Raw genomic sequence first — 115,343 nt, 5'->3', positions numbered from 1 at the left:
AGGCCAACGTAACTCGTAGTTACTATACCCTTTATATTAATTTATCTTTGTGCTTATTTATAATTTTCTGTACTGAAAATAAAGTAAATAATATGCATGCTAGCTGTACAGTTTTCACTTCCAGTAAATTTATTTAAAACACTTGTTTATCCAGTATGGCTTTTACAAAAGGTGATTTAGCCTTACCATAATCATCTTGCTGAGATAGCCCTTGCTCTAATGCGCGGCGTTTTTGTGCTTCATACTCAGCCCGTGCAGGTGGGTTTGCCAACATATAAGCTTTAAAATGAGATTGCTTATGATGTTCGATACTGTTTTTTTCAATAACATGCAGGTGTACTTGGAAGGTTTCGTCAAGATAAATTACCGCAATATCTTTGCGCGGGCGAGTGTCAGGAAAGGGTTTACTACTGTGTTGTTTTAAAAAGCCGAAGTCGTTCAGATGTTTTATCGCCACTTCTAGTGCGCCAGGTTGATATAATAGTGAAATATCAATGATCCCTTTCCCTGCGACTTTGAATGAGCTTGAGCCGAAATGTAGAAACTCAAAGTCGGGGTGTTTAAGCTCTGCGATAATGGCGTCTGCCACGTCGATAAAAATTGGGCGCTATGGATTAAAGTTTGCCGAGAGTAATTGGCTCTGAGTAAACGTGATTTTTCCATAACTGATCACTATTTATAATATTTAACTGTTTATATTGATGAGCTGCGTGTTTATTTTCACGTGGAGGTGAAGTATATAACTGCCATTCTTACGTCATGATAGGGCGTTAAAGAGGCAGTACATTGCAAGGAAAAAGGCGCTTACGCGCCTTTTAAGAGATAAATTAACTGTCGATGTGATCTTCAACACCAACAATTAACCATGGTGAATCACCAGCGGTTTTTCTTTCTAAGTGCCATACTTCATGAATAGGCTCTTCTTGCATATCGCCTAAATCACGGTATTTACCCTTAAACATAATGCTCACTTCCCATACATGTGGTTGGGTATCAGCACGAACCATTTCAGCGTCGATAAACATAACTTCAGTGGCAACCTCACCTTGTTGTTCACGTTCTTGCTTAAACTGCTCAACGAGCTCTGGGCTTAGGTATTCAGCCATTGTGCTGTAATCTTTGCTATTCCATGCACCTTGTAGTGTATGGTAGTGCTGACGAGCACCTTGCAAAAAGCCATTGATGTCAAAGTCACGAGGTAAGTTAAATGGTACGTCTGGTTGTTGGCCAAATCCACCTGATGTCTGTTGCTGTGCTTGAAATTGTTGAGGTTGATTGAATGTTTGCTGCTGGTTAAATTGCGGCGCACCGGCCATTTGAGGCTGTTGGCGCTTTGCCATGAATGCTTTGATCAGTTTAAAAATAACGAATGCGGCGATTGCAAGCATAAGCATTTCCATAAACTGGAAGCCTTCAAAGTCATCTCCTAGCATTGACGCAATTAATCCGCCGGCCAGTAAGCCACCTAGTACGCCCGCCATGATGCCTTTTTTGCTAGATTTTGGCTTAGCCGTTTTGTTTGCTGCCAAAGACTTTGTATCCACTTGCTTTTTCTGTGCAGTGGTGCTGGTTTGGTGGGTTTTACCTGATTTCTTACTACCAAATTTTTTGCGCGCTTCAACATCAAAGCTAGTGGCAAATAATAGTGAGATTAGCGAAAACAATACTATAAAGTTTCTCATAACAATCCTATAAATCTTAAGTCGTTAGGATTTTAAAGAAACTCGTTCGGAAGATAAATATAAATCGATGAAATGACGTCGAAAAGAAAAGGCGCAAAGCGCCTTTTTGTAAACCTTTATAACCAGCGTAGTGCGCCGTTTATTTCAGTTTGATAATCTTCCACAGGAGTACCTAAGTTTGCAACAAGGATAGTGTCTGCTTTTTGTCCATTGGCGATAACACCGGCAAAACGCTCATCACTGAAATGGCCATTTTCTTGCTTATAATCGTTGCTTTGAGCAGGTACGATAAAAACAGTCATGGGGCCGTGTTCAGATTGAAATATTAAATGCAGACTTTTCTGGCCTTTAAAATTACAGAATGTGGCATAGGTTACTTTTCCGGGTAACCTGTCAAATTGTGCCCCGAACATTGCGAGCTTTTCATTAACAACTTGCAATGCAACTTCTTGACGTCGCTCAAGGGCATTAACTTCATAATATACGTGTTCTAGCGCATGCTCACCCGCTTGTAATGGGGAATTGGTTGCACTCATAAAGTAAATACCGACTGCGAGCACCATGCTTGCAGCAGTCGCAAATGGTTTATTGTATTTGCGATACCAGGCGATGTTTACCACATTGCTTGCTTCGTCATTGTGCTGCTTTTCTAAAATGCGATCTGCAAGTCCTACGGGTACATCTACCTGTAATGCACTTTTTAATTGTGCGTCAAAATCTTGCAGTTCATTTACCAAGCTTTGTTGCTCAGGATTTGCAATTGCATGATCAATTACTTCCGTGTCATTGGGATCTGCAAAAAGTCGACGACGAAACTCTAATTCATCCATCAGTTTGATGCCCCTTTAATTGGTTCATGATTATCAGTGAGTGCCTCTTTTAGCTGATTACGGGCACGATATAAGCGTGTCATCACCGTATTTTTGTTCAACTCTAAAATGTCTGCTATTTCTTCTCCAGAACATCCCATAACAACTTGCAATAGGAGCGGCTCTCGATATTCAGACGATAGTTTATTAATTTGCCTTTGTATGACGGTTTGTTCCATTTCATCGTCAAGGGTGACACTTTTGTTATCCTCTAGGGTGTCATTTTCTACATCGGCATAATCAAACTGTTTCCTCTCAAAACGCCGAGCATTCTCGCGTCTTAAAATTGTCAATAACCAAGGCTTCGCGGCTTTGTCATCTTGCAATGATTCTAGTGAACGCCAAGCCCGTAAAAATGTCTCTTGCACTAAATCTTCTGCGATGGTTGGATCATGGCATAACCAATAAGCAAATCGATACAATTCACTGTGATATACCTGAACCAAGGCTTCGTAACGCTTTTTTTTCATGGTCATGCTAAGTAAGACCTTGTAGTTGGCAATTTTATTGCAACGTTCTTTAATTATTTTCCCACTTAACTCAGTATAGCTGAGTTAAGTGTTTGTCATCTTTCATTGTTTTCTTTTTTATCGTTTGTTCGATTAAGAGATATAATGCGTTTAAATCGACCGATTGTTCATCACTACTATAAAGAGATGCTTGTAATTTTGCAATTTCAGCAGTGAGTTCTGAAGTGCCTAATTGAGTGAGCCATGCGTCTAAGTGCAAGGTGGGCTCTTGGCGTTTCAGGTATTGGCGCAACGCGTTATAAAATTGATGGTTGTCACCTAGCTTTGCGGCTTTTTGTAAATCTTTAAGTGTGGCTGCTGAGGTTAGGTTTTTTGGCGCAGCAGGGACGTTGTCGGGTTTTCTTCTGCGCATAAACCAGATAATAACCGTGGCTAACCACAACACATACCCTGATGTTAATATTAACCAGTCATACCATGCTTTTTGCGTTACCTCGACGGTTGCAGGTGCTGGTGAAATGGTATTGGGCGTTTGTGCAATTGCAGGGGGAGTGAGAGTTGCAGGCACATTTGGTGTAGCAATTTGATTAATATCGGCAATCACAGTGATGGTTCTCGCAGGGAGAGTGGCATATTCAACGCGTTTAATCACAGTGTTAAACCATGGGACGCTTATTTCCGGCAAAGTATAAGTGCCCGGGGTTTGTGGCACGAGTGCAAACGAGGAGATGAGCTGTGATATTACACGACCATCTCTGGCAAGCTGTTTTCTATCGCTCTCATCAGGGTAACTACGAATACCTGAAATCGCTTTCATGGCGATATCGGGTAATTGTTCTTTAGTGACCCCAACGGCAGTGAGTGTCATAGTACGAGTTATAGGCGTACCGACTGTTACTTCATTGTCACTTGGTTGCCATTCTTCGCTTAAGTCTACCAATTCGCTTGGCAGCCAATCACCAGAGTAGTCATTTGGGACGGATTTTACTTCAACAGTTAACGGTTCAGCGATTGCTGATACTGCCATTCTTCGATAGTTTTCACGTACTTGCCCGTTAAATGCTGGTGCTTCGATGGTAAAGTTGCCACTTTTTTGAGGTTGAATCAAATACTCTCTGGTGATCACCATATAACGGCGGCCATCTACGACCTCATATTCTTCACTTTGTTTACCAATTTGTGTTATCTGCCCTTCGCTCATTGCAGGGGAGGTGAGCTGGCCGTCAAGTAAATCCTTGCCGATGTAGAGTTTTACCGTGTACAAACCAGCTTGCTGAACATACAAACTATCTGGTGTTAAAGCGGTTTCAATAAAAATGTCTTTTTGGTCAGTGTCATATTTGCCTCGCGCAACCACAGTCAATGTAATGGGTTCTGAGGAATTACCATTGACGGTAAAACTTGGGATGGTAAATCTGCCTGCACTACGTGCTAACACTTGCATTTGCCAAGTTGTTTGGCTGGTCATACTGCCATTAATAATACTGGTGCGAGAGCCAACACTCATGGGGCCGACGACAAACTGTTGCGCTAACCCACTGGTGTCGGGCTGAGCACCAGATACTTTACCATTGGCCTCTATTGTTAACGTTAGATACTCTCCAACCAGCACGGGGTTTTTATCAACACTTGCAGTAAGGGTATCAAACGCCCATACGCTAAAACTATGAATTAACAGGAATAAGGGGATCAGTAAGCGTATTACCATGATTTTTCAACTCCTTGACGGCGGCGTTGCTGTTGTGCTCGCTGTTGTGCTTCTAATTGCATTTTGTTTCTTAATAAAATAGCTGGGTCATCTGGTACTTTTCTAAGCAACTGACTGAGCTGCTGTGCTTTTTCTTTTTCTTCAGGTGTTAAAGGCTGAGCGGTTACTTCCCTCATACCTTCAGGGCTCTGTTCAGGCTTTTGTCTATTCTGTTGAGCCTGCATTTCTTGTTCTGTTGGCTTATCTTCTTCACCTTTTTGTTCGTCACCTTGCTGTGCTTGGGCTGAGTTTTCCTCTTGGGACTCATCTTGAGGCTCTTGAGTAGCACTTTGCATATCGGGTGAATTATTCTGTCCTTCTTCGCTTGGATCGCTACTATCTGATTTATCTTGCTCCGATTGTTGTTGATCGTCACCCGATTGTTTATCAGACTGTTCGCCATCAGACTGCTGTTGGTCAGATTTACTATTGTCTTGTTGCTCGTTGTCTTGTTGCTCGTTGTTTTGCTGATCTTGATTTTGCTGATCCTGCTCTTGTTGTTGCTTGAGTAAGTCTTCTACAAGTTTTTGATTATCAAGTGCCTGCTGAAATTCAGGGTCTTGTTTAAGAGCTGAGTCATATGCTTCTAACGCGGCTTCTAATTGACCTGACTTTGCCAACGCATTAGCGTAGTTATATTGACCAATTGCGCTGGTTGTATTTTTTAATACACTTGCAGCTTCTTCAAATTGACCTTGTTTATAAAGGGCTGCGCCTTTTAGTGCCAAGTTATCAGCGGATCCGGCGGCTGAAAATTGTTCCTGCTGGTACGCTGATAATGCGTTTTGGTCATTATTTTTAAACCAAGCTTGCCAATCCGCGGCATACACTTGTTCGTTAGGTATTAGCATTAATGCCAGCAAAGATAATGTGAGGCCTGTTTTTCTAATAAGCAGCAGTGCGAGGGGTAACAAGATCAGCAGTCCATAGTGGCCCGCATCTATTCGCCATAACATTTCACTCTGACGCGTTTCATTTAATTGGTTATTATCAACCTGTGGTTTAAATATCGTTAAGTCATGAGCCGCAGTAGAATAAGCGGCAAATTGCCCATTTTGACTGCGCGCTAAGCTTGATAGACGAGACACATTTAGCTTAGGAACAACAATTTGCCCTGAATTGTCTTTTAAAAAACCGCCTTCAGGCAATGCAATAGGAGCACCTTGCTCGGTGCCAACCGCATAGATATGGAGTGTGTAAGCGTGGTGTTTTAATTCAGAGCGAATATCATCTACGTCGTCTTGGTCAAGGCCATCAGTAATGAGTACGATTTCACCATTTTGATATCCAGCCTGTTTAAGCAATGAGATTGATTGATCAAGCCCTGCAAGTACATTTGAGCCCTTACTCGGCATTATTTCTGGGCTTAAACTCGGTATTAAGTTACTCAATGTTTGCGCGTCACTGGTCAGTGGAGATACGGTAAATGCGTCCCCAGCGTAAGCGACTAATGCGGTATCGCCTTCTTTAAAGAGGTCAATCATATCCAATGTTTTAAAGCGAGCTTGGGTTAAGCGGTTAGGGGCAATGTCTGTAGAGTACATTGAGTAAGACATATCCATCAGCACAACTCGTGCTTGTTTCGTTTGAAATACAGGCACTTGTTGTTTTTCGAAGCTAGGGCCGGCGGCGCATATAATGGCGATGAGCATAAACACAGCGATAAGCAAAGGGCTGTGTGATTTACTTTTTTGCTGGCCATCACTGAGCATAATATTCGCTAAGTGTGGCGCAATTAATGGGCTGCGTTTATGTTTTGCATTTTTTATAAATTGCAACGACGTTAATATAAACCAGGGTACTAATAACCACAGTAATTCGGGTCTAATAAACATAAACTCCATATTAGGCCTCCTGTTTTAAGCCGCGTAGGGCTTTGATTAAGATGGTAAGCATAATCAGCGCGAGTGCACTAAGTAATGGCCAGAAAAACAAAGCCAGTTGTGGTCGAAAGGTTTGAGCTTCATCACTGATTGGCTCTAATTCGTCAAGTTCTTGATAGATCTTTTGCAAGCCACTGACATCTTTTGCTCTAAAGTAACTGCCGCCTGTTTCAGAGGCGATGTGCTTTAAAGTTGCTTCATCAATACTGCTACCCGCAGATCCCCCCATGCCAAATAAACTAAAACCACCTCGGCCATCTGAGCCGACTCCGACGGTGTAGACCTTTATGCCTTCTTCTCTGGCGAGAATGAGTGCTTCTTCAGGCTTGAGGTTACCCGCTGTATTTTGTCCATCGGTCAGTAAGATCAGAATTCGGTTGCTGTCTTGTTTTTGACTAAATCGTTTTACTGACAGTCCCAGTGCGTCACCAATGGCGGTGGCACGGCCAACAAGACCAATTTGTGCTTCACTTAGCATTTGGCTGACGGTGTTTAAATCGCGTGTTAATGGTGTTTGTAGAAAAGCGGTATCGCCAAATAATATTAAACCTAAGCGATCGCCTTGGCGTTGTTCAATAAACTCACCTAATACTGCTTTAACCACCGACAATCTATCTACATAGCGACCTTGATATTCCATATCCTGCTCGTTCATTGAACCAGATAAATCGACAGCCAGCATAATATCACGGCCCTCATTTGGTAAAGCGACGGGCTCATCAAGCCATTGTGGATTTGCTGCTGCAATAACGAGTAAGGCCCAAACTAAGCCCTCAAGCCAAGAGACGCCTCGTGAGTGTGCCGTTATTTTCGGTGCCAAAGAAGATAAACTTGCAAAACTCGGCATGCGTAAACGCTGTGGCGCACTATGTTGTGCAGGTTTAAACTTGGCGATTAGCCAAGGAAGCGGTAGCAACAAAAAAAGCCATGGCCAGCTAAACTCAAACATCGATTTTCTCCTTGAGCTTAAATTTATTGATGGCAAGAGTCAGTTTATTCGCTAACTGGCTATCAGGCTTTGGTGCGTAAAGGCTATTGAGTTCTTGCTCGTTAAATGACAGTCCTGATAACCGACTTAAAGTATGTGCCCATTGCGTTTGCGATTGCGTGGTTGCAGCGACACCATAGTAATGCTTAGTGAGTCGTTTTAATATGATATGCAGTGCTTGAGCATTATCTGGATGTTGCTGACTGTGCTCGATGGCTTGTTTCTTTGCTTTTTTATGGCAGTGCGCTTTATACACGTATCTGCCTATTAGTAATAGCAATAAGAGTGTAATTATAAGAAGAGCCCACACCATTGGCGAGAGAGGCCACCAAGAGACTTCACTCGGGGGCAGTACATCGTGTAAGGCGTCAAGTGGTGATGCTTGCATTTAAATTAATACCTCGAAATTTGCGATTCAAGCGCGGTGGCTGCACTAAACCCTTGCATCGTCATGCCTGCGCGTTTTAAGCGCTCTAAACGCACTGAAAAAGCATGTTGTGCCTGTTGGGCAAACTTATCACGAAACCCTCTATCCATTAAAGGTAAGGTCCAGCTTTGTTCACCTGCACAAACCGTCAAGGCTTCTTGATGCGCCGGCAATTGTAGTTCAAATGGGTCGGTGATATGGCAACCAATTAATTCACAGTGGCGAGCAAGACGCTCAAGCTGCTTGAAACTCGCATCATTTAGGTTGCTAAAATCGGAGATCAAATAAATCAAACTGCCAGGTTTTGCTAAATGGCCAAGTCGTTTTAAGTTCTCTTCAAAGCGATTTGTTTCGTTTAATTCTCGATTCGACAACGCTTGTTTATGTATATCTACTAATTGATGACACAGGGCTAATACGCCTTTATCTCGCGCAGTTGGTTTGAGTTCATGATGCCCGTATTCACTAAATACAATGCCGCCAAGTCGATCGCCGCGTTGGCTTGCTGACCACGCAACTAATGCACTTAAATGTGCTGCTTGTACTGACTTGAGTAAGAGTTGAGAGCCAAACAACATGCTATTTGATAAGTCGGTAAAGACAAAAACAGGTCGTTCTTTTTCTTCTTGGTAAAGTTTCGTATGCACTTCACCAGTACGGGCGGTCACACGCCAGTCAATAGCGCGAATATCGTCGCCATATTGGTATTGGCGTACCTCGGCAAACTCCATACCACGCCCTTTATGGGGGGCTAAGTATTGGCCTGCTTGTGCGCTTTTGACTTTATGCTTGGGGCGTAGAGACAATAAATTGGCTTTGGGCTTGTAATATAATAGCTCTTTCAAGCCTAACTCAGCGCCATTACTATGGCACTGAGTTAAAAATGCCAGTGGAGATAATTCAGATTGGCTCATGGTTACGGTACTGGAACAAGTTCTAAAATACGGCTGATCACTTGGTCTTTGGTGATGCCATCGGCCTGTGCTTCATAACTTAAAATGATACGATGGCGCAGCACATTATAGAGCACCCCTTGAATATCTTCTGGTGTGACAAACTCACGATTATGCAGCCATGCATTAGCACGTGCGCATTTATCAAGTGCAATTGTTGCCCTAGGGCTTGCACCAAATTCAATCCATGCACCTAATTGGGTATCAAGCTTACTGGCTTCACGTGTGGCAATGATCAATTGTACCAAGTATTGTTCAAGGGGCTCGGCCAAATGCATTGATAGCACACTCTTTCTTGCCTCAAACAAGGTTGCTTGGCTGATTGGTGTGAAAGCCGCGGCTTGCTCAGTCAGCGCTTCGCCACGTGTTAAGCGTAAAATAGCCAGCTCATTTTCAGCACCCGGGTAATCAATATTCAAATGCAGTAAAAAACGATCTAGCTGTGCTTCTGGTAGCGGGTATGTCCCTTCTTGCTCTAACGGGTTTTGGGTCGCCATTACCATAAACAGATCAGACAGAGGGTAGGTGTTTTTACCGACGGTGATTTGTCGTTCAGCCATTGCCTCTAATAATGCAGATTGTACTTTGGCTGGGGCTCGGTTAATTTCATCCGCTAAAACGAGGTTATGAAATAAAGGACCTTTTTCAAAAACAAACTCATTGGTTTGTTGACGATAAATGTCGGTGCCAGTGACGTCAGCAGGCAATAGGTCTGGGGTAAATTGCACACGTTGGAAACTGCCTTCAATCCCTTTGGCTAATGCATTTACAGCTCGAGTTTTTGCTAAACCAGGTGGTCCCTCAACAAGGAGGTGACCGTCCGCTAATACGGCAATTAACAAGGCTTGAGTCAACTCAGGTTGACCAATAATTTGCGTATCTAGATAGTTTTTTAATTCAGAAAATTCATTTACTGCCATTGCTTTGTCCTTGTACTGACAAATTTTTTCCTAAGTTATAAGGATTTCACCTTAAGAACTCAAGTCTTTCAAATTAATTTATGGATAATTTTGCGTTTAGTTAGACTCTGTTTTTCTAATTAGTTCCCTAGTTTTTTCAATAACTTTTGCAGCTGTGTGAAAAACAAACTAGGGTAGGGGGTGTTTGCTTCTTTTATCATCTATATTGAATTTTTTATTGGCATTATGAAAGGGGTTGTTTAGAATCAGGATAAATAAAACAGGTCAGACCTGTCAGCGGGAGAGCAAAATCAATGTCTGAACAAAATATTCTAAAAACAACAAAGGGTGATAGAATCGCGATTGTAAGTGGGTTACGTACACCATTTGCTAAGCAAGCAACCGCTTTTCACCATGTACCCGCATTAGATTTGGGTAAGTTGGTCGTTAATGAAATGCTTGAACGACTGAATTTTGATAAAACAGAAATAGACCAACTGGTGTTTGGCCAAGTGGTCCAAATGCCAGAAGCGCCAAATATAGCACGAGAGATAGTTTTAGGAACCGGAATGCCAACATCGGTTGACGCTTATTCTGTATCGCGCGCTTGTGCGACTAGCTTTCAGGCTATAGCTAATGTTGCTGAATCTATTATTGCTGGTTCGGCGACCGTAGGTATTGCGGGTGGTGCGGATTCTTCTTCGGTATTACCGATTGGTGTGAGTAAAAAATTAGCGGGTAGTTTAGTTGATTTGACCAAAGCGCGTACATTAGGTCAGCGTTTAAAGATCTTTTCTAAATTACGATTGAAAGATTTGATGCCAGTCCCTCCAGCGGTTGCTGAATATTCTACCGGCCTTTCTATGGGGCAAACCGCAGAACAAATGGCCAAGACACATGGTATTAGTCGCGCAGATCAAGATGCGATGGCGCATCGTTCACACTCATTGGCGGCAAAAGCATGGGCAGATGGCTTACTGGCTGAAGAGGTTATGACGGCGCATGTTCCCCCTTATAAATCATTTATAGAGCAAGACAACAATATTCGCGGCAATTCAACACTTGAGGGTTATGCCAAGTTGAAGCCGGTATTTGATCGAGCACATGGTTCAGTGACTGCCGCTAACGCAACCCCGTTGACGGACGGTGCCGCAGCTGTGCTGATGATGAGTGAGAGCAAAGCCAAAGCGCTGGGCTACGATATATTGGGTTATGTGCGCAGTTTCGCGTTTTCAGCCATAGGTGTGGAGCAAGATATGTTAATGGGTCCTGCCCATTCAACGCCAATAGCCCTAGATAGAGCTGGAATAACGTTACAAGATTTAGATCTTATTGAAATGCATGAGGCGTTTGCGGCGCAAGCATTGGCCAATATGAAAATGTTTGGCTCAGATAAGTTTGCTAAAGAACAATTAGGTCGCTCAAAAGCGTTAGGTGAAATTGATATGGATAAATTTAACGTAAATGGTGGTTCATTGGCATATGGACATCCGTTTGCTGCAACCGGCGCCCGTTTAATTACGCAAAGCCTACATGAATTAAAACGCCGTGGCGGCGGGTTAGCATTGACCACCGCATGTGCTGCGGGTGGATTAGGTGCGGCCTTTGTATTGGAGAGTGCATAATGTCAGTATTTAGTTATGAATTAAACGATAGACGCGTTGCTATTGTTACGATTGATGTACCTGGCGAAAAGATGAATACGCTGCGCGATAGCTTCGCCGACGATTTACTCGGTATCTTAAAACAAGGTAAAGACGACAATATCACTGGTATGGTATTTATCAGTGGCAAGTCAGATAACTTTATAGCGGGCGCAGATATTAAAATGCTGGATAACGCGCAAAATCGTGAAGATGCGTTAGCACTGTCTGAAATGTGCCAGCAGGCCTTTTTCACTATGAAAAAGCAACCTTATCCGACGGTTGCCGCGATTCATGGTGCAGCCCTGGGTGGCGGGTTAGAGTTTGCTTTAGCCTGTGATTATCGAGTCTGTACTGACAGTGATATTACTAAACTTGGTTTACCTGAAGTTCAGCTTGGTTTATTACCTGGAGGCGGCGGTACTCAGCGTTTACCTAAGCTTGTCGGTATTCAAAAAGCATTGGAATGGATGCTAACGGGCAAACAAGTTCGCGCAAAGCAAGCGAAGAAAGCGGGCTTAGTGAACGACAGTGTGCCACACAGTATTTTACTTGATGTGGCGGCCAAGTTTGCTACGAAAGGCAAGGCAAAAGCAGCGCAACCAAAACTTGATAGAATTAGTAAGCTTTTAGAGTCAAACCCGTTCGGTCGTAATATTATCTTCAAGAAAGCTCAGGATAACGTTATGAAGAAGACGGGAGGGCATTATCCTGCGCCGTTAAATATAATTAAGGCTGTACGTGCATCAGTTGAGTTAGGGGAATTAAAAGCCTACAAAACCGAGGCTGAAGGGTTTGCCGATTTGGTTATGACTGACGTGTCTAAGTCGTTACGCGGTATTTTCTTTGCTACGACAGAAATGAAAAAAGAGTATAAAACGGATGATGCACAGCCTGTTAAGCGTACCGCGGTATTAGGGGGGGGCTTGATGGGAGCGGGTATTGCGCATGTAAGTGCAGTAAAAGCCGGTGCCTTAGTACGTATAAAAGACGTTGCTCAGCAAGGGGTGAGTAACGCAATGAATTACAGTTATAAAATTCTTTCAAAGCGTCAAAAGCGCCGTATTATGTCAAAGACTGAATTGCAGTTGACGATGAATAAAATCACTGGTGGCACTGATTATACTGCTTTTAAGCACGTGGATATGGTCATTGAAGCGGTGTTTGAAGATTTGCAATTGAAGCAAAGTATGGTGGCTGATATTGAGCGTGAAAGCCGCGAAGATACAATTTTTGCGAGCAATACGTCATCTTTACCTATTTCACAAATTGCAGCACAAGCACAACGCCCCGAAAATGTGATTGGTCTACATTATTTTTCGCCAGTTGAAAAAATGCCGTTGGTAGAGATCATTCCTCATGCTGGAACGTCTGAAAAAACCATTGCACGCACAGTCAACTTTGCGCGTAAGCAGGGCAAAACCCCCATCGTGGTAAAGGACAAGGCGGGCTTTTATGTCAATCGTATTTTGGCGCCGTATGTCAATGAAGCCGCTAATTTACTCCTTGCGGGTGAACCGATAGATAAAATTGATCAGGCATTGGTTGAATTTGGATTCCCTGTTGGACCTTTGGCTTTGTTAGATGAAGTAGGTATTGATATTGGGTCTAAAATCGCACCAATTTTAGAAAAAGAGCTTGGTGAGCGGTTTAAAGCACCAGACGCATTTGAACGTTTAATTGACTCTAAACGCCTGGGTAGAAAAACAGGCCGTGGATTCTATACCTATGAGAAGAAAGGCAAGAAAGTTGACGAGTCAGTTTATGAGCTATTGGGTATTACTCAAAGTCCCCGCTTAAATAAACAAGAAATCGCCAGCCGATGCGTTGCACAGATGCTAAACGAAGCCGCGCGATGTTTAGATGAAGGCATTATTGCCAGCGCGAGGGATGGTGATATTGGTGCAATATTTGGTATTGGTTTTCCCCCATTCTTAGGTGGGCCGTTTAGCTATATGGATAAGCGTGGGATCAATAAAGTGTGCTCTGAGCTTTCTACTTATGCATCAGATAATGCGGTATTTACCCCCGCTGAAAGCTTGATGGAATTGGCTGAGTCGGGTGGTCGTTTTTATGCCAGTAACAAGGCCGATGTTACATTGGTAGAGGTGTCTAGTGAAGACACAAATACAACTGAAGCAGCGCAATGTGAAGAGATAACAGAACAAAATAGCGAAGGAAAACCCGCATAAAGAGGGGGTTTACGGTATTTTGTAAAAAAGCTATGCATTGCATAGCTTTTTTTTTTGCAAAATTGGCTTTTTTTAGGCTGCATAATTGTGCAATTAAAGTAAAAAAGGTACACACTGGGTTTTTAGTGATAGCACATTATTAAGTGCCTTATCTTTAATATTTCTCTCGGTTTTTTATAGCATTGCTCTACTCCTAGAAAGCCAGACATGTGTCCTTTTACTATCTATCACTGATGTGCTGGTTGTTTTTTAAATGGGCAGTTTTTTATTAAAATACAAGGCTTTTTTAAAAGGCGGTTAAGCAGAACCTCGGTTAGCAAAGTAGGGTGAGAAAAAAGGCTTTTATCCACGTGTCCGTCGCTTTAAAACTTTGATGAGGTGAAATTTTGGTACTGCGTTCGTGATTTAAAGTTTTAGTGCTGACAGTTTATGAGCTTAGACAGCTTAATTATGCAAAAAGAGAGTGTAAAGTCGTGTTTTTTACCGAACATCAGTCCGCGGCGAAGGGGTCTTGTTTTTTACATTAGCGGCAAAAAACCGTACAATAGCGCGATTGTCTCACCCCCTCTAACTTGGAACTATTACGACTTTGACACATCAGATCCACGATCTAATTCGTATATTCGACGAGAGCTTTTATCAAGCGTATAACAGTAAGCTCATAAAAGGTCAGCATGAACCCGTTTATATCCCAGCAAGTATTGAAACCCCGTTTCATCAAATTGTGTTTGCCCATGGCTTTTATGCAAGTGCGTTGCATGAAATTGCACATTGGTTAGTTGCGGGAGAACATCGCAGATTGTTAGAAGATTATGGCTATTGGTATTGTCCTGATGGTCGTAATAAAGAGCAGCAATTAGAGTTTGAAAATGCAGAAGTGAAACCGCAGGCAATTGAGTGGGCACTAAGTATTGCTGCTGGGTTTGCTTTTAATGTCTCGATAGATAATTTAAATGGTGCTCAAACATGCCGTTTTAGTTTTCAAACACGTGTACATAAGCAAGTGTTGCGCTTAGTTGAAGAAGGTTTTAGTGAACGAACCGATATGTTATTAAAGGCGTTGAGTGAGTTTTATGGTACACCTTGGCCACTAACGGCTGAACAGTTTGAATGGCAATGCCCAGAGGAATTCTTAGATGCAGTTTAAGCTTGGTTTAATTATTAATCCAGTGGCAGGTTTAGGTGGCAGCGTAGCCCTCAAGGGCAGTGATGGTGATGATACAGCTGAGCAGGCACTGGCATTGGGTGCTGAACCAAAGGCCAATTTGCGTACCCGACAAGCATTAGAGCTGTTAGTGCCTTATGCCGAAGAGCTCAAAATTTACACTGTCAATGGTGATATGGGTGAACACTGTGCAAAAGAGCTAGGCTTTGAAACGCAGCTTGTGTTTACTACAGGGGTTAAGACTAGCCCACAAGATACTGAAGCGGCTGCAAAAGCAATGCTCGCGCAAGGTGTTGATATGATTTTGTTTGCAGGGGGTGATGGAACGGCCAGAAATATTTGTGCTGTGGTTGCCGATAATGTCCCTGTGTTGGGTGTACCTGCTGGGTGTAAGATACATTCGGGGGTTTATGCCATTACACCTAAAGCGGCTGGTAGAGTCGTTGAAATGTTAGTCAAGGGCGAGCTTGTCACATTGGCTGATGCGAATGTTATGGATATTGATGAGGCTGCTTTTCGACAAGGAACTGTTAAAGCAAAGCGTTATGGTGAAATGCAGGTGCCCTCAGAGCTTCGTTATGTTCAAAGCGTAAAAAATGGCGGTAAAGAGACTGATGAATTAGTGCTTGCTGATCTAGCTGCCTATGTGATCAGTGAAATGGATGAAGATGAGCAGTATATTATGGGCTCAGGGTCTACTGTTGCTGCAATAATGGAAGAGTTAGGTTTAGATAATACCTTGTTAGGTGTTGATCTGATAAAAGATCATGCGTTGATAGGCCAAGATATGACGGCAGCGCAGCTTTATGATAGTGCCGGTATTTGCCCAACTAAATTAGTGATCACGCTTATCGGTGGTCAAGGGCACATTTTTGGACGAGGTAATCAACAATTGAGCCCAGCTTTAATACGTAAAGTAGGACGTGAAAATATTATAATTGTTGCAACAAAAACTAAATTACAAGCGTTGAATGGACGTCCACTCATTGCAGATACGGGTGATCAATCGCTAGATAATGAATTAAGAGGTTATATTCGTGTGATCACAGGGTACAATGACTATGTGATGTATGCCGTAGGCCACCCAGATTTAAATTAGGAGAGATAATGTCATTTCAAGACTATGTAACAGCCGCCCAGAAATTTTTTGATGATCTCGTTGACAAAGCAAGTGATGATGAACTATTCGCAGGCGGTTATTTACGTGGCCACTTTGACCTTGCTGTAGGATATGCCCAAGTTGAAGGCGAAGATTTAAGCCCGCAAGAGCTCAACGAGAATGTAGAAAAAAGCTTAGTGAAAGCGTATCGCAACGGCGAGTTAACCGACGAAGATAAAACCCACGTAGTATCTATTTGGGAACAAATTAAAGCGCTTAGCTAAACAGTATCAGTATAAAATTGATTGAAGCCGTGTTATGCACGGCTTTTTTGTATACAATATAAAGACATGATAGGTGTTAATAGTCGTTTTAATAAGGATATAGTATGCGCAAATCTACATATGGAACAGTCGCGGCATTGATATTATGTTCTGCTAGTGTATTTGCTAGTCAGAATACTCAACAAGAATTCAATCAAGCATACCAAGCTTATCAACACGCAGTGGAGAGCAATAACTACACTGATAAGTATGAACTTGCTAAGAAAGCCTATTTGCTTGGGCAAAAGGTATACGGCAAGGGGCAACAAAATACACTTAATTTGGCGTCTAACTATGCCGAGTCAATGCCGGATGATAGGAAAAAAGAGCAAGTTGCTTTATATCGAGAAATTGTAATTGCGACTGAGAAACTATACAACACTCAAAGCCCACAGTTGATCGACCCGTTGTTATCACTGGCAAAGTCTTTAGTTGAAAGTGGAAAACGCAGTGCTTGGCATACGCACATTGAGCATGCACTAAAGATCGCAAAATACAGTGAAGACATAGTCTTAGAATCTAAAGTTAACTTTGAAGCTGCAAAAATACTATTTACAAGTCGCGAGCATTATCGAAAAGCGAAACAATACCTTAAACGCACAGATGAAATAAATATAACTCATTTGCCGGTAGATTCGCTGCACCGTCTTGAGGTGGATATGTGGGTTGCTGCATATGAAGCTGGGCGAAAAAGACATAATGCAGCAATAGCGCGCCTTACTAATGTTGTGGATGTTTTTGACAACAATCTTGATTTTGAGCACCCTTACGAATTGTTTGCACATTCTAGATTAGTTGTTGCCTATGAGCGAACAGGGGATCGAGAAGCTGCAACAAAACATTGCATCGCCATTGCCCACATGCGGCCTTGGAATGACAATATGGAGCAAACCCCGCTTTATCGCCAAGAACCAAAATATCCTATGAGGGCTGCTAAGATGGGCCGTGAAGGGTCCGTACAGCTTGAATTTACAGTTACGCCCAGTGGGTTTGTTGAAGACATTATGATTTTAAACCCTGAGCAGGGAAAAGCGTTTCAAAATGCGTCAATTAAAGCGCTCAAGCAATGGCGTTATGCACCTAAATTTGTTGATGGGGTCGCAGTACCTGCCACATCTAGTGTACAACTCGATTTTCGTCTTCGCCGCTAACCGAATGAAAGCAGTTTAAAGAACGCAATAGCACAGTGCTATTGCGCCCTTTACGTAGGTTAAAAACGCCAATAAATAAAGAGCAGTGCAAAACCAAATAAATAGACTAACCCAACCCAAGTTAACAGCTTGAGTGCCCCGACGGGCGGCTTTTCAATATTAATCATCAATCGATAGTTAAACCAAGCAAATAAGGGGGTGGTTACGAAGGCCAAGGTCATGGCAAAGGTGAGCATGTCTTTTAAATTTGCTTTAAAGAAGAGCACCACACCTATGCCAAAACAGGCTTGTAATAGAATAAAAATGGCTAAGCTATTTTTAGGTGTATTTTTACGAGATAGGCAAAGTGCTTCATTTAGGGTGCGTGCATATCCATCGAGCACAGTCAGTGTTGTGCCAAACATACATAAAAAGGCGATAGCAGAAACCAGGCTGCGTGCCCACTCTCCGATTGTCATTGTGTACATATCGATTAATTGTTTACTGAATGCAACCCCTGCAAGCTCTATTTTAGTGGCGCTGCCAAACTGCACAAGCACACCGAGCGCGAAGAACACCAACGCTAATAAAGCAGTCAGCCCGTAACCCAGATTAAAGTCAAACATGCCTTGACGATAATTCAGTGTGGCATTTTTACATTTGGCTTTGATCCATAGAGAATTGATGGCTGATATTTCGATAGGTGCTGGCATCCACCCCATCAAAACCACTAAAAAACCAAGCATCACTAGTTGATAAGGGTCGGGCATGACTTCGGGTGTTGGATGAGCATTTCCTTGGGACAGTGCGATAATAAGTGCTGACACCGTTGCGACAGTTAAACAGCCCATAATCCACTTACTGGCCTTATCGAGCACTTTGTAATGTCCAAACAGTAAAATCGCTAAGCAGATAGATAAAATCGCAAAGCATAATGCGGTGACGCTCACTTGGACTGGCAGGGCGTAATGCAATAGACTCGCTGTTAAGAGTAATACGCCAGCAGTGTTGACGATTGCAGCCACAACATTGAGTACAGTGAATATCGCAAATATTATCTTACCTTGGCGTTTATACCCTTCTACGACGCTATTTTTAGTGTGTAGTGTGTATTCAACACCAAAACGAAAAAATGGATATTTGAGTAAGTTTACGGCGACGATCAACCACAATAGTTGCCAACCAAACAGTGCCCCAGCTTGTGTTGCGGCAACCAAATGAGACCCCCCGATCGCGGCGGTTGCCATGAGTATTCCAGGTCCAATTGAACTCAATTTTTGTTGTATGTTTGTCAGCACTAAACCATCCTTTTACCAAAATTACATTAAAATCATGCTCGTTATTATTGCGTCAACAGCCTTTAAAAGACTGTTAAAACAGTGGGTTTTATCAGTTATGTTATTGTCGAGAACGATAGAAATAGTTTACCTTGTGTAATTTTTGATATAAACAAAATTTTTACAATTACTGCGATGGGGGGGGGCGACAAGCTTGGAAGTTAGTTCATTGGGGCCTAAGCTGAGACGCTGTGCATTTGCGTTTGATAGTAATGGTCAGTGATACCACTGAGGTGTACGCATTCATCAAGGCGCGATTGAATTTCGTTACTTTGAATGCCAGCGTTAAGCGCATGGCCGTAAATTTTCACTGCGTTCTTGTATTCTGCGGATGTATATAAACGTCTGCCTATTTTTTCATAGGCCTGTGCTCTTGCTTTTTTTGTTGCGTAGATTTTCTCAAACACAATTTTGTGCATCAAGCCAGCTAAAACATGTTGGCAGTTTTTGAGTTGTCGGTTTATTAATTGATGTGCCGTATAAACACACTCGAAGGCATTTTGATGTTCCCCTAAATGATGATATAAAAATGCTAAAAATATGACTTGAATTGGGTCATCACTGCTTTTTTCGGCTAGCTGTATTAGCTTTGCTTTGGCAGGGCCATGATTCCCCTCTAATATCATCAGTGAAATCATTAACGTGCTAAATTCATCTGGGTTATCTAATTGCATACTTTTTTGCATGCCAATTAAGCTTTGCTTTGCATTGAGAGTATGTTCTTTTGACGGTTCAAACAGTGCAGATAAGAAAAGCATTCTTGTTTTCAGGCTGTTAGTAAAGTTTTGATACGCGATGTTTTCGTTACGTATACTGTGAATTCTATTAAATAAATTGTCGAGCGCCTCAACTTCTTGATTTGCATGCAGTGTCATTAGCCCTAAACGAAACATCATTGGAGACATTTTCTCTAATTCAAAAGCCAATACTTGTTCGGTGGCGATATGTCGCTTATTGGTTTGCCACGACAAGTAGATCTGCCAATAGAAAACACGCACAGGATACACTTTCTGAATAAGAGGTGTTGCTAAAAATTGCTTACATTTGTCGAGTTCTTTCAGTTCATAATTGATGTGGAATAAGCTCCAACAAGCCCAATGTATGTGTCTTTCGGCTAGGGGAATAAGCAGTTTTTTGGCTATATTATATTGGCCAAGTTGTTGTAATAGGTTAACTAACAGTTGGTTACGTGCTTTTTTCAAATAGTTTGGATAGTTGCGCTTTCTGAGATCTTTTAAATGTAAAAGTGCCCGTTTGTAATGTTTTTGACTAATAAACTGGTAAGCAGTTTTAAACTCAGAAATTTGGAGCACATGTTGTTTTAATTGCTCTGATATTTGGGCGGTATTAAAAGGCCGCGTGATCATTTGTGTACTATGAAATGGATACTCACAAGTATAGTCAAATGAGGTCTCTTTAAATGTCAGGTATATCAATCGAGTCGTGGGTAAAAGTTTATCTGCAAAAATGAGGTCACTGATCATGTCATAGTGATTATGTAATTGCTCAATATTATGATCTAAAAATAAGACATCGAATTGTTGTGTTTCAATTTCATTCAGGAACTGCTGCGCGTGAGAAAAAGCAAATATATTGAAGACGCCCAAGCTTTGTAAGGTTGTCGTTAATAGCTCAATATTTGTTTTTCTTTCATCAATAATGGCAATATTTAAATTGTGAAGTTGCAATTTAATACTCTCTTCGTAAATAAAAGAATGAATGAAAGTGTGTGCTTAGTAAATGTTACAATGTATCTTTTTTTCATTTAAATCATAGGTTTGAATTATTGATTTGTATTTCTTTTTTTTGCGTCAAACAATTATTCGAATATAAGTATCGATTGAAAAGTCGCAAATCAAAACGCCTTGTTTTATATGCTATTAACAATCAAAATTCAAGGTGCTATTTGCATCTGTTTACATTATTTTAAAGATATAGACGGTTATTCGGTGGATAAATTTAGAGAGGAAACCAAAGTTAATTATTTAGTATTGGTTTTGAGTAGGGGGAAATATCCCCCTGCTATTCGATAAAATATTCTTGGGCGTCGTCTTTGATATCTTGATAGTCATCTTCTTCTAAATCTAAGACTTTTAATACTGCGGTTTTAACATGAGGCCAATCGGGATCAGATACAAAGCGTTTATTGGTATATACCAAGTTTTCAGCCATCTTTAATGTTGCCATGCAGAGCTTTTCATCACTGGGATGGTTTTCAGTGAAATAGTCTATGTCGTGATGACGTAATATTAACTGGCAAATTGCTTTGGGTAAGTTCCAACTATTGGCGAGGTAGTATCCAATTACAGCGTGGCTAGTTTGATAGTATGTCGCTTCATGAGCGACCAAGTTTACGGTTGGCTGTTGATTCGCGGTGGTTAACACATCTAAATAGTTTCCATACTTCATAGCCATTGCCGGTATCCCTGCGTCGTGAAATAAGCCCAGCATATGGAGGTTTTCTACGGGTACTTTGGATTTTATCTTCTTCCCGATCAGTGTGGCAACGTCTGCTATTTCGGTTGCAGTATCCCAAAACCTTTCTAGCTTTATGGCACATGTTTTTTGATCAAATGCTTGTTTAATTAAAAATCCGGTTACTAAAGTGGTTATGCTATCTAATCCTAAAAACATCACTGCTTGTCTAATATCGGTTATGGTGCGTGCCATACCATAGCTACTGGAGTTGATCACTTTGAGGACAGCGGCTGACGTGGCAATATCTGTTGATATGAGTTCAGCTATTTGATGCAAGTCTGGCTCAGGTTCTTTGAGGGTATCTTGCAATTGGCTGAGTAGCTCTGGTTTTGGCGGTAGATTAAATCCAGTTTTTATATCTTTGAGTACTGAGTCATCAATATCAATCATGGGACTATCCTTACGAAAGCGAATTATCATGATAGTTCAAAGCAGAACTTATATGGTCAATTAGACTAAAAAAAAACCTTTTTGAGGTTATATTAGGCGATCCGTCCCAATTTAAGGCGCGATTGATTGCGAGTTAACACCAAATTGCGTTAAGGTTAAACAATTTTGTAATTTTAGAGATGAAACATGAGTCAAGATACAAATACGGCGGCCTCTCCAGGGATGGTAACGCGGTTTTTAAACTCGATAGAACGGGTGGGAAATAAGCTCCCTGATCCGGCCATTATATTTTTAATTGCGATGGTCTTAATATGGTTTTTATCGTGGTTATTCTCGGGCACAAGCTTTGATGCAATTGACCCACGAACAGGCCAAGCGATTGTTGTTAACAATTTATTGAGTGGCGATGCGTTAGCTGGATTTTTAGCCTCTATGGTTAAGACGTTTACTGGGTTTGCGCCGTTGGGTGTTGTACTTGTTGCGATGTTAGGTGTGGGTGTTGCTGAACATTCAGGTTATATCAACGCCGGTTTGAAACTGATGTTAAAAAGAACGCCGCAAGCGTTACTTACTCCATCCATTATTTTAATTGCGATTGTGAGTCATACAGCGACAGATGCAGGTTACGTTTTAGTTATTCCGATTGCTGGCGTCATATATTACGCAATGGGGCGTCACCCATTAGCGGGTATTGCGGCGGCATTTGCTGGCGTAAGTGGTGGATTCAGCGCAAACTTTATTCCGTCAGGAATAGACCCATTGCTACAGAGCTTTACGCAAAGTGCGGCGCATATTATTGACCCTGCCATGTCAGTTAACCCGTTGAATAACTGGTTCTTTACGTCAGCTTCAAGTATTTTTATTGTTTTATTGGGGTGGTATATTACCGATAAAATCATCGAGCCTCGCTTGAAAGACACTAAAGTGGATGGGGATACAGATAACCTACCGGCATTTGATGAGGTTACCTCAAAAGAACGCACTGCGTTTTATGTTGCTTCATCAGTGATGATTGCTGGTCTTGGTTTACTTGCCTATGCATCAAGTGGTGAAGATTCAGCGCTTCGCAGTCCTAGTGGTTCTTTAACTGATTTCAGTGCACCTTTAATGCAATCGATAGTGCCATTAATCTTCTTATTATTCTGGATCCCAGGCGCCATCTTTGGTTTTATGGTTGGCACATTCAAAAGTTCAAAAGATATGATTGATGCAATGAGTAAAGCCATGGGCAGCATGGCGTACTATATTGTTATGGCGTTTTTCTGTGCCTTATTCATTGCGGCATTTAGTCAGTCAAACTTGGGTGCGCTATTGGCTATCGAGGGTGCAGAAGTACTTAAAGCGATGTCTCTTCCAAGCTCAGTAACGGTCGTGGGCATTATTTTCCTGACGGCGTTTGTTAATCTTTTTGTTGGTTCAAGTTCTGCAAAATGGGCACTATTAGGACCAATATTTGTACCTATGTTAATGCAATTAGGCATTTCACCTGATTTAACGCAGGCGGCGTATCGCGTCGGTGATTCAAGCTCAAATATTATTACACCACTTATGCCTTACTTCCCATTGGTTGTGGTGTATTGCCAAAAATATGTTAAAGGGACGGGGATTGGTACCTTGATTGCGATGATGTTACCGTACTCAATTGCTTTCTTAATTGGTTGGAGCTTGTTCTTACTTGCCTATTGGGGTCTCGGTTTTCCTCTTGGTCTACAATCAAGTTACACGTACCCTTCATAGATGGTTAGGGGCTGTTGATCTTTTGGGTTCATTTTTACAGCAGTTTGATTGGGTTTTATACAAGGCAGAGGCTGCGTAGCATGGTTATTCTATGTGAGTTAGCCGATAACATAGTAGAAAAGCCAATCAAGCGCTGCCTACCGGTTCTTTTGAGCGCCCTTTTCTCTGTGTTGCTTAATATTCGCTTAGGTTACTAGGCTACACATTAAGCGCCGTGATAAAAACACGCTCAAAGAGAATAAAAATAGAACAGCAAAGGTCAACAGCCTCCTAGATTAAACCAATAAAAAAACGCCCATTTGGGGCGTTTTTTTATATCAAAATAGAACTCGCTATGGAGGAGGGGAGGTTAATATTGGTAGTACGATTTTGAATAGTGTGCCTTGATTTACGGTGCTTGAAACCGTGATCTCCCCCAAATGCTTTTTGACAATGGCTTGTGATATGGACAACCCGAGGCCTGTGCCTTTGCCAACATCTTTTGTGGTATAAAATGGATCAAAAATACGATCAAGCTGACTGTGTGCAATGCCAATACCATTATCATGGATCTCAATAACGATTTTCTGTTCTTGGCAATAACTGCGAATGAGGATTTCACCATTGTCAGTGATGCTTTGCACAGCATTGACCAATAGGTTCAAATACACCTGATTAAGCTCATTGTTGATGCAGTAGCTTTGCGGGGTCTCAGTGTGTTCCTCAACGATGCGGCAGGTATTTTTTATTTGGTTTTCTAAAATTTTTAGCGTCAAACCAATGCCTTCGCAGACATCACTCAAATGCCAGTTACTGTCATTGTTTTGACAGTAGGCTTTGAGAGACTTTACGATATGACTAACGCGTTCTACGCCTAGGTTACAATCGGCGAAAAGCTCACTAAACTCATCTTTTAAAAAGTCACATTGGTATTGTTCAGTGAGGTTGTTTAAGACGGATAAAGCTTTAGGATCAAGGAGCTCTTTCAGGCTTTCTTGTACTTTAAACATATCAGCAACTTGTTGTTGCATCAGTTGTAAATTACTGCCAATAAAACTAATCGGGTTGTTAATTTCGTGCGCTATTCCTGCAGAGAGCTGTCCTAATGAGGCCATTTTTTCTTGTTGTACTAGATTGTTTTGGACACGCTCGGATTCAATGCGCAATTGTTGTGCTTCTAATTCAATAAAACGGTTTTCAACTTGTGCCAGTGTTTGTTCTACAAGCCCAGTAATACGGCTAATGGCACGAGCATCTTGACGTAAATAGGCACCTTTACACTCACTTAGCATAATGAGTAGGCAGACTGAGCTTTTATAGCTAAACGAAGCGAGTAACGCGCTGTGATACCCAGTGGCATCTAGCGTAGTTAACCAAGTGGGTTTGAGCAGTTTAATGTCAATGATTGCTTTAGCGGCTCCTGTCAGCACAGACTTGAGCAGCGGGTCAACACTCAGCTTTTGATGCACTGATTGATGTGTACTGGCTGCGGCAACAATGAGCGTTCCGGGGACATCTGGTGTCAGTAAAAATGCCGCGTCAAAAGAGGCTTGAATATTGAGTGTGGCAAAAATTGATTGATATATCTCTTCGATGGTCGATGCCTGTAATGATGCACTCATGCCTTCAAGTAAGACTTGCGACTCAGCATGTTGGGTGCGCAGGCTGTCGACTTCGCGCTCTAAGCGAGCAACTTTTTCAATCAAACGCTCGTTATGTTCGATGAGTTGTTGATGATTATTGATTGTCATTTCATACCCCAAATACCACTGCAGAAATCATTAAATTACCGTGGCGTGATTGCCCATCTAAAAAACAACCTTGCTCGCCAAACGTGTAGGCACCAGTGACTGGGGTTGCCGAAAAGTGCTTTTTTATATTCTTGGAGACTTGTTCAAACTGTGGTTTGACGCTGAGCATGCAACCAGCACAATATATGAGTAGGCAGCCAGAGATTTCTGGTTCTGCTAAACCATTTTGTGCACTTTGAATGACTTTGTGAGCGCGTTGCAGCAAGCTTTCTGTTGACCCTTGCATAATATGTAAATGATCGCCCTGCTCTAATTGAGAGAATAAGGTCATCGTACCGTCATCATTTACACGCTCAGGATGACTTAATAAATATTCGTCTTTACTCACTTCTCGTCCGATCGGATGAAAAGAGGTTTGTCCAAGAATATTACCACCGTGCAACTGCTCAGTGATTGCCCCATTTGTTAAGTGATTATATTGGCTTGCCGCATCAATGCCATCGAGCGTTGTTACTTGCCTGCCTGATGATTCGGTTACCTCTGTTGTTCGTCCCGACGGTGCATATCCAGATGAAAATGAAAAAGAAATGGGAACTGAAGGAGTTAAACTTACGATGGCCATTTGGCAGGGCTCTGAACTGGCATGCGTAAATATTTGCCACTGTCCCGTAACATCATTATCAGATGCAGATCCACCTACAATGGGAACGCGTGTACCAATAACATCTTGTATGCCGTTTAATGCGGCTTCTTCATCGCCTGGTGTGAGGGTCACCCAGAGTAACTCTGGTGGTTCACTGTTTATGTCGGTTAGTAAGTGCTTCGCAGTTTGCTGGGCCATGTTATAAACAGACTGGCTTTGTGTATTGCCGGCACGAATATGATACTGCCCAGAGTCATCCTCAATGGTTGTGATTGTCAGTGTGGCAAATACAGTATCGTCATGCTTGTTATGACATAAGCTTCCTTGGCAAGAGCTGCTTAAAATGAAGGGGGTCGCGGGAAAGTGCAAGGTTAACCATTGCCATATGATTTGCGCATTAAGTTGCACATCAAAGTACACCAGAATGATTGTGGGCTTATTAGCTGGGTGACATTGAGTAGCTACGTCGTTTAGCGCTTTTTGAGTGTCGGATATGTCAGATGAATAACAATTAAATTTAAACAAAACAGCTCTCTACGGTTGCATGATTAACGAAAGTGAGTTGGTACACATTATATAAAACATGTTTTATGCGGTATTTTTACACTCTCTCGTAAAGATACCAGCTGCCCAATAAAGGTCAAATTATACAAAGCTTAAGCAAGCGTAAAACAATAGGGTTAAGCATTTTTTGATTATTCTTTGGCTATTGGCAGATGTATGAAAAATAAATACTTTTTTATGGGTTTTATACTTGGCGATTGTGCGTAATTAAACTAATTTTAATACAGTACCAAGGGCATTTTGGCTTTTTATTAGACGAGGTATCGGCGTGCGTATAAAAACAAAGATTATAATGAATGTGGCTGTCATTATTGCTGTTGGTGTACTCACCACATCGGTTGTTTTGACCAAGCTAGCAGAGTCGATGACATCGACGGCGTTAGAAGAGCAATTACAAAATAGATTGATCGGGCTGCGAGATGCTAAGGCTGAACAAATTACCAGCTATCTAGATAACATTGAACACCATATTGCGACATTGGCGTCATCTGTTATGACTGTTGAGGGAACGGTGCAATTTAGTGATGCTTTTAAGCAGTATACTCTTTCATCCACATCGGCTTCATCAGCACAAGTAGATAGCAAGCTGTCTCAGTTCTATCAGCAACAGTTTTTATCAACGTATAAATCTCTTAATGACAATAAAAACATCAATGTCCAGTCTCTATTAACGACGTTATCTGAGCATGGCAAAGCATTGCAATATACCTATATTGCTAATAATTCACATCCACTGGGTAGTAAAAGTGAATTGATTAATCCCGATGATGGGAGTGCTTATCAGCAGGCACACGTTCAATACCACCTTTCATTTAAGAAAACACTAGAGGCCTTTGGGTATTACGACATATTTATCGCAGATGCGAAAACGGGGGATGTTGTTTATTCAGTATTTAAAGAACTTGACTTTGCTACTTCATTAAAAAATGGGGCGTATGCAAATTCAGGACTGGGTAAGGCATATCGTGCTGGCATGAACTTATCAGAAGGGGAAGTTAAAATTATCGATTTCCATCCTTATACGCCTTCCTATGAAGCACCTGCTGCTTTCTTTGCGTCGCCGATATTTAAACAGGGCACACGCGTTGGGGTATTGATATTCCAAGCCCCCGTGGACCGAATTAACGATATTATGACGTATCACGAACAATGGCAGTCTCGCGGCTTAGGCATGTCTGGGGAAACCTACTTGGTTGGCGGCGATGGACTGATGCGCTCCCAAAGCCGGTTTTTACTTGAAGATAAAGCGGCATACTTGGCTGCACTGACCAGTTCAGGCATTGACAACAAAACCATTAAACAAATCGATATCAGAGATTCTTCTTTGGGGATTGCACCAGTAGATACGCAAGCGGTGCGAGCAGCATTAAAAGGACAACAAGGATTTGGTTTAATCGCCGATTACAGAGGGGTGAAGGTTGCATCAGCCTATGGGTTTATTGAAGTGGGTGATAATCGCTGGGCAATTTTAAGTGAAATTGATGAGTCTGAAGGGTTTGCGGCAATGGATGGCATACTCAGTACGTTAGTCACGACTGCGATTATTAGCACGTTTATTATTATTGCTTTGGGATTAACCGCAGCATGGGTGTTGGGTGGATACCTTTCTAAGCCGATATTGCAATTGAATGACTTTGTTATGCGGGTTGCAAATACACTCGATTTGTCGCTTAGGGCTGACTTGCGAGCGGGTAAATCAGATAAAGATGAAATTGGTCAGGTTGAACGCTCATTTAATTTAATGATGCAAAGTATTAATGGTGCAATGCAGGAAGTATCTGACTCGTCGACTAATTTAAGCCGCTCGGTAAATTTGCTTAGAGACAATTTCAATGTGGTGACATCACAGTCACAAGAACAATCTGGCATGACATTGCAGTTATCGGCTGCGATTGAAGAGATGGCGCAAACTTCAGACTCGTTGGCTGAATCTGCAAAGAGTTCTAATCATGCGACGCATGCGGCGGTTGCTCAGGTAAATGACGGGAAGCGTAATGTTGAAGCGAATATGCATTATAACGAAACGCTTAAAGAAACGATTTCAACGACCTCAAATAGTGTCGATAGAGTGGCAAAAGACAGTAACGACATTGGCTCAGTATTAGAGGTGATCAGAGGGATTGCAGAACAAACAAATTTACTGGCGTTAAATGCCGCCATTGAGGCTGCCAGAGCAGGTGAGCAAGGTCGCGGTTTTGCTGTTGTTGCTGATGAAGTTCGTTCGCTTGCACAAAAGACCCAAGATTCCACCAAAGAGATCCAAACAATTATTGAAACACTACAACATGGTACGCAACAAACAGTGACGACGATGAAAGTTGCACTCAAAAGTGTTGAAGACACGCTTGTTACGACCCATAAAGTGACAGACTCATTTGAAGAAATAAACAAAGAAGTTACCGAGATTGAAGGTTATAACTCTCAGGTAGCGACCGCAACATCAGAGCAAAGCGCCGTTGCACGTGATATGGCGCAGCAAGTGTCGTCTATTAGCGAGTTAGCTGCAAACAACAACCAATCAATAGAGGATGCATCTGGGTGCTGCAATGAACTTGAAGGTGAATATATGCGGTTAAGAGATCTAGTATCTCGATTTAAATTGTAGAGCATACGCCGCCTTACATAGAGCGTTCTGTACATTTTATGACAACGTCAAGCATATTAAAGAAGCGCTAAAAATGGTTTATTAATGTGCTTGCAGTTGTAATACATAAGGGGCGAGTACTTGCTCAATCGGCTGTGGGGTCGAGTAGAGGTAGCCTTGAAATTCTTGCATCCCAAGTTGGGCTAGTGCATCGCGTTGTGGGGTTGTTTCAACCCCTTCTGCCAAGGCTGCGATACCCAGTTTAGCGCATATTTTGACCATACCGCTGAGTAATGCATGCTGGTTTCTATCTGTGTCTATCTTGTCTAATAAACTACGGTCAAATTTAAGTCGATTAATAGGGTACTCAATCAATCGAGCGATATTTGAGTAACCCGTACCAAAGTCATCTATGGCGAGCTTTATACCGAATTGACTCAGTGATTTTAGTTGCATCAGGGTGTGGGCTCTATCATTTGCAATACTATATTCGGTAAGTTCAAGTTCAATAGCACTTGCTGCTAGGTTGTACTTTTGTAAGTGTGCTTTAATTTGTTGTGCAAAATCTTCTTGTTCTAAATCTTGTGCGCTTACATTAACAGCTATGGGCACGGGGAGTGCCGGGTAGTTTGCTAAGGTTTGACACAATTTATGAATAATATACTGGGTTAATGCTTCGATCAGACCAAACTCCTCGGCGATCGCAATAAATTCACCAGCAGGGACGAAGCCCAGTAAATGGCTGTTCCAGCGCGCCAGTGCTTCAAATCCAATTAATCGACCACATGCGAAATGCTTGCCTTGCAAGTAAATCTCTAACTCATCGTACTCTAGCGCTTTTTCTAGGAGAAGGGCCATTTCATGACGACCGAGACGCTGTTTTTTCAGGCTAAAGTCAAAAACAGAATACAGCACATTTGAATGACGTAATTCGCATGCTTGAACGGCATTTTTTAATAAACGCTCGGCGCTATACCCATGCTGAGGATAGGCCGCAACTGAAACTGCATATTTAGCGTGGTATTGCAGGTTTCCTAAGCGTATCCAAAAATCAAGGTTTTGCTGCCACTGTTTAACCGTGTCGATGAGCGCTTCGTTATGGGCTGCAATAAAACCTAATCGACCAGAGCCCAAATAGGCAACAGCACTATTTGCTTGATTATGGTGTTCAAATATTTTGTTTATGTGTTTGTATAATAGTTTGCGTTGTTCAGCGTCTATGCCATGTTCTAGTACTTGTAAGTTTTGGTTATCGGCAATTGCGACAATAAAAGGGGCAGCTCCTTTCACGGCGATGTCTATTTGCTCACGTAGCCATGTTGTATTGGGTAAATTCACCTGTGTATTAAAGTATTTGGTTTGATGGTGTTGTGCACCGAGTGCTTTAAATTGTTGTTGAAGATGAAACTGCTCAGACGCATCACTGACATACCATGCAGATAAAGATTTCTCATGGCGCTCTTTTGCATCAATTTGTAGTACTGAGTTAGCGCGTTTATAGAGCTGGCCACTATCACCTATTGCTTGGTTGAATATGAGCTTACTATGGCATGGTAGAGGGTGGTGGTACAGGTTAAGTAGTTGCTTTGCCTTTTGATTTGCTTCAACGATTTGTTGTTCTTCATTGACTAAAATAATTGCTGAGTATGCATTTTGGAAAAACTTGCGGTATAAGTTCTTTTGTTTTTCTAGTAATGCACTGTGCTGTTGTAACTGCTGTTGTAAATGCATGGCAGCAAGGCTTGTGCGCCATACAGCCAATGGAATACAAATATTAAAAAAGAAAAAAACAAAACTATGAATATAAAAGTGTGCATTGTGCAGTAGTTCTGCTTGGGCATTTTTAGCTGGCGTGCCTAAATCTTGGAAAATGATGTATAGCGGTAACAGGTTTAAAACCGTGTAACACGCCGCCGTTTTTCTGCCAATTAAGAGAAGTGCAATCACAGGCGTCACGTAGGTAATGGTGGCGCTGATCTGTATGGCGTGTATCGCAGGCGTGAAAAGGTGAATGTAAATAGCAAAAATGGTGATACTCAGAAGCAAAGTATGCGCACTAAAAAAATAGTACTTGCGGCTAAATAATAAGAGGCTAAATATAATCGTACTTGCAACACTGGTTACCGTTAAGTGACTAGGGGTTTGCGATGCTACATAGGCGTATAGGCTGTGTGATGTGATTGCAAGAGAGATGAGAAATGCAGTCATTAACATTAGCCGCAGAGCACTGACTTGCCAATGTGCGATATGCCGAGTGTGAGGTAAATTGTCATCTAGATGGAAGAATTGTCGCAAGTTATACAAATTAATTCATTATAAATCATTGGCTTTGAGGTAATAGTATCGACTGTGGTGAAAAGCTGCAATTGTTATAAGTCATTAAATTTAAAGTTTTTAATGACAGCGCTATCATTTTTGTTTGTTTTTATTGTTGATATAAATGAAGTTTTGGGATTCTGTAAGTGTGTATTTATTTCAATAAGCGAGAAGACAGCAGATAAGACACTGTGTAACTGTGATTACTGTTTAAGCAAAGTATGTTTATTGAGTTATCTTTACTGAAAATAATGTGTTATTGCTTCACATTATGGTGTTTTGTAAGCACGGTGCTTGATCTTGTTATTTTTTGTAAATCTAACAAGATTTTATGGTGATTAATCGCTTTTATAATTACCATTGGGACAATTAAAACGTGTATCAACAAAAAATATTAACATTTAAGTAGCATATTATGAATAAAATAAAAGCGTTATGTCTTTGTACATTATTGAGCACTAGCAGTACAGCTTTTGCAACGATTGTGGAATTTGAAACCTCTCAAGGTTCCTTTCAAGTTAACCTGTTTGACCAAACAACTCCAATTACAGTAAATAATTTTTTACGTTATGTAGATCAAGATAGTTATCAAGACTCTACGGTACATCGTAGCGTGCCTAACTTCGTGTTACAGGGTGGTGGTTTTAAGTATGAAGGGACAATTCCGTTAGATAGAATTGAAACATTTTCTTCAATACAAAATGAACCGGTATTGTCTAACGTCCGTGGTACAATTGCGATGGCTAAACTCAGTAACAGTGCAAATAGCGCGACAAGTCAGTGGTATTTTAATCTTAAAGATAATAGCGTGAGCTTAGATGCGACTAATGGCGGTTATACTGTTTTTGGTCAAGTAACTACTGAACAAGGTATGGCTGTCATAGATAAAATAGCAGCTTTAGAGCGCTGTGGTGAAGTACCAGTCGTTAATTACACCTCTTCCCAATGTATTGACACGAGTGTCGATCCTGATGAAAGTAATTTGGTTACTGTTAATAACATAGTGATAATTGATGCAGATCCGACTACGGCAGTAAACTTGTCACCAAAGTCTAATACGCTAATTGATAACCTACCTACACCAACTCCTAATCCAGTTCCAGAGCCCGAAAAGTCGTCGAGTGGTTCATTATTGACGAGTTTATTTCTTATGGTTGGTATTGTGGGGCGACGTTATAGGAAAAAAAGGTAAAGTAGGCAGTACACACCCCAATAATTCAGTGGGGTGTGTACTGTTAGGTGTTAGCCAAACATATTAAATAGTAAGGCTGATACTGACAGTAAACCGACAATGAGTACGAAATAAGTACCCATCTTACCCTTATATTTTTGTAATGCAGGGACTTTATAAACAGCAATAGTTGGCATAATAAACAAGATCATAGCAATAATAGGCCCCGAAATTGCTCCCATCATGTCTAAAATACTTGGGTTTAATACTGCGCAAATCCAAATAGCGACAAACATCATTGCAACACCAAGTTTATCAATCAGTTTGATTTCAAGTGAAGTTTGTTTGTTCATTAAACCATTAAAGCTTTCTCGTGCACCTAAAAAGTGCCCTAAGAATGATGAAGTAATCGCTATAAACGCAACCAATGGGCCAAGCATGGCAATATACGGGTTATCATAAACATTCGCTAAATACGATAATACTGATACGTTGGCCTGTTTTGCCTCTGCCATTTGCTCAGGAGATAAAGACAACACACATGAAAAGACAAATAACAATACAAAGACAATGAGCATAATTGAGGTGCATTGTAAGATGTTTTCTGACTTGCTAAGTGCACGTGTCTTATAGTGGCGACGCTGCACGTTTGCAAAGCTAGAAATAGCGGCTGCGTGGCTAAATGAGAATACAACGATAGGAACTGATAACCACAGAGTTTGGGTAAGGCTTGCTGCATCAGGTGTGGTGATAACTGGCATTTGCCAATTAGGGATCAGGTATAACGATAAAAATAGCAGGACGGCCACAAGTGGATAAACTAAGGCTGAGAAGGTACGCATGAGTAATTTCTCACCACCCATCATAATCGCAATCATACCCGCAACTAATATACCCGACAGCACAACTCTTGGTGGTGAGCCCATGTTTAGTTGATTAACAATAAAGCTATCAACAGTATTGGTTAAGCCTACACCATAAATAAGTAAAATTGGAAAGATAGAGAAAAAGTAGAGTAATGAAATTAAGCGTCCAGCGCCTGGACCAAAATGCTCTTCAACAACATCAGTAAAGTCAGCATCAGTTTGCTTTGAAGACAATACAAACCGTGCAAGCCCTCGGTGTGCTAAATACGTCATTGGAAACGCAAGTACGGTCATGATCAACAGTGGCCAAAACCCGCCAATACCGATATTAATTGGTAAAAACAGAATACCTGCACCCACTGCGGTACCAAATAAGCTTAGAACCCACTGTGTATCATGCTGACTCCAGCGCCCAGCATCGTTTGAAGGCATATCTGATGATATCGCTTCTGAGGCGTTACTCATACTTGTTGTCCTATTCATTAGAATTATATTTGGGCGGCATCATATAGAAAATGGAGGGGTGATGCATGTATTTGGGGTTACTTAAGCATTGTTATGCAGTAAACATCTATTGACGCGCAATTTTTAGCCTTTGTAACTCATTACCTTTCATAGTAAAAATAGGTGGTTGGTTGTTTATTCAGCAAATATAACAACAGGTATTTTGCTTATTTATACTTAGGTAAAATACCGTATATGTGGTGTGACCAGTCGTAAAATTGTCATCTGTACTCATTACTATGCGTGTTCTTTAATATTTAGTCGTAATGTAAGGAACAAGTATGGGTAGCTTATCTCGTCGTGATTTTATGAAAGGCACTTTATTGGGGATCGGTGCTACAACGGTGGCTTTATCTTTAGTGGGTTGCAGTAGCCATGATAAAAGTGCATTGGCGAGTAACGATGTAACCATTGATTTTAAACATGGTGTGGCCAGCGGAGATCCGCTATCAGATAGCATTATTTTGTGGACTAGAGTCACCCCAGAGGGCGCGCCTGCGCATATTAATTTAACCTTGCAGGTTTTCGAGGACGAAGAGCAAACTATTGCGTCAATGAGTCGGACTGTGGCTGCTTTACAAAAAAATGATTATACAGTAAAAGTTGACTTAAGTGGCTTAAAGTCTGACACCCAATATTACTATCGGTTTGTAACAGACAATACCATTTCACCGCTTGGTCAGTGTAAAACCTTGCCACAAAATGATGTATCACAGGTGAAATTTGCGGTGATGTCATGTGCGAATTACCCTGCAGGATACTTTCACGCTTATGCCGAAGCGGCGAAAATAAACAACTTAGATGCGGTTTTGCATTTAGGTGATTATATTTACGAGTATGGCATGGGTGAATATGCAACGGAACAGGCTCAGGCTTTAGGTCGTGAACTGGATGCTGACAATAGCCATGAAATAATCACGTTAGATGATTACCGTAAGCGATATGCGCTGTATAGAACGGATACTGGGTTACAAGCATTGCATCAAAAAGCGCCGTTCATTGCCGTATGGGATGACCATGAAATATGTAACGATACTTATGTTGAAGGGGCTGAAAACCATAATGCAGGCGAGGGAACGTTCAGTGACCGTAAATTGGCCGCACTACAAGCTTATTATGAATGGATGCCTGTTCGACCTTATGTGAAAGATCAAGCTGAAGCATTATATCGAAAGTTTGAGTTTGGTGATCTAGTGTCGCTGTACATGTTAGATACGCGTAATGAAGCACGCGTTAAAGCATTAGATTATCAAAATTATATTGACCCAAACTCCGCAGAAATGGATTTTTCGCGTTTTCAAACCGATTTAGTTACGCCAGCACAGCACTTATTAGGCAATAAGCAGCTTACTTGGTTGACCGATGGTCTGAAAACTTCGAATGCCAAATGGCAAGTGTTAGGTCAACAGGTATTGATGACGAAAATGATGATGCCAGCAGAGCTACTTACCTCATTGGCTGATCCATCACAGACCATGGCGCAGCAATTAAGTGAGTTGGCACACCTTAAAGGGCGTGTGAACGCAGGTGATCCTTCACTAACGGTACAAGAAAAGGCAAGAGTTGGTTTTGTCGCACCTTATAATTTAGATGCATGGGATGGCTATCCTGTTGAACGAGAAGTGATATTAGAAACAGCAAAAGCAACCAATAAAAACTTGGTTGTATTAGCTGGAGATACACACAATGCGTGGTCTGGCAGGTTATGTAATACGCAAGGAGAAGTCTGTGGCTATGAATTTGCAACTGCCGGGGTAAGCTCACCTGGCTTAGAGTATTATTTAAAGCTATCGGACCCACAGGCAGAGCAGTACGCCCAAGTGTTGCAGTTGCTAATAGATGACCTTGATTTTGCTAATATTCATCAACGCGGTTTTATGACTGTTACTTTTAGTACTGAATCTGTAAAGACTGAATGGCATTTTGTCAGCTCTGTGCATGATGCCTCATTTACAATGGCACATAAAAGCATGACGGCACGTGCAAACCTATAACGGTGATACTATACACTTTTGAATTGCTGAGGCTATTTATACGTGTGTAACAAGGGCCATTTAAAAGCCAGCAACCTCATGTGTTGCTGGCGTGTCCGAGTCGATAGCGCGCTCTAATCTGGTATTGGAGACGCCAAGTTTGAACTGTCGGCTAAAAATTGTGCATGGTCATGGGTGTCGAGTTGTCGCTCTACTTTTTTCGATTGTGCCTTTTCTACATCTATAATAATAATGACTTCACCTGAATCGAGTCTTTCATTGATCAAAGACTTAAAATAACCATCAAATGATCCCCCAGTGATCAGCAGAATAAAACTTATCACCACATAAGCTGATATTGCTGCAAATATGGCCCAAAGTAGTTGGCTGTTGAGTGCATTTGTTGAAAGTGCAACGGCGGCTATAATAATTGCCAGTGCGCCTGATGCCATCATTTTAGCGCGCTTTTTAGCGGCGATAATATCCGTTTTATCAATATTAGAAGACCCATGTAGATGATGCGATTTTATGCCACTTTCATCACGGCTGAGTACATAAAAGTGGTGATCATCGATTCCTAATTTATGTACTTCATCAGAAATAGACTCTGCATCATCGAGGTTGTTGGTCGCATAAAACAGTCTTTTCATTGTGCCCCCAATAAATACTTGATCAACATGACCTTAAATTAGTGTAGTTGCCAAACGTCAAAAGATAAAAAAATCTTTGATCTACATCAAGGAGGGGTTGAGTTTCTGTCTAACAACATTTAAAATCGCAACGAAAATACAAATGGTAATTATTATCATATCAATCAAATATTCTAACCTGTAATTATGCTTTGAATAAAAAGGGTAAATATCGGCGTAGAATTGAAATCAGATAGGTTTCGTATGCTTAAAAAGTTGTTGCTGAGCACAATTATTATTGTACTCACACTGTCTCTAAGTGGTTGTGAACTGGCATTATTTGACCCGAAAGGGCCGATTGGTGAACAGGCTAAAGACCTCATCCTAATCTCTACTGGCTTGCTCCTCATCGTCATTGTTCCTGTTTTGTTTATGTCGATTTACTTTCCTTATAAGTTTAGAAAGGGTAATACCAAAGCGGAATATAAACCGCATTGGGAGCACTCGACCAAGATTGAAATTATCGTTTGGTTAGTTCCTTGCTTAATTGTTGCTGCATTGGCGTATGTAACGTATGTGACATCACACTCACTCGACCCAAGAAAACCACTGGGTAAAGATGAAGACACACTCACCATTCAGGTTGTTGCGTTAGATTGGAAGTGGCTATTTATTTATCCAGAGCAACAAATTGCTACGGTGAATGAAATTGCCATACCAGTTAACAAGCCTATCGAGTTTTTGATCACCTCAGATACGGTGATGAATTCATTCTTTATACCACGTTTGGGAAGCCAGATTTATGCCATGGCGGGTATGGAGAATCGATTGAATCTGATGGCATCAGAAGAAGGGGTATTTAGAGGTTTATCGGCAAACTACAGCGGCTTTGGTTTTTCAGGTATGAAGTTTAAAACACACTCTGTATCTGATGAAGCATTTGAGCAGTGGGTTGATAAAGTAAAAGCTTCGCCAAAGGTATTAGACGAGCCGACTTATCAAGCACTGACCGTAAAGTCTAAAGACAATGAGGTTGAGCATTTCGCCGATGTTGATCCATTGCATTTCAAGAAAACCATAGAAAAATATACTGGGGTACAAAATGGGCAGTAAAGCCACCATTATTACAGATCCAGATCCGCTTACGGGTAAGTTGACATGGGATTCTATTCCAGTCCATGACCCTGTTATTTTGCCGGTAATGATTGCCGTTGCGCTAGGTGGTATCTTCTTATTCGCATTAGTAACCAAAATGGGTAAATGGCGTTACCTATGGGATGAATGGATCACGTCCGTTGACCATAAAAAAATAGGCATAATGTATATTATTGCCGCGATCATCATGTTAGTGCGTGGTTTTGCTGATGCCTTGATGATGCGAGCACAGCAAGCTCTTGCCACCGCCGACAGTGTTGGCGCGGGCTATTTACCTCCTGAACATTACGACCAAATATTTACTGCTCATGGCGTGATCATGATCTTCTTCGTCGCCATGCCATTGGTCGTGGGGTTAATGAACATTGTGGTGCCACTGCAAATTGGCGCAAGAGATGTGGCATTTCCTTTCTTAAACTCATTGAGTTTTTGGCTATTTGTGGTCGGTGCAGTATTAGTTAACGTGTCGCTGTTTGTAGGTGAATTCGCTGCAACCGGTTGGTTGGCATACCCTCCCTTATCTGGGTTGGAGTACAGTCCCTGGGTCGGGGTTGATTATTGGCTCTGGGCATTACAGATCTCAGGGATCGGCACCTTGCTTACGGGTGTTAATTTCTTCGTAACGATTCTGAGAATGCGTGCGCCTGGCATGAAGTTAATGCAAATGCCTGTATTCACTTGGACTTCGTTGTGTGCGAACGTATTGATCATTATCTCGTTCCCTATTTTAACGGTGACCATTACCTTACTGACCCTAGATAGATATATTGGTACTAACTTCTTTACCAATGATATGGGTGGTAACCAGATGATGTATGTGAACCTCATTTGGGCATGGGGTCATCCAGAAGTTTATATCTTAATTTTACCTGCTTTTGGTATTTTCTCTGAGATAACGGCAACTTTCTCTCGTAAACGTTTGTTTGGGTATACATCATTGGTGTGGGCGACGGCGGTGATCATGGTGTTGTCTATGGTCGTTTGGTTACACCACTTCTTTACTATGGGGGCTGGGGCGAGTGTGAATGCCTTCTTCGGCATTGCCACCATGATCATATCCGTCCCCACCGGGGTGAAGATATTTAATTGGCTATTTACCATGTATAAAGGTCGCGTCGAGTTTTCAGCGTCAATGTGGTGGACATGTAGCTTCTTATTTACCTTTACAATCGGTGGGATGACAGGTGTCATGTTGGCGGTTCCTGCAGCCGACTTTGTATTACACAACAGTTTGTTTCTTATTGCTCACTTCCATAATGTGATCATTGGCGGCGCCGTATTTGGCTATTTTGCGGGTATGACTTATTGGTTCCCGAAAGCTACCGGTTTCATGCTAGATGAAAAGCTTGGGAAACTAGCCTGTGCTTTATGGACTATCGGTTTCTTCGCAGCCTTTATGCCACTTTATATTTTGGGCTTCAACGGCATGACGCGTCGTCTGAACTATTACGATAACCCAGAATGGACACCATTGTTGTGGATTGCAGCTGGTGGTGCATTGATTGTATTGGCAGGGATCATGACGCAGTTCTATCAAATCTTTGTCAGTATTCGTGACCGCCATAAAAACAAAGACGTGACGGGCGATCCTTGGAATGCACGTACGCTTGAATGGGCAACGTCGTCACCGCCACCGTTTTATAACTTTGCTGAACTGCCGAAAATTCACGACAGAGACGAGCATTATTATAAGAAAGAGCATGGTCTTGCGTATCAAGCGCCGGATAAATATAAAAAGATCCACATGCCGAAAAATACTTGGGCTGGCGCGGTGATCAGTGCCTTCTCATTGGTGATGGGTTTTGCATTTGTTTGGCATATTTGGTGGATGGCGGCATTTGGTTTCTTGGGCATGATTGGATCTTGGATCATGTACTCATTTGAACGTAATAAAGACTATTATGTGCCTGTTGAGCAAGTAGAAGAAATTGAAGCAAAACATCTAGATGCTGTTAGGCAGCACGCTAAAACTAACAGCTAAAAGAGGATTAGAATTAACTATGTCTCAAAGTCACGCAACCGGTCATGATGAAATAGATCATCATGACCACGATCATCACGACTCAGGTGGTGATACGGTATTTGGTTTTTGGATCTACATAATGAGTGACTGCATTTTGTTTGCGACCTTGTTTGCAACATATGCGGTACTCAGTGGTGGATATGCGGGTGGATTAACCCCCAAAGACCTGTTTGATTTAAATTTCGTTGCAGTAGAAACAGCGCTGTTACTGTTTAGTAGTTTTACCTTTGGTATGGCGATGCTCTATGCCAATAAACGGCATATGAAAGGCATGATCTCTTGGCTGGTGGTGACACTGGCTCTGGGCCTGGGCTTTTTAGGTATGGAGCTTTACGAGTTCTATCATTTTAGTAGCGAAGGCGCGACGCCACAAAGCAGTGCTTATTGGTCTGCGTTTTATGCCTTAGTTGCCACGCACGGTTTACACGTACTGGGTGGCTGTATTTGGATGTTGGTGTTGTTTGCACACTTTAAAAGAGACGGCTTTACCGAAGATAACTTAGTACGGTTGTCTTGTTTAAGTTTGTTTTGGCATTTCCTCGATATTATTTGGATTTGTGTGTTTAGCGTAGTGTATTTATTAGGAGTGATGTAATGAGCACAGCAACTGCAACTGATCACAGTCACGGCGGCGCAGCGCATGGTAGCGTCAAAGAATATGTAATTGGTTTAATGCTTTCAATTGTATTAACGGCCATACCTTTTAGCGTACTGATGTATGACTTACTGACACCGGTGTTGACATTAACGGTGATTTTAGTCTGTGCGATCGCACAAATATTTGTGCAATTGATTTTCTTTTTGCATATGAATTCATCATCAGAACAAATTTGGAATACCACATCGGCGGTGTTTGTGGTGCTTATTGTAGCGATTGTGGTTATTGGGTCTATTTGGATCATGGAGCATTTGAATCACAATATGCTGATGGGTCACTAGCATGTTCAAAGAGTTTTTAGTGCTAACTAAACCTGGGATCATCATGGGCAATTTAATTGCCACTGTTGCAGGTTATTTTCTTGCTGCACAAGGTGATTTTCAATTAGTGACCTTTTTGGCTGTGTGTATTGGTACCTCAGCCGTAATTGCGTCGGGTTGTGTATTTAACAATGTGATCGACCAAGACATTGATAAGCTCATGCAGCGCACGCAGAACCGAGCTTTGGTAAAAAAGGTCATTACGTCTAATGGCGCTTTGCTATATGCCACGTTACTGGGTGTGATTGGGTTTGGTACTTTAGGGTACTTTACTACGGGGATAGCTGTGCTATTTGCCGTGATCGGTTTTGCCGTTTATGTTGGGCTGTATAGCCTGCATTATAAACGCAAATCGGTCTACGGCACTTTAATTGGCAGTATTTCAGGCGCATGCCCACCGGTGATTGGTTACTGCGCGGTGACAGCACAGTTTGATGTGGGTGCGTTGGTTATTTTACTGACATTTTGTTTATGGCAAATTCCACATTCGTATGCCATTGCTATTTACCGTTTTGAAGATTACAAAGCGGCTAATATTCCGGTGTTACCTCTGGTTAACGGTATTGAGTCAGCGCGCAAGCACATGGTGGCTTATATTGTCGCGTTTACGTTGATGGCATTGGCATTGTTTGTGTTTAATTATGTGGGGACTTTATACGCTGTTTCAACGTTACTTATTGGTGTGGTGTGGTTAGCCATTACCATTGTTGACTTTGGCCGCTATGAACAACACATATGGGCAAAGCGTGTATTTGTGGTGTCAATATTGGCGATCACATCATTGAGTGTGTTTATGTCGCTGGACTTTGTCAGTCTTGCACCACAAACATTGCTTACGGTGAGGTAACACAAATGCAAGGGAATAATTTACGGAGATTGTTTTTACTCAGTTGTGTACTGGGGGTTGTTGGCTTAGTGATTTTCTATTTAGCCACAACCAGTAAAGACTTTAATCAACCGAAAAAGACCTTTGCAGAGCTCGGCGGGGACTTCACCTTACAAAGTAGTGAAGGCCCCGTGTCATTGTATGATTTTAAAGGGCAAGTGGTAGTGATGTACTTCGGCTATTTATCGTGTGCTGAAGTGTGTCCTAATTCACTTGCTGTTTTAACCGGTGCAATGATGCGGCTTGAGAAGAGTCACCCAAATGCCATTCAAGGGTTATTTGTGACGGTTGACCCAACGCGTGATACACCTGCTGAATTAAAAGAATACACAGCCTACTTTCATGACGATATTTTGGGGCTTACTGGTACGGTAGAGCAAGTCAAATCAGTCAGTGGTCAGTATGGTGTGTTTTACGATAATAATAACCTAAGTGACTCATTTATGGAGTACTCCGTATCTCATGCGTCACGGTTTTATATTTTAGATAAATCTAGTAAGTTGATCACGGCCATGAGTCATACCACAACCCCTAATGAATTAGCGGCGCAAATTAGAGAGTTATTATGAATCGTTTGATTTTATGGTTAAGCGCATGCCTATTGTCGGTGCTGAGCATCTCATGTTTTGCAAAAACCTCTATGGAAAAAGTGTTAGCGGCGAAGGTTAACCCGGTGTGCGCTGCGCAGCTCATAGAGCTTGCGACAAACACCATTGGGTTAAATAAACACCGGTTACTTGAATTAAACAGTCAAAGCAAACAACGGCATAGTAGCTTTGTTTCTGGGGTGATCGAATACAAAGACAGACAGAGCCATGTGGTTTATGCGGCCACTAAAGATACGCAAGGCCAGTGTGCGGTGACATTTCAAGAAACGTTTACCGTAAAGTCTCCGTGCATTTTGGTGCGCGAGGAAGTATTTAAAAAATGGCAATATCAAGGCAAGTTAAACAGTAATACGATGGTGTTTAAAAACCAAAGAGATACCAGTATGAGTGGCATGTTGAGTGATGCTTCAGACGGGTCATATTGTTTAGTAAGTCGCCATAAAAACGGGGCCTAGCGTGGCCCTTACGGATGACGAGTTTCGTTAATAACTGAGATGAGGGATTTATGAGTACGCGATTGGTGTTAGAAATCGATGCATACAAAAAAGAGTTTGATCATGCTAATTCAGAACTCAGTGTTAAATCCATGATTTTAAAACACACACCAACAGAGTATGCCAACTTATCCGCATTTCTTGATGCTTGCCACAAAGTAAAGCAAGTATGTATTCGTTATGGCGATGTTCAATGTGTTGCTGACTTACAACTGTGGGTGAGAAATAGTATTGTATTGCAATATAGCCGCTGTGAAAATTGTCAAAAGCAGCAAGGAAAATGCATTGCCGAACTCACCAAGTTAGACAAGCAAATTAGTCATGTGTTTCCAAAACTCGGTGGTAATGTCGTGCCGCTTAAACAACCTTTACGCTTAAAATCTTAACGTAAAGGTTGCTTCCTTTTCTTAATAAACGTCCCGCACATAGCGTTTTTGTTTTTTCAAATTGGCCATGTATTCTTGCGTTTGACTTTCATCATATTGACCATACCGCTGAATAATGCTCTGCAGCGTTGTATCAACATCTTTCGCCATTTTATAGGCATCTCCACAGACATACAGATATGCCCCGTTTTCAAGCCAGTTAAATAGAGTTTCGCCTTGCGCTAACATTTTATCTTGTACATAGATTTTTTCTGCTTGATCACGAGAAAAGGCCAAGTCTAGTCGCGTTAATAGACCATCTTGATGCATCTGGGTTAACTCTTGCTCATACAAGTAATCAGTTTTTGCATTTCGGTCACCAAAAAACAACCAATTATCTCCTGTGGCGTGTGTGGCTTCCCGCTCTTCTAAGAACGCTCTAAATGGTGCAACGCCGGTACCTGGGCCAATCATAATAATGGGTGCAGCTAAATCATTGGGTACAGAGAAGTGTTTGTTGGCCGAAAAGTAACAAGTTACTGGCTCTCCTATTTTTACTAGGTCGGCTAAGTAAGTTGAACAAACCCCATTGTGTTGACGTTCATCTTGCGTGTATCTCACACTGGCAATGGTTAAATGTACTTGATCTGGGTGCTTTTTGAGACTTGATGAAATGGAATAGGCTCTGGGTGCCATTGGTTTTGCAAGCTGAATAAACTGTGCCGGTGAAAGAGCACTATCTGGGTAACGCTTAAGTAGCTGAACCGTGTCGACGCCCCATAAATAATCACTCATGGCTTGATTATCGCCCAGTCTGGAGAGTAGCTCAGGGCAGCTACTCTGACGTGCTATTTCATGAATGAGATCTTTACTGGGCTGGCGAATTTCGAGTAATTCAGTGAATATGTATTCTAGCTGATCGGTTTTACCATTGTATGTTTCATGTTGCTCTGCTCTGGCATTGAGTACGCTGAGTAAGTCATTAACGAGCGCTGTACTGTTGTGCGCAATAATATTAAGGGCATCGCCAGCATCATAGTGTTCTTCTGAGCCCATTAAAGAGAGTTCATAATGAATGGTTTCTTTACTTGAGCACTCATCAGTTAACCGCGTTTTGCTTAATAGCTGAGCCTTCAGTGGTGACTCTTTATTAAATTTGGCTTTGTGCTTTTTAGACTTTTGCTCAGAGGTGTGCGCTGGTTGCTGCTCTGAGTTACTGCCTTTTTGCGCGATTGTGGGCAGTGCTTCAGCCATCCATTGTTCTGCTGGCGCTTCATAGGCCACATCACAATCGATACGTTGTGCGACTCGGGTAGCACCTAGCTGTTCTAAGCGTTCATCCCATTGAATGCCGGCAATACAAAAATCATCATAATTGGTGTCACCCAAGGCTAAAACGGAAAAGTAGGTTGATGCAAATGAGGGGGCCGACTCGGCACTTATTTCATCCCACAATAATTGTGCGTTATCGGGCATTTCACCATCACCGTAGGTACTTGTGATCACCAATAGTCGCTCAGCTTCACTTAATTGCGACACAGAAATATCATCCATATCGAATACCGAAGCCAACAACCCATGATTTTTAGCCATTTGTTCGGCTTCTTCAGCGAGGTTTTCAGCATTACCGGTTTGCGATCCATAAATTATGGTGAGTGGTTTAATTTGCATGGCTGGCTGAACTGATTGCGCAACAGTTTCTTCTTTTATTAATAAGCGACTATGTAAACCCGCTAAAAAGCCACCTAGCCATTGCTTTTGGTCATCATTGAACGGCATGTTTTCTGGTAAATAGGGGACTAATTGGGTGTTATTTGAGTGTGTCATAATACTTTTCCTTACTTATGCTGTTGCGCGGATTGCTTCAACTAGCACATGGCAAAAATGGGTCGCGAGCAGTTGTTCAAATGGTCGATGTTGGCGCAGTGCCTCTTGGACACAGTTATCGCGATGTAATATCCAAACGCTGGTACCAAACGCATTACTATCCCAGACCTCGCGGCGCTCTAACGCGTCTTTATAGTCTTGCACGCGCTTTTGTGCGAGTAAGCAGCTGAGCGCATCGCTTTCGTAGCTGGCCAATGCCTCTTTGGTATCTTTTACCAGTGTTTCTTGTAACTTTCGATCAAGGGTCGTGACCAAGTATTTGGCGCTGTCTTCACTAGCAAGCGCTGTAGACTGTGAGGCTGACTTTTTTGCAGCTTCATGGGCGCGATGAAATACACCCGCTGAGATCACATATTGATAAATGAGACTGGTGTCTCGGTCTCCGTAATCAGGTAATTGCCCATCAAATAGGTATTTACCGTCGTCTTGGTTTTGTTGATATGCAATTTGAGCTTCCTTTAATAGGCGGTTTGCCCAAGCTTGTGAGAGCTCTTCAAGCATGGTTCTGCGCTCATTAGAGTCCACAATATTATTTGGGCAATGATAGCTATAGAGTGTTTTTGGGATCAGGACATAAAAATGCGCCTTGTGTTCAGCCCAGTTATTAATCAGTGATTGAGCGTGCGTAGAGCCGGTGGCATCAATATGACATTCTAAATGATACAAAAGCGCGGCTTCATGGCCCAAACACAAGGGAGTTTGTTCATCTAAGCGCAAAGCGACGACACTGTCTTGGCTGCACTGCGTGACAATATTGCCGCTTGGATCGTATTGATATGCGGTACCGCCACTCATCCCATTGCCTAAATTCTTTCCGTAATGAGATAAGTTAACCACCGAGCCATTGGTCATATATTCGCAGCAAAAATCACCAACACCTTCTACCACAGCAACGGCACCTGAGTTGCGTACACCAAAGCGGTCGCCTGCTTGGCCTGCAATAAACAATTCTCCACCTGTTGCCCCAAACAATGCAAAGTTGCCGATCAGTACATTGTTGGTTAATGGTTGTTTTGCGTGTGAAACAGGACTCGTGATCTGTATGCGACCGCCGCTTATGCCTTTACCTACACCATCATTGCAAGTACCGGTATGTTGCAGTTGCATGCCCGTGTTCAAAAATGCCCCATAACTTTGGCCAGCTGAGCCATACGTATGCAACGAGAGCGTATTACTTTTTAACACGACTCTGCCATTACTCAATCTATACATTGCAGGGTGAGCGGCAATGGTCGCATCGCTTACTTGATAATTTAGGGTCCGCTCTATATCAATCGCCAGTTGCCCTGCGATTGTTTTGTTACAGTTATTCAGTGCGATGGGAGGCAGAGATAAGTATTCAGTTTGGTTATCAAACAAGTTGTGTTTCAGCTGCGTGAGCCACTGAGAGTCGTGATCAAAGTTTGCTTCAAGGTACACTGGAGCGGTAATTTTTATCGGCTCTACTGGCGCGAGCATGGCTGTCATATCTAGTTGTCCGACCATCATAGGATGCGCAACGAGGTGTAATAGATTACTTCTTCCGCGTATCTCACGTAAAGATGTATAGCCAAGGTGTGCCAATATTTCTCGGGTTTCGTGCGCAACATTCATAAAATATTGCGCCAATGCTCTCGGATCGCCTTGATAAACCTCAGGGTTGGTTGTCAGCCCCGCAGGACATTTTTGATGGCAGTTTTTAGCCATCACGCACTTGAGCATCATCAGTGCCGTAGTACCAAACTCAAATGAATCACCGCCTAACATGGCCGATTTGACCACATCGAGGCCCGTTTGGTGGGCATTAGAACAGCGTAAGGTTATTTTATCTCGCAAGCCGTTTTCAGCGAGCGCTTGATGGACTTCAGCAATACCAATATCGGCGGCCCGACCTGTGTGTTTCAAGCTGGTCACTTGGGCTGCCCCAGTACCGCCTGTATTGCCTGCGACATTGATAACATCAGCGCCAGCTTTGGCAACGCCAACCGCAATGGTACCAATACCTTCAGATGAAACGAGTTTAACGACGACCTTGACTCGTGCTGCTTTGGCATCGTGGATGAGCTGCCCTAAATCTTCAATCGAGTAGGTATCATGGTGTGGTGGTGGAGAGACTAGTTCAACCCCAGGAGTGCCACCGCGTGCTGCGGCTATTTGTACGTTGACTTTATGTGCGGGAAGTTGGCCCCCTTCGCCGGGCTTTGCGCCTTGGCCTATTTTAATTTCGATTTCTTGTAAGGCTGGGTCGGCAAGGTAGCCTGTCCAGACACCAAATCGGCCAGAGGCAAATTGCTTAATTTTACTGGCTTTTACAGTGTTGTACCGTGAAGCACTTTCGCCACCTTCACCTGAATTACTCATTGCGCCCGCAATATTGGTGCCTTGCGCTACCGCTTGGTGAGCCTTTTCGACTAAAGCACCATGGCTCATAGCACCAGAAGCAAAAGCGGCGGTGATTTGGTGTGCTGGCTGAACCTTAGCTACGGATATTGCCGTTCGAGCCGGGATGACTTTCGCTAATAGCCTATCGAGTACGCTACCCTGTACCACTGCAAGAGTCAGATGTGAGTTTACTATGCTGTGGGTGAAAATATCTTTGGAAAATACGTCTATGAGTGCAGCCTCTAAACTCTGGAGGTTACCAGTTGGGTTGAATGCGATATGCCAATGTTGTGCGATGTCATTGGAGCGCTCACGGTGCACCGTGAGCCCCGTTAAGGCAAGTGCAAATGACCCTGACACTGATATGTTTTTAAAGCAGTCTTTAAGAGTTTGCTCTGATGCATCTGCTTTGATTTGAATTGGTAGGCTTAATATATCTCGCAGTGCAGCGGGGCGATGTTGGCGTTCAAGGTAAAGGTTTTGACTAAATTCACGATACGCATCTGTGATCGTAAAGTCATCTATTTGCTGGGGGCTGCGTGCGTCGTAGCCTAAATCTCGATACCCCTCATCTTGCGGCAATATGACTTGTTGGTCTTGTGACTCAAGTTGTGATTCGTCGACATATTGAATCGATTCTTCAGTCATATTGATGTATTCACGAACCGCAGTTATACCAAAACTATGACCTGCTCCTTGAGCGCGTTCTTTGAATAACCCGAGTACAGGGATCTGGTTTTCAGATTGAACATGGGGGACTTTTTTATGCCAGTACTCAACGCTTTGTACCAAATCTTTAAATTGGGCTCCTCCCACGGGGGAGTGAATATTGGGGAAAATAGCTTTTAAAGCTGGGTCATGGGTATCTATAAAGTTGGCTTCGAAAAATTCACCGCCAATATAGCTTTCTACAGTACATAAGCCAAATTTGCCCATGGTTTTCATTAAGGCTTTTTCAGCGGCCTTTTTAAATTTCAGTATGGCTGACTGCACATTGGTTGGGCTATCGAATAACTCTGTAGCACGATTTAATACCGTGAGTGGGCATACCGCAGAGGCTCCAAAGCCAAGCAGACATGCGATATCGTGTGTACTCACTGCTTGTCCGGTATGGCAAACAAGGCTGGTGGTAAAGCGTAGCCCTCGACTTATCAGCCGTTGATTAATTTTGGCGACGGCTAGTAATGCCGGAATAGCGGCTTGGCTATGTGAAATGTGCTCGTCGCTTAAAACGATAATATCGACTTGTTCGCGGGCTTGTTGCTCAGCGAGATCCGTGAGGGTTTCTAGGGCATCAAGCAGTCTATGTTCATTGCTGTTGTGTAAGTCTATGTTGAACAATAGAGGTAAGGTCTTAATACGTAATGCACTTTGCTTTTCAAGGGCAAGCAGGTGTTGTGGCATTAAAATAGGAGAGTCTAATACAATTTGTTTATGGCTATTTGGGCTAATATTGGGTTTTGGACCCAGTGCCACACGCAGTGTCATACCATCAGTTTCACGAATGCTGTCGAGCGGCGGGTTGGTTACTTGCGCAAACCGTTGGCTAAAGTATCGAGATAGGCCGCCTTCATCTTTGTTGAGGGCATTCGGAGCTAAGCCATAGCCCATGGCAGAAATTTTTTCTGCCCCATTTAATAACATGGGATCGAGCATAAATTTAAAGCTTTCTTGATTTAAGCTAAATGCCACATGTTGTGCGCTGGTACTCAGTGAAGAACGTTGCTTTACTGCTTGTAATTGCGGTATCGGCAAGTCGGATAAGTTAACCCTTGCTTGGGTCAGTAGCGCGGCGTAATCTTGCTGTTTAGCTAAGTGTTCTAAAATTTGCTGGGTTTCTTTAATTTCTCCGGTGCTATGGTCAAATACAATCATGCCACCGGCTTCAATGCGGCCGCGGCGTATGATGTCGCTAGGGTCAAAATCTATTTGACCTGCTTCACTCATCACGACCAAATAGTCAGATGTCTCAACACTTCGTAACGGCCGTAGTCCGAGTCTATCGAGTCGTGCGCCTACCTTAACCCCGTCACCAAAAATGAGTGCTGCGGGGCCGTCATTTTTCTCTTCGTATAAAGAGAAATATTCAAGCATATTCCTCACTGAGGGTGGCAAATCGCTGTCATTCTCCCAAGCAGGCGGCATCATGGCTAATGCGGCGACATCAATCTCTAAGTTGTCTTCGATTACTCGCCTTTCTAATGTTTGGTCTAAACGCGCTGAGTCTGATTGTCCATTTGGGGTAATGATTTTTTTATTTTGCGACTTGGCGATTGCGTCTTCACTTAGGCGGTTTTTTCGGTCGGTATTAAGCTCGCCATTGTGGGCCATTCGTCTAAAAGGTTGCGCAAACATTGGGTTTGGTGCGGTATTAGTTGAAAACCGAGTGTGAAAGAATAACGTATGAACTTGATGATCTACGTCACTTAGATCGGTAAAATAAGGGATCACTTCCCAGCTATTTAAACGGCCTTTCAGTACTTGGGTACGGCTGCTCATCGACAAGGGATAGAGTCCACTGAGTTCAGGATCAGTAAAAGCCACATGTTCGATGTCGTGAAGCGCTTGATGGATCTGTTTTTCAAACTGAGTTTGACTATCACACTGGCTTGGTTTTAAAAAAACGACTTGTTTGATTTGGAGTTGCGCTTGCTGGCTGGCGCGATTAAGCACGGTTTCATCGGTTGTGATGGTGCGAAATGTGACAATGGGTAAATTATACGTCGAGAGTGTTTTTTCAATTAATTGAGTGGCTTTGTTGTGGTGCGTAAGTTCTTTGGGGTAAAAAAAGTTGGCTACCCCAAATTCACCGAGTTGTAATGTGGCGTTGCCGGTTACTTTTTTGAAAAAGTTAAGTGACAAGTCAATATTAACCCCAGCACCATCACCAATGCCTTGTGCATTCATACCGCCTCTGTGAGGTATACGGCAAAGTGCTTGGTGAGCATGCTCTAGCAGTTGGTGTGTTTGTTCGCTTTTTTTATGGGTAATAAACCCAACGCCACAGCTCGAATGCTCTAAATTTCTATCAAATAAATATCTTTTCATTGAGTACCCAATTTACTAAACGGGTGAGTTCATTGCATAACAAGCACTTAATTTGAACTACACATTTTTTAAGCAGGTCATCCAAACTAATATTCAATGCATATTTATGCAAATGATAAATATTTGTATTCTCTTTTGCTTTGGGGCTGTTTATTGAAATTCAGAGGGCTCTAAATGTTAACTATTTGTTTGAAGACGTTTATTTTTGTGCTGTTAATAGCATTTTACATAGGCTGAATTTTTTTCATGTATAAGATCGCGAGGAGCAAGGTTGGATGATGATTATACGATACAGGTTTAGATAAACGATTGAATATGCGAAGTCAGCTAATCTGTTTTGTTGAGTAAAAAGAAAATCAAAGCAAAGAAATGCGCCACGATAAACGTGGCGCTGGGTATTTCTGATAAAAATCATATTAGTGCTGAATTAGTAAACGGAGACTTTATCTGTAATTAGACACAAATAAAGGTGTTCAAGGAAACACACTCAGTCATCTTAATTAAGAGCGTTCCTTTGATTTGGAGTTTTACGTTTTTCAGTTTCATGATGCCAATTCCTTCTGCGCATAATTCAGCACTCAGTTCAGTGTACCTATTTACATTGTAAATGGAATGTTTTTTTTGTATTTTTTTTGTTTTTATATCTTTTCTTTTAATTCTACTGGGCTCGTTACCAAAAGAACTACTTGCAATTATGTTTTGTTATAATATAACATTCAAATCAAGGCAGAGAGTCAATGTACTCTCTCATGAATTATTTACGTTCAAATAGATTCTTTAGACAGTGGCGACAATGAATATAAAATTAAAGTTATTAGCAACGCTTGTTGCTGCAGCATTAACTTCAGCGTGTGGCGATACAAAGCATACGCTAACACCAGTAGAAACACCGACTACACAAGAACAACCTGGTGGCTCAGGTTCAACTGATGATGATCACGGCCATACCGAGGTGAGTACTGAAGGTCGTTTGGTTGTGTCTACGTTTGATAGCAATGTGCTTGCCGTCCTATCTGCAAAAGATGGTGAACATTTAGATAGCATTGGCATTACTGGGTATCCACAATATTTATATGCCACTGAACACCATCGCTACGTTATGGCGGTACAGCGTGATGCGGGTATGGTTGAATTTGTTGATGGGGGCGTATGGCAAGAAGATCATGGAGATCACTTACACCCTTATGAACAAGCCCCAAGCCTTGTTGAGTTTGCATTACAAGGGGTTAAACCGACCCACGTAAACGCGGGTAAGCACAACAGTGTTGTGTTCTTTGATGGTGATAAAGACACCGCAGAAAATGCGCAAGTAATGGTATTTAATGAGTCGAACATCACCAACAACGACCGTGATTTTGCAACGCTTGATTACAGCACATACCAACATGGTGCGATGCAAACAGTTGGCGAATACTTAATAAGCACCATTCGTGATGAGCAAAGCAGCTCGACTTTACCAAGCCAAATCGGTTTATTTCATGGTCATGGAGACCATTTTGACCAAGACAAAGTATTTGATGTAGCTTGCCCAAGTTTGCATGGCAGCGCACAAAGTAGTGAGCTGGTGGCGTTTGCTTGTGCCGATGGTGTGGTGATGATTGATACCCACGATAATGCCTTTACTCATGAAAAAATCATGAATCCAGCTGGATTTGCTGAAGGTGAGCGAATTGGCATGTTACGCGGCCACCCTGAAAAGGATTTGTTTATTGGCAGCAGCCGCACTGCGGTGTACGCCATTGACCCAAGCAACAGTTCAGTAGAAAAGATTGAATGGCAAGCCAGTGACGATGCGCGATTAAGCGCAGCTTACTTCAGTGCTGAAGGCGAGCATGTTGTATTGATGGACAGTGCTGGTGTTGTTTCCGTGTTTGAAGGCCATACACATGATAACGAATACCACTGGGAACTGGCACATAACATTACGGTAACGGCCGCTGATTTAGCACAGATGCCAGCTGAACATGGTTTTACCATGACGCTTTCACAATCACAGCAAGTGGCTTATGTAACTGATCCCATTAACCAACACATTCTCGCCATTGACTTAGAAAGTGGTGAATTTGCGCATACCTTTGAGTTAGATGTCGTGCCAAAAAATGTGGTCTGGTTAGGTATTGCAGATGAAGCACACGAGCACGAACATTAAGTAGAAAAACTGATTTAACAAGAGACGATTCTTAACCCTGACGTTTAGCCCGCACTGCGGGCTTTTTTACGTTATATAAAGCGTTAAGGCGAGTAAAATATCTAAGACGAAAGAGGCTAGTTGCGAATGAAATTTCCACAAAAACGGATGGACCAAGCAGCAATCGGTGTGTCAATGTTATGTATTCTCCATTGCATATTTTTACCCTTAATGCTGCTGTTAGTACCAGCGATTGGGTTGCAGTTTTTGGCAGACGAGTCAGTTCATCAATTGTTAGTGTGTATCGCTTTAGTGATAAGCCTTGTTGCACTGAGTATTGGATGTAAGCGGCACAAAGCATGGCATGTATTAATTGTGGGAATTGCTGGGTTAGCGTGCTTAGTATTTGCGGTGGTATTTGGTCATGACCTTTTAGGTGAGCTGATGGAGCGTATTATGACGGTGGTAGGGTCAGGGCTTATTATTGCATGCCATATTCGCAATTATCGTTTATGTGCAAAAACTACGTGTTCCTAAATTGTTGGTTTATCGCAAATAGTTGGTGCTTTTTTGGTTTTTGACTATTTTAAGCTGAGAAACATGTATGAGTTGAGCTATAAACATAGCAGCTCTGAGTCATAACAGCGCCAACGAGTCGAGTATGAACTATTTAGATATTAATAAAGAAACTTGGAATAAGCGGACTACGCTGCACGTAAAATCAAAGTTTTATGATGTTGCCAGCTTTTTACAAGGTCAATCATCGCTCAATGATATTGAAATTAATCAGCTAGGTAACGTGAGTGGAAAAAGTATACTCCATTTACAGTGCCATTTTGGGCAAGACTCTCTGTCGCTCGCACGACTCGGTGCAACGGTGACAGGCGTCGACTTGTCTTCTTCTGCAATTGACGAAGCAAAAATATTAAACAAACAGCTTGGCTTAAACGCTACATTTGTGTGTGATGATGTTTGTCATTTTGGCGATAGTAACACGCAACAGTTTGATATTGTGTATACATCATATGGTGTTTTGTGTTGGTTACCTGACTTAGCACATTGGGCGCAAGGTGTTGCTAAGGCATTAAAAAGTGGGGGGGAGTTTCATTTAGTTGAATTTCACACCTTCAATGACTTGTTGTCAGGGTATTCATACTTTCCTAAAAATGAGCCCGATATTGAAGAAGAAACTACCTATACAGAAAATTGTGATGGGCAAGTGTCTCAAGTGATCACGTGGCCACATTCATTGAGTAACGTGATAAGCGCACTGATCAATGCCGGCTTGATCATAGAGCTGTTTGAAGAGCATGCGTACAGCCCTTATGATTGCTTTGACGGGCTAGAGCAGGTAGCAGAAAAACGTTATCAAATGCAGCATAAAGGGCAAAAAGTGCCTTTAATTTACTCTATAAAAGCACGCAAACCATAGTATAAGCCGCGCTTTTTAACCCTAACCATTGTTGGTCCAAACGCAGGCGTTTGGACCAACCATCCTCTAGAAATTAAAGCGTAACGTTAAAGCACAATGGTCGCTAAGCATGTTGTTTGGTGTCATATCTTCGAAGTAGTGAAACTGTGATTCTGGTTTATCAAGGTGCTGCACCAATGATGACGAGACAATAATATGGTCAATCGGGGCCGGGTATTTAGGGTGACACCCTTGTACGGCGTCAGTGGTATTTACCCATGCGCTTTGTTTCACTGTGTTTGTAAGCCCTAAATCAGCGCGTAAGCGATTGTTAGGGTTGGCTAAGCGGTGGTTAAAGTCCCCTAACAAGACCAAATTAGGTTGGCTTTTTTGTTGCTGCTTAAGCATATTCTTTAAAATTTCAGCCTGCTGAGCCAATACACCACAGCTTTTGCGGTCACTGTCTAAGTAGTCGTCAACAAAGCAGCCGCTTTTTAAGTGAAAGTTAATCAAAGAGAGTGACTTTCCTGCATGCTCTATATTCAGTTGCAATGCGTTTCGTAGGCCAAACTGCGGCGCACTGAGTGCGTCTAGATACGTGACGTTATTAACCGTAATGGTTTTTTTCACCGCATAGGCAACTTTTTGTTGCGTTGACGACTGCTCGCTGCCACGGCACGTATAACTTGGCGAGTCAGCTCTATCAGAGATGAATACTTGCCACTCAGACGGGTTAAAAACGCGTTGTACTGCAGCCACAGAACCGACTTCTTGCAAGGCATATATATCAGCATCAACTTTGTTTTTATAAGCGGTGAGTGCAGCATAGTCGCTGTTTTCTCGGCCTTTACAGCCTTGATTATTTTGTGCTGCTAAGTGTTCAATATTCCACGTAGCAACCACTAAATCATTGGTTTTTTGTGTGTTAGGTGTGCTCGTTACCGTTTGGCAGCCCAGTATGGCTGTACTGCAAACAAGCCCTGTAAATATGTGTTTGAATCCCTGTGTGTTCATGTGTGTAATTCAATAGTTTAAGGTAGTTTGATCTTGTTACAACATAACATTAAAAAGCAATTTATTGCGGTAGATTATAGAGAAAAGAGATGTAAACCTAGTTGCATTAATTTTCGTCATTTTTCAGTATATAGTGCATGTAATGAATGAGAGTTTATGAGCTAAGCGGAATTCTTGCTTGAACGTGGCGAATGGCAAATCATCAGTTTGCGTTGAGTGTCATTTGAGGTTCGGTAAGCAGTTAAGCGCTTGCATTCAATCCAAATTGATATACTTCTAGCTTTCGTATGAGGGAATGATAGTTTTTTACCACTTCAGAATCGCCACCAGCCTGACTTTTAACGGCGGCAAGGTTGTCTTTCATGGTGTCAATCACATTGATTTTTTCACTCTTTGCTTGGGCAAGCGTCGTTCCACCCAATTGACCATCATGCTCGATTAAACCGTATTTCCCGGTCATGAAAGCATGCTCGCCCATTGAAATAACCCCTTGATCATAAAGGTCTTGAGCCGCTTTAGATTGCTCTTCAAGTGTCATGTGTGTGAAGTCATATGTTCTATCATGGAAACTCAATGAATTAGCAGACTCAGCGTGACTATCGCTCATCTCAGATGCAGTATGCTTTTGCACATACTGACTTGATTGTGACGCAGAGACTGACTGGTAATTTGTAATGCCGATAGGGTTAATCATTTCATATCCTTAAATTGACTTATCTCTCTTTTAATAAGCAATAGCCGTTCCAGTTGCACACCTTTTGTTATTTTAATGTAAGGTTACGTGTTCCTCTTTAAATTGTAGTCGCAGAAAAATAACTATATGATTTAATTAAATATGATAACAACACGTAGAAAATGGTTTACCGTTTGAATTAAAGTCGCATCTGGAACTTGTAGAGTTAACAGGCCGATGTATGTGAACAGATACACAAAGCGCTATAAACACCATAACCCCCCCCAATTTTAGACAGACTCAACATAGCCCCAGAAAGCTGGGTAAAACTTACCACACAACTTACCAAGGAATTTTACGGTGCAGTAGGGAGACCTCAAAAGCTTGATAATTATTGTGCAAGCCTATAAATAAAACGCGGGCCCATTACACGCAGTGTGAAAAGTTACGGGCTTAATTTTTAGACTATCAAGATAACCTCTGGACAGCTAACACACCATAACTTGGCGGATTAGCTGTACCTGATACGTATGAGTTCAGTTTTTCGCTATTTTTGACCTTATAGCGTATGTAGTTCACTCGATTTTACTAATTAAGCGACATTTCATATTGGAAATTGGCCTTTACCTTTGGTGAATATCTCAAATGGGTGGCACTTATTATTCTTATTATTCACCTCTGTCTCTTTATGATTTACTCCGGAGCGCTCACTTTTTTTAGGTTTAAATCATGAAAGTTATAAGAAAAATCAGTGCTACGACTTACTGCTTTCATTTTGAATCCGATAACCTTACCTTCGAAGTCGACGTCAAATTTAACAAATGCATCCGCATTGAGCGTTCGGTCATGCCATTTTGCAACAAATCGGTTGCCCTCGATGTGAGCAAGTTTACCGGTTAACGCATTACCGCGAGAAAACTTAATATTAAGCTCTGAGCCTATTACTGTGACATCAACTGTGCCATACCAGTTATCTTGGTAAGTACCGGTATATTGATTAAGCGCCATAGGCGGTTTTGTTGTACTCAGGTGCAGAGGTTTTTCCGTTTTCTTTTGTTGTTTTTTGTAGGCTTCATATCGTTTATTTCCTTCTATATATACGTCAATGTAATTTGTGGGCTCGGCTTCAATATAGTGTTCTAGGATAGTTGCGGTTAGACCTTTGGCTGCTCGTGACCATTGATTTGTAAGTGCAATAACAGCAACATCTTTTTCAGGTAAAAATGCGATATGGGAGGTCATGCCTTGTACCGCGCCGCCATGAGAGACATGCAAGTGGCCATGAAAGTCCATCAAATTCCAGCCTAATCCATATGCTTGAAAATGTGTCTGTGCGTATTTTTGATCAATATAAGCGACTTTTTTTAAAGTAACTGGCTTCCACATTTCTGCGTGTTGCTTTTCGGATAACAAGTCTTGTCCATCTGGTAGTTTACCTTTGCTAAGAAATAGCTGCGCCCACTTTGCCATACCCGCTATGTCACAATTAATTAGCTCATCATCTTTGAAAAAAGTGGTTTTGAGCGTACCGTCAACTTCCATATGCGGTATGGCACGCTTACTTGGTATTTTAATTCGAATCGGGCTCGCTACACAGTTAGTCATTTTCAGCGGCGCAATTAATGCTTTTTCGACATATAGGTCCCAAGGCATCTTGGTTATTTCGCGTATAATCTCTTCGGCGACAGTGTACATTAAATTGTTGTAGGCATATTCGGAGCGAAATGAACTGGTTGGTTTTAAATATTTTAATGCTGAGATGATTTCATCAGGTGTTGTGTGTGCCTGCGCATCAGGCCATTGTAATAAGTCCCCAGCACCCAGTGGCAAACCAGAGCGGTGAGTTAACAAGTCGCGAATAGTAAACTCTCTTGTCACCCAAGGATCATACATTTGAAACTGCGGAAGGTAATCGATGACTTTGTCGTCCCAGCTGAGTTTATTTTCATCTACGAGCAGTGCCAATGCCGCAGTTAAAAATGATTTTGATATTGACGCGACCTGAAATAGGGTATCGGTGGTTACTGGTGTATTGTTTTCAATAGATTGCACGCCATAGCCTTTTGCGTGGATCACTTCACCACTTTTAACAACTGCCAATGCTACCCCCGGCACATTAAGCTCGTCTGCTGCTTTTTCAACAAGTGCATCTATTTGTTTTGGCGTTAACTGTGCACTGAGACATAGTGGGGCAAATATTAATTGTGATAATGCGATTCCAGTGAAAACCGATTTTTTGATATAGTTCATTAAAATAGGACCTTTAAAGCAATTTATTAATTGATAAGGACATTACCAATTACTTCTTTTTTTTCTAGCACTTATATGCAAACGGTGGCGTTTCTTCTGCAAATGGCGGCAAAATCTATCAGGGTATATTTTTGCACCGCCTTACATGACATTGTGGTAAAAGCTAAGCTATTGTATGTGTTTTTATTAGTCAGTTTTAGCATGGTGTTCTCTACAAATCTTGCTGCAAATGAATTTAATAAGTTTTTTATTCAGGAGGTTAGGGTTTGTTATGATGAAAATGCAGCGCTGTCTTCCGATACGTTTTTTCTCCAGAGTTGCAATAAAATGCTGTTGGGTGACGTTAAGCTAGGTAACAATGTAACTTGGATTGGCTCTACGTTTGATTTAAACGTCTCTGAGCTGCTCGATAAACCAATTGGGCTGTTTTTTTCTGCTCAAGCGGCGGCTGAGTTTTACTTTAATGGCGAATTAATAGGTCGAAATGGTTATCCCTCGGCTCAACCTGAAGGTGAAAAGGTTGGAGTGATGGACTTTGTTATTTATATACCAAAAGGACTACTGAAGAAGCGCCAGAATGAGTTAGTTATTAAACTGTCATCTCATCATAAAGTTTACGATATCAGCACCTCAATTCCATTTGCGATAATCACGTATTATGGCTCTCCTCAAAATATAGTGCTTCGTAATTACTTACCTACTTTGTTATCGCTAGGTATTTTGGTCATAGGCTTAGTTTTTTCAAGTCAGTTAGTTTTACAAGGCTCGAATCCAAGACGTAGTACTTTTTGGCTTCCTGTGTTTTCATTGTTAGTGGTTCTTCAATTATTGGTTGAAGTGTCTAGAGGATTAATAGCATACGAATACCCTTATCATGACGTTCGCTTGGTTGTGATTTTATTGCTGGGTATGTTGAGTGGGATGTGCTTACTGTTATATATCATAGATAGCTTTGTGAAAAGTCATCGGTGGGCTTACTTTTCTCTTTCAATGTTATCGACGTTTGCATTTATTTATTTAGGTAACACAATAGAGGAAAAAACAGTTTTCGCCCTTCAAATACCTGCAGGGATAAGCTTTTGTATTTCTGCTTATCAAGCTCTTAAGGTGCATGATAATGCGATGAAGCATGCTGGTGCACTTTTGGCATTCTTTTTCGTAATTGCGATTAACCCTAATCAATTTCTCGATCTTTATTTTTATTGTTTCGTAGCTGTGCTTTTAGTGTTCTTCTTTATTCAACATTCAATTGAATATAAAACTGAACAGTCTCAAAAACAGCTTGCACAGAAAAGAGCTGAGCAGCTTCAACGAGTATTAGATGAATGTAATGAACAGCAGACACCGTCAAAGATAAAGCTAAACCTTACGGACAAAGAAGAGTGGGTGTCATGTGACAGTATTTGCTTTGTGAAGGGGGCGAGAGATTATGTGGAGATAAGCCTATTAGATGAACGTAGTGTGTTACATAACGAGACGTTGACTATTATGGAAGAAAAGTTGCCCGTAACGTTTTTGCGTGTACATCGCTCATACATTGTAAATAAGCAATTTATTCAGTCGCTTCAAAAGCTATCATCAGGTGGGGGAAATTTGATACTGAGTACAGGTGCTACCGTACCAGTGAGTAGGCGGATCATGCCTAAGATTAAGAAGCAGCTTGTGTAATATCTTAGATGCGAGGGAGTCAGGTCTTTTTATCATATACATATGACATACAAAAAAAGTGTCAAAGTCATTGATCCCATTAAAAAGACTTAGCTCTGACTAATCTTCAAAAAGTTAAAAAGTATAAAGAGGTCAGATTAGTTGCTTCACAACTTACTTATACATTTAAATTTAGACACAAAAAAGCCAGTTAAAGATTATTAATCTATAACTGGCTGTTTTATAACACTTTAAAGTGGTGGAGCTGGGGGGATTTGAACCCCCGTCCGGAAAGCGTCGATTCTTTCATGGTTCTATTAAAAACAATGACTTACTTTTAAATCAAAAACTTAGTTTCTTATGCTATCTTGTAAAGTCTTGTGTAATCTTTTAAGTTTGGGCATTATGTGGACATAATAAATTAGCATAGGTTAAAATACTTTGATGCTAATCCAAAAGGATTGTAAATGAAAATTAGATACTTTAATTACTTATTTAACCAAGACGGTAAAAATATAGCTCCATCACTACTCAACCTTTTTAATGAATACACAAGCAAATCAGACAAAGGTCCGATTAAACCTATTGAAATAGCTGAACAACCATATTATTTAATTAGTTCAGAAGAAGCAGATGGTTTATTTTATTTAGTAAGCATTAATTCGAATAGTTCGCAAAGGTATATAAATAAGAAGAACTTCAATGTATGCGAGTTACATGAAAGACTGGAGGAAGATGAATTATTAGGCTCATTGACTTATATATACATCGATAAATCTAGCCCATGCGTATCTATCCTCTCAACCCTTGGCTCTCCAAGATATGGTTGTTTAGAAACGTTTGTCAATTGTATGTTGGAAAGCCTAGACAACGCAGAAGACCTTGAAAATTTTCAGCTTGTTGAAATGAGTGAAGTAGTCAATAAGACAAAACTTAAAAATTTAGAAATGGTTGTAGATGCAGGTTTTACTTTAAACAAGGATTCTTCTAAATTTGATACTATATGTGACATGTTAAAGTTAGATGACAACTCTGCAGAAGAGGTAGGCAGCTTTAGAGTTATTATAGAAAGAGCACCTAAAACAACATTAAAGGGCTGTTTAAAAAACTTATTAGACGATAACGAGCTCACAGAGCTTACAGCTAGGGGTAAAGATGATTTACTCAAAGGTGCTTTGACTGAACTAGCACTAGATGCGTCCAAGTCTTTATCAGAAAATATTGGTCACCGAGTAAACATCACCTTAGATCAACAAATGGCAGCTAAATTTGAAGCAAACCAACATGTAGCTAGATTGACTAAAAGTTTTATCAGATTACACAATGTTGAATTAGTTGAATTAGTTGAATTAGTTGAATTAGTTGAATTAGTTGAATTAGTCGAATAAGCTTTTTTCTTTTTAAATCATTATTAAAGGGGGTAAACCATGGCACCTATACAGCGTTCCGTTACCCAATATCATGGTAATTCAGTAAAGTGTTTAGAGAAAGCAGCTGTATTCACAATATTTATATGTCCTATTATTTGGTTTATTTATGAGCTTACCGGCATTAGCCTTAAAATAACTGAAGTAGAAACACTAGCCACCGTATCTGGTGCTTTTAGCTTTACTATGATGGGCTTCCTTGCTGCTATGGCAGCAATACTATTAGGTGTAAAGGATAAAAAAAGTAACAGGGAATGGTCACAACGTTACAGTAAGTTTTTCATTATTTTATATACGATTAGCCTTTTGTCTTTATTTATAACTTTTTTCGGAAGTATTGCTGTATATGTTACAGAATATCAATTTATTGCTTTGAAGTTGGTTCTGTCTATGCTGGTTACAAACTTTATTCAAGTTAGTCTATGTACAATTATCGTTTTAAGACAAGCAGTATCCTAATTTTATAGCTCAAAGTTGAGGTCCAAACCTAATAGCATCTTCTAAATGACTTGGTGCAAAGTGCGCGTAAACCATGGTTTGCTCAATCTTTGCATGACCAAGTATTTGTTGCAGTACTAAGATATTACCACCATTCATCATAAAGTGACTTGCGAAAGTATGTCGTAAAACATGGCTGCATTGGCCCGTAGGTAAGTTTATATCGGTTTTGTTTATTGCACGTTCAAATGCTTTTCTACAATCACTAAATAGTGGACCTAATTTTAACTGACATATATGGACACTCCCAGTGTGTCAAACAAAATAATTCTGGCGGGGTAGAATAAACTACCTCGTTTTTTCATTTCGTCGCTGCCACTGTTTGACGTTTGACCCATTTGCAATAAAGCGTTGCTCTGACATATATCCGGGCTTAACTGTTACTTCAGTGCCCCTAATGAGCTTCGAGCCTATACACCCTAATTTGAATACACCCAACCGGTTTATATACCGTGCCTTTGCTGGGTTTTGTATAGGCAGACTAGGCCTTTTTTCATCTAACTGTAGCGAACAATGATAGGCGATTGGCAAGTGCTCTCAACACCCACGCGGGTTAAGTTACCCTTGTCATTTACGAGCTGCCAGCCAATCTAACTTGGTGTTTAAGCATTACCTTGAACCTGGTTGCATGAACATATGGGTCGGTAATATTCATTTTTTTGAAGTAATATCCACATTAACCTTGCCATGCGATGTGCCATTGCAACCGCTGCTTTATTTACCCCACGCCTTTGCTTGATGGCAGTGACCCATAGGTTCAGGTCATCGTCTTTTTTATGTGCGTGGTTTACAACAGTTCGAGCACCATGAATAAGTTGTTTTCTGAGGTATTTATCTCCACGTTTAGTAATTGTGCCTAAACGATTTGTTTCACCAGACGCATATTGCCTAGGCGTAAGGCCAAGCCAGACGCTAAAGTCTTTCGCACTTTTAAATGCTTGGCCTTTATCGATGCTGGCGCTGAACGCGGAGGCAATGATAGGGCCAATCCCTGGAATGGATTGCATAATTTCTGCACTGGTGTTGTGGGTGTTAGTTTGTTGAAACAAGGTATCCATGAGTTTAATTTTTTTATCATAGCTTTCTAACTCTTGTTGTACTTCTAACAACATGAGGCGAATAACAGGCTGAACATCTTGTGATAAAAGTTCATGAATATGCTTTTTGAATACAGAGTATGCTTTGGGAATGTGGAACCCAAATTCAAGAAGTAAACTTCGAGTTTGATTTATACAAGCTGTGCGAGTACCGAGTAGCCTTTCTCGTATTCTATGTAAACAAAGTACGGCTTGTTGCTGTTCACTTTTAACGGGAACAAAGCGAATGCTAGGCCTTCTACTCGCTTCATATATTGCCAAACAATCATTCTTATCATTTTTGTTACCACGTACAAATGGGGTGACATGTTGTGCAGGAATTAAATTAACTTGATGACCAGAATTTAAACATACTCTGCCCCAGTAGTGAGAGGACGAACAAGCCTCCATAACGACTTCACACGGCGGTAAATTAAGGATTATTTCATGGAGTTTTACTCTAGAAATCCGCTTTGAGAAACAAGGTTTTCCGTGTTCATCAATTCCAAGAAGTTGAAATACATTTTTTGCTAAATCGATGCTTAATATACTAACGTTATTCATGATGGATGCTCCTACTAACTATCGTTATAAACACACCTTTAGTTTGGCGCATTGACGCCGATTTGGGAGTGTCCATCTCATCACCCACCTAAAAATTTTGTTGATTTTTGAGAGGAAAAACCCAACATAAACAATCTGTTTAGGATGGGTGTCAGTTAAAATTTAGTTTTTTGGCTTGCAGCCGTGGCGTTAATATTCTTGCTCTTCCGAACATGTGCTCGTCCTTTTGCTAGTTTGCATATAACAAACACAACGGCGGCAGAGCTTGCAGCAGTGACTAGATATATTGGATTCATTGTTCTGGCGTTCTCTCGTTACGTTGCTTTGTTGCTATTTAACGTAGAGGTGGCGTTCGGTTAGCGTCAATTAAATTTGTGAGGGGTAACCTATTAGGTTAAATTAAACTGAAAAACTATTGATAAGGACATATTTTTGAAAAAAAGCACATCTGAAATCGAAAGTATTGTTTTGCTTTGTTTACTTTTAGCTCCTGTAATAATATACGGTATTCAGTTTGGGTTTGGTGTCTGGTCAAGCCATAAAAATTGGGCTGAAATGGGAAGTGCGCTTGGAGGAGTTTATTCTGCTATATTTGCTTTTTTAGCTTATCGGCTTTTGGTAACTCAAAAAGAACTCTTATTTAGTCAAGTACAAGCCCAACATAATCAGTTTCATATATCACAAACTATGACTAGTACCAATGAAGCACTAAAAACCATATCTCATTATATTGAGCTTCACCCGCATATCCAAAAAGATATTCTAAATACCACCCCAAACAACTACTACAACTTCCTTAAATCTCATCCGGTATTATTTTTCAATTTCAATACAATTCAATCTGGATTAAAAGGTCTTAGAGCTGGATATATGGGCACACCATATGAAACGTATATTTACCAAATTGAGAACGATAGCTCCGCCATTTTAGGCAGAGATGAATATCTTAAACTTGTGAATATATTCGATCAGGAAGTTTACCAAGGCTAATTGTGTATTATAGAAAGCATAAAGCTGCTTTACGCGGCTTTTTTCTTGAATACTAACTTTCCTTTTGTGTAGTTTCCTATATCTGGAGACTTAAAAAAGTACTCCAATTTTTGCAGATTAAGAATGTCATTTATGGGTATGTCAACCTCATCTGCAATAGTACAAAAAAATTGATATCCACATAATGCAGAACACTTTTCACCATTTTCAGTATTGTCTTAGAAAACAATGACCATATATAGATATTCGCCCCTTACGACTAACAAAGGAATAAACTCATGTTTGATGAACTCGACACAATAGATGCAAGAACAGATGCAATAGCAGAAGAAGCGGCTACTTTAATAGCTAACGGCACACCTAGAGAAGAAGCAATAAACACTGCCATAAACCATGAAGATGAAAGGAATGATGCAATAGATGCGCAACGATACATACCTGATGAAAATGGCCATCCTGTATCCTTTGATGACAGCACGCTGGATTACCCAGCCGCGGGTAATGCTAGCAGAAAACAGATATTAGCAATCAAAGAAGATATTAAAGACGAAGTAAGTTCACGGATTTCTTAAGGAACATTTTATACGTCAATGAAAAGCCGCTTTACGCGGCTTTTTTCTTGAATACTAACTTTCCTTTGGTAAATTCCCCAATACCAGGGGAGACAAAAAAGTATTCCAGTTTCTTTAAATTGAGTATGTCTTTAATCGGTATATCGGCTTCGTCTGCAAAACGCTTGGCATCTGCTTTCGACTTCTGCGCACCTATCCATTTATATTCAGACTGTGACAGTGTGGTTTTACTCATTTCAACCACGCGCTGGCCGACTGAGTGCACAACAAAGCCAAACTTACGCCCAACTGATAGCAACCAGCCATAAGGCCCAACTTCTTTACCTACTGACTCGGTAACTTGCGGGACCTCTTCGCATACAACGTGCAATAGCTTTGCATGTTCGCCATTACCAAAGCCTTTGACAATTTCGCAGAACTTTAAAAAGCTTTTGCGAGTCTCTGGTACTGTTAGCGCAATTTTAAAGCCTTGTTTGGTTTTACGCCCAGCCATAAGTGCGGCAAAAAACTTGGCAAACGAGCGATAACGCCTAACCTTACGGCCTTTAAATTCGGTGTAATCTTCGTGTGGGTCCCAAAATACAATCTGATCAGTGGCTTTTGTGGTATGCAGCATCTTAACAGCACTGCTTTTACCGGAACCAGTGCCTCCCACATACAGTACATTTTGCGCACTCAATTCATTGTTTGAATTAATGGGCTGCATGGGCATCGAGTTCCGCCTTCACTTGCTCTGGATCAGCTTGTGTTTTGGCTTTCGCATCTTCCGCTTTTAATGACTTGATTTGCTTAACAGCACCGAACGTGAATGAACCAAAAGATAACGCTGCTAACACTTCATCTTTGTAGTTACCAAACATCTCCAGCGCTGCGGGGGCATACTTTTGAATAATCGGTGTTAAACGCTTTGCGCCTTGTGCTTTTTTAGCACTAAATTTACACCGACACCCATTCAAAATTGACGGTTTTTCATTCATTGCCTATCTTTTAAATTCAGCTTAAAAGATAGGCGCTTTCCTTCATGGCTACAGCACGAAAAAGACAAGTGAGTTTAACTGATACCAAATATTACCATTGTATTTCACGGTGTGTTCGCCGTGCGTATTTGTGTGGTGAGGATAAGGTAACAGGTCAGTCATACGAACACAGAAGAGGGTGGATAGAAGACAAACTGCTGGAACTTGCCAAAGTATTTTGTATTGATGTGTGTGTATGCAGTGATGAGTAACCATACTCACATTGTACTTTATGTAGATGATGTAAAAGCTAATAGGCTGAGTGATAAAGCAGTTATCATCAGATGGCATAAGCTGTTTAAAGGCACCATACTATCTCATAAGTCCCTTCAAGGAGAACGTCTAGACTCTGCGTAGCAATACTTTTTAAACAAAGATATTGAACAATTTAGAGAGCGTTTAGCGAGTATCAGTTGGTTTATGCGGGTACTGAATGAAAGCATTGCCCGAAAAGCGAATAAAGAAGATAACTGTAAAGACCGATTTTATTCGCTGCCATCCATGGCGCTCACCCTTCGGGCTGCCTAACGGCATTCAAATTAATTCCTTATTAATTTGTGGGAAGGCCGTCTTAAATCACAAGCTTTACTTGATGAAGCGGCACTAGCAGCCTGCATGGCGTATGTTGATTTAAACCCAATCAGAGCCAAAATGGTTGAGACACCCGAAGCGTCAGACTACACCAGTGTTAAAACCCGCTGTGAACATGCCAAAGAAGGTAAACAACCTAAACACTTAGCACGTTTTGCAGGCAGCCCCAGAAAACATATGCCTAAAGGTTTACCCTTTGAATTAAAGTCCTATTTAGAACTGGTAGAGTTAACAGGCCGATGTATGCGAGCAGACAAACGAGGCGCTATAAGCCCAATCAACTCTCCAATTTTAGACAGACTCAACATCGCCCCAGAAAACTGGCAAAAACTCACCACGCAATTTACTAAAGTATTCCATGGCGCAGTAGGGCGACCTAAAAAGCTTGATAACTATTGCGCGAGCCTAGAAATAAAACGGCGAGCTAACTATCGACAATGTGAAAAACTACTGGCTTAATTTTTAGGTTACTTGATGTCGAGCGCCTTGGTTTTAATAGAGGAGAGCGGAATACTAGAGTCTAATTTGAAAGCTCGTATTTTTTGCTGGTTTTTTGTCTTTAAAAAGTAATGTGGTCAAGATGTGGACATTGATATTTAGACACAAAATAGCCTGTTAAAGATTTCTCTCTAACAGGCTGTTTTATAACACTTTAAAGTGGTGGAGCTGGGGGGATTTGAACCCCCGTCCGGAAAGCGTCGACCTTCGGTCCTACATGTTTAGTATCGTCTTTTGGTTAACCTTTAAATCTCGGACGTACACGATAAGTAAAGGCGAGGCCGCTTAGTTTTAGCCCTTCAACCCCGGCCAGGGTTTCCGTAGCGATCTTGTGTGGGGTGACACTCCAGAACCAGAACCACAAGAATTTCATGGAGGAGTGCTAGCGGGCTATTAGGCCGCTAGAGAGTAGTTATCGTCGTTTGCGATTACATTAATTGCGGCTTTTTTACGAGGCCAGCCGCACCTCGACATGCACCTTAGGCTTCTGGAATCCCGTCGAATCCTAATCAGCCCCTGAATATGTTCATTCAGTGAAGTGGGGCCAGTATAGCGGAAAGTAATGCTAATGCTCAAGCTACTTTTGCCGATAACTTATTTAATATGAACTGGTTGGCGATTTAACAAGCAAATTATACGCAAGTTGTATTTACAATCATTCATAATTTGTAGCAATTCGTAACAGTTACTGCTTAACATTATGGGTCCATTGTGCTCAAATGGTGCTGCTACCTTGCATGATAAGAATAAGAATTCTATGCACATACTTTGGGAAAAAGTTCATGTCGTTGTTTCGTTTTGATGAAGACTTAGGCTATGTCTATTTGTTGTCTCATCCTATAGAGTCGGGTTTTCCGGCTAGTGCCTCTCAGCTCGTTGAGTTATTAGAGCAATCTGAACATGCAGATTGTGAAATAATCCACGCCAACATTGGTAAGTTATTTTCTTCTACAGAAGTGGGCGATCAAGACTCTTTGGCTGTGGCGAGAGCAATTGATGCGTCTATTGCTATTCGAGTTGATGACGCGAATATGATGGCGGAAGCGCGGATCACTGTTGCTAGTGGCGGTAAACTTGTGTCTGTAGAAAAAGCGGCCAAAGCATTGGCAGAGGCAGGAGTAAAAAGAGGCATTAACCAAGATGTGTTAGAGCAGTTTCTTGGTAAGCAGTTTGAGCAACCTGCGGGCGTGGTTTACGAAGAAATTGTTGCCCACGGTGTGAGAGCCAAAGATGGCACGGATGCGCGTTTTGTGCGTCTGTGTATGACAGCGCAAGACAGAGTACTCAGTCCACAAACAAAAGATGGCGGCAAGGTCGATATGCGAGACCTTGGCGCAATTATTACTGTAAGTCCTGGCAGCCCGCTAATGAAGCGCCTGCCAGCGACGTTGGGAGAAAAGGGCTTTACTGTTTTTGGTGATGACCTTGACCCTAAGCCTGGCCGTAACTTTGAATTACAAGTGATGGAAGGCACCAAACTTCACCCCAAAGACCCTAATGTACTGATTGCTGACGCCAAAGGTGTACCAGTAGCTGTACCTCGTGGTATGCGTGTCGATGATGTCTTGTGTTATGACTGTGTTGATGTCACCACGGGTCACGTTGAATTTGATGGCAGCGTAATTGTTAGTGGTGATGTGAAAGATGGTATGCGTATTAAGGCGTCAGGTGATATTACGGTGATTGGTTTTGTTGAGTCATCTATTTTGCAAAGTGCCAGTGCGATCACCATTATTCAAGGTGCAATAGGGCGTAAACGCAGTGATGGCGAAGACTTTTCATGCCATATAAAAGCTGCCCGTACGGTATCTGTTGGGTATGCGCAGTATTGCCATATTGAAACCAATCAAGATTTATTGGTTGATCGGCAAGTTTTGCATTGTGATTTAATGTCGCGCCGTTTAATTCGCATTGGTAAAGGCGAAAAGCCAAGGGGCAAGCTGATTGGTGGTAATGTGTTGAATGCATTACGCATTGAAACGGGCGAATTAGGTGCACCTTCAGGTACTAAAACACGTATATCTATTGCGCAAAATTGGCATGAACTTAAAGAAAAGCAAGAAGAGTTTAAAACGTTCGAAAAACGCTTGTCTGATAAGGTTGTAGAGATAACGCGTGCCAAAATAAAAGCCAATAAGTCACCAAAAACAGCCAAGCGTGATGCGTTTTTGAAAAAGCTAGAGCTGAATGAGCAACAGTTGAACCAGCATTACAAGCGTAATCAACGAAATATTTTACTTGTTAAACAAAAGCTGGCAAGGCTTGTAAATTCGAGCCGTATTAAAGTAAATGAGCTAATGCATCCTGGGATTGAGCTAACAATAGCGCTGGATAGCAAGCAGTTTACCCGTATTTACCCGCCGAATATGGTGAAGTTAGATGAAGGGAAAATCACGCAGCATTTTAGTACTTAGCTGAGACACACATAGTGATACTTTGAAAGCGCCTAATGGGCGCTTTTTTTGTTTTGGGGAAATGGGTTTGTTGTGGACTTTGACTTGCGTCAGAGAGACGGTATGGGGTGGTGACGGCGGTGGGGTGACTAAAGTGGGAGTGTTGGGAAGGGCTATGAGATTGTTGTTTAGTTGTGTGGATTATTGTGGATGGGCTCTGACCTTCGTCAGAGTGACGGTATGGGGTGGTGACGGCGGTGTGGTGACTAAAATAGGAGTATTGGAAAGGGCTATGAGATTGTTGTTTAGTTGTGTGGGTTATTGTGGATGGGCTCTGACCTTTGTCAGAGTGACGGTATGGGGTAGTGATGGCGGTGAGGTGACGAAAGTGGGGGTGTTGGAAGGGCTGTGAGGTTGTTGTTTAGTTGGGTAGTTAATTGCGGATGGGCTCTGACCTTCGTCAGAGAGACGGTACGGGGTGGTTAATTGCGGATGGGCTCTGACCTGCGACAGAGTGACGGTATGGGGTAGTGACGGTGGTGTGATGACGAACTTGGGAGTGTTGGAGTTGGGCTGTGAGGTTGTTGTTTGGTTGGATGGGTTATTGCGAATGGGCTCTGACCTTCGTCAGAGTGACGGTACGAGGTGGTGACGGTGGTGTGATGACGAACTTGGGAATGTTGGAAAGGGATTGAGAGGTTGTTGTTTAGTTGTGTGGGTTATTGTGGATGGGCTCTGACCTTCGTCAGAGAGACGGTGCGGGGTGGTTAATTGTGGATGGGCTTTGTCCTGCGTCAGAGTGACGGTATGGGGGGATTTAGGCAAAGGCGGAGAGAGTGTAAGATGCATCGTTACGCACTTTGTCTTCCTGAATTCATTTCAGGATCCACATTGAGGTGAGTGCTCAAAACTCTAGTTTATTGTGTGGCTGGACCTCAGTCGCTGAGCCAATATTGTTTCGCGTATGGAGTTTGGCAAAGTATGTGGTTGAGAAATATCAGCGTTGGTAAAATTTTGTTTACGAGTAGTTTTTTTAAGTTATTCATACTCCTCTCATTTATTTCCTCTTAAGTTATTTTTTGTTCATATTTGTACTGAATTTAAGTTCGGTCATTATTTGGTCATTTTCTTTTTTTAATCTAAATTTAAGGTCAAAGGTTGACACCGGTGTCATGAACGTGGCTTAATACAGTGACACCGGTGTCAGGTTGGGGTGAGAGACAACCTGGTAGCGTACCTTTGAACGGGTAAATCAAAAGATGCTCAGTACGGTGTTTAAAGTGGAGTCTTTAAATGTGCTGAGCCTTTTTCCTCTAACTATAGAGATGAGTCGAATTTTATTATGTTGCATCCTCGAATTAAAGAAGTCACCGAACGTGTTATCGAACGCAGTAAAGCAACGCGTCAAGCCTACCTAGCACGTATACAACAAGCAAAAAAACAAACACGTGTACGCTCAGGTCTAGGATGCGGCAACATTGCTCATGTTATGGCAGCATGTTCTAGTTCAGATAAAGATCGTCTAAAAGTAGACGAGCAGCCTAACTTAGGCATTATCAATTCATATAACGATATGTTATCTGCCCATGTACCGTATAAAGATTATCCAGATCTAATTAAAGACATTGCGCAAAAGTACGACTCTACTGCACAAGTTGCAGGGTGTGTTCCAGCAATGTGTGACGGCGTAACACAAGGCCGTGATGGGATGGAATTGTCGTTATTTTCACGTGATGTGATTGCAATGTCGACTGCTGTTGCACTATCACATGATGTATTTGACGGCGTATTTTGTTTAGGTGTATGTGACAAAATTGTCCCAGGATTATTAATTGGTGCATTGTCATTTGGTCACTTACCTGTGTTCTTTTTACCAGCTGGCCCTATGCAATCGGGTATCCCAAATAAAGAAAAAGCCCGTATTCGTCAAAAATTTGCACAAGGCTTGGTGAGCAGAGAAGAGCTACTTGAAGCTGAAAGTGCGTCTTATCATAGTGCGGGTACTTGTACATTCTACGGAACAGCCAACTCAAACCAAATGTTGATGGAAATAATGGGCCTACATTTACCTGGTAGCTCGTTCATTAACCCTTACACAGAGCTGCGCGATGGTTTAACTGGCAGTGCCGTTGAGCAAATGCTTGAACAGCTGATTGATGGCAAAAATGCCAATTGTTTGGCTGATATTGTGAATGAAAAAACCGTTATTAATGGCTTAATTGGTTTATTAGCAACGGGTGGTTCTACCAACCATGCAATCCACTTAGTTGCAATGGCAGCAGCAGCCGGTGTGCAAATCACCTGGAAAGACATGGCCGACATGTCAGAAGTTGTGCCACTGCTTACCCGTATTTATCCAAATGGTTCTGCGGATGTAAATCACTTCCAGGCAGCGGGTGGTATGGGGTTCTTAATGAGAGAACTGCGTGACGGTGGCTACTTGCATAACGATGTAAAAACTATTGTGGGCGAAGGGCTTGATGCGTATACCCAAGAGCCAATGCTTGCAGCCGATCCAAGCTTAATCATGACGAACAGCACAGGCCCAAGCAAGATTAAGTGGGTACCATGTCCTGAAAATTCACTTGATGAAGATGTACTTCGTCCAGTGAGTAACCCATTCAGCCCGCAAGGTGGCTTACAGCTATTAACCGGTAACATTGGTAAAGCGGTTATTAAAGTCTCTGCGGTAGATGAAAAGCATCAGTCAGTGACAGCTCCTGCAAAAGTATTTAGCTCACAGGCTGCGCTTCAACAAGCGTATACCGATGGTGAATTGAATCAAGATTTCATCGCTGTCATTAAAGAGCAAGGCCCGAAAGCAAAGGGTATGCCTGAACTACATAAATTAACGCCTGTGATGGCAACACTGCAAGACCAAGGTTTTAAAGTTGCCATTGTAACGGACGGTCGTATGTCTGGTGCGTCAGGTAAAGTACCTGCGGCCATTCACCTAGCGCCTGAAGCGGTTGAAGGTGGCATTATTGCTAAAATTCACGAAGGTGATTTGGTGACATTAAATGCACCAAAGGGCGAGTTATTTGTACATGTGTCAGATGAAGAGCTATCAGCACGCGAACTGTTGCTAAGCGAACCAGAAGCAACATTTGGTACTGGTCGAGAGCTATTCACTGGCTTTAGAAACATTGTTAGCAGTGCAGACCTAGGCGCAAGTGCCTTTGGTCTAGAACAATAATAAACGCATTGGGTATGAGGACTAACATGAGTATTGAACAGATTTTATCATCGGCACCAGTCGTGCCAGTTGTTGTTATCGACAACTTAGAAGATGCCGCACCACTGGCACAAGCATTATACAACGGTGGTTTGAAAGCACTGGAAGTAACATTGCGTACGCCAGTAGCAGCGCAAGCGGTGAAAATTATGAAAGAAACAGTACCAGATGCTTATGTCGGTACTGGCACTGTGGTTGATAAAGCAACATTTGAAGCCTCTGTTGCTGCGGGTGCTGACTTTATGGTGAGTCCTGGTGTAAACGATGAATTGTTGGCGCTCGCTAAATGCACTGATATTCCGTTTTTACCGGGTGCTGCAACACCCAGTGAAGTAATGAAATTAGCGTCGCACGGTTTCAAATTCTTGAAGTTTTTCCCTGCAGAAGCTGCAGGCGGTGTGCCCATGCTTAAATCAATTGGCGGGCCATTACCACAAGTGACTTTTTGCCCAACGGGCGGAATTTCTCTAGACAGTGCACCAAAATATTTGGCGCTTAAAAATGTAATTTGTGTTGGTGGTACGTGGATGCTTGATAAGCAACTCATCGCTAACAAAGACTGGCAAGCCATTGAAGCGCTTGCAAAACAAGCAAGTGAAGTTAAATAATCAAGGGGAATCTCAGTTATGATCAACATCGCAATTAATGGCTATGGCCGTATCGGTCGCAATGTTTTACGTGCGCTTTATGAGTCTGGCCAAAACGAACAAATTAAAATTGTTGCAATTAATGATTTAGCACCAGCAAATGTTAATGCGCACCTAACACAGTTTGATTCTGTACACGGGCGTTTTAACCAGCAAGTAACCCTTGCAGACAACACATTAATTATTGGTAATGACGAAATTACCCTGACTCAAGAACGTGATCCAGTGAACTTGCCTTGGAAAGCGCTTAATGTAGATATCGTTTTAGAATGTACGGGTATTTTCACATCACGTGAGACAGCATCAAAGCATATTGAAGCGGGTGCAAAGAAAGTGATTGTATCAGCACCTGGTACTGATTTAGATGCAACGGTTGTACACGGTGTAAATAGCGATGTGTTATCCGCTTCAAGCACGATTATTTCAAATGCGTCATGTACGACTAACTGTTTAGCACCTGTTGCAAAAGCATTAAACGATGCCATTGGTATCGAGCAAGGCAGCATGACAACAATTCATGCGTTCACAAACGACCAAAACTTATGTGACGTATACCATAAAGATTTATACCGAGCGCGTAGTGCTACTCAGTCAATGATCCCTACAGCGACGGGCGCAGCTAAAGCGGTTGGTTTAGTACTTCCAGAGCTTGCTGGTAAACTTGACGGCATGGCTGTTCGTGTACCTACTGTGAATGTATCGTTGGTTGATTTAACGTTTATTGCTAAGCGCGATACGACGACGGTTGAAGTGAACGAAGTGATTAAAGCTGCCGCGGAAGGTGCAATGGCTGGTATTCTTGAATACAACGAATTACCGCTTGTATCCATTGACTTTAACCATAACCCGGCGTCATCAGTATTTGATGCGTCACAGACTAAAGCTGATGGTAAATTGGTAAAAGTAATGGCTTGGTATGACAACGAATGGGGTTTCTCAAACCGCATGATTGACCAAGTAAAAGCATTAGGCCAGTTCCTGTAAAATCAAAACTAAAGTTACTTGTTAAAAAGCCGCTAAATTAGCGGCTTTTTTGTAGGTGAAATTTTATGAAAAATCAGAAAATGCAATGAACTTTTAGCGCTTTGTCTTCTACTATTCTTACCTAAAAAGGTAAGTAAGCGCTTACTCTTGACTTGCCTTTGTTTCATCATCTTCTGTTTCAGGTTCAACCGGTGGCAGCGGCCAGCCACCGAGTGCTTTCCACTTATTGACAATATAGCAAAATAGCTCCGCAGTACGTTCTGTATCATACAATGCTGAATGTGCTTGGTTATTATCAAACTCGATACCAGCGGTACGACACGCTTTGGCCAGTACAGTTTGGCCTAAGGCCAGCCCAGCTAATGAGGTGGTATCAAAGCTAACAAACGGGTGAAAAGGGGTACGTTTAATATTATTTCTTTCGATAGCCGCATTTAAAAAGCCATGATCAAAAGCGGCATTGTGTGCCACAATAACAGAACGAGAGCATCCAGCGGCTTTTTGTGCCTTACGCACCATTTTACAGATCTCTTTGATTGCATCGGCTTCTGGTACCGCGCCGCGCAGAGGTGAAAATGGGTCAATACCATTAAATTCGATGGCTGATTGCTCAATGTTTGCCCCTTCGAAAGGCGCAACATGAAAATGTAGCGTATGATCTAAACTAAGTTCGCCATGTTCATCCATTTTTAAGACTGATGCTGCAATTTCTAACAAAGCATCGGTATCTTTATTAAAGCCTGCGGTTTCTACGTCGATAACTACAGGAAAGAAGCCACGAAAGCGCTGTGAAAATAAGGTTTGCTCTGTTTCTGCCATAATACTTTTGATTGCTGAATATGAAGCTGGCCATTATACAAGGTGCAGCCTGATATGTTAACTATATGGGATGAATGTCGTTATTTTTTAGGCATAATTATTGCTTAGGTACTCAGGTGAAACTATTTTTTAATTTGTCATGGTTGGTGTATGCATAAGCCGACATTTTTTTGGCAAACTTGGAGTTGTGTTGTGAAATTACATGTATTAATACTCAGTGTTGGCTGTTTGCTTGCCATTGCAAGTGATACAAAAGCCGCCATGCGGCAATATAGTGCCAACGCCGACACCTCTCATTGGACATTAGATAAAACAACACGGTTATCGTGTGAGTTAAATCACGAAGTACCTTATTATGGCGATGCTATTTTTAGCTCTACCGCGAGTAAAAACAAAGACCTCACATTTAATTTGGATATGGTTGTAAGGCCTGAAAGTTATGACTTTGCAGGGTTACAATCTGTGCCGCCAGTGTGGCGTGCCGGTAATCCGGTTCGCGACATCAGTAAAATGCAACTTTTAAAAAAGTTTGACGGGGAATTAGATAACAGCATTGCGTGGGAAATGCTGACTGAACTTGAGAAAGGCAATTACCCGACATTTTATTATAAAGATTGGCAAAACAGTTCAGATCAGATCTCTGTTGCGCTGTCTTCGGTAAACTTTAGAGACATGTATTGGGCATTTTTACAGTGCAGAGACAATTTGTTGCCGTATAGTTTTGAAGACATTGCTTTTACGGTAATGAACTACAAGAAAAACTCCAGCATGTTGACTAAGTCTTCAAGAAAACGCTTAGAAATGATCGGTGAATATTTGAAAAACGATGAAAATATAGAGTCTATTTATATTTCTGCTTATTCAGATAGCTATGGTGGCAGAAATACCAACATGGTGTTGTCACGAAAAAGGGCAGATACCATTAAGCGATATATGGAAGAAATGGGGGTGCCCAGTGAAAAGGTACGCACAGACGGGTTTGGTGAAAAGCGCCATGTAGAGCCAAACGACAACGCACTCGGACGAAGAAAAAACCGCCGAGTTATTATTCAAATCGCGAAGTCTTAAGTAACAAAAAACCGCATTTTAAATGCGGTTTTTTGTTTTATACGTTTAATGCGCCACCGCAGTATTTATGGTGTTATACACCAATTTTGTTTCGAATAAGATCTCTGACGATAAACCTATTTGGGTGGATCACTTGATGAGTGCGTTCACTCAGCGGTCTAGGTTCATTACATAGGCTTGCCACTAGGTGCTCGGTTGTGAGGGGGGCAGTACACAGCCCTCTTGCTCCAAAACCGGTTAGCACATGTAACCCTTGATGCGGAACACTTGGTTTACCAAAGCCATATTGCTTCCCATTAGTCAGGTTACGATACGCTTCAATGAGGTCTTGTTGCTCTGGCACTTGCCCGAGCATGGGCACATGGTCGCTAAAACAGCAACGAACGGCGGCCTTTTCACTGTTAATGTCACCAAGGCTTTGCGCAAATGCACTGTCTTGGTAAAACTTCATGAGTTGTGCTCGATTGGTATCGTTGTCTTGTGATTTTATGGCGCGGCTTTTGGTGTTTTTGTCAAATGTGGCACCCATACAATGCTCGCCATTGTGGCTGGGTGTAAAATAGCCCTTGTGACACAGTACCGTTTTGAGTTTGCTTGACTCAGCCCCTTGCTCTATATGAGAGACTTGGCCTCTTACACCATGAATATGAATATCGGCCATTTGCGTAAACCGATCACTGTGCTCTCCTGCACAGACAAAAACGTCAGAGAACGGACCATAGTTCGTCGTGTCAGTATGCAAGTACCAGCCCGCCTCTGTTTGCTCTAATCGGGTGATATCGGTATTAAAATGGCTTTGAGTCGGTGCCATGTTTTGCGCGGCATTAAAAATGGCGTTGGTTAATTCTGCCGGTTCAACCCAGCCAGCTTGTTCGATATAAAGGCCTGAATAGGGCAGGTTTACACCCGCGATATCAGATGCTTGTGATTGTGTAACAGGCTTAATTAATGACGTTGGCCATTGGGCTTTTTTCACCAAGTTGGCGTGTTGCTCTGCTTTACTGTCATTAAATGCTTGTAGTAATACACCACACCAATCATGGCTAAAATGATGACCTTGCGCGTATATGTAGTCATAAAATCGACGTGCATACAAAAAAGTATGTGCGTACAGTTCACTGGGTGGTGAGTTATCGGCTTGTAAATTAGGGTAGACAGCACCTTGGCGGTTATGTGATGCCCCTTGAGCCAATTTATCATCTTGGCAAAATAAAGAGGCGTGTTTTCCACGTTTGGCCAATTGAAATAATAAACAACTACTGGCTATGCCTCCACCAATGATTGCGACTTGCTCCAGTGAGCGGGGAGCATGGTGATAATAGGGGGGGGTTGTTTCATGGCCATTGGCTTTGTCGAGTGTGCCAACCACCATTTCACGTTTACGGCCAAAGCCTTTGACTTTTTTACACGTAAAACCTGCCTCTTGTAAACCTCTGCGAACAAAGCCTGCGGCAGTGAAGGTAGCAAATGTTGCGTTGTCGCGTGATAAGTTGGCCATGGCATTAAATAAGCTTTGTTGCCACATATCTGGGTTTTTACTAGGGGCAAAACCATCTAAAAACCACGCATCAACAATCCCGTGCGATTGGTAGCTAAGCTGAGGCAGAGAGTCATGCACGTCACCAAACCATAGATCTAGTACCACTTGGCCTTGTTCAAACTCTATGCGATGGCAGCCAGCAAGAAGGGCCACAGGGTAATTATCGCATAAAGCTTTTGCCTGAAGTGTAAGCGATGGCCATGCTGCTAAGGCTTTCGCTAACTCTTCGTGTTTAATCGGAAACTTTTCAAATGAAATGAAGTGAAGCTTTTTTACTGAGCTATCTGCTGGACGATTATTAAACTGTTGCCATGCGTTTAAAAAGTTTAACCCTGTGCCAAATCCTGTTTCAGCAATTATAAAGTGAGATTGGTCATGTTTTTGCAATCGCTCTGCTATATTATTTTGAGTAAAAAAGACATAATGAGACTCGGCGAGTCCATCATCGTTTGAAAAGTAGACGTCGTCAAAGTTATCGGCGACGGGCGTACCCATCTCGTTGAAATGGATTTGTGCATTTTTTATCATAGTAATAGCGTGAACAGCAAAAATATACGCACTATTTTACGCGTTTTAGCCGTAATAGTCCGTTGTAATTTACGTAAAAAAGTTTCAGAGTACGTGTGTAAGCTGGAAAGCTGACCACTTGGTTAGGCATTTCAGCGTAGAATAGCCACAATTTAGTAAATGACTAAGGGAATTTACCCATGAGAAGAGCCGTAATTACGGGGATCGGTGTAGTTTCAAGCATCGGCAATAACAAGCAAGAAGTATTAGAGTCTTTACAAGCAGGTAAAAGCGGTATCGTTTTTAACCCTGAATTTGAAGAATATAAATTACGCAGTAATGTTTCTGGTAATATCGACATCAACGTAAAAGACTTTGTTGACCGTAAAGCACACCGCTTCATGGGAGATGCTGCGGCATTTTCTTATATCTCAATGGCACAAGCAATTGAAGATTCAGGTTTAGCTGACGATCAAGTATCGAATGAGCGTACTGGCCTGATCGTTGGTTCTGGTGGTGGTTCTTCAAAGCACCAAGTAGAAGCCGCTGATATTTTACGTGAGAAAGGCGTAAAACGCGTAGGACCCTATATGGTGCCTCGTACTATGGCGAGCACAACGTCGGCGTGTTTAGCCACACCATTTAAGATCAAAGGTGTGAATTACTCTATTAGCTCTGCGTGTGCAACATCGGCACACTGTATTGGTAATGCAGTAGAGCAAATTCAACTTGGCAAGCAAGATGTTATTTTTGCCGGTGGTGGTGAAGAGTTACATTGGACACTTGCGATGGAATTTGACGCAATGGGTGCACTATCGACTAAATACAACGATAACCCTGCAACAGCTTCACGCACATACGATGCAAATCGTGATGGCTTTGTTATTTCTGGCGGTGGCGGTATTGTGGTTGTTGAAGAACTCGAACATGCCCTCGCTCGTGGCGCACATATTTATGCTGAAATCGTAGGTTATGGTGCAACGTCTGATGGCTATGACATGGTAGCCCCTTCAGGTGAAGGTGCTGTGCGTTGTATGAAACAAGCAATGCAAGACATTGATGGCCCAATTGATTATTTAAATACACACGGTACATCTACTCCTGTAGGTGACGTGAAAGAGTTAGGTGCAATTCAAGAATTGTTTGGTGATAATTCACCAGCGATCAGTGCAACAAAAGCAATGACAGGCCATGCTCTGGGCGCGGCTGGTGTGCATGAAGCAATCTTCTCACTCTTAATGCTTGAAAATAACTTCGTAGCGCCTTCAATTAATATTGATGAGCTTGACGAGCAAGCACAGGGCTTGGACATTGTGACAGAGCGTCGTGATGTTGAGCTTAATACTGTGATGTCGAACAGTTTTGGCTTTGGTGGCACTAATGCCACATTAGTGATGCAAAAATACAAAGGCTAAGTTTTAACGCCTGAAAAAAAACCTCGCAATACGAGGTTTTTTTATGTGTTATTATTAACGGGCTGAGTGCTTCATCAAACGCTCTTTTTCACGTGACCAGTCTTTATCTTTACTGTCAGAACGTTTGTCATGCATTTTCTTACCCTTCGCAAGGTGAAACTCAAGTTTGACCCAGCATTTCTTCCAATACATCGCAGTCGCGATCAGCGAGAAGCCGTCTCGTTCAGTTGCACCAACTAAACGGTCAATCTCACGTTTATTGAGTAGCAATTTACGATAGCGCATTGGATCACAAATAACATGCGTAGAAGCACTGTTTAGCGGCTGAATTTGGCTGCTAAGTAAAAATGCTTCACCATCTTTAAGGTGAATATAGGTGTCTGAAATGTTTACTTTACCTGCTCGGATGCTTTTTACTTCCCACCCTTGCAGTTCAATGCCCGCTTCAAACTTATCGGTTAAAAAATACTCATGGCGCGCTTTTTTGTTAAGTGCGATGGTATTGGTAGTTGATTTTGATGATTTTTTCTTTGCCATAATGGCCTAGTTTACCTAGAAAAGTGGACAGACAATAGTGCTTTTTTAAATTTGTGCGTTATTTTCGCGCAGTAGCTTACAGCATACAAGATAATTCTTTAAAAGCTTGCTAAAATCGCGACAAATAGATTGGAGTAACTATGCCACAAATAGAAAAAAGTGCGTTGGTGATGTATAGCACTCAAGAAATGTTTACGCTGGTTAACGATGTAGATGCATACCCTGAGTTTTTACCAAATTGTTCAGATTCAAAAGTGATTGAATCAAACCAAAATGATATGGTCGCAAGTTTAGAAATTTCTAAAGCAGGATTAAAGAAGTGGTTTACCACGCGTAATAGCTTTGAAGGCAGTCAAGTAAAGATGCAATTAGTCGACGGGCCATTTAAGTCTTTATACGGTTATTGGGAGTTTACGGAGCTAGACGACCAAGCATGTAAAGTAACGCTAAAATTAGACTTTGAATTTGCCAATAAACTGGTTGAGCTGGCATTTGGCAAGATTTTTAATGAGGTTGCCAAAAATATGGTGACCGCATTTACACAGCGAGCTAAAACGGTGTATGGAGCAAGGTCATGATTAAAGTTGATGTGGTCTATGCGGTGCCACATAAAGCAGTGGTGATGTCTGTGGACGTTGCTGAAGGTACATCGGCTGAACAGGTAGTGCTACAGTCAGGTATTTTAGATAAGTGTGCTGATATTGATCCCACTAATTTGACCTTGGGCATTTGGAATCGAACGGTAAAGGGCAAGCAAGTCGTAAAAGAAGGCGATAGAATTGAAATTTATAGGCCGTTAATTGCAGATCCTAAAGATGCGCGCAGACGACGGGCTGAAAAAGCAAAAGATGAAGGCCGAGCCAATAAAATTACCGGCGGTAGAGCGTAAAATAAGATAAGCAGAGTACTTTTCACTCTACAGCTAAAATAAAAGGGCCTTTAGGCCCTTTTATTTTTTATATCACATTACTGATCAAGCGGTATATTGAACTCTTTTGGTTCGTCATAATCGCCTGTTATGCGGCTCAATTTGTCGTTTTCAAAAAATACAGTCAGCGATTTGCGTTGTTCAGACTCTCGGTCAATATTAAACACATACGCATAGTGCCAAGTATTGTTATTAAAGGCATCTTTTGCAATTGGACTGCCTAAAACGAATAGCACTTGCTCGCGAGTCATATCAACGCGTAGTTTTTCTACATCTGACTGCTCTAAAAAGTTACCTTGTGGTACGTTGATTCGATAGACCCAGCTTGAACAACCAGACAGCATGGCTGTAGTTATAATCGCAATGAACCACGTAGAAAGGGATTTATTAGACAGCATGTATTTGTGTATCCTTATTTTCAATTATTTTGCATGATACCGATAAAGCGCAGAAGGTAAAGCTTCTTGTCGAACTTCGACCTTAGTGTATTAAAAAAGTTTCTAAATAGAGAGTAAAAAGTAATTTCAATGAAAGAGAAGAGTGTGGAGCCGGTTTGGCATATCTATATTATTGAAACGCGATTTGGTCATTGGTACACCGGCGTGACCAATGACGTTATGGCGCGATTTGCCGCCCATCAGCAAGGTAAAGGTGCAAAAAACTTAAAAGGCAAGGGGCCGCTAACCCTTATTTTCACTTACCCTGTAGGCAGTAAAAGTGATGCATGTAAACTAGAGTGGCAAGTTAAAAAGTTAACTAAACCACAAAAGCGTCAATTTGTTGCTTCTAACGGGGTATCAAGTAACTCCACCATAAAGTTATTAATGAATTTAACTACCAGCTGAAACCGAGAAAAGTCGAGAGACTCTAACGTATCGCGTTTGGTATGGTGGTTTTTATCTTCGCCAATACCAAAATATAAATAAGGAATGTTTTCTTTAGCAAACGCATAGTGGTCGCTGGCTTTATGCCAATCTATACGGGGGTTATCCATTAACCGCTGCATTTTATAACGTGAGTTGACGATTTTTACTCGCAGAGATTCGGTGGGTTGTTTTTTGAGTACCTCGACCGCCAATTCAGTTTTTTTAGAATGCAGTACATATAACCGGTTACGTTTATTTGGTACCAGCATATCGAGATTGATATTCAAAGTTGTGCGCTCGTTTGAGTCAAGTTCACTCACAAAGTGTTTTGCGCCGTATAGGCCATTTTCTTCGGCATCAGTTGCAACAAAAGTGACACTATGGCGTCTATTGACCTGCTTTAGGCTCTGAGCTAACAATAACAGTGTTGATGTGCCAGAAGCATTGTCATTGGCGCCTGCATAATAAGAGGAGGGTTGCCCACCTAAATGGTCATAATGCGCCGTAATAACGATATTGGCTTCGCACGGAGCTACGGTGCAGGGTAATGTTGCTATGACATTGTGCCCCTTGGCTGTGCTGAAGAACCCCGTTTTAAATTCAAATGATTGGTAGAATGGCTGATACTCTAGCTGTTCAAATCGTTGATGGATGTATTGAGCACTTACATTCGGTCCTTCGCTGCCACCGGCTTTACGGCCTGCATGCGCTTTACTCGTGAGCATCTGCATATCTTTCTGAAGCTGCGATGCCAACACGCCTTCAGATAAAATAACAAAGCTAAGAATGCTAATTTTTAGCCACTGTTTGTAGCCAGCGTAACTTGCTTTGATACCGTTTTTTATCATGCTTATATTCAGAGAGCTTATATGCTTGTGATAGGTATTTTTGGGCTTGCTCAAGGTTACCTCGATAATAATGTACTTTTGCTAGTCCAAAGTAACTGCTATGCAGTTTTGTATCAAGTTTTCTTGCTTTGTTGAAGTGACGTAGGGCTAGTGCGAGGTTATTGTTCTCGAGCGCTTCATTCCCTAATACGATTTGATAATAGGGGTTGTTTTTACGTTGTTGAGTAAGCTTCTCTTCTATTGGTAAAGCCAGAGCCATGCGATTGGTTAGCCGATAGAGTAGCGCCATGTTGCCTAAGACGGTTTTATTGTCGAGGTTTAATGCCAGCGCTTGTTGGTAGGTTTTTTCAGCGAGTTGATGTTGATCAACAACACGGTAAAGTACTCCTAAATTACCCCATGCACCAGAGTAGTGTTCATCTGCATTGATGGCTGCTTTGAAATAGCTGAAGGCATGATCATATTGCTGCTTAATCATGTGCATTGCACCGCGATTACTATAAAACATCGCTAATATCCTGTTTTTAGTGATATCCGATGTAGGAAACTTTTGTTGTCGGCTATTAGGATCAAAGTCGACTGTGAGCGATCTTGGGCGGGTATAAAGCGTTACACCGGTTGTGGTGTTTTTGTTTAGTATGAAATTTGATTCGCTGATGACTAAGTTTACATGGCCTGTGAGTAGACTATAACCTTGAGTTTGATCCCAATATTCAGGAATATGGACTCGTTGAAATTGAGATTCAAAGCCGAGGTGTTCAGCTAGGCTGAAAGCGAGAATAGATAAGGACAAGCAGTTTGCATTCAGGTCATAGTAGGCTTGTGAAGCGGTTAGGTTTGCACCAGATTGATAGGACAAAGACGCATCACCATTATCTACCAAAAAGCGTAATAGCCTTTGTGTATGGGGCAGTGTTGGGGTACTGCCTTTGAAGTAGCTGTCGAGTTGCATTTTTATCGTGGCATCGAGTTGAAATATATCTTCTTGGCTTGGCACTGGTTGTTTTGCAAAAGCAGTATTGTTAAGAAGTGACTTATCGACAATAACTTCTTCAGATGTTGAACTGCACCCACTGAGTGTTAAGAGGCTGGCAAAGGTGAAAATGGTCATGACTTTATTTAGCGTAGACATCATAAAACTCCGAGCTAAAACTGCTTATTAATCAAGCATAGCCCAAAATTTGTTTAAATTATAACTAAATTGGTTACAAATTATTACCCTTATAAAAAGAGACTTATACCAGCAGGTATAAGTCTCTTTTTACTGTGTGCTTAACTATGTGGCATATGCCAAAGTTAGTGCTTTTGATCAGTTCTGTTCAAAGCTTGCGACTAAGCTATCTAGAGTTTTGGCTGAATCGGCAAGTGCTTGAATTGATTGTTCAGTATTTAGCTGCTCATTCATGACGTCATCGCTAATTGTACTTATGTGCTCAATGCTTCTGCCCACATCGGCGACGACATTACTCTGTTCTTCTGTTGCGGCTGCGATGAGCGTTGTCATGTCGTTAATCTGATTCGCCGTCTCAGTAATTGTTTCCATCAGTTCGACAGAGCTTTGCATTGTTTCAACACTCTGCACTGCTTGATGCTTAGATTGACTGATCTTTTTCACAATTGAATCAGACGCGACGGTCAACTCTGTAATAGTTGCTTGGATTTCGTCGGTCGATTGTGATGTGCGACTGGCCAGCGCACGCACCTCGTCAGCAACAACAGCAAACCCACGACCATGTTCACCAGCTCGCGCGGATTCAATGGCTGCATTAAGTGCGAGTAAGTTCGTTTGCTCTGAAATACCGCGGATCACATCAACAATGTTAGCGATAGATTGTGTTTTTTCTGCAAGTGTGGTGACTTCTAATGCCATAGCATCAATATCACTCGCTAAGTCTTGAAGTTGTGTTTGGCTATGCTGAACCCCACTGTGACTTTGATCTGACATTGCTTTACTTTGTTCAGTGAGCTTGGCTGTATTATTTGCACTGCCTGCAATTTCTTGGACAGTCGCCCCCATTTCGTTAATTGCCGCAGCAACAGAGATAGTTTGGGACTTTTGTTCATCAAGCGACTTTGAATTACTTTGGCTTTGAGCAAATACACGCTCGCTGGTACTGCGAATATCTCGACTTTCGCTGGCTACTTTTTTGATAGCCATTTCGATTTTGCTGATAAATTGATTAAAACCTTCAGCCAGAGCTTGTAATTCAGGTTGTTCAGATTCAGGTACTCGATAGTTCAGCTTAGCATCACCGCTGCCTAATCGGGCAAATAAATTGGCCATATTTGATAACGGCGCACTGAGGTTTTTGGCCAAGAATAGGCTGATCAAACTTGCTATCAGGGCGACGGCAATCGAGAACGCGATTATTTGCCACTGGAGTTGCGTGATCTCTTCGATGACTTCAGCTTCAGGGACTTGTGCTATGACATATAGATCAGTGCCTTCAATAGGGCTGGCCGCTACTAACGTTGGTTGGTCACTGACATTGAGCTTTTCTACCACAAATGCACGATTGGTGAGCAGGTTACGAACCGCTTGGTTGCCATATAAATCTCGCAGCGAGGTGGTTGCCACCAACGCGGCATCTGGGTGTAATTGAATGGTGCCTGCTTTGTTTACAACAAATACAAAGCCAGACTTCTCAATCACCATATTGCTTAGCATACTTTGCATATCATCAATGCTTTTAGCTAACCCGGCTAGACCAAGGTCACGTGTTTGCTGGTGGTTAACGAACATCTTTACATCACCAGGGGACTCTTGGAAAATGCTAATAGAGTATTCTTGTTGGCTATCTTTAAAGCCAAAAAACCACCCGTCTTGCTGTTGGTTAAGCACACGTAAAAACCCATTTTGATTCCAATATTGGCTGGTTTCACGGTTGGCCCAAGAAGCAGTAGCGAGATCATATTGATCAACTAAACGGCTCAACTCATTAACAAGTTGGGTCTCGTTGAGAGTATCGTTCCTTGCAGACTCCGTAATGAATACATTGCTAGAGAGCTGCTTAGCCGCATTTTTAAGTTGGTAAATCTGCTTGGCTATCGTTTTATTAATGCTGTCAACTTTGGCTGGTAACTCAGACTCAAGCATGCGCGTTTCGGTCATCGTTTTTGCACTATAAATCGCAGTAGCACCAATAATACTGGCAACGGTTATTGCAATTAAGCTTCCTAATAATGTAATTTTTTGAGTGATTGTAAGGCTAGTTTTTCGCATTGATCCACACTTTTCTAAAACAAGGCGACTATTCTATCATATACAATAATGCGAGCGAAGAAAGGATAGGGGTTGTTCATTAAATTACCACTTTTGTATAATGCAGTAATGGGTACATTGGTGACTGGAATTTAAAATTCGATTAAAAAAGCCCATAGCAAATGCGTATGGGCTCGGTTTCTAACAAGCGAACTGGTTTATACTATTTTTTTCATTGCTGACATGTAACCACGCAGTGTTTCACCAACGACTTCAACTGGGTGAGTGCGAATTGCATAGTTAGCATCAATAAGTGCTTGGTTGTCTGCATAGTTACTGGTGGTATCTAGCCCTTTGCCAATCACATCGATATTAATGTTTTCCATAAATGGTTTTAATAATGGCAAACATGCATGGTTATAAAGGTAACAGCCATATTCTGCAGTATCTGAAATAGTACTGTTCATCTCATACAGCTTTTTACGTGCTATTGTATTTGCGATAAGCGGTGTTTCATGAAGTGACTCGTAATACGCAGATTCATCAATGATCCCTGCGGCCGTCATGGTTTCAAAAGCCAGTTCAACACCCGCCTTAACCATTGCCACCATTAAAATACCTTGGTCAAAGAAAGTTTGTTCTGAAATCTCTTGCGTGGTGTTGGTTTGCTTTTCAAAAGCAGTTTCACCTGTCTCAGCACGCCAAGCTAATAACTTTGCATCATCTTCAGCCCAGTCAGACATCATACCCTGAGAAAATTCGCCGCTGATGATGTCATCCATATGTTTGTTATACAGTGGGCGCATGATCTGTTTAAGTTCTTCACTTAAGCTAAACGCTTTTAATTTTGCTGGATTTGATAGGCGGTCCATCATATTTGTGATGCCACCATACTTCAATGCTTCAGTGATGACTTCCCAGCCATACTGAATGAGCTTTGATGCGTATGCAGCGTCGATACCTTGTTCTACCATTTTATCGAAGCATAGCAGTGAGCCAGTTTGTAACATGCCGCATAAGATGGTTTGTTCACCCATGAGATCTGATTTTACTTCAGCAATAAAAGAGGAGTTTAATACGCCTGCACGATGGCCACCTGTCCCTGCTGCGTAAGCTTTGGCTTGCGCTAGACCCTTACCTTGTGGGTCGTTTTCTGGATGCACTGCAATGAGTGTCGGTACGCCGAATCCACGTTTATATTCTTCACGCACTTCTGTGCCTGGGCATTTTGGGGCAACCATAATTACCGTAAGATCTTCACGTACTTGCATGCCTTCTTCGACAATGTTGAAACCATGTGAATAAGCAAGCGTAGCGCCTTTTTTCATCAGTGGCATAACCGCACTAACAACCGCGGTATGTTGCTTGTCAGGGGTTAAGTTAAGTACTAAATCTGCATCAGGAATTAGCTCTTGATAGGTGCCAACAATAAACCCATTGTCAGAGGCATTCAAAAATGACTGGCGCTTTTCTGAAATGGCCGACTCACGTAATGCATAGCTTACATCTAACCCTGAATCGCGTAAATTAAGACCTTGGTTTAGACCTTGTGCACCACAACCGACAATAACGAGTTTTTTGCCGATTAATTCGTTAACACCATCGTTAAACTCTTGTGGATCCATAAATTCGCATTGGGCTAGTTGTGCTAGCTGTTCTCTTAAAGGAAGAGAGTTAAAGTAGTTCGCCATGTTAGTACCTTAAAATAATAGAGTATTAAATAGAATATAAAGTCAGCATATGCCCTGTTTTAAGTTACGTAAAATGATATATTTGAATCATAGTATTTCATAATGTGAAACATAAGGCGTATGGATCATAAACAGTTAAAGTACTTTTTAGCCTTAGCTGAAACATTGCATTTTGGCCGAGCGAGCGAGCAGTGCCATATCAGTGCACCCACTTTAAGCAGACAAATAAAGCAGCTCGAAACGGAGCTAAATATTGCTTTATTTATTAGGGACAATCGCAGCGTGAGCTTAACAGCTCAAGGTAAGGCTTTTGTTGAGTATGCACGCTCAACATTGGCACAGTGGCGGCAATTTAAAAGTGAGTGCCAAGATAATGGTCAGCCTTTAAGCGGTGAGTTAAGCTTTTATTGCTCAGTCACTGCAACCTATAGTTTTGTTTATGACCTATTTGCTAAATTTAGGCAGCAGTATCCGGCCATAGAGCTTAATTTAAATACTGGAGACCCAGCACTGTCTATTACGCATGTATTAAACGACAAAGAAGACCTCGCTGTAGCAGTAAAGCCTGCGCAATTACCACAAAGTCTATCTTATCTGCCGCTAGGGGAGTCGCAGCTTGTTATTGTTGCACCCATTGTGGCGTGTCCACTAACAGAGTTACTTTCATTGCAGCAAAGCAACAATATTCAGTGGAGCCAGCTCCCTTTTATTATGCCTGAACAAGGGATATTGAAAGACCGATTAGATCAGTTTTGTAAAACGCAGGCTTTTACACCGCGAGTGTATGCCCATGTCTCGGGCCATGAAGCAATGGTTGCATTAGCAAGCTTAGGCTTTGGTGTGGCGTGTGTGCCTGAAATAGTTTTAGCGCAAAGCCCTTTTAAAGATCAGGTTCGCTATCTCAGTTCACTGGACTTAATAGAGCCGATAGAAATTGGTTTGGTGTGCAAAACAAAGCGCTTAACGGATCCAGTTGTTACAGTTTTGTGGGAAACGGCTGAAAATTTGTTTCGCTTGTAAAGGTGCCATTCAGTTTCAGACATTAAACTAGCCGAAATAAAATAAAAACTAATCCTTTAGGTGTAGTAATGGCTAAAATCTTGATAGCTGAAAGCGAAGTTGAGTGTTTCACGCAACGCAAAATAATGTTTGAAGAAGCGGGGCATGAGGTTTTTCAGTTTTCAGATATGGATGAAATGTCGCAGTGGACTACGAGCGAGGATGTCTGTGGGGTGGTGTTAAGTGAACACTTTACTCTGGGTGACCCAACTCATTTAATTGAAAAAGTAAAAGCTAAGTTCTTAGCACCTATTATGGTGTGCACAGATTTAAAGGATGAAGACACGCATAGTGCATTACTAGAGTCTGGCGCTGATGATGTGATCACAACATCGGCAACGCCACGGTTATGGCAAGCTCGCTTAAATGCATTGCTTCGTCAATACCCATCAGATAAATCTGCAGTACTGACCTTTGGTAGCCTAGTGGTTGACTCCCGGGCACGTTTGGTAACACTCAATAATCGAGAAGTTTATCTGACAAGCCACGAATTTGAACTATTATGGTTATTGGCACGTAATGCAGGGAACGTGTTAAGCCGCGAATATGTGTACCAAACGATCATAGAAAAACCTTATCAAGATGATACACGTACGGTGGATGTGCGTATATCGAGGCTGCGCAAAAAATTAGAGGATGACCCCTCACAGCCAAGCAAGATAAAAACTATTTGGAAACAAGGGTATATTTTTGTGAAAGAGGCATGGCAATAGTGTTTTATGTTGCTTTTTTTGCACTAATAAAGCCCAGGATGGGAATGAAAATGCAGATAGAAGGCAGTGCTGTAAAGCGAAATGACTATCAGGTAGATTACTGATTTTATCTGTGTTTTTAGCCGTTTTCACTCTGTAAATTGCTGATTTTTTAGAATTATAGATTTACAAATCTTTATATTTACTTTGTTTTGGCAACGCAAATAATATTGATTGCTATTTATATGCGTGTATACTTTTATCCCAGATAAGAAAATGTAAATACTAATAATTTTCAGAGGAAATCATAAATGATTTTACGTAAGTCTCTTCTCGCTACTTCTATTCTGGCTGCAACACTAGGTTTAACAGCTTGTGGTGGTTCAAGTTCAAATGACTCAACTGCACCAACTACTCCTGAAACACCAACAAACTCAGCACCAACAGCTATCAGCATTACTGATGCACAGGTTGTTACAGAAAACCTAGCTGCAGCTCAGGTTGTTGGTACATTGGCTGCTACAGATTCAGACGCTGCAGACACACATACGTTTACTACGGATGACGAACGTTTTGTAATTGAAGGGACTACATTATCTGTTAAAGAAGGCGTGGTTCTTAACTTTGAAGCTGAACCAAAAATCATGGTAACAGTGAAAGTATCTGACGGCACAGCGGACTTTAGCCAAGAGTTAGAAATCGCAGTAACTGATGAAATGGATTATGACTTTGTAAATAAAGACACTGGCGAGTCTAACGTGCACTATTCAGGTCAAATTGCACGTCAAGTTATGATTAAAGAGCTTTCAAATTACATGAAAGGCAGTGAGTTTGTTGCTGACCGTGAGAATGGCTCTGATAAAATTAATGACTACTACAAAATTGGTACGTACACCGATTCAGTAAACAGTGATGTGAATTTCACTGAAGCTAAAGTAAGTAGCGAAACTAAAGCTGAATACGAAGAGATTTGGGGCACTAAAGCCTTGACTATTTCGGCGTTTGAAGGCGCGCTTCAAACTTTATTGACGGATGTTTCAGGCTCACATAAAGATTTATATGGCAAGATTGCGGGTAATGATGCGAAAGGCCAATACACAGATTGGAATGCCGCTGATAGCTTGACCGGTTGGGCGGGTTTGGCTGCTGCTGACAACACACCTCGTGGATTAACGAATGAGCTATTCACTGTATTAAGAGCTAATGCAGCAAGTGTTGCCAGTGGTACACTGATGACCGTTCACGATATCGAGATTGATAAAGCATACATCACAGCTGATGGTGTTGATTTACAACAGTTGATTGAGAAATTCTTGTTTGGTGCCGTTGCATTTTCACAAGGTACTGACGATTACTTAGACAATGACACAGATGGCAAAGGTTTACTGTCAGGTCATACAGACACAACGGTTGATGACAAGGGTTACACTAAACTTGAGCACCAGTGGGATGAAGGCTTCGGCTATTTTGGTGCAGCGCGTAACTATTTATCATATAACGATGCTGAAATTGCAGGTAAGGTTGATTCTGACGAAAGCAATGGCCGTGCAAGCTTTAATGGCAAGCAAGATACAAATAACGATGGCAAAATTGATTTACAGTCAGAATATAACTGGGGTAACTCAACGAATGCTGCAAAGCGTGATTTAAGCCCAGTAACGACTGATTTAACGAAAGAAGCATATACTGCTTTCTTTGACGGTCGTAAATTGTTAAACGACACAGCCGGTACAGCACTAACTGACGCACAGTTAGTTGAGTTAAATGGCTACGCGACTGCAGCACGTTTGGCTTGGGAAAAAGCAATTGTTGCTACTGTAATTCATTACATCAACGATGTTCTAGACAACAGCAAAGGTGACATTGACGATATCTCTTCTGGTACTTATACAAAAGAGCAGTTTTACGCATTTGCTAAGCATTGGGCTGAAATGAAAGGTTTTGCATTTAACATGCAGTTTAACCCTGTATCGCCATTTGTTGAAAATAAAGCAGTAACAGCTGACTTTGTTAAACTACATGAGCTAATGGGTAATGCGCCTGTAATTTCTGATGGTGTGAAAACGGTTGAACAGTACAAAGCTGACCTAATCACTGCGCGTAATATTTTACGTGATACATACCAGTGGACTGATACAGACGGCAACGTCTTAACGGGTGATGCATTAGAAAGTTTAATGCAAGCTTGGTAAACGTAACCACTTAATTATTTTGAAAAGGTTAGTCCGTAAGGGCTAACCTTTTGTTGTATTAAAAACAGAGAAAAGAGGCAATTAATGGGACATACTTTTAAACCTTTGTTGCTCGCAAGTGCTTTAGCACTTGTGCTAAGTGGGTGTGGTGATAGCACGTCTTACACCGCAGGTTCTGATCATGCAGTAAATGATTCAAATGATGATTCAGGCTCTCCGACAACTCCCCCAACAACGCCAACGGATCCAAATGGTCCAGAGTTTTCAGAAAAACAGTTGTTAGTCAGTTTGACCGATAATGTATTTACGCCAACGTTTAATGAGTTTGATAGTAAATCTGACGCACTGCCTAGTGTGGTTAAAAGTTATTGTGACTTAGAAGCGGTATTCGATCTCTCTCAGGAAGATAGCGACGCACTCGCTCAATTAACGGCATCAAAACTGGCGGCTCAAAATGCGTGGAAAGAGACCATGGTAAGCTGGCAACATGCTGAGCTTATGATTGTCGGACCTTTACTCGCCAATGATAAGTCGTTACGTAATGATATATATTCATGGCCAAGTGTTAGTACCTGTAGTGTTGATCAAGATGTGGTATTTTTCGAAAATGGCAACATTAATGGTAACGCCTACGACATTAGTAAGCGCAGCGACAAACGCCGCGGCTTAGATGCGTTAGAGTACTTGTTGTTTAATGATACGCTAACACATAGCTGCTCTTCTACAAGTGCTGGTGACGTGCTAGCTGATTGGAATAGTCGAGCTGATCAAGCACGTAAAGTATCACGTTGTCAGTATGCTGTTGAAGCAGCTAAAGACTTGGCTGTTTCGTCTGATTCGCTTGTTGCGCAGTGGTCAGGTGCGACAGGGTACGCCAATGTACTAAAAAGTGCAGGTGAACCAAATAATAAGTTTAACTCGACGAAAGAAGCGATCAACGAAATATCAGATGCGCTTTTTTACATGACCGAAGAGCTAAAAGATTACAAATTAGCGACGCCTTTAGGTTTGTTTAATAATGCATGTGGCACAAGTATTTGCCCTGAGTCGGTTGAATCGCGCTATGCAAAGCATTCGATAGAAAACATTCGCGCCAACATTAGTGCGTTTGAGCAACTATTTAATGGCGGGGGCGATGGTAATTTAGGCTTTGATGATTTCTTAGATAATCAGTCAGCGACAGATACCAAAACAATTATGTTACAAGGTATAAGTGATTCTAAAGTTGCTTCAGAAGCCATCACGACGGATTTACAAACTGCGTTGGACAGCAATACACCGGCAGTTACAACGACTCATGCAAAAGTAAAAGATGTGACGGATCAGCTGAAAAATGATTTTATTAATAAGCTTGCTCTAGAGCTTCCTGCAACTTCGGCTGGTGACAATGACTAAGGGTCCTTTTATGCAAAAATCATTACTCGCACTGGCGGTTGTGTTAGCAATACCGCACGCTGTGGCAGCAGATAATCCTGCTGATGATGGCGAATTAGAACATATTCAAATCTTGAGTCATTACGACAAGCTGAGAACGGAAGCAGGTTCAGCGACTTTATTAACTGAGGCTGAGTTAGAGAAGTTTGAGTATGATGATATTCACCGTATTTTAGGGTCTGTTCCGGGTGTTAATATTCGTGAAGAAGATGGTTATGGTTTGCGCCCTAACATTGGTTTTCGTGGCGTAACGCCTGAGCGGAGCAAAAAAATTACCATTATGGAAGATGGTGTATTAATAGGCCCATCCCCTTATTCAGCACCAGCAGCTTATTATTTTCCTGTTTCAACAAGAATGACGGCTGTAGAAGTATTTAAAGGTCCTGCGGCAATTAAACACGGGCCTCAAACTGTGGCGGGTGCTATTAACTTAGTTACGCGTCAAATCCCTGAGTTTTCAGAAGGGGGCATTGATATTGCCGCTGGGTCTGATGGCTATCAAAAAGCACATGGTCACTTTGGCTCAGTGGTTAATAATGTGGGCTTTTTAATTGAAGGTGTGTCACTAAAGGCTGATGGGTTCAAAGACCTTGATGGTGGTGGTGATACTGGCTTTAAAAAGAATGATATTTTGGCCAAGTTTAATTACACCATGCGCCAAGGTGAATTTGATCACACATTTGCATTAAAGCTTTCTTATTCAGATGAAGAATCAGATGAAACTTACTTAGGATTAACAGAGCAAGACTTTGCAGATACGCCGTATCGCAGATATGCCGCGTCACAGCCTGCATTAATGGAAACAGAGCATCAGCAAATAATGTTCTCGCATTATCTTGATGCAGATGACTTTAAGTTGACGACACGTTTATATAGAAATGACTATGAACGGGCATGGCGTAAACTCAATGGCTTGTTAAACCAGCAATTAAATAAAGTTGACGAAGATTTATCAACAATATTGTCTGATGCTGAACGTTACGACTCACAGTATCGCGTTATTTCAGGGCAGCAAAATTCAACCTCACCTGGAGACACGACTTACTACCTAAATATGGGAACTAATGATCGTGAGTATTATTCTCAAGGGTTACAAATTGATGGTCGCTTTGACTTTGACTTGTTAGGGTTTGAACATACGCTTTCAGCAGGTTTACGTTATCATGAAGATGAAATTGAGCGTAAGCATTTTGAAGAAACGTACAGCATGGTAGCTGGGATGGCCACAGACACGGGGTTTGGTGTTCGTCCTCAAACTCAGAATGTTGAGTCGACAAAAGCATGGTCAGTGTATGTTGAAGATCAAATCACGGTTGATGCGTTAACTTTGGGCGTGGGTGTGCGTGGTGAGCTAATGGATATGCACCATCACGACAACCGAAATGCCAATAATTTTCAAGATAAAACCACGCGTATTTGGTTACCAAGTGTCAGTGGCTTCTATAAATTGTCGGAAGAGTCTGGGTTATTGTTTGGTGTGCATAAAGGGTTTGTACCATCAGCACCAGCGCGTAGCGCCACTGAAGAGCTTGAGACAAGTATTAATTACGAGTTTGGTGGGCGCTTCAATGATGGTGTCACTCAACTAGAGTTAGTGACTTTTTTCAATGACTATAAAAACCTGACTGAAACCTGTGGGCAATCGAACGCAGGAATATGCGGAGAAGAAACATTCAGTGGTGGTGAGGTCGATGTATATGGGCTTGAAGCCCAGTTGTCACAGTCTTACCCACTTAATCTTCACTTAGAAATTCCATATAGTTTTGTGTATACGTACACAGAAAGTGAATTTAAGTCAGATTTTGACTCTGTCTTTCCTCAGTGGGGCTCGGTACAAAAAGGCGATCCATTGCCATACTTACCAACCCATCAAGCGTCTTTCACGATTGGGCTTTCAAGTGCTGATTGGCGTATAACTGCTGCGGTTAAGTATGTGGGTAACATGGAAGAAGTAGCTGAAAATTTACCAGATGATAGAGCTAATGAACGTATTGTACTGTCAGATGCACAAACTCCATCTAATATTACCGTTGATTTATCGGCGAGCTATGACATAAACAACTATGGTCGCATTTATGTTAAAGTCGATAACGTATTGGATGATACTGAAATCGTGAGTCGCCGCCCATATGGTGCTCGCCCTAGTAAACCAAGACAGATATCGGCAGGGTTTAAATATCAATTTTAACGATTGATACTAAGTTATAAACTAGGGTCAACTCAGTTGGCCCTTTTTTCTAGGTCGCTAGAGAGGAGAGGATAATGCTAGAGCAGTTGTGGCAAAGTCTAGCTGCATTACCAACGTATTTGTTTGATGCAAATAAGCGTATTTATATTCCTTACTTACTAAGTGCGATTATTTTGGCACTGCCAGTGTATTTTGCTAGTACCACGGCTCGTTCTGGTCGAGGCTTTTTCAAATTTTTATTCCCCAAACAAGTGTGGCTTTGCCAAAGTGCGCGGTTAGATTACACCTTACTTATTACCAATACCTTAATTAAAGCACTGACGTTTGCACCCATTGTGTTAACGATGGTACCGGTCGCCATTTTTATTACTGATACGCTGGAGTTTATATTTGGTGCGCCACTGCATTTGCCATGGTCTGATACTGCCGTGATTGCAGTCTTTACTCTAATGTTGTTTATTATCGATGACTTAACGCGTTTTCTATTGCACTTAGCTTTGCACAAGGTGCCTTGCTTATGGGAAATACATAAAGTGCATCATTCGGCGAAAGTACTGACTCCCTTTACAATTTATCGCTCACATCCGATAGAAAGTTATTTTTACGCGTGTCGAATGGCATTGACGCAAGGCATTGTGGTGGGATTTGGCTACCACCTATTTGGCACAGGGTTGAGTATGTACGACATACTCGGCGCAAATGCGTTTGTATTTATATTTAATATTTTTGGCGCTAATCTCAGGCATTCTCATATTCGTTTTACATGGGGTGATAGATTAGAACGTTGGTTTATCAGTCCTGCCCAGCATCAAATTCACCATAGTGATAATCCACTGCATTTCGATACTAATTTAGGCTCGGCACTGGCCATTTGGGATCGGTTATTTGGTTCATTAATACGTGCGTCACAAGCGCCTGATATTACTATTGGAGTGGGAAAGTATGATGCGGGGCATGATTCCTTACTAGCCATTTATGTTAAACCAATACGTTTAGGGTTTAAGGCTTTGTTACCGAGTAAATGGGTAAATAAAGGGGCTAAGGTAACACCACAGAGCACACAATTAAAAGAAGCTGGTGATAAAATTAAGTGAGACCACTTTTTAAATTCGGCGCTAATAATTTTTGAGATAGTAGCACTAACGGGTATGCGGCTTAAGCAATGGCATAAGTACCTGTTCAAGCCCATTCAGTTTGACTTCGTAGATCATAGCCAACTGCTCTCCTAAGGCCCCGCTTGGAAAACCCTTTTGTTTAAACCATACCACATAGGGTTCTGGTAACAGTAGCAAAGGCGTTCCTGCGTATTTTCCAAAGGGCATTTTTGTATTTATGGCTTTAAGTAGTGCTTGCTGGTCGTGCATTGATACCGTTTAATAATATGCTGTGTTGTTGTATTAGTGTATCAGGGTAGGCGCTTTAATAAAGCAAAACCATATACCCTGAAACGTTATGAGTGATTAAAACCGCCAGTTAGCGTTGAGCCAAAAGGTTAAGCCTGCTTCGTTGATTTTACCTATTTGAGGGTAACCACTGACAGCACTGCCTGATTTGCTCAGGTGCTCACTGTAGGTCTTATCAAGTAAATTGTCGATACCGACACTCCAATCAAGTGACTCTGTTTGACTGTAACTGGCGTTAAGCGCCAATGTCCCAAAGCCCGTTGAATCAGTTATGTCTTGGCCGGCAATATTGCCTTGGCCGACTGCAATGCGATGTTGAGCTGCGACTAAACGCCAAAGCAGACCCATATGCCAGTTTGTGCGTTGATAATCGAGTGTAAATCGAGCCTGTAGGGGAGGTTGCTGAGCAAGCGGGCTATTATCCGATAAATTACTCGCGCGGACATAATTTATACTCGCACCTGTGACCCAATTTTTGGTTAGGTCATAACTGATATCAGCTTCAAAGCCATAAGTTTGGGCATCGACATTACGCGTGACTTTTTTTGTCATCGCTGCATTACCATATAAATTATCAGTTAAAATATAGTCAGCAATATGGCTGTAGAAGAATGAAACAGACCCTTGCCACCGCTTTGCTTTATGTAACATCCCCACATCGATTTGGTTCGTTTTTTCAATGTTGGTATTGAACGCACTGAGGCTATTAGGGCTTTGACGCCCACCGCCCAGTAACTCCCAATAATCAGGAAACCGCTCAGTGTGACCCAGGCCAACAAAGTAGCTGCTGTTGTTATTTTGTTGCTGTAATCGTGCAAAGCCACTCCATAAAGTGTCTTTACGGGTTAAAGATGCGGTAGGGTTAGGCATTGTTTTCATCATCACCGAAATATTTTGGCGCTTATCTGTTGCCTGCCAGCGATCGAGCCTAAGGCCAGAAATAAGCTGCTGTTTGGCATTGAGCTTGTATTCATATTCAGTGAACAGGCCGGTTTTTTTAAACTCTCCATCAGTGATGCGCGTAAGTGTTTCATAAGGCGTGATGGGTTGGTTTCGACTAATTCGGTTTCGATGGCGGTCTTGCTGGTGGTCAATACCAAATATCACTGAGTTTGCGTCATCAAAGTACGCATCAAATACGATTTTACCACCCTGCGTACGGCGATCTGGGTTAGATGCGGTTGGAGTTTTCATCATCATGGTTGCGGTAAACGGACGCAAGCTATAGTTATCCATCACATGATCAACATTGTTGTAGTACCATTGCGCTTCAACATTGTTAATGAGGGCATGGTCTATTGCCCAATCAGTTTTTATCGCTGAGTGCGTTCTATCAAATAGGCTACCATCCATCATGCGGTCAGCATATGCGACTTCACCATCACTTTGCCCGAAACTGAGGCTTATTATTTTGTCATCTGCAGGAGTATAGGCAAATTCAGCGTCGGCATTCCAGCGTTTGTATTTGGAATGAATAGGCGTGTTATCGCCATCAGAAAAATCATCAGCACGGCTGTAGCTGCCTGCTAATCTCATATAATAATCTTGAGTACCTGCTTTTACGTCTGTATTAAGGCTTCGACGTTCTGCACTGGCTATGACTGCGTTGGCGAAACCAGAAACACCGCTTTGCTCTAAGCGTTCGTTGATACGCTCAAAGACCACGGTTGCGGCGCTATTACCTGAACCATACAATACGGTTTGTGGTCCTTTTATGACAGTCAGCGAATCATAAGATTGCGGAGTAATGTACGCCGTGGGCGGATCCATTCGATTACCACACCCGCCAAGTGTAAGACCACCATCGGTTATGATATTTAGTCGAGAACCCGCCATACCTCGAAACACAGGATCACTGCTTGCGGCCCCTTTTTTTATTAAAGAGAAACCGCTAATACTAGACAGTAAGTCAGCGCCGTCTTGTGCAGGGAGAGGTTGGCGCGGTAATTTAGGATCTGTTTTTATATCAAGGGGGGAGTGCATAGGAGCAACGACGACGATACGTTCGAGGTCAGAGTTTTCAGCGTGAGTACTTATTGCCGTGAGTAATGCTATGCTCAGAATTGTTTTTTCCATCATAATGTCTCAAGTCATTAATTTATGATGGATTTTATAGATTTGTGTGTTGCTTGCAGTGTGACAGATTGTCGCACTGTGAGAGGTTTTGACTTACCTTTGATGTAAGTCAAATATTAATTCGATTTATAGGGGCTGAGTCGAATAGTGTAACGTCTATCGCTCAATCACCTGCATTTGTTCATTGCTCCAACTAACGGCATCATTGTAAATTTCGGGCAGACAAGCGGGGTCTAAGTTAATTTTATTACAGTTTACTTGTGCTTTATCCCACTGAGCTTGTTCATATTCGGTCGCGATAGATAAATAGTCAGCTAAAGTCCCCTTGGCGTCGAGCAATGCATCTTTGATCTCAATGACCAATGGGAGCTTATTCATCACACTGTCCATCGTTTCATCAAGTATGGCATCCATTAACGACATCATGCCAGTTAAGAAAGCGGTGCCGATGTGATGTTTATCATGTTTTTGTGTCGCGAGTAGCTCGCAAAAGCGTGCCCGCGTTAACGACAGCTTTATTAATTCCATAGGTTTTTCTGCTGAGACTTGAGCCGCAAAAAGCAAAGATAGAAATTTCTTTAATTCAGCATTACCAAGGACAACGAGTGCTTGCTTAATGGTGCTTATCTCGGCTCTGCGTTTAAATGCTGCAGAGTTGGAGTACCGTAATAACTTGTATGATAGGTTAACATCGCGTTCAAATACGCCGGTAATTCTTTGTAAGTCGACATCAACGCTGGAGGTTTCATATAGAAGCTCAGCGAGCGCCATTTCTGACGGGGGCAGGGCTTTGCTTTGTACCATTTCGGGTTTGGCAAAAAAGAACCCTTGAAATAAGCTAAAGCCCCACTCAATAGCTTGTTGATATTGCTCGTAGGTTTCTACTTTTTCTGCGACCAGCTTTATATTGCTAAATGATTTGGTAGCATCAATAATTTCGACGATTTGTTCATGAGATGTGGTTAGAAAGTCGACTTTGATTTGGTCGACAAATGGATAGAAATGACGCCATACTTTTTGATGTTGATAGTCATCTAGGGCAATGGTGTAGCCTTTGTCTTTTAAGTCTTGCACTGCTGCAAGAAGCCGCTTGCCGGGTTGAACGGTTTCCAAAATTTCTATCACCACTTGCTCGCGACTGAGCATAGTTGGGTAGCCTTTGAGTATCGTTTCAAGGGTGAAATTAATATAAGCGGGTTTGTTGTCAGTCAAATCATCTAAGCCAAAGTTAAACTGACTGCCTTCAATTAAACGAGAAGTCGCTTCGTCACCGTCAATATTAGGAAAAACATTATCAACACCATCGCGAAAAAGTAACTCATAGCCTACTAATTCTTTATTGATGTCTAAAATAGGTTGGCGCGCCGCATAAAAATACATCTACAACTGTTCTCATTTAATACAACTTTAAAGTCAATATAAGTTATGTTGAGTAGTAATTCATTATTTTTTTCTGATTGTTTCATCTTTTGGTATGGATTTAGCTGTTAAAACGATGCTTTATCACGCATATTTACTTGGTAAACTCGCTGTACTGGGGTAGTTGAAAGAGACGTGTTATAGTCACGCAAAACTAATAAAGCATTCTATTTAATGACAATCAGAAAGGCGGTTGTTGGATAATTTTCATTGACAAGAATGCTCATAATGAAGGAGATAGCTTTGGAATTAGGTACGATTATTTCGTTAGTACTATATTTTGTGGTTATGTTGGGCATTGGGTTGTACGCCTATCGTAAATCAACCAGTGATGTATCAGGTTATATGCTAGGTGGGCGTAGTCTGTCACCGAGTGTTGCTGCTTTATCAGCTGGTGCATCTGACATGAGTGGGTGGATCTTAATGGGTTTACCTGGGGCCATGTTTGTCACTGGGTTTAGCAGTACTTGGATAGCGATCGGTTTAGTGATTGGAGCATGGTTAAACTACTTATTAGTGGCACCGAGATTACGTGTTTACACTGAATTAGCGAATGATGCGATCACCATTCCTGATTACTTTGCTAACCGCTTTGAAGACAAAGGTAATGCATTACGCATTGTATCAGCCTTGGTTATCATCGTTTTCTTCACACTTTATACCTCTTCAGGCGTGGTAGCTGGTGGTAAGCTATTTGAAAACTCATTTGGTATGAGTTATGAGTCAGGGCTATACATTACAACGGGTGTAGTTGTGCTTTATACATTGTTTGGTGGATTTTTAGCGGTAAGCTTAACCGACTTTGTGCAAGGCTGTATTATGTTCATTGCGCTAATATTAGTGCCAGCAGTCACTTATTCACTCTTAGACAATCCTTTGTCATCGACACTCAATGCGGTTAATCCACAAATGCTTACTTGGATTGGTGCGGGTGGTGCAATTGGGATTATTTCTGCGATGTCTTGGGGGCTGGGATATTTTGGTCAACCACATATCATCGTACGTTTTATGTCTGTTAGAAGCGTAAAGGATATGCCGACAGCACGCCGTATAGGTATGAGCTGGATGATAATTGCAGCACTCGGTGCTGTTGCAACTGGTGTATTTGGTGCGGCTTATACACATGAAAATGGCATTGTTGTAAAAGACCCTGAAACAATTTTTTTAGTTTTGTCTGAGTTGCTATTTCACCCACTTATTGCAGGGTTCTTATTAGCAGCAATATTGGCCGCTATCATGAGCACGATTTCATCACAATTATTAGTGAGTTCAAGCTCTTTAACGGAAGATTTCTACAAAATTTTCATTAACCGAAATGCGACGGATAAAGAGCTGGTTTTGATAGGACGCATTAGTGTTGCAGCTGTTGCTATTTTGGCGATTTATTTAGCGCATGATAGAAATAGCTCTATTCTAGATTTAGTGAGCAATGCATGGGCTGGCTTTGGCGCTGCATTTGGACCATTGGTATTGCTGAGCTTATTTTGGCAACGTATGAATTTTGCGGGTGCGTTGGCTGGTATGGTATCGGGTGCTGTAACGGTATTAGTATGGATTTATGCACCGATTGAGATTGCTGGGCAAAGTTTAAGTAGTCATATTTACGAAATAGTACCTGGGTTTATCGTGTCGTCGGTTGCTATCGTTGTTGTGAGCTTAGCGACCTCTGAGCCTCATGAACGTATTCAGCAGTTATTTAAAAAAGTACAAAGTAATTTATAAACTTTGGCATTTACACATAAAAAGGGGCCAACTGGCCCCTTTTTATGTGTTGCATTTAAGTCTAAAGTAAAACAATATTTTTAGTAGAACGTTGAGATTTTTCTCGAACCAAGGGGAAGGTCTATCCTTTCGCAATCAAGTAATGTTACGATGAAACAATCTAGTGTGGGTACGCAAATCAGAACACTATTGTTCTGAGTTTTCACCTCAACACATATATAATCATAGAGCATCATGAGTGATGTTTACTAACCTAACAGGGACCCCGTGAAAATACCTAAACGTTTACAGCCATTGGTTGATGATGGCTTAATTGATGCAGTACTTAGTCGGTTAATGAGTGGCAAAGAAGCAGATGTTTTTGTTGTAAGATGTGGTCAACACATTCGCTGTGCGAAAGTGTATAAAGATGCGATGAAACGCAGCTTTAAAAAGGCAGCTCAATATCAGGAAGGGCGAAAAGTACGCGGAGGTCGTCAAGCTCGAGCGATGAGCAAGCGTTCTAACTATGGTCGTCAACTTGAGGAAGAAGTGTGGCAAAACGCCGAGGTTGATGCGCTATCTCGACTTGCTGCTGCTGGTGTGAGAGTGCCAGCAAGTTATTGTTGCGTTGATGGTGTCTTGCTGATGGAACTGGTATCAGATGACGAGGGTAATGTCGCTCCTCAACTTGGCGCAGTCAGTATGTCTGAAGAAGAAGCAATCAGACAATATACATTAATGATGCATTATATTCGTCTTATGTTATGTGCTGGGTTAATACATGGTGACTTATCTGAGTTTAATGTATTAGTTGATGGTAATGGTCCAGTGATCATTGACTTGCCTCAAGCAGTTAATGCCGCTGCAAACAACAGTGCACAAGCAATGTTTGAGCGAGATGTGAATAATATGCGCCGGTATTACGGTGAATACGCTCCAGCATTACGCCATACAAATTATGCAAAAGAAATGTGGGCACTGTTTGAAGAAGGTAACTTAACGCCACACTCTGTATTAACAGGAATATTTGAGGAAGAATTGCAAAGTGCAGATGTTAGTGCGGTGTTAGATGAAATTAGCGCTGCTATGGCCGAAGAGCAAGAACGACAAGCACGTATAAAAGCGGGCAATGAAGCGCCTTAGCTGCTGTTATTCTGGGTGTTAACTTTAGTAACACTCAGAGCTTCCCATTTCGATGATACGATTTGTTTCTTCGCTGTTTTCAAACATATATAAAGCTCGGTTGATATCCGATAACACATTGCGCCATTTGGGTTTATTTTTACTTAGTGCAAAGTACAGGTGATTGTACTTTATTGGCAAAGACTCATTTTCAATATTTCTTAATAAAGTTACTTTTTCTGGTTTTGATAGGTCAGAGTAATTAACCGTAAAGCGCAGCACTTTAGGATCGCCGATAATTAAGTTAACACGCCCTCCCACCAGTAACTTAACTAATTGTAGGTCATCAACTGCTTCAACAATCGCAAACTCGTTATTGTCCATCATAGCATCAAATTTTGGGGTATTTTGATAGCCTCTTACTACACCAATCTTTTCACCTTTGAGGGAGTTTAAGTTGCCATTATAACGATCGGCTTCTCCTTTACGTTTTAAAAAAGCAATTTCTCCACCAGAGAATGCATTGGAGAGTGCGAGCACTTCACGTCGAGTTTTATCTTTTACGTAGTCTGAGGGGGCAGAGTCTTCAATATAATACTCGGGCATTAGTATATCTGCTTTACCTAGTTCTGTAGCTCTGACCGCGCGGGCCCAGGGTAAAAATTCAATAAAAACACTGTACCCTTGCTCAGCTAATAATGAGACGGCAAATTGAAATACCCAACCTTTGTTGCACAGTGAATTACCAATATATGGAGGCCAATCCAGCGTGACCACGTGAAGTTGGCCTTTTGGACCTGCGGCATTGTATAAATAGCCTGTTTGGTACTTTTCTCCTTGAACAAGCTGGTAGGTCGAATTTTTAAAATAACCGACATTGATTGCAGCTTGAAGCTGAAAAGACATGAACACAGAACACACAAATATAAGCCAACGCATTAATCACTACCTACTAGAGTTTAATTGGTTACTCTCTTAGGGAAGTGTAGGAAATACTGGTTTATTTTCCATTATTAAGTCAAGGTAAGCTGTAAAATGAGTAAACATAAAAAAACCGGCAAAACGCCGGTTTTTTATTAAACAATGAAATTACTGTACAAGCTCTTGTTCAGAGAACTCATCGGCAAACATTGGGCTAGATAAATAACGCTCTGTTGCACTTGGTAAAATAACAACAATATTTTTATCTGCATTTTCTGGTTTTTCAGCTAAGCGCTTTGCAGCAACAACAGCCGCGCCTGATGAAATACCCACTAAGATACCTTCATGTTTCATAAGTTGGTGCGCCATAGCGATCGCATCTTCATTTGAAACAAGCTCTGTGCCGTCAATAAGTTCTAAATCGAGGTTGCCAGGAATGAATCCAGCACCGATCCCTTGAATCTTATGAGGGCCTGGCTTAACTTCTTCACCCGCTAATGTTTGTGTGATCACTGGAGAGTCTACTGGCTCAACAGCGATTGCTTTAACATCTAATCCTTTTTCTTTTTTCAAGTAACGGGTTGTACCAGAGATTGTCCCACCAGTACCTACACCAGCAACGAAAAAGTCTACTTTACCATCCATTGTTTCAAAAACTTCTGGGCCCGTTGTCTCAAAGTGGATTTGAGGATTAGCTGGGTTTTCGAATTGTTGTAGTAAAACATACTTACTAGGGTCGCTTGCTAAAATTTCATTGGCTTTATCAATAGCGCCTTTCATACCCTTAGCACCTTCAGTAAGGACTAAGTTTGCACCGAGTGCTTTAAGTAATTTACGACGCTCTAAGCTCATTGTGTTGGGCATTGTTAAAGTTAATTTATAACCGCGTGCTGCTGCAACAAATGCCAATGCAATACCTGTATTACCTGATGTTGGCTCAATGATTTCTTTACCTTCAGTGAGTAGGCCTGATTTTTCTGCATCTCCAATCATTGAAGCACCAATACGGCATTTGACACTAAAGCTTGGGTTACGTGCTTCGATCTTGGCGTATACGTTACCACCTGTGACACGGTTAAGTTTTACGACTGGTGTTTGACCAATAGTTTGACTGTTGTCAGCGAAAATTTTAGACATTGTGTTCCCTTAAATACTTAAGTTTGCTTATTGTCACACTTTACTTGGCTTTAGTGAAAAAAGAAGTAAAGAATGGCTATAAGATATATTAAAATTGCTTATAGCCAAAAGAAATAAAAAATTAGTTTGTTATTACTACATTAACCATGCGTAACTAAACTTTGCGAAGAAAGTTTTATTGTCTTTAATTATTTTTTCTAGATCATCATCTTGATACCCATTGTCTGAATAGCCGGCAAAAAATACAGTCTGAGGGTTAATTTTATAACTATATAAAAGTTGAGTACTTAACCCTTTATAGGTGGCGTTGACATCAGGGTCGATATAATTGCTGAGGTTACGATCTATGTCGGTACGGATCACGGCCAGTCTTAAGTAGCTATTAATGTTAAATTGATAGGTAAGCCGCATGTCAGTTAAATTCGCGGTATAAACGTTTGAGCTTTGTGCTTCAAGCTGCTCATAGGTGTGGCGTAAACGAACCTCAAAATGTTTACCTAAATTGACATTAATAACAGGCCGTGCAAAGTACTCCTTCCCTAATCGGTTATTACTTAAATCAAGTTTGTTGCCGGTTCTCAAATTTAAACTCGCAAATACACCAGAAAGAGGCTTGAATTCCATATAGGTCCATACTCTATTCTCGGTAAAGCGATCTGTATTGCCGTTGATATTGAGGCGCGCCTGATCATGTCGAAGGCCCGTGCGCTTTCTATGTTCAATTCCAACATCAAATGTGCTTTGTAGCGGGCCATTCACCGCAAAGTTGGTTTGCACTTCTTTTTCTAGTAATTCGCCTTCTTCATTGTGGGTTATATCCCAATCGGTGTACCACTTAGCTCTATTCCACCAACTATCTTTCGTTCCATACCATCGATACTCAAGCCCGGTAACAAATTTGTTATAGTCCACTTGTGACATAAAGCCTAAGTCAGATCTTAACCCTGCACCGTGATTTCGATAGCTTCCGAACATGCGCCAATATTTTTGGTTGTGTTCGTAATTGATAAGGTATCCAATACCTGTTGTGTCATCACTATTAAGCACTCGTAATGTACTTTCATCGAAGTCACAGTCTTTAAATTGTTCGCACGGTGTTTTAGGCTGAGAGTTACAATCCCCATTTTCTCCATCGCATAACTCATCGCTAAAAGGTTGCGAGTATTCGGTGTCTGAAGCAAATAATTGAAGCTTTAACGTATCATGTGACGTTGGCTGATATTTACTATCTATACTGACAAGTTGATTACTATAATCATCGCTTTGCCTTAGCGTTGTCGTTGTCCCAATGGAGAGCGTATTACCAAAGTCGTATCGATATCGCAGTGCAGCGTTATCGCTTTTTTGTTCTAAAGTAACAATTCGAGAGCCTAAGTTGCCAGGGATCATTACGTTTAAATGTTCATCGTTAGCAACAAAGGCTGCAAATGTGTGGCCTTGTTTATTGCTGGTAAATTTGATCCCGTAGTCTGGTGCAGCAACGTTACGGGTGTGAATAAGGTTAGTGTAAGAAGAAAAGTAGTCAGTATTATCCAAGAAAAAAGCACGTTTTTCCGGGAAGAATAGACTAAAACTGTTGTTTACACTTAATTGTCCTGTGTCAGCTTCAACCTGAGAGAAGTCTGGGTTAAGTGTGGCATTTAGGGTCATATCTGGTGTAATGGCCCATTTAACATCTAGACCGGGTTCGGTGTTATTGTTACTTTCCCAGTCGTTGATATCTGAGCCGTCGATGTCTCTGGTTTCCGACCTGTTGAGCACAAGAGAGGGGATTATTGCGACATTATTGCCTTGCTTGGCTTTTTTAAAGCCAGAGTAAAGAGGCATTTGGCAGATCCAGCAATTATTGGCATGAGTAAGTTGCATACTCGATAGTCTTAAACGTTCATTCCGTGGGTAGAATCGTAAAAACTCCATGGCCATGGTTTTTACGTCTGTATTATCGTCGAAATTTAAGACTCGCAAAGGGATTTCTACCTCTACGGTATATCCGGTGTCGTGAATTTTTCCGGCACTGTCCCATATTCCATCCCACGATGTGCTTTCGCTTTTGGTTAATTCATTTTCAATCGAATCTTGCTGAACTCCCAGGGGATTAATGAAGAATTGATAGGCAGAACGATTATTATTAAAAGAATCTATTTTGATGCCTACTAGGTCGTCATCCCAAGCGCGATCTCTGTCTCTAAAAAAAGCGCGAATTTTTGAAGGGTGAGGATCAGTAGCCTCAAAGCCAATAAATAAAGATCTGCCATTTTCATAAACATAGGCGGTAGTTTCGACTGGACTAGGACTATTTTCGTGCGGCCATGTGACGTTATTTATGGTTATTTTTTTGGCTCGTTCCCATGCCGGTTCCGTGAGTTCACCATCAATTTTTGCGGATTGCTCAATGTAAGGAAGTGGACTGGATGTTTCTGTACTATGCCCCACAAATGGTATGAGCAAAGAAAATGTGAAAAGAGTATTTTTTATCATTTTTGATATAGGTTTTACACATAAGTTGACGTGCATTAAAAGGTATTTCGATTTACTTAACAATTAGTACGCGTTAAAGCGCAGTTTAATAAGTTCAGATGGTTCTTGTTGGTCACCGATTTTTTTACATTTTTTGGTAAAAACATGGTAGAAAAGCGCATCGTTTTAGATTGAGAAGTATTATGTCGTTAATTTTAAAGCTTATTGCAGGTATTGTTGGCGGGATCATAGCCGGCTTTTATCTTCCTATGGTATTAGTTGAGGTTTTGTACACAGCAAAAGTCATTATTGGGCAGTTGATTAGTTTTACTATCCCGCTGATCATTTTGTTTTTCATCGCATCGGGTATTGCAGGGCTACCAAAAGGGTCTGGTCATTTACTTAGTAAAACAGTGGGTTTCGCATACGGCTCAACGGTGATTGCGGGTACTCTTGCGGTATTAGTTGTAAATGCATTTATTCCATTCTTCGATGGGGCAATTACTTTTCAAGCTGCTGAGGCAACAAATATTGAAAGTCTTATAGATATTGAAATACCGCCTCTTATGGGTGTAATGACCGCTTTAGCAACGGCTTTTATATTCGGCATTGGTATCAGTCAATTGAATTTACCCACATTAAAAGACGTTACAGATCAAGGGCGCGATATTATTGATGCTTTATTGGCGAAAGTCATTATACCGGCTTTGCCATTTTATATTGCCGGTGTATTCGCTGAAATGGCAAAGGCGGGGACGGTAGCTGATACACTGAGTACATTTGGTATTGTACTTCTAGCTGCATTAGTCATGCACTGGGTTTGGCTGAGTGCTTTATACATTGCAAGTGGTATTTTGCTAAAACGCAGTCCGTTAGAATTGCTAAGAAATATGTTGCCTGCTTATTTTACAGCAATAGGTACGATGTCGAGTGCGGCTACCATCCCTGTTTCTCTTAAAGCAAGCAAAGCGAATGGCGTAAAAGATGAGGTGGCTAACTTTTCTGTACCATTATGTGCCACTATTCACCTATCGGGATCGACAATTACGATTGTTACTTGTGCGATGGCGGTGATGTTATTATCGCCTGAAATGAGTGTGCCACCATTAATATCAATGTTGCCGTTTATTTTAATGTTGGGGATTGTAATGATTGCAGCGCCTGGCGCACCTGGTGGTGCCGTGATGTCAGCATTGGGTTTATTGACTTCGATGTTAGGCTTCAATGAAGCAGCTGTGGCACTTATGATAGCGTTGTACTTAGCACAAGACAGTTTTGGTACAGCCTGTAATGTTACGGGTGATGGGGTTATAGCTCTTTGGGTTAATCGTTTTTCAGATAAACCTTAATTTAAGAATACTAATAATCGGGACTGAGTGGTAAAGCTCAGTCTTTTTTATTTGTTTTTAGTATTTTTATCTTCAGATGTAATTTTGTTTAGTATGGTTTGTAAATTTCTGTGGTACTCTCAAGCAGTTGCATTTTAAATGTGTAATTACCAAGAATTAGTTAAGAGGATCAGCCATTGATTAACGTACTTTTAGTTGATGATCATGAACTTGTAAGAACAGGTATCAAACGTATATTAGATGACGTACGTGGCTTTAAAGTGGTTGGTGAAGCTAAAACGGGTGAAGAGGCTGTGGCATATTGCCGTCAAAGTGAGCCAGACATCGTTTTAATGGATATGAACATGCCTGGTATTGGGGGGCTCGAAGCGACAAAAAAGATTTGCCGTTACTGCCCTGATGTTAAAGTGATCGTTTTAACAGTACACTGCGAAGATCCGTTTCCCAGTAAAGTGATGCAGATTGGTGCCCATGGCTATCTGACCAAAGGTGCTGGCCCTGATGAAATGATAAATGCAATTCGTGCTGTGAACGCAGGGCAGAGATACATTGCCCCCGAAATTGCACAGCAGATTGCGCTAGCTCAGTTCAGCGGCCGTAATGATGAAAACCCTTTTCAATCATTGTCGGAGCGCGAACTGCAAATCATGCTCATGATCACCAAAGGCGAAAAAGCACAGGATATAGCTGAACGTTTAAATTTAAGTTCAAAAACAGTGAACAGTTATCGCTATCGTATGTTTGAAAAGTTAAATGTGGGCGGTGATGTTGAGCTGACACATTTGGCGATTAGACATAAAATGATAGACATTGATACCACCCATTGATTTTTTGTTTAAATGACGTCATTTGATCACAAAGCATTTTTAAAAACTTTGTCGACAGAACCTGGTGTATATCGCATGTATGATAGCGAACATCAGGTTATTTATGTCGGCAAAGCTAAAAGCCTCAAAAAACGCGTTTCTAGTTACTTTCGAGTTAATATTCCAGACAGTAAAACTCGAGTATTAGTAAGTAATATCGATAGTATTGAAGTTACATTGACCAATACTGAGACCGAAGCGCTTCTGCTTGAAAACAACCTGATAAAGAAATACCAACCTCGCTACAATATATTGTTGCGCGATGATAAGTCGTATCCGTATATTTTGTTAAGTGGCCATAAGCATCCTCGCTTGGCGTTTCATCGAGGCAGCCGTAAATATAAAGGGGAGTATTTTGGGCCATTCCCAAGCAGTGCCGCGGTATCTGAAAGTTTACGGTTAATGCAAAAGATATTTCCAGTTCGCCAATGTGAAGACGCTTATTATAGAGCGCGTAGCAGGCCTTGTTTACAACACCAGCTTAAACGATGTGCGGCACCTTGCGTGGGTAAAGTCTCTGATGACGACTATACAGAGCAAGTTGATATGGTACGACAGTTCTTAAGTGGTAAATCACAACAAGTGATTGCAAAGTTAGTTGAGCGAATGGAAAAGGCCAGTGTGGCACTCGATTTTGAGCTTGCGGCTAAAGTACGAGACCAAATTGCATTGCTTAGGCAAATGCAAGAGCAGCAGTCCGTTGCCGGAAACTTTGCAGAAATGGATGTCATTGGTTTTGTGCAGCAAAATGGCTTAAGTGCTGTTCATATGCTTATGATCCGAGACCACAAAATACTGGGCACCAAGACATATTTCCCTAAAGTACCTAAAGATTCGCAAGCAGATGAAATCTTAACTGCGTTTATTGGGCAATATTATTTGGGTAGTGGGGGCACGAGTCGCATAGCCAAAGAGGTTATTTTACCCATGGCTCTGCAAGAACAAGAAGATTTAGCATCTGCTCTTGGGGAAGTGGCTGAGCGTAAGGTGCAACTGAAATCACAGCTACGAGGTGAGCGCGCACAGTACTTGGCTCTAGCAAACAAGAATGCGGCAAATAGCATTGCAGTGAAACAAAGTGCTCAAGACTCTATCAATAAGCGGTATGCTTTATTAAAAGAAGCATTACAGCTGAGCGACATAAAAAGAATGGAATGTTTTGATATAAGTCACACCATGGGAGAGAACACCGTCGCATCGTGTGTTGTATTTGATGGACAAGGACCAAATAATAAAGAATATAGACGTTTTAACGTTGAAGGCATTACGCCTGGTGATGATTATGCGGCTATGAGTTTCGCTTTAAATAAACGTTACGGAAAATTAAAAGACGAAGAAAAAGTTCCCGATGTCATTTTTATAGATGGAGGAAAAGGGCAGCTAGGAAGGGCTGAGGCATTTTTTGAGCGCTGGACACTAGATAAAATGCCGTTGTTAATTGGTGTGGCAAAGGGCGAAGGGCGTAAGCCCGGGCTCGAAACATTACTGATTGACGGAGGAAGGCGCACCGTAAATATTGCATCTGATTCGCCAGCGTTGCACCTTATTCAACATATCAGAGATGAATCACACCGTTTTGCCATTGCTGGGCACAGAAATAAGCGTCAAAAACAGCGCACACAATCGTTATTAGAAGAAATAGAAGGAGTAGGTCAAAAGCGTAGACAGGCTTTACTTAAATACCTAGGTGGTATGCAAGGGGTGAAAGCTGCTAACATCCATCAATTAAAGCAAGTTCCTGGGATCAGCCCGCAAACGGCTGAGAAGATATTTAACCATTTGCATGACAAAGCTTGACCATTCATGCGAACATACAAAAAAGATCTCACTAAGTAGTTATGTGGAATATTCCAAACACACTGACAACGTTTAGGTTGTTATTAATCCCTGTATTCGCAGTTTTATTCTATTTACCTTATTCATGGGCATTCTTTGCCGCCGCTTTTATATTTTGGTTAGCGGCTGTAACAGATATTCTTGATGGGTATTTAGCGCGCAAACTTCAACAATCAACACCATTTGGCGCGTTCTTAGATCCTGTTGCCGATAAAGTTATGGTAAGTGTCGCTTTAGTTATGTTGGCTACATACTATCAAAACGTATTTGTGACCATCGCAACGGTTATTATTATTAGTAGGGAAATTGTGATATCAGCATTAAGGGAATGGATGGCTGAACAAGGTAAAAGAAGCAATGTTGCGGTATCAAATATGGGTAAGATAAAAACGGCAGCTCAAATGTTAGCCATCATGGGGCTAATTTGGCAGTATGCGCCATGGATGATCACATTAAGTTATGCACTATTGGCGATTGCAACACTATTAACAGTGACTTCAATGCTTTCTTATCTATATGCAGCAAAGTCAGAATTGACTAAATCTTAGGTAAAATGTTTATAATTAGAGCGCTTTAGATAAAAAATAAGCAAACGATTAAAAACATTCATTTTTTTTATTGACGCATATCATAACTTCTGTAGAATGCGTCCGTGTTGAGAGGGCAGTGAGTCCTTTAAATCAAAAAGCGAGTATAGCTCAGTTGGTAGAGCGCGACCTTGCCAAGGTCGAGGTCACGAGTTCGAGCCTCGTTACTCGCTCCAATTTTGATTATGTTTGGCGGAATGGCAGAGTGGCTATGCAGCGGATTGCAAATCCGTCTACCTCGGTTCAACTCCGGGTTCCGCCTCCACATCTCAACACTCCACATGCGAAAGCAACCCGATGCCCGGGTGGTGGAATTGGTAGACACAAGGGATTTAAAATCCCTCGTTCGTAAGGACGTGCCGGTTCAAGTCCGGCCCCGGGCACCATTTTAGATTGAGAGTTCTCATTCTGATTAGTGTTAAAACACTAGTTTTAGATTGCGAGTATAGCTCAGTTGGTAGAGCGCGACCTTGCCAAGGTCGAGGTCACGAGTTCGAGCCTCGTTACTCGCTCCAATCTAAATGCTTAAGCAGCCCGATGCCCGGGTGGTGGAATTGGTAGACACAAGGGATTTAAAATCCCTCGTTCGTAAGGACGTGCCGGTTCAAGTCCGGCCCCGGGCACCATTTGATTGCGAGTATAGCTCAGTTGGTAGAGCGCGACCTTGCCAAGGTCGAGGTCACGAGTTCGAGCCTCGTTACTCGCTCCAATCAAATTAGGGATTGAAAGTTTAAAGTTTGCGAAGATATCATTTAACTTTTAAGTTAAATACGCATTTTATGCGAGTGTAGCTCAGCTGGTAGAGCGCGACCTTGCCAAGGTCGAGGTCACGAGTTCGAGCCTCGTTACTCGCTCCAAACTTTAACAAATATGGCGGAATGGCAGAGTGGCTATGCAGCGGATTGCAAATCCGTCTACCTCGGTTCAACTCCGGGTTCCGCCTCCATTATTAGTAATACTCCACATGCGAAAGCAAACCCGATGCCCGGGTGGTGGAATTGGTAGACACAAGGGATTTAAAATCCCTCGTTCGTAAGGACGTGCCGGTTCAAGTCCGGCCCCGGGCACCATTCTAGTTACAAGTCTAGTCATTAAAATACTTCTTTAGTAAATATTTCCTTTTTGAATCAAACCTAATTTCACGCTATTTCCCCCATCCAGAATCAGCTTTATATCTCTTATCGTGTTGCCCTGAACAAATGGAATTATTCAGTGATTGTATCAACTCTCTCTATTCGAGCTTTTGTAAACTCAGTATTCTAGCTTTTACCTTTTTTGAGTTACGACTTTTCTCATATTTTTATCAAGATTCCATTCTTTTTGAGGGGGGGAACGGAATTTACATGGTGTTTTAATAGGGGGTGAGCGCTTATATTATGGCAGCAAGGCTATATTTTTTATAATTGTTGATTTAAACTGCATATTAGTTTGCTTTATATTTTAAGTTGCTGAATTGCATATTATATTTTTATAAGGATAATACGAAAATGTTTAAAACAACCTTACTAAACTTAGCCATTCTTAGTTCATTGTCATTGCATGCATTTGAAGTGCAAGAGCACATTATTAATGAACAAGGCGTTATTAAAAGCCAGTTGGATTCACAGGTAGTTCTAACGGGTGTTGCTAGTCGTAATGATACCGATCCTGGGGTGGTATCAGTTAAAGACAACTTGGATGGTACCGTTACTATCCGTTTTAGTGAGTGGGAATATTTAGATGGGGTTCATGCGAATGAAACGGCGTCAAGCCTTACACTATCTAAAGGACGCCATGAATTACTCGATGGTTCAATTTGGGAGGTCGGGAGTGTTGAATTAGGAACTGCGTCGAAAACAATTGCATTCACACAAAAATTGCCACAAGCACCATACTTGTTTTTAAGTGCTCAATCAGAAAATGATGTGTTCCCATATGTTAGCAGAGTGAGTAATGTGACCCAGCTAGACTTTGATGCTCAAATTCAATATCAAGAGCTTAAAGGTGAGGCTAACACTCAATTACCTCAGACCCTTTCTTACTTAGCGGTATATGCACCGAATAAAGAGGGCGAGTTAGACTCTGGTGTTAAATATAAAATAGATCAAATCCATGCTGACCATAATGCAGCAAAATTTAATACACATGAATTATTTTTAGAAGAAGAACAATCAAAAGATACGGAAACCACTCACATTAGTGAAGTAGTGAATGTACTTGATGTTGAAGGTCATCTATTTGCCCAGAGCGTCACTAAGCGAGGTAATGATACAGTTTCAATTAGGGCAAACAAAAATGTTTATCCAGAGCCTGCGCCAATCAGTTGTAAGGAAGTTCAAGCTAACGATGTGAGTGCGGCATCTGGTTTCTATAAGCTCGATGTAGATGGCTTAGGTAATATGCCGGAGTTTACAACCTATTGTGATATGGACACGAAAGGCGGAGGCTGGACGTTAATGGGTATTCGATACGTCACAACAGTGAACTATAGTGGGTATCCGGACATTAGCAATTACTTTGTCGAAGTTAATAACATTACTAGTTTCGATGATAATTATCATTTATCAGATGCACAGTGGGTTAAGTATAAAAATGTTCAGCAAGAGCTTATGGTAATATCGCCTTCAACTGGGGGCTATGCAATCGCAGATATTGCAGTGCTGAATACTGCGAATTGCATGCCTTTGCAAGATACGCTTGGAGAAGCACCAAATCAGTCAGGAGAGCATCGCTTAAAATTGTATTGGCATGAAGCGAGCGGCTGCACCACCACTGGGACAGATTATACAATGTATAACTACCAAAACATTTATGCTTATATTGGTGGAATGTATAAAGATACAAATATAACAAGTTTGGTTGGAAATCAGACAACACATGTTTTTGTACGTTAGTAAAATGGTAACTTCTAGAGGTGCATGCACTGGCGAGTGTTTTTATAAGCCTAAGCTTTATGGTACTTCAGTGATGTCGTGTAAGCACTGCAACCCTGCTTTCGATATTTAGAGCCCGCCAGTTTTGCAAGTTACCCACAGGTTTTTGTGGGTAACTTGTGAGTTTTTGGTGCGTATATCTGTATGTTTCTAAACTTGAAAATTAATGAAGATTTTCATTAAAAAAGGCTTGATCAAAAAAAGGAACTCCCTATAATGCGACCCCACTGACACGGAGCGCTACGCTAACTTAGCAAAGCAAAACGAAGTCAGCGTCAAGTAAAACTTAGTTTAGCTTTTCACTGTAAGAAAACGTTTGAAATTAAGTGTTGACAAAAAAATAGGAAAGCGTAACATGCGCAGCCCTAGCGAGATAAAGCAAAGCGCTTAATCATCGCAACGTTCTTTAAAAATATGAAGCAATCATCTGTGTGGGCACTCGTACAGATTGAGTTCTAACAGCGAACCTTCTTTCTTAGATTGAAGTGACGCAAAAAAATTAGAGTCTCAATTGAACTGAGTGACCAACGGAAACAAGTTTACTTGTTTCAGCACAGTCAATTCGATTTCGAAAGAAATCAAAATCAGAATTCAATGAGCACGAAGCACTTTCTAGTAAAGGGTTTCAACAAAACTTTTAATTGAAGAGTTTGATCATGGCTCAGATTGAACGCTGGCGGCAGGCCTAACACATGCAAGTCGAGCGGTAACAGAGATAGCTTGCTATCTGCTGACGAGCGGCGGACGGGTGAGTAAT

Annotated in this window: 89 protein-coding genes, 9 tRNA genes, 1 rRNA gene, 1 other RNA gene and 2 pseudogenes; 60 read left to right on the top strand and 42 right to left on the bottom strand. The window is 41.6% G+C overall.

Going from position 1 to position 115,343, the window contains the following annotated elements:
• Nucleotides 1–133: 133 nt before the first annotated feature.
• The 10 genes from BGP78_RS11050 to BGP78_RS11005 all read right to left on the bottom strand — a co-directional run bounded on the left by BGP78_RS11050 (nucleotide 134) and on the right by BGP78_RS11005 (nucleotide 9,939).
• Complete coding sequence (locus BGP78_RS11050; RefSeq protein ID WP_259386295.1) at nucleotides 134–589, bottom strand: GrpB family protein; 456 nt, start codon at nucleotides 587–589, stop codon at nucleotides 134–136.
• A 238-nt stretch (nucleotides 590–827) separates the two neighbouring features.
• Nucleotides 828–1,682, bottom strand: a complete 855-nt coding sequence (locus BGP78_RS11045; protein WP_119861441.1) for a Tim44 domain-containing protein — start codon at nucleotides 1,680–1,682, stop codon at nucleotides 828–830.
• 116 nt (nucleotides 1,683–1,798) lie between these two features.
• Nucleotides 1,799–2,512 carry a DUF3379 family protein gene (locus tag BGP78_RS11040; RefSeq protein ID WP_119861440.1) on the bottom strand — a complete coding sequence of 238 codons (714 nt, stop codon included), beginning with the start codon at nucleotides 2,510–2,512 and terminating at the stop codon, nucleotides 1,799–1,801.
• Entirely contained in the window at nucleotides 2,512–3,054 is a 543-nt protein-coding gene (locus tag BGP78_RS11035; RefSeq protein WP_259386300.1) for a sigma-70 family RNA polymerase sigma factor, read from the bottom strand. Before BGP78_RS11035 ends, BGP78_RS11040 begins: the two co-directional genes overlap by 1 nt.
• 37 nt (nucleotides 3,055–3,091) lie before the next feature.
• A complete protein-coding gene (locus BGP78_RS11030) occupies nucleotides 3,092–4,729 on the bottom strand; it encodes a BatD family protein (protein WP_119861439.1) in 1,638 nt (545 codons plus the stop codon).
• Nucleotides 4,723–6,612 carry a VWA domain-containing protein gene (locus BGP78_RS11025; RefSeq protein WP_119861438.1) on the bottom strand — a complete coding sequence of 630 codons (1,890 nt, stop codon included), beginning with the start codon at nucleotides 6,610–6,612 and terminating at the stop codon, nucleotides 4,723–4,725. The genes BGP78_RS11030 and BGP78_RS11025 overlap by 7 nt, the downstream gene beginning before the upstream one ends.
• A gap of 1 nt (nucleotide 6,613) precedes the next feature.
• Entirely contained in the window at nucleotides 6,614–7,600 is a 987-nt protein-coding gene (locus tag BGP78_RS11020; RefSeq protein ID WP_119861437.1) for a VWA domain-containing protein, read from the bottom strand.
• Nucleotides 7,593–8,027: a DUF4381 family protein gene (locus BGP78_RS11015; protein ID WP_119861436.1), complete on the bottom strand. Its 435-nt coding sequence runs from the start codon at nucleotides 8,025–8,027 to the stop codon at nucleotides 7,593–7,595. The genes BGP78_RS11020 and BGP78_RS11015 overlap by 8 nt, the downstream gene beginning before the upstream one ends.
• Nucleotides 8,028–8,032: 5 nt before the next feature.
• Entirely contained in the window at nucleotides 8,033–8,980 is a 948-nt protein-coding gene (locus tag BGP78_RS11010) for a DUF58 domain-containing protein (RefSeq protein WP_119861435.1), read from the bottom strand.
• A 2-nt stretch (nucleotides 8,981–8,982) separates the two neighbouring features.
• The gene (locus BGP78_RS11005; protein WP_119861434.1) at nucleotides 8,983–9,939 is read right to left on the bottom strand and encodes a MoxR family ATPase; all 957 of its coding nucleotides are present in this window, start codon (nucleotides 9,937–9,939) and stop codon (nucleotides 8,983–8,985) included.
• Between the two features lie 293 nt (nucleotides 9,940–10,232).
• Here BGP78_RS11005 and fadI point away from each other — a divergent pair, with 293 nt between their 5' ends.
• From fadI to BGP78_RS10975, 6 genes are all read left to right on the top strand, one after another.
• Nucleotides 10,233–11,543, top strand: coding sequence for an acetyl-CoA C-acyltransferase FadI (fadI, locus tag BGP78_RS11000; RefSeq protein ID WP_119861433.1), 1,311 nt, complete (start codon nucleotides 10,233–10,235; stop codon nucleotides 11,541–11,543).
• Entirely contained in the window at nucleotides 11,543–13,753 is a 2,211-nt protein-coding gene (gene fadJ, locus BGP78_RS10995) for a fatty acid oxidation complex subunit alpha FadJ (RefSeq protein WP_119861432.1), read from the top strand. The genes fadI and fadJ overlap by 1 nt, the downstream gene beginning before the upstream one ends.
• A 589-nt stretch (nucleotides 13,754–14,342) precedes the next feature.
• Nucleotides 14,343–14,900, top strand: a complete 558-nt coding sequence (locus BGP78_RS10990) for an elongation factor P hydroxylase (protein WP_119861431.1) — start codon at nucleotides 14,343–14,345, stop codon at nucleotides 14,898–14,900.
• Nucleotides 14,890–16,017: an ATP-NAD kinase family protein gene (locus BGP78_RS10985; RefSeq protein ID WP_119861430.1), complete on the top strand. Its 1,128-nt coding sequence runs from the start codon at nucleotides 14,890–14,892 to the stop codon at nucleotides 16,015–16,017. Before BGP78_RS10990 ends, BGP78_RS10985 begins: the two co-directional genes overlap by 11 nt.
• 8 nt (nucleotides 16,018–16,025) lie before the next feature.
• The gene (locus tag BGP78_RS10980) at nucleotides 16,026–16,301 is read left to right on the top strand and encodes a YfcL family protein (protein ID WP_119861429.1); all 276 of its coding nucleotides are present in this window, start codon (nucleotides 16,026–16,028) and stop codon (nucleotides 16,299–16,301) included.
• Nucleotides 16,302–16,405: 104 nt separating this feature from the next.
• Nucleotides 16,406–17,491, top strand: coding sequence for an energy transducer TonB (locus BGP78_RS10975; protein ID WP_119861428.1), 1,086 nt, complete (start codon nucleotides 16,406–16,408; stop codon nucleotides 17,489–17,491).
• A gap of 59 nt (nucleotides 17,492–17,550) precedes the next feature.
• On the opposite strand, the gene BGP78_RS10970 is transcribed toward BGP78_RS10975, so the two are convergent.
• The 3 genes from BGP78_RS10970 to BGP78_RS10960 form a co-directional block, all read right to left on the bottom strand.
• Nucleotides 17,551–18,717 carry an NRAMP family divalent metal transporter gene (locus BGP78_RS10970; RefSeq protein WP_119861475.1) on the bottom strand — a complete coding sequence of 389 codons (1,167 nt, stop codon included), beginning with the start codon at nucleotides 18,715–18,717 and terminating at the stop codon, nucleotides 17,551–17,553.
• A gap of 266 nt (nucleotides 18,718–18,983) precedes the next feature.
• A complete protein-coding gene (locus BGP78_RS10965) occupies nucleotides 18,984–20,495 on the bottom strand; it encodes a response regulator (protein ID WP_182912272.1) in 1,512 nt (503 codons plus the stop codon).
• A gap of 334 nt (nucleotides 20,496–20,829) precedes the next feature.
• Complete coding sequence (locus BGP78_RS10960; protein ID WP_119861426.1) at nucleotides 20,830–21,675, bottom strand: HDOD domain-containing protein; 846 nt, start codon at nucleotides 21,673–21,675, stop codon at nucleotides 20,830–20,832.
• Nucleotides 21,676–21,861: 186 nt separating this feature from the next.
• Between BGP78_RS10960 and BGP78_RS10955 the strand changes: the two genes are divergently transcribed.
• The gene (locus BGP78_RS10955; protein ID WP_119861425.1) at nucleotides 21,862–23,412 is read left to right on the top strand and encodes an AbgT family transporter; all 1,551 of its coding nucleotides are present in this window, start codon (nucleotides 21,862–21,864) and stop codon (nucleotides 23,410–23,412) included.
• Between the two features lie 332 nt (nucleotides 23,413–23,744).
• Here BGP78_RS10955 and BGP78_RS10950 read toward each other — a convergent pair whose 3' ends face one another.
• Together BGP78_RS10950 and BGP78_RS10945 are read right to left on the bottom strand one after the other, a co-directional pair.
• Nucleotides 23,745–25,142, bottom strand: a complete 1,398-nt coding sequence (locus BGP78_RS10950) for a sensor histidine kinase (protein WP_119861424.1) — start codon at nucleotides 25,140–25,142, stop codon at nucleotides 23,745–23,747.
• Nucleotide 25,143: 1 nt separating this feature from the next.
• Nucleotides 25,144–26,310 carry an FIST signal transduction protein gene (locus tag BGP78_RS10945; RefSeq protein ID WP_119861423.1) on the bottom strand — a complete coding sequence of 389 codons (1,167 nt, stop codon included), beginning with the start codon at nucleotides 26,308–26,310 and terminating at the stop codon, nucleotides 25,144–25,146.
• Between the two features lie 307 nt (nucleotides 26,311–26,617).
• Between BGP78_RS10945 and BGP78_RS22645 the strand changes: the two genes are divergently transcribed.
• Complete coding sequence (locus BGP78_RS22645; protein ID WP_182912271.1) at nucleotides 26,618–28,954, top strand: methyl-accepting chemotaxis protein; 2,337 nt, start codon at nucleotides 26,618–26,620, stop codon at nucleotides 28,952–28,954.
• An 81-nt stretch (nucleotides 28,955–29,035) separates the two neighbouring features.
• Here the strand turns inward: BGP78_RS22645 and BGP78_RS10935 are convergent, their stop codons facing one another.
• The gene (locus BGP78_RS10935; RefSeq protein WP_182912270.1) at nucleotides 29,036–31,141 is read right to left on the bottom strand and encodes an EAL domain-containing protein; all 2,106 of its coding nucleotides are present in this window, start codon (nucleotides 31,139–31,141) and stop codon (nucleotides 29,036–29,038) included.
• Between the two features lie 523 nt (nucleotides 31,142–31,664).
• On the opposite strand from BGP78_RS10935, the gene BGP78_RS10930 reads away from it, so the two are divergent.
• Nucleotides 31,665–32,441, top strand: a complete 777-nt coding sequence (locus tag BGP78_RS10930) for a peptidylprolyl isomerase (protein ID WP_119861420.1) — start codon at nucleotides 31,665–31,667, stop codon at nucleotides 32,439–32,441.
• Nucleotides 32,442–32,491: 50 nt separating this feature from the next.
• On the opposite strand, the gene BGP78_RS10925 is transcribed toward BGP78_RS10930, so the two are convergent.
• A complete protein-coding gene (locus tag BGP78_RS10925) occupies nucleotides 32,492–33,751 on the bottom strand; it encodes an aromatic amino acid transport family protein (RefSeq protein ID WP_119861419.1) in 1,260 nt (419 codons plus the stop codon).
• 320 nt (nucleotides 33,752–34,071) lie between these two features.
• On the opposite strand from BGP78_RS10925, the gene BGP78_RS10920 reads away from it, so the two are divergent.
• On the top strand, nucleotides 34,072–35,784 hold the full coding sequence (locus BGP78_RS10920; protein WP_119861418.1) for an alkaline phosphatase: 1,713 nt from the start codon (nucleotides 34,072–34,074) through the stop codon (nucleotides 35,782–35,784).
• Between the two features lie 113 nt (nucleotides 35,785–35,897).
• Here BGP78_RS10920 and BGP78_RS10915 read toward each other — a convergent pair whose 3' ends face one another.
• Complete coding sequence (locus tag BGP78_RS10915; RefSeq protein ID WP_119861417.1) at nucleotides 35,898–36,413, bottom strand: hypothetical protein; 516 nt, start codon at nucleotides 36,411–36,413, stop codon at nucleotides 35,898–35,900.
• Nucleotides 36,414–36,656: 243 nt separating this feature from the next.
• Here BGP78_RS10915 and cyoA point away from each other — a divergent pair, with 243 nt between their 5' ends.
• The 8 genes from cyoA to BGP78_RS10875 are packed head-to-tail and all read left to right on the top strand — an operon-like array spanning nucleotide 36,657 to nucleotide 42,922.
• Nucleotides 36,657–37,505 carry a ubiquinol oxidase subunit II gene (cyoA, locus tag BGP78_RS10910; protein ID WP_119861416.1) on the top strand — a complete coding sequence of 283 codons (849 nt, stop codon included), beginning with the start codon at nucleotides 36,657–36,659 and terminating at the stop codon, nucleotides 37,503–37,505.
• Nucleotides 37,495–39,528 (top strand): cytochrome o ubiquinol oxidase subunit I, encoded by a 2,034-nt coding sequence (gene cyoB, locus BGP78_RS10905; RefSeq protein WP_119861415.1) that lies wholly within the window; start codon nucleotides 37,495–37,497, stop codon nucleotides 39,526–39,528. Before cyoA ends, cyoB begins: the two co-directional genes overlap by 11 nt.
• A 19-nt stretch (nucleotides 39,529–39,547) precedes the next feature.
• Nucleotides 39,548–40,165: a cytochrome o ubiquinol oxidase subunit III gene (gene cyoC / locus BGP78_RS10900; protein WP_040696861.1), complete on the top strand. Its 618-nt coding sequence runs from the start codon at nucleotides 39,548–39,550 to the stop codon at nucleotides 40,163–40,165.
• The gene (gene cyoD, locus BGP78_RS10895) at nucleotides 40,165–40,509 is read left to right on the top strand and encodes a cytochrome o ubiquinol oxidase subunit IV (protein WP_010366908.1); all 345 of its coding nucleotides are present in this window, start codon (nucleotides 40,165–40,167) and stop codon (nucleotides 40,507–40,509) included. The genes cyoC and cyoD overlap by 1 nt, the downstream gene beginning before the upstream one ends.
• Before the next feature lies 1 nt (nucleotide 40,510).
• The gene (cyoE, locus tag BGP78_RS10890) at nucleotides 40,511–41,395 is read left to right on the top strand and encodes a heme o synthase (RefSeq protein WP_119861414.1); all 885 of its coding nucleotides are present in this window, start codon (nucleotides 40,511–40,513) and stop codon (nucleotides 41,393–41,395) included.
• Between the two features lie 5 nt (nucleotides 41,396–41,400).
• Nucleotides 41,401–42,003, top strand: coding sequence for an SCO family protein (locus BGP78_RS10885; RefSeq protein WP_171044271.1), 603 nt, complete (start codon nucleotides 41,401–41,403; stop codon nucleotides 42,001–42,003).
• A complete protein-coding gene (locus tag BGP78_RS10880) occupies nucleotides 42,000–42,497 on the top strand; it encodes a hypothetical protein (RefSeq protein WP_119861412.1) in 498 nt (165 codons plus the stop codon). Before BGP78_RS10885 ends, BGP78_RS10880 begins: the two co-directional genes overlap by 4 nt.
• Nucleotides 42,498–42,547: 50 nt before the next feature.
• Complete coding sequence (locus BGP78_RS10875; RefSeq protein ID WP_010366916.1) at nucleotides 42,548–42,922, top strand: hypothetical protein; 375 nt, start codon at nucleotides 42,548–42,550, stop codon at nucleotides 42,920–42,922.
• A gap of 21 nt (nucleotides 42,923–42,943) precedes the next feature.
• Here the strand turns inward: BGP78_RS10875 and BGP78_RS10870 are convergent, their stop codons facing one another.
• Together BGP78_RS10870 and BGP78_RS10865 are read right to left on the bottom strand one after the other, a co-directional pair.
• Nucleotides 42,944–44,728, bottom strand: a complete 1,785-nt coding sequence (locus BGP78_RS10870; protein WP_119861411.1) for a sulfite reductase flavoprotein subunit alpha — start codon at nucleotides 44,726–44,728, stop codon at nucleotides 42,944–42,946.
• Between the two features lie 15 nt (nucleotides 44,729–44,743).
• On the bottom strand, nucleotides 44,744–50,197 hold the full coding sequence (locus BGP78_RS10865; RefSeq protein WP_119861410.1) for a glutamate synthase-related protein: 5,454 nt from the start codon (nucleotides 50,195–50,197) through the stop codon (nucleotides 44,744–44,746).
• 793 nt (nucleotides 50,198–50,990) lie between these two features.
• On the opposite strand from BGP78_RS10865, the gene BGP78_RS10860 reads away from it, so the two are divergent.
• From BGP78_RS10860 to BGP78_RS10850, 3 genes are all read left to right on the top strand, one after another.
• Nucleotides 50,991–52,346, top strand: coding sequence for a hypothetical protein (locus BGP78_RS10860; RefSeq protein WP_119861409.1), 1,356 nt, complete (start codon nucleotides 50,991–50,993; stop codon nucleotides 52,344–52,346).
• A gap of 126 nt (nucleotides 52,347–52,472) precedes the next feature.
• Entirely contained in the window at nucleotides 52,473–52,862 is a 390-nt protein-coding gene (locus tag BGP78_RS10855) for a MerC domain-containing protein (protein WP_119861408.1), read from the top strand.
• 124 nt (nucleotides 52,863–52,986) lie between these two features.
• The gene (locus BGP78_RS10850; RefSeq protein ID WP_119861407.1) at nucleotides 52,987–53,757 is read left to right on the top strand and encodes a bifunctional 2-polyprenyl-6-hydroxyphenol methylase/3-demethylubiquinol 3-O-methyltransferase UbiG; all 771 of its coding nucleotides are present in this window, start codon (nucleotides 52,987–52,989) and stop codon (nucleotides 53,755–53,757) included.
• Between the two features lie 66 nt (nucleotides 53,758–53,823).
• Here the strand turns inward: BGP78_RS10850 and BGP78_RS10845 are convergent, their stop codons facing one another.
• The 3 genes from BGP78_RS10845 to BGP78_RS10830 all read right to left on the bottom strand — a co-directional run bounded on the left by BGP78_RS10845 (nucleotide 53,824) and on the right by BGP78_RS10830 (nucleotide 57,673).
• Complete coding sequence (locus tag BGP78_RS10845; RefSeq protein ID WP_119861406.1) at nucleotides 53,824–54,750, bottom strand: endonuclease/exonuclease/phosphatase family protein; 927 nt, start codon at nucleotides 54,748–54,750, stop codon at nucleotides 53,824–53,826.
• 241 nt (nucleotides 54,751–54,991) lie between these two features.
• The gene (locus BGP78_RS10840; RefSeq protein ID WP_119861405.1) at nucleotides 54,992–55,444 is read right to left on the bottom strand and encodes a hypothetical protein; all 453 of its coding nucleotides are present in this window, start codon (nucleotides 55,442–55,444) and stop codon (nucleotides 54,992–54,994) included.
• Nucleotides 55,445–56,116: 672 nt separating this feature from the next.
• Nucleotides 56,117–57,673, bottom strand: a complete 1,557-nt coding sequence (locus tag BGP78_RS10830; RefSeq protein ID WP_119861404.1) for a serine hydrolase — start codon at nucleotides 57,671–57,673, stop codon at nucleotides 56,117–56,119.
• A gap of 75 nt (nucleotides 57,674–57,748) precedes the next feature.
• Between BGP78_RS10830 and BGP78_RS10825 the strand changes: the two genes are divergently transcribed.
• The 3 genes from BGP78_RS10825 to BGP78_RS10815 all read left to right on the top strand — a co-directional run bounded on the left by BGP78_RS10825 (nucleotide 57,749) and on the right by BGP78_RS10815 (nucleotide 61,206).
• On the top strand, nucleotides 57,749–59,341 hold the full coding sequence (locus BGP78_RS10825) for a LytTR family DNA-binding domain-containing protein (RefSeq protein ID WP_119861403.1): 1,593 nt from the start codon (nucleotides 57,749–57,751) through the stop codon (nucleotides 59,339–59,341).
• Nucleotides 59,342–59,787: 446 nt separating this feature from the next.
• Nucleotides 59,788–60,708, top strand: a complete 921-nt coding sequence (locus tag BGP78_RS10820; RefSeq protein ID WP_119861402.1) for a hypothetical protein — start codon at nucleotides 59,788–59,790, stop codon at nucleotides 60,706–60,708.
• 39 nt (nucleotides 60,709–60,747) lie between these two features.
• Entirely contained in the window at nucleotides 60,748–61,206 is a 459-nt protein-coding gene (locus BGP78_RS10815; RefSeq protein ID WP_119861401.1) for a hypothetical protein, read from the top strand.
• Nucleotides 61,207–61,215: 9 nt separating this feature from the next.
• Here the strand turns inward: BGP78_RS10815 and BGP78_RS10810 are convergent.
• Together BGP78_RS10810 and BGP78_RS10805 are read right to left on the bottom strand one after the other, a co-directional pair.
• Nucleotides 61,216–61,464: pseudogene (locus BGP78_RS10810) on the bottom strand (tyrosine-type recombinase/integrase); the annotation flags it as partial.
• Between the two features lie 383 nt (nucleotides 61,465–61,847).
• On the bottom strand, nucleotides 61,848–62,885 hold the full coding sequence (locus BGP78_RS10805) for an IS110 family transposase (protein WP_119861399.1): 1,038 nt from the start codon (nucleotides 62,883–62,885) through the stop codon (nucleotides 61,848–61,850).
• Nucleotides 62,886–63,317: 432 nt separating this feature from the next.
• Here BGP78_RS10805 and BGP78_RS10800 point away from each other — a divergent pair, with 432 nt between their 5' ends.
• Nucleotides 63,318–63,875 (top strand): hypothetical protein, encoded by a 558-nt coding sequence (locus BGP78_RS10800; protein WP_119861398.1) that lies wholly within the window; start codon nucleotides 63,318–63,320, stop codon nucleotides 63,873–63,875.
• A gap of 278 nt (nucleotides 63,876–64,153) precedes the next feature.
• Entirely contained in the window at nucleotides 64,154–64,447 is a 294-nt protein-coding gene (locus tag BGP78_RS10795) for a hypothetical protein (RefSeq protein WP_119861397.1), read from the top strand.
• Between the two features lie 31 nt (nucleotides 64,448–64,478).
• Here BGP78_RS10795 and BGP78_RS10790 read toward each other — a convergent pair whose 3' ends face one another.
• Together BGP78_RS10790 and BGP78_RS10785 are read right to left on the bottom strand one after the other, a co-directional pair.
• Nucleotides 64,479–65,153 carry a hypothetical protein gene (locus tag BGP78_RS10790; RefSeq protein ID WP_119861474.1) on the bottom strand — a complete coding sequence of 225 codons (675 nt, stop codon included), beginning with the start codon at nucleotides 65,151–65,153 and terminating at the stop codon, nucleotides 64,479–64,481.
• Complete coding sequence (locus BGP78_RS10785; RefSeq protein WP_119861396.1) at nucleotides 65,140–65,424, bottom strand: hypothetical protein; 285 nt, start codon at nucleotides 65,422–65,424, stop codon at nucleotides 65,140–65,142. Before BGP78_RS10785 ends, BGP78_RS10790 begins: the two co-directional genes overlap by 14 nt.
• A gap of 44 nt (nucleotides 65,425–65,468) precedes the next feature.
• Here BGP78_RS10785 and BGP78_RS10780 point away from each other — a divergent pair.
• Nucleotides 65,469–66,513 (top strand): annotated as a pseudogene (locus BGP78_RS10780) (transposase).
• Between the two features lie 199 nt (nucleotides 66,514–66,712).
• Here the strand turns inward: BGP78_RS10780 and ssrA are convergent.
• Nucleotides 66,713–67,069, bottom strand: a transfer-messenger RNA (tmRNA) gene (gene ssrA / locus BGP78_RS10775).
• 265 nt (nucleotides 67,070–67,334) lie between these two features.
• Here ssrA and BGP78_RS10770 point away from each other — a divergent pair.
• From BGP78_RS10770 to gap, 5 genes are all read left to right on the top strand, one after another.
• On the top strand, nucleotides 67,335–68,966 hold the full coding sequence (locus tag BGP78_RS10770) for a DUF342 domain-containing protein (protein ID WP_119861395.1): 1,632 nt from the start codon (nucleotides 67,335–67,337) through the stop codon (nucleotides 68,964–68,966).
• Between the two features lie 154 nt (nucleotides 68,967–69,120).
• On the top strand, nucleotides 69,121–69,357 hold the full coding sequence (locus BGP78_RS10765) for a hypothetical protein (RefSeq protein WP_147386074.1): 237 nt from the start codon (nucleotides 69,121–69,123) through the stop codon (nucleotides 69,355–69,357).
• Nucleotides 69,358–70,287: 930 nt separating this feature from the next.
• Nucleotides 70,288–72,141 carry a phosphogluconate dehydratase gene (gene edd / locus BGP78_RS10760; RefSeq protein ID WP_119861393.1) on the top strand — a complete coding sequence of 618 codons (1,854 nt, stop codon included), beginning with the start codon at nucleotides 70,288–70,290 and terminating at the stop codon, nucleotides 72,139–72,141.
• Nucleotides 72,142–72,167: 26 nt separating this feature from the next.
• The gene (eda, locus tag BGP78_RS10755) at nucleotides 72,168–72,788 is read left to right on the top strand and encodes a bifunctional 4-hydroxy-2-oxoglutarate aldolase/2-dehydro-3-deoxy-phosphogluconate aldolase (RefSeq protein WP_119861392.1); all 621 of its coding nucleotides are present in this window, start codon (nucleotides 72,168–72,170) and stop codon (nucleotides 72,786–72,788) included.
• A gap of 18 nt (nucleotides 72,789–72,806) precedes the next feature.
• Nucleotides 72,807–73,811, top strand: a complete 1,005-nt coding sequence (gene gap / locus BGP78_RS10750) for a type I glyceraldehyde-3-phosphate dehydrogenase (protein WP_119861391.1) — start codon at nucleotides 72,807–72,809, stop codon at nucleotides 73,809–73,811.
• A gap of 141 nt (nucleotides 73,812–73,952) precedes the next feature.
• Here gap and rnt read toward each other — a convergent pair whose 3' ends face one another.
• A complete protein-coding gene (rnt, locus tag BGP78_RS10745; protein ID WP_119861390.1) occupies nucleotides 73,953–74,630 on the bottom strand; it encodes a ribonuclease T in 678 nt (225 codons plus the stop codon).
• A gap of 192 nt (nucleotides 74,631–74,822) precedes the next feature.
• On the opposite strand from rnt, the gene BGP78_RS10740 reads away from it, so the two are divergent.
• Nucleotides 74,823–75,698 carry an OmpA family protein gene (locus tag BGP78_RS10740; RefSeq protein ID WP_171044288.1) on the top strand — a complete coding sequence of 292 codons (876 nt, stop codon included), beginning with the start codon at nucleotides 74,823–74,825 and terminating at the stop codon, nucleotides 75,696–75,698.
• 73 nt (nucleotides 75,699–75,771) lie between these two features.
• Here BGP78_RS10740 and mnmC read toward each other — a convergent pair whose 3' ends face one another.
• Nucleotides 75,772–77,766: a bifunctional tRNA (5-methylaminomethyl-2-thiouridine)(34)-methyltransferase MnmD/FAD-dependent 5-carboxymethylaminomethyl-2-thiouridine(34) oxidoreductase MnmC gene (gene mnmC, locus BGP78_RS10735; RefSeq protein ID WP_119861388.1), complete on the bottom strand. Its 1,995-nt coding sequence runs from the start codon at nucleotides 77,764–77,766 to the stop codon at nucleotides 75,772–75,774.
• Between the two features lie 179 nt (nucleotides 77,767–77,945).
• Here mnmC and fabB point away from each other — a divergent pair, with 179 nt between their 5' ends.
• On the top strand, nucleotides 77,946–79,160 hold the full coding sequence (fabB, locus tag BGP78_RS10730; RefSeq protein WP_119861387.1) for a beta-ketoacyl-ACP synthase I: 1,215 nt from the start codon (nucleotides 77,946–77,948) through the stop codon (nucleotides 79,158–79,160).
• A 54-nt stretch (nucleotides 79,161–79,214) separates the two neighbouring features.
• Here fabB and smpB read toward each other — a convergent pair whose 3' ends face one another.
• Nucleotides 79,215–79,697: an SsrA-binding protein SmpB gene (gene smpB / locus BGP78_RS10725; protein ID WP_010367188.1), complete on the bottom strand. Its 483-nt coding sequence runs from the start codon at nucleotides 79,695–79,697 to the stop codon at nucleotides 79,215–79,217.
• Nucleotides 79,698–79,837: 140 nt separating this feature from the next.
• Here smpB and BGP78_RS10720 point away from each other — a divergent pair, with 140 nt between their 5' ends.
• Both BGP78_RS10720 and BGP78_RS10715 read left to right on the top strand, forming a co-directional pair.
• Nucleotides 79,838–80,275, top strand: a complete 438-nt coding sequence (locus BGP78_RS10720) for a type II toxin-antitoxin system RatA family toxin (RefSeq protein ID WP_119861386.1) — start codon at nucleotides 79,838–79,840, stop codon at nucleotides 80,273–80,275.
• Nucleotides 80,272–80,586, top strand: coding sequence for an RnfH family protein (locus BGP78_RS10715; protein WP_119861385.1), 315 nt, complete (start codon nucleotides 80,272–80,274; stop codon nucleotides 80,584–80,586). The genes BGP78_RS10720 and BGP78_RS10715 overlap by 4 nt, the downstream gene beginning before the upstream one ends.
• A gap of 77 nt (nucleotides 80,587–80,663) precedes the next feature.
• Here BGP78_RS10715 and BGP78_RS10710 read toward each other — a convergent pair whose 3' ends face one another.
• Nucleotides 80,664–81,023 carry an outer membrane protein assembly factor BamE gene (locus BGP78_RS10710; protein WP_119861384.1) on the bottom strand — a complete coding sequence of 120 codons (360 nt, stop codon included), beginning with the start codon at nucleotides 81,021–81,023 and terminating at the stop codon, nucleotides 80,664–80,666.
• A 129-nt stretch (nucleotides 81,024–81,152) separates the two neighbouring features.
• On the opposite strand from BGP78_RS10710, the gene BGP78_RS10705 reads away from it, so the two are divergent.
• Entirely contained in the window at nucleotides 81,153–81,470 is a 318-nt protein-coding gene (locus tag BGP78_RS10705; RefSeq protein WP_119861383.1) for a GIY-YIG nuclease family protein, read from the top strand.
• Here the strand turns inward: BGP78_RS10705 and BGP78_RS10700 are convergent.
• The 4 genes from BGP78_RS10700 to ilvC all read right to left on the bottom strand — a co-directional run bounded on the left by BGP78_RS10700 (nucleotide 81,398) and on the right by ilvC (nucleotide 87,232).
• On the bottom strand, nucleotides 81,398–82,339 hold the full coding sequence (locus tag BGP78_RS10700) for a M28 family peptidase (RefSeq protein ID WP_259386292.1): 942 nt from the start codon (nucleotides 82,337–82,339) through the stop codon (nucleotides 81,398–81,400). The genes BGP78_RS10705 and BGP78_RS10700 overlap by 73 nt on opposite strands.
• Nucleotides 82,281–83,474, bottom strand: a complete 1,194-nt coding sequence (locus BGP78_RS10695) for a tetratricopeptide repeat protein (RefSeq protein ID WP_259386290.1) — start codon at nucleotides 83,472–83,474, stop codon at nucleotides 82,281–82,283. Before BGP78_RS10695 ends, BGP78_RS10700 begins: the two co-directional genes overlap by 59 nt.
• A 174-nt stretch (nucleotides 83,475–83,648) precedes the next feature.
• The gene (locus tag BGP78_RS10690; protein ID WP_119861381.1) at nucleotides 83,649–85,562 is read right to left on the bottom strand and encodes a methyl-accepting chemotaxis protein; all 1,914 of its coding nucleotides are present in this window, start codon (nucleotides 85,560–85,562) and stop codon (nucleotides 83,649–83,651) included.
• Between the two features lie 197 nt (nucleotides 85,563–85,759).
• Complete coding sequence (gene ilvC / locus BGP78_RS10685) at nucleotides 85,760–87,232, bottom strand: ketol-acid reductoisomerase (protein ID WP_119861380.1); 1,473 nt, start codon at nucleotides 87,230–87,232, stop codon at nucleotides 85,760–85,762.
• 120 nt (nucleotides 87,233–87,352) lie between these two features.
• On the opposite strand from ilvC, the gene ilvY reads away from it, so the two are divergent.
• From ilvY to BGP78_RS10655, 6 genes are all read left to right on the top strand, one after another.
• Nucleotides 87,353–88,252, top strand: a complete 900-nt coding sequence (gene ilvY, locus BGP78_RS10680) for an HTH-type transcriptional activator IlvY (RefSeq protein ID WP_119861379.1) — start codon at nucleotides 87,353–87,355, stop codon at nucleotides 88,250–88,252.
• A 68-nt stretch (nucleotides 88,253–88,320) separates the two neighbouring features.
• Nucleotides 88,321–89,004 (top strand): response regulator transcription factor, encoded by a 684-nt coding sequence (locus BGP78_RS10675; RefSeq protein WP_119861378.1) that lies wholly within the window; start codon nucleotides 88,321–88,323, stop codon nucleotides 89,002–89,004.
• Nucleotides 89,005–89,294: 290 nt separating this feature from the next.
• Nucleotides 89,295–91,175 carry a DUF4856 domain-containing protein gene (locus BGP78_RS10670; RefSeq protein WP_119861377.1) on the top strand — a complete coding sequence of 627 codons (1,881 nt, stop codon included), beginning with the start codon at nucleotides 89,295–89,297 and terminating at the stop codon, nucleotides 91,173–91,175.
• 84 nt (nucleotides 91,176–91,259) lie between these two features.
• A complete protein-coding gene (locus tag BGP78_RS10665) occupies nucleotides 91,260–92,570 on the top strand; it encodes an imelysin family protein (protein ID WP_119861376.1) in 1,311 nt (436 codons plus the stop codon).
• A gap of 10 nt (nucleotides 92,571–92,580) precedes the next feature.
• Complete coding sequence (locus BGP78_RS10660) at nucleotides 92,581–94,797, top strand: TonB-dependent receptor domain-containing protein (protein ID WP_259386288.1); 2,217 nt, start codon at nucleotides 92,581–92,583, stop codon at nucleotides 94,795–94,797.
• Between the two features lie 74 nt (nucleotides 94,798–94,871).
• Nucleotides 94,872–95,891: a sterol desaturase family protein gene (locus BGP78_RS10655; RefSeq protein WP_119861374.1), complete on the top strand. Its 1,020-nt coding sequence runs from the start codon at nucleotides 94,872–94,874 to the stop codon at nucleotides 95,889–95,891.
• 45 nt (nucleotides 95,892–95,936) lie between these two features.
• On the opposite strand, the gene BGP78_RS10650 is transcribed toward BGP78_RS10655, so the two are convergent.
• The 3 genes from BGP78_RS10650 to BGP78_RS10640 all read right to left on the bottom strand — a co-directional run bounded on the left by BGP78_RS10650 (nucleotide 95,937) and on the right by BGP78_RS10640 (nucleotide 99,656).
• Nucleotides 95,937–96,161: a DUF3820 family protein gene (locus tag BGP78_RS10650; RefSeq protein ID WP_119861373.1), complete on the bottom strand. Its 225-nt coding sequence runs from the start codon at nucleotides 96,159–96,161 to the stop codon at nucleotides 95,937–95,939.
• Between the two features lie 96 nt (nucleotides 96,162–96,257).
• Nucleotides 96,258–98,279: a TonB-dependent copper receptor gene (locus BGP78_RS10645; protein ID WP_259386286.1), complete on the bottom strand. Its 2,022-nt coding sequence runs from the start codon at nucleotides 98,277–98,279 to the stop codon at nucleotides 96,258–96,260.
• 153 nt (nucleotides 98,280–98,432) lie between these two features.
• Complete coding sequence (locus tag BGP78_RS10640) at nucleotides 98,433–99,656, bottom strand: EAL and HDOD domain-containing protein (protein WP_119861371.1); 1,224 nt, start codon at nucleotides 99,654–99,656, stop codon at nucleotides 98,433–98,435.
• Between the two features lie 282 nt (nucleotides 99,657–99,938).
• On the opposite strand from BGP78_RS10640, the gene putP reads away from it, so the two are divergent.
• Together putP and BGP78_RS10630 are read left to right on the top strand one after the other, a co-directional pair.
• A complete protein-coding gene (putP, locus tag BGP78_RS10635) occupies nucleotides 99,939–101,417 on the top strand; it encodes a sodium/proline symporter PutP (protein ID WP_119861370.1) in 1,479 nt (492 codons plus the stop codon).
• A gap of 267 nt (nucleotides 101,418–101,684) precedes the next feature.
• Nucleotides 101,685–102,542, top strand: a complete 858-nt coding sequence (locus BGP78_RS10630) for a PA4780 family RIO1-like protein kinase (RefSeq protein WP_119861369.1) — start codon at nucleotides 101,685–101,687, stop codon at nucleotides 102,540–102,542.
• Between the two features lie 24 nt (nucleotides 102,543–102,566).
• On the opposite strand, the gene BGP78_RS10625 is transcribed toward BGP78_RS10630, so the two are convergent.
• The 3 genes from BGP78_RS10625 to BGP78_RS10615 form a co-directional block, all read right to left on the bottom strand.
• Entirely contained in the window at nucleotides 102,567–103,460 is an 894-nt protein-coding gene (locus tag BGP78_RS10625) for an ABC transporter substrate-binding protein (protein WP_182912269.1), read from the bottom strand.
• 150 nt (nucleotides 103,461–103,610) lie between these two features.
• Nucleotides 103,611–104,579: a cysteine synthase A gene (gene cysK / locus BGP78_RS10620; protein WP_119861368.1), complete on the bottom strand. Its 969-nt coding sequence runs from the start codon at nucleotides 104,577–104,579 to the stop codon at nucleotides 103,611–103,613.
• Nucleotides 104,580–104,714: 135 nt separating this feature from the next.
• Entirely contained in the window at nucleotides 104,715–107,057 is a 2,343-nt protein-coding gene (locus tag BGP78_RS10615) for a carbohydrate binding family 9 domain-containing protein (protein WP_119861471.1), read from the bottom strand.
• A gap of 182 nt (nucleotides 107,058–107,239) precedes the next feature.
• Here BGP78_RS10615 and BGP78_RS10610 point away from each other — a divergent pair, with 182 nt between their 5' ends.
• The 15 genes from BGP78_RS10610 to BGP78_RS10540 form a co-directional block, all read left to right on the top strand.
• Entirely contained in the window at nucleotides 107,240–108,385 is a 1,146-nt protein-coding gene (locus tag BGP78_RS10610) for a dicarboxylate/amino acid:cation symporter (RefSeq protein WP_119861367.1), read from the top strand.
• Between the two features lie 176 nt (nucleotides 108,386–108,561).
• Nucleotides 108,562–109,212: a UvrY/SirA/GacA family response regulator transcription factor gene (uvrY, locus tag BGP78_RS10605; protein ID WP_119861366.1), complete on the top strand. Its 651-nt coding sequence runs from the start codon at nucleotides 108,562–108,564 to the stop codon at nucleotides 109,210–109,212.
• A gap of 12 nt (nucleotides 109,213–109,224) precedes the next feature.
• Nucleotides 109,225–111,048 carry an excinuclease ABC subunit UvrC gene (uvrC, locus tag BGP78_RS10600; RefSeq protein ID WP_119861365.1) on the top strand — a complete coding sequence of 608 codons (1,824 nt, stop codon included), beginning with the start codon at nucleotides 109,225–109,227 and terminating at the stop codon, nucleotides 111,046–111,048.
• 41 nt (nucleotides 111,049–111,089) lie between these two features.
• On the top strand, nucleotides 111,090–111,635 hold the full coding sequence (gene pgsA, locus BGP78_RS10595) for a CDP-diacylglycerol--glycerol-3-phosphate 3-phosphatidyltransferase (protein WP_119861364.1): 546 nt from the start codon (nucleotides 111,090–111,092) through the stop codon (nucleotides 111,633–111,635).
• 139 nt (nucleotides 111,636–111,774) lie between these two features.
• Nucleotides 111,775–111,850, top strand: a tRNA-Gly gene (locus BGP78_RS10590).
• Between the two features lie 15 nt (nucleotides 111,851–111,865).
• Nucleotides 111,866–111,939 (top strand) — tRNA-Cys (locus BGP78_RS10585).
• A 34-nt stretch (nucleotides 111,940–111,973) separates the two neighbouring features.
• Nucleotides 111,974–112,060, top strand: a tRNA-Leu gene (locus tag BGP78_RS10580).
• 53 nt (nucleotides 112,061–112,113) lie between these two features.
• A tRNA-Gly gene (locus tag BGP78_RS10575) sits at nucleotides 112,114–112,189 on the top strand.
• A gap of 24 nt (nucleotides 112,190–112,213) precedes the next feature.
• Nucleotides 112,214–112,300 (top strand) — tRNA-Leu (locus tag BGP78_RS10570).
• Between the two features lie 7 nt (nucleotides 112,301–112,307).
• A tRNA-Gly gene (locus BGP78_RS10565) sits at nucleotides 112,308–112,383 on the top strand.
• 72 nt (nucleotides 112,384–112,455) lie between these two features.
• Nucleotides 112,456–112,531, top strand: a tRNA-Gly gene (locus BGP78_RS10560).
• A 15-nt stretch (nucleotides 112,532–112,546) separates the two neighbouring features.
• Nucleotides 112,547–112,620, top strand: a tRNA-Cys gene (locus tag BGP78_RS10555).
• Between the two features lie 37 nt (nucleotides 112,621–112,657).
• A tRNA-Leu gene (locus BGP78_RS10550) sits at nucleotides 112,658–112,744 on the top strand.
• Between the two features lie 417 nt (nucleotides 112,745–113,161).
• A complete protein-coding gene (locus BGP78_RS10545) occupies nucleotides 113,162–114,547 on the top strand; it encodes a fibrinogen-like YCDxxxxGGGW domain-containing protein (RefSeq protein ID WP_119861363.1) in 1,386 nt (461 codons plus the stop codon).
• A 677-nt stretch (nucleotides 114,548–115,224) separates the two neighbouring features.
• Nucleotides 115,225–115,343 (top strand): 16S ribosomal RNA (locus BGP78_RS10540); the annotation flags it as partial.

Origin of the sequence: Pseudoalteromonas sp. MSK9-3 (assembly GCF_003590335.1) — a bacterium.
Classification (GTDB): domain Bacteria; phylum Pseudomonadota; class Gammaproteobacteria; order Enterobacterales; family Alteromonadaceae; genus Pseudoalteromonas.
This window is presented reverse-complemented; position numbering and strand designations above follow the sequence as displayed.

Bases quoted from the DNA above. Each gene is read 5' to 3' on its own strand.
- BGP78_RS10785 (WP_119861396.1), bottom strand. From the start codon at position 65,424: ATGAATGAAAAACCGTCAATTTTGAATGGGTGTCGGTGTAAATTTAGT.
- rnt (WP_119861390.1), bottom strand. From the start codon at position 74,630: ATGGCAGAAACAGAGCAAACCTTATTTTCACAGCGCTTTCGTGGCTTC.
- BGP78_RS10790 (WP_119861474.1), bottom strand. From the start codon at position 65,153: ATGCAGCCCATTAATTCAAACAATGAATTGAGTGCGCAAAATGTACTG.
- cyoE (WP_119861414.1), top strand. From the start codon at position 40,511: ATGTTCAAAGAGTTTTTAGTGCTAACTAAACCTGGGATCATCATGGGC.
- BGP78_RS10675 (WP_119861378.1), top strand. From the start codon at position 88,321: ATGGCTAAAATCTTGATAGCTGAAAGCGAAGTTGAGTGTTTCACGCAA.
- BGP78_RS10875 (WP_010366916.1), top strand. From the start codon at position 42,548: ATGAGTACGCGATTGGTGTTAGAAATCGATGCATACAAAAAAGAGTTT.
- BGP78_RS10915 (WP_119861417.1), bottom strand. From the start codon at position 36,413: ATGAAAAGACTGTTTTATGCGACCAACAACCTCGATGATGCAGAGTCT.
- BGP78_RS10660 (WP_259386288.1), top strand. From the start codon at position 92,581: ATGCAAAAATCATTACTCGCACTGGCGGTTGTGTTAGCAATACCGCAC.
- BGP78_RS10650 (WP_119861373.1), bottom strand. From the start codon at position 96,161: ATGCACGACCAGCAAGCACTACTTAAAGCCATAAATACAAAAATGCCC.
- BGP78_RS10960 (WP_119861426.1), bottom strand. From the start codon at position 21,675: ATGATTGATATTGATGACTCAGTACTCAAAGATATAAAAACTGGATTT.
- BGP78_RS10830 (WP_119861404.1), bottom strand. From the start codon at position 57,673: ATGAACTATATCAAAAAATCGGTTTTCACTGGAATCGCATTATCACAA.
- cyoC (WP_040696861.1), top strand. From the start codon at position 39,548: ATGTCTCAAAGTCACGCAACCGGTCATGATGAAATAGATCATCATGAC.
- BGP78_RS10955 (WP_119861425.1), top strand. From the start codon at position 21,862: ATGAGTCAAGATACAAATACGGCGGCCTCTCCAGGGATGGTAACGCGG.
- ilvC (WP_119861380.1), bottom strand. From the start codon at position 87,232: ATGGCGAACTACTTTAACTCTCTTCCTTTAAGAGAACAGCTAGCACAA.
- BGP78_RS10765 (WP_147386074.1), top strand. From the start codon at position 69,121: ATGAGATTGTTGTTTAGTTGTGTGGATTATTGTGGATGGGCTCTGACC.
- BGP78_RS10615 (WP_119861471.1), bottom strand. From the start codon at position 107,057: ATGATAAAAAATACTCTTTTCACATTTTCTTTGCTCATACCATTTGTG.
- BGP78_RS10815 (WP_119861401.1), top strand. From the start codon at position 60,748: ATGGCACCTATACAGCGTTCCGTTACCCAATATCATGGTAATTCAGTA.
- ilvY (WP_119861379.1), top strand. From the start codon at position 87,353: ATGGATCATAAACAGTTAAAGTACTTTTTAGCCTTAGCTGAAACATTG.
- BGP78_RS10670 (WP_119861377.1), top strand. From the start codon at position 89,295: ATGATTTTACGTAAGTCTCTTCTCGCTACTTCTATTCTGGCTGCAACA.
- BGP78_RS10840 (WP_119861405.1), bottom strand. From the start codon at position 55,444: ATGATTAACCCTATCGGCATTACAAATTACCAGTCAGTCTCTGCGTCA.
- BGP78_RS10820 (WP_119861402.1), top strand. From the start codon at position 59,788: ATGAAAATTAGATACTTTAATTACTTATTTAACCAAGACGGTAAAAAT.
- pgsA (WP_119861364.1), top strand. From the start codon at position 111,090: ATGTGGAATATTCCAAACACACTGACAACGTTTAGGTTGTTATTAATC.
- BGP78_RS10720 (WP_119861386.1), top strand. From the start codon at position 79,838: ATGCCACAAATAGAAAAAAGTGCGTTGGTGATGTATAGCACTCAAGAA.
- cyoA (WP_119861416.1), top strand. From the start codon at position 36,657: ATGCTTAAAAAGTTGTTGCTGAGCACAATTATTATTGTACTCACACTG.
- mnmC (WP_119861388.1), bottom strand. From the start codon at position 77,766: ATGATAAAAAATGCACAAATCCATTTCAACGAGATGGGTACGCCCGTC.
- smpB (WP_010367188.1), bottom strand. From the start codon at position 79,697: ATGGCAAAGAAAAAATCATCAAAATCAACTACCAATACCATCGCACTT.
- BGP78_RS10880 (WP_119861412.1), top strand. From the start codon at position 42,000: ATGAATCGTTTGATTTTATGGTTAAGCGCATGCCTATTGTCGGTGCTG.
- BGP78_RS11040 (WP_119861440.1), bottom strand. From the start codon at position 2,512: ATGGATGAATTAGAGTTTCGTCGTCGACTTTTTGCAGATCCCAATGAC.
- BGP78_RS10920 (WP_119861418.1), top strand. From the start codon at position 34,072: ATGGGTAGCTTATCTCGTCGTGATTTTATGAAAGGCACTTTATTGGGG.
- BGP78_RS10860 (WP_119861409.1), top strand. From the start codon at position 50,991: ATGAATATAAAATTAAAGTTATTAGCAACGCTTGTTGCTGCAGCATTA.
- BGP78_RS10855 (WP_119861408.1), top strand. From the start codon at position 52,473: ATGAAATTTCCACAAAAACGGATGGACCAAGCAGCAATCGGTGTGTCA.
- cyoD (WP_010366908.1), top strand. From the start codon at position 40,165: ATGAGCACAGCAACTGCAACTGATCACAGTCACGGCGGCGCAGCGCAT.
- BGP78_RS11025 (WP_119861438.1), bottom strand. From the start codon at position 6,612: ATGGAGTTTATGTTTATTAGACCCGAATTACTGTGGTTATTAGTACCC.
- BGP78_RS10825 (WP_119861403.1), top strand. From the start codon at position 57,749: ATGCAAACGGTGGCGTTTCTTCTGCAAATGGCGGCAAAATCTATCAGG.
- BGP78_RS10850 (WP_119861407.1), top strand. From the start codon at position 52,987: ATGAACTATTTAGATATTAATAAAGAAACTTGGAATAAGCGGACTACG.
- gap (WP_119861391.1), top strand. From the start codon at position 72,807: ATGATCAACATCGCAATTAATGGCTATGGCCGTATCGGTCGCAATGTT.
- BGP78_RS10625 (WP_182912269.1), bottom strand. From the start codon at position 103,460: ATGCGTTGGCTTATATTTGTGTGTTCTGTGTTCATGTCTTTTCAGCTT.
- fadI (WP_119861433.1), top strand. From the start codon at position 10,233: ATGTCTGAACAAAATATTCTAAAAACAACAAAGGGTGATAGAATCGCG.
- BGP78_RS10655 (WP_119861374.1), top strand. From the start codon at position 94,872: ATGCTAGAGCAGTTGTGGCAAAGTCTAGCTGCATTACCAACGTATTTG.
- BGP78_RS10695 (WP_259386290.1), bottom strand. From the start codon at position 83,474: ATGATGTCTACGCTAAATAAAGTCATGACCATTTTCACCTTTGCCAGC.
- BGP78_RS10645 (WP_259386286.1), bottom strand. From the start codon at position 98,279: ATGATGGAAAAAACAATTCTGAGCATAGCATTACTCACGGCAATAAGT.
- BGP78_RS10870 (WP_119861411.1), bottom strand. From the start codon at position 44,728: ATGACACACTCAAATAACACCCAATTAGTCCCCTATTTACCAGAAAAC.
- BGP78_RS11030 (WP_119861439.1), bottom strand. From the start codon at position 4,729: ATGGTAATACGCTTACTGATCCCCTTATTCCTGTTAATTCATAGTTTT.
- BGP78_RS10610 (WP_119861367.1), top strand. From the start codon at position 107,240: ATGTCGTTAATTTTAAAGCTTATTGCAGGTATTGTTGGCGGGATCATA.
- BGP78_RS10710 (WP_119861384.1), bottom strand. From the start codon at position 81,023: ATGCTGTCTAATAAATCCCTTTCTACGTGGTTCATTGCGATTATAACT.
- BGP78_RS11010 (WP_119861435.1), bottom strand. From the start codon at position 8,980: ATGAGCCAATCTGAATTATCTCCACTGGCATTTTTAACTCAGTGCCAT.
- BGP78_RS10805 (WP_119861399.1), bottom strand. From the start codon at position 62,885: ATGAATAACGTTAGTATATTAAGCATCGATTTAGCAAAAAATGTATTT.
- BGP78_RS11015 (WP_119861436.1), bottom strand. From the start codon at position 8,027: ATGCAAGCATCACCACTTGACGCCTTACACGATGTACTGCCCCCGAGT.
- BGP78_RS10970 (WP_119861475.1), bottom strand. From the start codon at position 18,717: ATGGCAACCGCCGCGATCGGGGGGTCTCATTTGGTTGCCGCAACACAA.
- BGP78_RS10640 (WP_119861371.1), bottom strand. From the start codon at position 99,656: ATGTATTTTTATGCGGCGCGCCAACCTATTTTAGACATCAATAAAGAA.
- BGP78_RS10980 (WP_119861429.1), top strand. From the start codon at position 16,026: ATGTCATTTCAAGACTATGTAACAGCCGCCCAGAAATTTTTTGATGAT.
- cyoB (WP_119861415.1), top strand. From the start codon at position 37,495: ATGGGCAGTAAAGCCACCATTATTACAGATCCAGATCCGCTTACGGGT.
- fabB (WP_119861387.1), top strand. From the start codon at position 77,946: ATGAGAAGAGCCGTAATTACGGGGATCGGTGTAGTTTCAAGCATCGGC.
- BGP78_RS10795 (WP_119861397.1), top strand. From the start codon at position 64,154: ATGTTTGATGAACTCGACACAATAGATGCAAGAACAGATGCAATAGCA.
- BGP78_RS10715 (WP_119861385.1), top strand. From the start codon at position 80,272: ATGATTAAAGTTGATGTGGTCTATGCGGTGCCACATAAAGCAGTGGTG.
- cysK (WP_119861368.1), bottom strand. From the start codon at position 104,579: ATGTCTAAAATTTTCGCTGACAACAGTCAAACTATTGGTCAAACACCA.
- edd (WP_119861393.1), top strand. From the start codon at position 70,288: ATGTTGCATCCTCGAATTAAAGAAGTCACCGAACGTGTTATCGAACGC.
- BGP78_RS10845 (WP_119861406.1), bottom strand. From the start codon at position 54,750: ATGAACACACAGGGATTCAAACACATATTTACAGGGCTTGTTTGCAGT.
- BGP78_RS10975 (WP_119861428.1), top strand. From the start codon at position 16,406: ATGCGCAAATCTACATATGGAACAGTCGCGGCATTGATATTATGTTCT.
- BGP78_RS10665 (WP_119861376.1), top strand. From the start codon at position 91,260: ATGGGACATACTTTTAAACCTTTGTTGCTCGCAAGTGCTTTAGCACTT.
- BGP78_RS10930 (WP_119861420.1), top strand. From the start codon at position 31,665: ATGAATAAAATAAAAGCGTTATGTCTTTGTACATTATTGAGCACTAGC.
- BGP78_RS10770 (WP_119861395.1), top strand. From the start codon at position 67,335: ATGTCGTTGTTTCGTTTTGATGAAGACTTAGGCTATGTCTATTTGTTG.
- BGP78_RS10885 (WP_171044271.1), top strand. From the start codon at position 41,401: ATGCAAGGGAATAATTTACGGAGATTGTTTTTACTCAGTTGTGTACTG.
- uvrC (WP_119861365.1), top strand. From the start codon at position 109,225: ATGACGTCATTTGATCACAAAGCATTTTTAAAAACTTTGTCGACAGAA.
- BGP78_RS11020 (WP_119861437.1), bottom strand. From the start codon at position 7,600: ATGTTTGAGTTTAGCTGGCCATGGCTTTTTTTGTTGCTACCGCTTCCT.
- BGP78_RS10935 (WP_182912270.1), bottom strand. From the start codon at position 31,141: ATGACTGCATTTCTCATCTCTCTTGCAATCACATCACACAGCCTATAC.
- eda (WP_119861392.1), top strand. From the start codon at position 72,168: ATGAGTATTGAACAGATTTTATCATCGGCACCAGTCGTGCCAGTTGTT.
- BGP78_RS11005 (WP_119861434.1), bottom strand. From the start codon at position 9,939: ATGGCAGTAAATGAATTTTCTGAATTAAAAAACTATCTAGATACGCAA.
- BGP78_RS11045 (WP_119861441.1), bottom strand. From the start codon at position 1,682: ATGAGAAACTTTATAGTATTGTTTTCGCTAATCTCACTATTATTTGCC.
- BGP78_RS10865 (WP_119861410.1), bottom strand. From the start codon at position 50,197: ATGAAAAGATATTTATTTGATAGAAATTTAGAGCATTCGAGCTGTGGC.
- BGP78_RS10545 (WP_119861363.1), top strand. From the start codon at position 113,162: ATGTTTAAAACAACCTTACTAAACTTAGCCATTCTTAGTTCATTGTCA.
- BGP78_RS10925 (WP_119861419.1), bottom strand. From the start codon at position 33,751: ATGAGTAACGCCTCAGAAGCGATATCATCAGATATGCCTTCAAACGAT.
- BGP78_RS10705 (WP_119861383.1), top strand. From the start codon at position 81,153: ATGAAAGAGAAGAGTGTGGAGCCGGTTTGGCATATCTATATTATTGAA.
- BGP78_RS10690 (WP_119861381.1), bottom strand. From the start codon at position 85,562: ATGCGAAAAACTAGCCTTACAATCACTCAAAAAATTACATTATTAGGA.
- BGP78_RS10985 (WP_119861430.1), top strand. From the start codon at position 14,890: ATGCAGTTTAAGCTTGGTTTAATTATTAATCCAGTGGCAGGTTTAGGT.
- fadJ (WP_119861432.1), top strand. From the start codon at position 11,543: ATGTCAGTATTTAGTTATGAATTAAACGATAGACGCGTTGCTATTGTT.
- BGP78_RS10950 (WP_119861424.1), bottom strand. From the start codon at position 25,142: ATGACAATCAATAATCATCAACAACTCATCGAACATAACGAGCGTTTG.
- BGP78_RS10700 (WP_259386292.1), bottom strand. From the start codon at position 82,339: ATGATAAAAAACGGTATCAAAGCAAGTTACGCTGGCTACAAACAGTGG.